The sequence below is a fragment of the Mycobacterium appelbergii genome, assembly GCF_032883035.1.
GTDB classification, from domain to species: domain Bacteria; phylum Actinomycetota; class Actinomycetes; order Mycobacteriales; family Mycobacteriaceae; genus Mycobacterium; species Mycobacterium appelbergii.
This window is the reverse complement of the sequence record NZ_JAMQTH010000005.1, coordinates 171,477-286,819: the sequence shown is the minus strand read 5'-3', so window position 1 is coordinate 286,819 and position 115,343 is coordinate 171,477. Positions and strand designations below refer to the sequence as shown.

Annotated in this window: 102 protein-coding genes and 1 pseudogene (2 of these 103 cut by a window edge); 59 read left to right on the top strand and 44 right to left on the bottom strand. The window is 63.7% G+C overall.

Annotated features, from left to right (window positions below):
- Positions 1 to 346: the 5' portion of a GMC family oxidoreductase gene (locus tag M1247_RS13765; RefSeq protein WP_317156903.1), read on the bottom strand. The gene continues 1,175 nt to the left of window position 1, outside the view; only the first 346 of its 1,521 coding nucleotides appear in the window; the start codon lies at positions 344 to 346; its stop codon lies beyond the left edge, outside the window.
- Positions 347 to 359: 13 nt separating this feature from the next.
- On the bottom strand, positions 360 to 1,748 hold the full coding sequence (locus M1247_RS13760; protein WP_317156902.1) for an aldehyde dehydrogenase family protein: 1,389 nt from the start codon (positions 1,746 to 1,748) through the stop codon (positions 360 to 362).
- 276 nt (positions 1,749 to 2,024) lie between these two features.
- On the opposite strand from M1247_RS13760, the gene lysA reads away from it, so the two are divergent.
- A complete protein-coding gene (gene lysA / locus M1247_RS13755) occupies positions 2,025 to 3,362 on the top strand; it encodes a diaminopimelate decarboxylase (RefSeq protein WP_317156901.1) in 1,338 nt (445 codons plus the stop codon).
- Here lysA and M1247_RS13750 read toward each other — a convergent pair.
- Positions 3,336 to 4,961, bottom strand: a complete 1,626-nt coding sequence (locus M1247_RS13750) for a PucR family transcriptional regulator (RefSeq protein WP_317156900.1) — start codon at positions 4,959 to 4,961, stop codon at positions 3,336 to 3,338. The genes lysA and M1247_RS13750 overlap by 27 nt on opposite strands.
- 290 nt (positions 4,962 to 5,251) lie before the next feature.
- Here M1247_RS13750 and M1247_RS13745 point away from each other — a divergent pair, with 290 nt between their 5' ends.
- From M1247_RS13745 to M1247_RS13715, 7 genes are read left to right on the top strand one after another with little or no spacing between them, the layout of a single operon-like run.
- A complete protein-coding gene (locus tag M1247_RS13745) occupies positions 5,252 to 6,787 on the top strand; it encodes an ABC transporter substrate-binding protein (RefSeq protein ID WP_317156899.1) in 1,536 nt (511 codons plus the stop codon).
- A gap of 35 nt (positions 6,788 to 6,822) precedes the next feature.
- The gene (locus M1247_RS13740) at positions 6,823 to 7,755 is read left to right on the top strand and encodes an ABC transporter permease (RefSeq protein WP_317156898.1); all 933 of its coding nucleotides are present in this window, start codon (positions 6,823 to 6,825) and stop codon (positions 7,753 to 7,755) included.
- Positions 7,756 to 7,757: 2 nt separating this feature from the next.
- On the top strand, positions 7,758 to 8,636 hold the full coding sequence (locus M1247_RS13735) for an ABC transporter permease (protein WP_317156897.1): 879 nt from the start codon (positions 7,758 to 7,760) through the stop codon (positions 8,634 to 8,636).
- Entirely contained in the window at positions 8,633 to 9,613 is a 981-nt protein-coding gene (locus tag M1247_RS13730) for an ABC transporter ATP-binding protein (protein ID WP_317156896.1), read from the top strand. The genes M1247_RS13735 and M1247_RS13730 overlap by 4 nt, the downstream gene beginning before the upstream one ends.
- Positions 9,610 to 10,596: an oligopeptide/dipeptide ABC transporter ATP-binding protein gene (locus M1247_RS13725; protein WP_317156895.1), complete on the top strand. Its 987-nt coding sequence runs from the start codon at positions 9,610 to 9,612 to the stop codon at positions 10,594 to 10,596. Before M1247_RS13730 ends, M1247_RS13725 begins: the two co-directional genes overlap by 4 nt.
- Complete coding sequence (locus tag M1247_RS13720) at positions 10,589 to 12,520, top strand: S9 family peptidase (protein WP_317156894.1); 1,932 nt, start codon at positions 10,589 to 10,591, stop codon at positions 12,518 to 12,520. Before M1247_RS13725 ends, M1247_RS13720 begins: the two co-directional genes overlap by 8 nt.
- Positions 12,507 to 13,775, top strand: a complete 1,269-nt coding sequence (locus M1247_RS13715) for a metal-dependent hydrolase family protein (protein WP_317156893.1) — start codon at positions 12,507 to 12,509, stop codon at positions 13,773 to 13,775. Before M1247_RS13720 ends, M1247_RS13715 begins: the two co-directional genes overlap by 14 nt.
- A gap of 67 nt (positions 13,776 to 13,842) precedes the next feature.
- On the opposite strand, the gene M1247_RS13710 is transcribed toward M1247_RS13715, so the two are convergent.
- Positions 13,843 to 14,832 carry an IS481 family transposase gene (locus tag M1247_RS13710; protein WP_317156892.1) on the bottom strand — a complete coding sequence of 330 codons (990 nt, stop codon included), beginning with the start codon at positions 14,830 to 14,832 and terminating at the stop codon, positions 13,843 to 13,845.
- A 140-nt stretch (positions 14,833 to 14,972) separates the two neighbouring features.
- On the opposite strand from M1247_RS13710, the gene M1247_RS13705 reads away from it, so the two are divergent.
- On the top strand, positions 14,973 to 17,630 hold the full coding sequence (locus tag M1247_RS13705) for an excinuclease ABC subunit UvrA (protein WP_317156891.1): 2,658 nt from the start codon (positions 14,973 to 14,975) through the stop codon (positions 17,628 to 17,630).
- Here the strand turns inward: M1247_RS13705 and M1247_RS13700 are convergent.
- Positions 17,623 to 18,354, bottom strand: coding sequence for an MBL fold metallo-hydrolase (locus M1247_RS13700; RefSeq protein ID WP_317156890.1), 732 nt, complete (start codon positions 18,352 to 18,354; stop codon positions 17,623 to 17,625). The genes M1247_RS13705 and M1247_RS13700 overlap by 8 nt on opposite strands.
- Before the next feature lie 41 nt (positions 18,355 to 18,395).
- On the bottom strand, positions 18,396 to 19,826 hold the full coding sequence (locus M1247_RS13695) for a purine-cytosine permease family protein (RefSeq protein WP_317156889.1): 1,431 nt from the start codon (positions 19,824 to 19,826) through the stop codon (positions 18,396 to 18,398).
- A gap of 124 nt (positions 19,827 to 19,950) precedes the next feature.
- Here M1247_RS13695 and M1247_RS13690 point away from each other — a divergent pair, with 124 nt between their 5' ends.
- From M1247_RS13690 to M1247_RS13675, 4 genes are all read left to right on the top strand, one after another.
- Positions 19,951 to 20,598 carry a TetR family transcriptional regulator C-terminal domain-containing protein gene (locus M1247_RS13690; RefSeq protein ID WP_317156888.1) on the top strand — a complete coding sequence of 216 codons (648 nt, stop codon included), beginning with the start codon at positions 19,951 to 19,953 and terminating at the stop codon, positions 20,596 to 20,598.
- A 238-nt stretch (positions 20,599 to 20,836) separates the two neighbouring features.
- On the top strand, positions 20,837 to 21,265 hold the full coding sequence (locus M1247_RS13685; RefSeq protein WP_317156887.1) for an MmpS family transport accessory protein: 429 nt from the start codon (positions 20,837 to 20,839) through the stop codon (positions 21,263 to 21,265).
- Between the two features lie 14 nt (positions 21,266 to 21,279).
- The gene (locus tag M1247_RS13680) at positions 21,280 to 24,156 is read left to right on the top strand and encodes an MMPL/RND family transporter (protein WP_317156886.1); all 2,877 of its coding nucleotides are present in this window, start codon (positions 21,280 to 21,282) and stop codon (positions 24,154 to 24,156) included.
- Positions 24,157 to 24,195: 39 nt separating this feature from the next.
- A complete protein-coding gene (locus M1247_RS13675; RefSeq protein ID WP_317156885.1) occupies positions 24,196 to 24,810 on the top strand; it encodes a TetR/AcrR family transcriptional regulator in 615 nt (204 codons plus the stop codon).
- 11 nt (positions 24,811 to 24,821) lie between these two features.
- On the opposite strand, the gene M1247_RS13670 is transcribed toward M1247_RS13675, so the two are convergent.
- Genes M1247_RS13670 through M1247_RS13635 form a run of 8 tightly spaced genes read right to left on the bottom strand, consistent with a single transcriptional unit; the run spans position 24,822 to position 33,868 of the window.
- Positions 24,822 to 26,054: a PucR family transcriptional regulator gene (locus M1247_RS13670; RefSeq protein WP_317156884.1), complete on the bottom strand. Its 1,233-nt coding sequence runs from the start codon at positions 26,052 to 26,054 to the stop codon at positions 24,822 to 24,824.
- A gap of 59 nt (positions 26,055 to 26,113) precedes the next feature.
- Entirely contained in the window at positions 26,114 to 27,274 is a 1,161-nt protein-coding gene (locus M1247_RS13665; RefSeq protein ID WP_317156883.1) for an acetyl-CoA C-acyltransferase, read from the bottom strand.
- On the bottom strand, positions 27,271 to 27,702 hold the full coding sequence (locus M1247_RS13660) for a MaoC family dehydratase (protein ID WP_317156882.1): 432 nt from the start codon (positions 27,700 to 27,702) through the stop codon (positions 27,271 to 27,273). The genes M1247_RS13665 and M1247_RS13660 overlap by 4 nt, the downstream gene beginning before the upstream one ends.
- Positions 27,635 to 28,906, bottom strand: a complete 1,272-nt coding sequence (locus M1247_RS13655; protein WP_317156881.1) for an MFS transporter — start codon at positions 28,904 to 28,906, stop codon at positions 27,635 to 27,637. The genes M1247_RS13660 and M1247_RS13655 overlap by 68 nt, the downstream gene beginning before the upstream one ends.
- Before the next feature lie 14 nt (positions 28,907 to 28,920).
- The gene (locus tag M1247_RS13650) at positions 28,921 to 30,312 is read right to left on the bottom strand and encodes an MFS transporter (protein ID WP_317156880.1); all 1,392 of its coding nucleotides are present in this window, start codon (positions 30,310 to 30,312) and stop codon (positions 28,921 to 28,923) included.
- Between the two features lie 18 nt (positions 30,313 to 30,330).
- Positions 30,331 to 30,759, bottom strand: coding sequence for a Zn-ribbon domain-containing OB-fold protein (locus M1247_RS13645; RefSeq protein ID WP_317156879.1), 429 nt, complete (start codon positions 30,757 to 30,759; stop codon positions 30,331 to 30,333).
- A complete protein-coding gene (locus M1247_RS13640) occupies positions 30,756 to 31,919 on the bottom strand; it encodes a thiolase family protein (protein ID WP_317156878.1) in 1,164 nt (387 codons plus the stop codon). The genes M1247_RS13645 and M1247_RS13640 overlap by 4 nt, the downstream gene beginning before the upstream one ends.
- A complete protein-coding gene (locus M1247_RS13635) occupies positions 31,916 to 33,868 on the bottom strand; it encodes an AMP-binding protein (protein ID WP_317156877.1) in 1,953 nt (650 codons plus the stop codon). Before M1247_RS13635 ends, M1247_RS13640 begins: the two co-directional genes overlap by 4 nt.
- 290 nt (positions 33,869 to 34,158) lie before the next feature.
- Between M1247_RS13635 and ccrA the strand changes: the two genes are divergently transcribed.
- The 12 genes from ccrA (at position 34,159) to M1247_RS13575 (ending at position 48,285) form a co-directional block, all read left to right on the top strand.
- Entirely contained in the window at positions 34,159 to 35,472 is a 1,314-nt protein-coding gene (gene ccrA / locus M1247_RS13630) for a crotonyl-CoA carboxylase/reductase (RefSeq protein WP_317156876.1), read from the top strand.
- Positions 35,473 to 35,484: 12 nt separating this feature from the next.
- A complete protein-coding gene (locus M1247_RS13625; RefSeq protein ID WP_317156875.1) occupies positions 35,485 to 36,471 on the top strand; it encodes an NADPH:quinone oxidoreductase family protein in 987 nt (328 codons plus the stop codon).
- 87 nt (positions 36,472 to 36,558) lie between these two features.
- The gene (locus tag M1247_RS13620) at positions 36,559 to 37,455 is read left to right on the top strand and encodes a LysR family transcriptional regulator (protein ID WP_317156874.1); all 897 of its coding nucleotides are present in this window, start codon (positions 36,559 to 36,561) and stop codon (positions 37,453 to 37,455) included.
- Between the two features lie 254 nt (positions 37,456 to 37,709).
- Positions 37,710 to 39,029 (top strand): MFS transporter, encoded by a 1,320-nt coding sequence (locus tag M1247_RS13615; RefSeq protein WP_317156873.1) that lies wholly within the window; start codon positions 37,710 to 37,712, stop codon positions 39,027 to 39,029.
- Positions 39,030 to 39,080: 51 nt separating this feature from the next.
- Positions 39,081 to 39,653, top strand: a complete 573-nt coding sequence (locus M1247_RS13610) for an OsmC family protein (RefSeq protein WP_317156872.1) — start codon at positions 39,081 to 39,083, stop codon at positions 39,651 to 39,653.
- 3 nt (positions 39,654 to 39,656) lie between these two features.
- The gene (locus tag M1247_RS13605; RefSeq protein ID WP_317156871.1) at positions 39,657 to 41,249 is read left to right on the top strand and encodes an AMP-binding protein; all 1,593 of its coding nucleotides are present in this window, start codon (positions 39,657 to 39,659) and stop codon (positions 41,247 to 41,249) included.
- A complete protein-coding gene (locus M1247_RS13600; RefSeq protein ID WP_317156870.1) occupies positions 41,246 to 42,073 on the top strand; it encodes an enoyl-CoA hydratase/isomerase family protein in 828 nt (275 codons plus the stop codon). Before M1247_RS13605 ends, M1247_RS13600 begins: the two co-directional genes overlap by 4 nt.
- 213 nt (positions 42,074 to 42,286) lie before the next feature.
- Complete coding sequence (locus M1247_RS13595; RefSeq protein ID WP_317156869.1) at positions 42,287 to 42,550, top strand: DUF3311 domain-containing protein; 264 nt, start codon at positions 42,287 to 42,289, stop codon at positions 42,548 to 42,550.
- Positions 42,547 to 44,172: a monocarboxylate uptake permease MctP gene (mctP, locus tag M1247_RS13590; protein WP_317156868.1), complete on the top strand. Its 1,626-nt coding sequence runs from the start codon at positions 42,547 to 42,549 to the stop codon at positions 44,170 to 44,172. The genes M1247_RS13595 and mctP overlap by 4 nt, the downstream gene beginning before the upstream one ends.
- Positions 44,169 to 44,981 carry an enoyl-CoA hydratase/isomerase family protein gene (locus M1247_RS13585; protein ID WP_317156867.1) on the top strand — a complete coding sequence of 271 codons (813 nt, stop codon included), beginning with the start codon at positions 44,169 to 44,171 and terminating at the stop codon, positions 44,979 to 44,981. Before mctP ends, M1247_RS13585 begins: the two co-directional genes overlap by 4 nt.
- Positions 44,978 to 47,068, top strand: coding sequence for an acetate--CoA ligase family protein (locus tag M1247_RS13580; RefSeq protein WP_317156866.1), 2,091 nt, complete (start codon positions 44,978 to 44,980; stop codon positions 47,066 to 47,068). The genes M1247_RS13585 and M1247_RS13580 overlap by 4 nt, the downstream gene beginning before the upstream one ends.
- Positions 47,065 to 48,285, top strand: coding sequence for an MFS transporter (locus M1247_RS13575; RefSeq protein ID WP_317156865.1), 1,221 nt, complete (start codon positions 47,065 to 47,067; stop codon positions 48,283 to 48,285). Before M1247_RS13580 ends, M1247_RS13575 begins: the two co-directional genes overlap by 4 nt.
- Here M1247_RS13575 and M1247_RS13570 read toward each other — a convergent pair.
- Positions 48,241 to 49,161: a LysR family transcriptional regulator gene (locus M1247_RS13570; RefSeq protein ID WP_317156864.1), complete on the bottom strand. Its 921-nt coding sequence runs from the start codon at positions 49,159 to 49,161 to the stop codon at positions 48,241 to 48,243. The genes M1247_RS13575 and M1247_RS13570 overlap by 45 nt on opposite strands.
- A 50-nt stretch (positions 49,162 to 49,211) precedes the next feature.
- Positions 49,212 to 49,811 (bottom strand): L-lysine exporter, encoded by a 600-nt coding sequence (gene lysE, locus M1247_RS13565; protein ID WP_317156863.1) that lies wholly within the window; start codon positions 49,809 to 49,811, stop codon positions 49,212 to 49,214.
- 474 nt (positions 49,812 to 50,285) lie between these two features.
- Here lysE and M1247_RS13560 point away from each other — a divergent pair, with 474 nt between their 5' ends.
- The 4 genes from M1247_RS13560 (at position 50,286) to M1247_RS13545 (ending at position 54,014) form a co-directional block, all read left to right on the top strand.
- On the top strand, positions 50,286 to 51,914 hold the full coding sequence (locus tag M1247_RS13560) for an ATP-dependent nuclease (RefSeq protein WP_317156862.1): 1,629 nt from the start codon (positions 50,286 to 50,288) through the stop codon (positions 51,912 to 51,914).
- Complete coding sequence (locus M1247_RS13555; protein WP_317156861.1) at positions 51,898 to 53,046, top strand: UvrD-helicase domain-containing protein; 1,149 nt, start codon at positions 51,898 to 51,900, stop codon at positions 53,044 to 53,046. The genes M1247_RS13560 and M1247_RS13555 overlap by 17 nt, the downstream gene beginning before the upstream one ends.
- Before the next feature lie 321 nt (positions 53,047 to 53,367).
- Positions 53,368 to 53,751, top strand: a complete 384-nt coding sequence (locus tag M1247_RS13550) for a hypothetical protein (RefSeq protein WP_317156860.1) — start codon at positions 53,368 to 53,370, stop codon at positions 53,749 to 53,751.
- Positions 53,739 to 54,014 carry an SDR family oxidoreductase gene (locus M1247_RS13545; protein WP_317157033.1) on the top strand — a complete coding sequence of 92 codons (276 nt, stop codon included), beginning with the start codon at positions 53,739 to 53,741 and terminating at the stop codon, positions 54,012 to 54,014. Before M1247_RS13550 ends, M1247_RS13545 begins: the two co-directional genes overlap by 13 nt.
- 633 nt (positions 54,015 to 54,647) lie before the next feature.
- Here M1247_RS13545 and M1247_RS13540 read toward each other — a convergent pair.
- Positions 54,648 to 55,316 (bottom strand): transposase, encoded by a 669-nt coding sequence (locus M1247_RS13540; protein WP_317156859.1) that lies wholly within the window; start codon positions 55,314 to 55,316, stop codon positions 54,648 to 54,650.
- Positions 55,317 to 55,436: 120 nt separating this feature from the next.
- On the opposite strand from M1247_RS13540, the gene M1247_RS13535 reads away from it, so the two are divergent.
- The gene (locus M1247_RS13535; protein WP_317156858.1) at positions 55,437 to 55,622 is read left to right on the top strand and encodes a hypothetical protein; all 186 of its coding nucleotides are present in this window, start codon (positions 55,437 to 55,439) and stop codon (positions 55,620 to 55,622) included.
- Between the two features lie 802 nt (positions 55,623 to 56,424).
- Here the strand turns inward: M1247_RS13535 and M1247_RS13530 are convergent.
- The 3 genes and pseudogenes from M1247_RS13530 to M1247_RS13520 form a co-directional block, all read right to left on the bottom strand.
- On the bottom strand, positions 56,425 to 57,852 hold the full coding sequence (locus M1247_RS13530; RefSeq protein ID WP_317156857.1) for an exonuclease domain-containing protein: 1,428 nt from the start codon (positions 57,850 to 57,852) through the stop codon (positions 56,425 to 56,427).
- Between the two features lie 87 nt (positions 57,853 to 57,939).
- Positions 57,940 to 58,272, bottom strand: coding sequence for a DUF732 domain-containing protein (locus M1247_RS13525; protein WP_317156856.1), 333 nt, complete (start codon positions 58,270 to 58,272; stop codon positions 57,940 to 57,942).
- Positions 58,269 to 58,370: pseudogene (locus M1247_RS13520) on the bottom strand (excalibur calcium-binding domain-containing protein); the annotation flags it as partial. The pseudogene M1247_RS13520 and the gene M1247_RS13525, both read right to left, overlap by 4 nt.
- A 309-nt stretch (positions 58,371 to 58,679) precedes the next feature.
- Between M1247_RS13520 and M1247_RS13515 the strand changes: the two are divergent.
- From M1247_RS13515 to M1247_RS13505, 3 genes are all read left to right on the top strand, one after another.
- The gene (locus M1247_RS13515) at positions 58,680 to 60,350 is read left to right on the top strand and encodes a serine/threonine-protein kinase (RefSeq protein ID WP_317156855.1); all 1,671 of its coding nucleotides are present in this window, start codon (positions 58,680 to 58,682) and stop codon (positions 60,348 to 60,350) included.
- A gap of 500 nt (positions 60,351 to 60,850) precedes the next feature.
- Positions 60,851 to 61,240, top strand: coding sequence for an antitoxin Xre/MbcA/ParS toxin-binding domain-containing protein (locus M1247_RS13510; RefSeq protein ID WP_317156854.1), 390 nt, complete (start codon positions 60,851 to 60,853; stop codon positions 61,238 to 61,240).
- 58 nt (positions 61,241 to 61,298) lie between these two features.
- Complete coding sequence (locus M1247_RS13505; RefSeq protein WP_317156853.1) at positions 61,299 to 62,102, top strand: RES domain-containing protein; 804 nt, start codon at positions 61,299 to 61,301, stop codon at positions 62,100 to 62,102.
- 353 nt (positions 62,103 to 62,455) lie between these two features.
- On the opposite strand, the gene M1247_RS13500 is transcribed toward M1247_RS13505, so the two are convergent.
- The 4 genes from M1247_RS13500 to M1247_RS13485 all read right to left on the bottom strand — a co-directional run bounded on the left by M1247_RS13500 (position 62,456) and on the right by M1247_RS13485 (position 68,128).
- The gene (locus M1247_RS13500) at positions 62,456 to 62,968 is read right to left on the bottom strand and encodes a DinB family protein (RefSeq protein ID WP_317157031.1); all 513 of its coding nucleotides are present in this window, start codon (positions 62,966 to 62,968) and stop codon (positions 62,456 to 62,458) included.
- Positions 62,969 to 63,006: 38 nt separating this feature from the next.
- Positions 63,007 to 63,615 carry a zinc-binding dehydrogenase gene (locus tag M1247_RS13495; protein WP_317156852.1) on the bottom strand — a complete coding sequence of 203 codons (609 nt, stop codon included), beginning with the start codon at positions 63,613 to 63,615 and terminating at the stop codon, positions 63,007 to 63,009.
- A gap of 328 nt (positions 63,616 to 63,943) precedes the next feature.
- Entirely contained in the window at positions 63,944 to 66,082 is a 2,139-nt protein-coding gene (locus M1247_RS13490; RefSeq protein ID WP_317156851.1) for a DNA gyrase subunit A, read from the bottom strand.
- 12 nt (positions 66,083 to 66,094) lie between these two features.
- Positions 66,095 to 68,128, bottom strand: coding sequence for a toprim domain-containing protein (locus tag M1247_RS13485; RefSeq protein WP_317156850.1), 2,034 nt, complete (start codon positions 68,126 to 68,128; stop codon positions 66,095 to 66,097).
- 488 nt (positions 68,129 to 68,616) lie between these two features.
- Here M1247_RS13485 and M1247_RS13480 point away from each other — a divergent pair, with 488 nt between their 5' ends.
- Positions 68,617 to 69,387 (top strand): IclR family transcriptional regulator, encoded by a 771-nt coding sequence (locus M1247_RS13480; RefSeq protein ID WP_317156849.1) that lies wholly within the window; start codon positions 68,617 to 68,619, stop codon positions 69,385 to 69,387.
- A gap of 111 nt (positions 69,388 to 69,498) precedes the next feature.
- Positions 69,499 to 69,801, top strand: coding sequence for a hypothetical protein (locus M1247_RS13475; protein WP_317156848.1), 303 nt, complete (start codon positions 69,499 to 69,501; stop codon positions 69,799 to 69,801).
- 115 nt (positions 69,802 to 69,916) lie between these two features.
- Here M1247_RS13475 and M1247_RS13470 read toward each other — a convergent pair whose 3' ends face one another.
- Positions 69,917 to 70,519 carry a TetR/AcrR family transcriptional regulator gene (locus M1247_RS13470; RefSeq protein WP_317156847.1) on the bottom strand — a complete coding sequence of 201 codons (603 nt, stop codon included), beginning with the start codon at positions 70,517 to 70,519 and terminating at the stop codon, positions 69,917 to 69,919.
- A gap of 312 nt (positions 70,520 to 70,831) precedes the next feature.
- Between M1247_RS13470 and M1247_RS13465 the strand changes: the two genes are divergently transcribed.
- Genes M1247_RS13465 through M1247_RS13435 form a run of 7 tightly spaced genes read left to right on the top strand, consistent with a single transcriptional unit; the run spans position 70,832 to position 77,976 of the window.
- Entirely contained in the window at positions 70,832 to 72,031 is a 1,200-nt protein-coding gene (locus M1247_RS13465) for an LLM class flavin-dependent oxidoreductase (RefSeq protein WP_317156846.1), read from the top strand.
- A complete protein-coding gene (locus tag M1247_RS13460) occupies positions 72,028 to 72,894 on the top strand; it encodes an enoyl-CoA hydratase/isomerase family protein (RefSeq protein WP_317156845.1) in 867 nt (288 codons plus the stop codon). Before M1247_RS13465 ends, M1247_RS13460 begins: the two co-directional genes overlap by 4 nt.
- A 3-nt stretch (positions 72,895 to 72,897) precedes the next feature.
- Positions 72,898 to 73,692: an enoyl-CoA hydratase/isomerase family protein gene (locus M1247_RS13455; RefSeq protein WP_317156844.1), complete on the top strand. Its 795-nt coding sequence runs from the start codon at positions 72,898 to 72,900 to the stop codon at positions 73,690 to 73,692.
- A 32-nt stretch (positions 73,693 to 73,724) separates the two neighbouring features.
- A complete protein-coding gene (locus tag M1247_RS13450) occupies positions 73,725 to 75,572 on the top strand; it encodes an AMP-dependent synthetase/ligase (protein WP_317156843.1) in 1,848 nt (615 codons plus the stop codon).
- 8 nt (positions 75,573 to 75,580) lie between these two features.
- The gene (locus M1247_RS13445) at positions 75,581 to 76,336 is read left to right on the top strand and encodes a creatininase family protein (protein ID WP_317156842.1); all 756 of its coding nucleotides are present in this window, start codon (positions 75,581 to 75,583) and stop codon (positions 76,334 to 76,336) included.
- Between the two features lie 56 nt (positions 76,337 to 76,392).
- The gene (locus M1247_RS13440) at positions 76,393 to 76,905 is read left to right on the top strand and encodes a flavin reductase family protein (protein WP_317156841.1); all 513 of its coding nucleotides are present in this window, start codon (positions 76,393 to 76,395) and stop codon (positions 76,903 to 76,905) included.
- Positions 76,906 to 76,908: 3 nt separating this feature from the next.
- Positions 76,909 to 77,976, top strand: coding sequence for a 3,4-dihydroxy-2-butanone-4-phosphate synthase (locus M1247_RS13435; protein ID WP_317156840.1), 1,068 nt, complete (start codon positions 76,909 to 76,911; stop codon positions 77,974 to 77,976).
- A 22-nt stretch (positions 77,977 to 77,998) separates the two neighbouring features.
- On the opposite strand, the gene M1247_RS13430 is transcribed toward M1247_RS13435, so the two are convergent.
- Both M1247_RS13430 and M1247_RS13425 read right to left on the bottom strand, forming a co-directional pair.
- On the bottom strand, positions 77,999 to 79,594 hold the full coding sequence (locus M1247_RS13430; protein WP_317156839.1) for an AMP-binding protein: 1,596 nt from the start codon (positions 79,592 to 79,594) through the stop codon (positions 77,999 to 78,001).
- Between the two features lie 276 nt (positions 79,595 to 79,870).
- Positions 79,871 to 80,359: an Lrp/AsnC family transcriptional regulator gene (locus M1247_RS13425; protein WP_317156838.1), complete on the bottom strand. Its 489-nt coding sequence runs from the start codon at positions 80,357 to 80,359 to the stop codon at positions 79,871 to 79,873.
- A 261-nt stretch (positions 80,360 to 80,620) separates the two neighbouring features.
- Between M1247_RS13425 and M1247_RS13420 the strand changes: the two genes are divergently transcribed.
- From M1247_RS13420 to M1247_RS13410, 3 genes are all read left to right on the top strand, one after another.
- A complete protein-coding gene (locus M1247_RS13420) occupies positions 80,621 to 82,960 on the top strand; it encodes a thiamine pyrophosphate-binding protein (RefSeq protein WP_317156837.1) in 2,340 nt (779 codons plus the stop codon).
- Position 82,961: 1 nt separating this feature from the next.
- Positions 82,962 to 84,038, top strand: coding sequence for a 2-oxo acid dehydrogenase subunit E2 (locus M1247_RS13415; RefSeq protein ID WP_317156836.1), 1,077 nt, complete (start codon positions 82,962 to 82,964; stop codon positions 84,036 to 84,038).
- A 289-nt stretch (positions 84,039 to 84,327) separates the two neighbouring features.
- Complete coding sequence (locus M1247_RS13410; protein ID WP_317156835.1) at positions 84,328 to 85,074, top strand: SDR family NAD(P)-dependent oxidoreductase; 747 nt, start codon at positions 84,328 to 84,330, stop codon at positions 85,072 to 85,074.
- Positions 85,075 to 85,218: 144 nt separating this feature from the next.
- Here the strand turns inward: M1247_RS13410 and M1247_RS13405 are convergent, their stop codons facing one another.
- Positions 85,219 to 85,452 (bottom strand): TetR/AcrR family transcriptional regulator, encoded by a 234-nt coding sequence (locus M1247_RS13405; protein ID WP_317156834.1) that lies wholly within the window; start codon positions 85,450 to 85,452, stop codon positions 85,219 to 85,221.
- Between the two features lie 174 nt (positions 85,453 to 85,626).
- On the opposite strand from M1247_RS13405, the gene M1247_RS13400 reads away from it, so the two are divergent.
- Genes M1247_RS13400 through M1247_RS13375 form a run of 6 tightly spaced genes read left to right on the top strand, consistent with a single transcriptional unit; the run spans position 85,627 to position 91,291 of the window.
- Positions 85,627 to 86,673, top strand: coding sequence for a branched-chain amino acid ABC transporter permease (locus tag M1247_RS13400; RefSeq protein ID WP_317156833.1), 1,047 nt, complete (start codon positions 85,627 to 85,629; stop codon positions 86,671 to 86,673).
- Positions 86,670 to 87,662, top strand: a complete 993-nt coding sequence (locus M1247_RS13395) for a branched-chain amino acid ABC transporter permease (RefSeq protein ID WP_317156832.1) — start codon at positions 86,670 to 86,672, stop codon at positions 87,660 to 87,662. The genes M1247_RS13400 and M1247_RS13395 overlap by 4 nt, the downstream gene beginning before the upstream one ends.
- Complete coding sequence (locus M1247_RS13390) at positions 87,659 to 88,444, top strand: ABC transporter ATP-binding protein (protein ID WP_317156831.1); 786 nt, start codon at positions 87,659 to 87,661, stop codon at positions 88,442 to 88,444. The genes M1247_RS13395 and M1247_RS13390 overlap by 4 nt, the downstream gene beginning before the upstream one ends.
- Complete coding sequence (locus M1247_RS13385; protein ID WP_317156830.1) at positions 88,431 to 89,150, top strand: ABC transporter ATP-binding protein; 720 nt, start codon at positions 88,431 to 88,433, stop codon at positions 89,148 to 89,150. The genes M1247_RS13390 and M1247_RS13385 overlap by 14 nt, the downstream gene beginning before the upstream one ends.
- A gap of 60 nt (positions 89,151 to 89,210) precedes the next feature.
- Positions 89,211 to 90,467 carry an ABC transporter substrate-binding protein gene (locus M1247_RS13380; protein WP_317157030.1) on the top strand — a complete coding sequence of 419 codons (1,257 nt, stop codon included), beginning with the start codon at positions 89,211 to 89,213 and terminating at the stop codon, positions 90,465 to 90,467.
- Between the two features lie 26 nt (positions 90,468 to 90,493).
- Entirely contained in the window at positions 90,494 to 91,291 is a 798-nt protein-coding gene (locus M1247_RS13375; RefSeq protein ID WP_317156829.1) for an SDR family oxidoreductase, read from the top strand.
- Positions 91,292 to 91,329: 38 nt separating this feature from the next.
- On the opposite strand, the gene M1247_RS13370 is transcribed toward M1247_RS13375, so the two are convergent.
- The gene (locus tag M1247_RS13370) at positions 91,330 to 92,118 is read right to left on the bottom strand and encodes a lysophospholipid acyltransferase family protein (RefSeq protein WP_317156828.1); all 789 of its coding nucleotides are present in this window, start codon (positions 92,116 to 92,118) and stop codon (positions 91,330 to 91,332) included.
- 117 nt (positions 92,119 to 92,235) lie between these two features.
- Between M1247_RS13370 and M1247_RS13365 the strand changes: the two genes are divergently transcribed.
- On the top strand, positions 92,236 to 92,685 hold the full coding sequence (locus M1247_RS13365; protein WP_317156827.1) for a nitroreductase/quinone reductase family protein: 450 nt from the start codon (positions 92,236 to 92,238) through the stop codon (positions 92,683 to 92,685).
- A gap of 3 nt (positions 92,686 to 92,688) precedes the next feature.
- Here M1247_RS13365 and thiD read toward each other — a convergent pair whose 3' ends face one another.
- The 7 genes from thiD to M1247_RS13330 all read right to left on the bottom strand — a co-directional run bounded on the left by thiD (position 92,689) and on the right by M1247_RS13330 (position 99,109).
- A complete protein-coding gene (gene thiD / locus M1247_RS13360; protein WP_317156826.1) occupies positions 92,689 to 93,495 on the bottom strand; it encodes a bifunctional hydroxymethylpyrimidine kinase/phosphomethylpyrimidine kinase in 807 nt (268 codons plus the stop codon).
- Positions 93,496 to 93,594: 99 nt separating this feature from the next.
- Positions 93,595 to 94,152, bottom strand: a complete 558-nt coding sequence (locus tag M1247_RS13355; protein ID WP_317156825.1) for a type 1 glutamine amidotransferase domain-containing protein — start codon at positions 94,150 to 94,152, stop codon at positions 93,595 to 93,597.
- Positions 94,153 to 94,241: 89 nt separating this feature from the next.
- A complete protein-coding gene (locus tag M1247_RS13350) occupies positions 94,242 to 94,949 on the bottom strand; it encodes a hypothetical protein (protein ID WP_317156824.1) in 708 nt (235 codons plus the stop codon).
- A 41-nt stretch (positions 94,950 to 94,990) separates the two neighbouring features.
- Positions 94,991 to 95,443, bottom strand: coding sequence for a DUF5078 domain-containing protein (locus M1247_RS13345; protein ID WP_317156823.1), 453 nt, complete (start codon positions 95,441 to 95,443; stop codon positions 94,991 to 94,993).
- An 11-nt stretch (positions 95,444 to 95,454) separates the two neighbouring features.
- Complete coding sequence (locus tag M1247_RS13340) at positions 95,455 to 95,790, bottom strand: DUF732 domain-containing protein (RefSeq protein ID WP_317156822.1); 336 nt, start codon at positions 95,788 to 95,790, stop codon at positions 95,455 to 95,457.
- Positions 95,790 to 98,687 carry an MMPL/RND family transporter gene (locus tag M1247_RS13335; protein ID WP_317156821.1) on the bottom strand — a complete coding sequence of 966 codons (2,898 nt, stop codon included), beginning with the start codon at positions 98,685 to 98,687 and terminating at the stop codon, positions 95,790 to 95,792. The genes M1247_RS13340 and M1247_RS13335 overlap by 1 nt, the downstream gene beginning before the upstream one ends.
- A complete protein-coding gene (locus M1247_RS13330; protein WP_317156820.1) occupies positions 98,684 to 99,109 on the bottom strand; it encodes an MmpS family transport accessory protein in 426 nt (141 codons plus the stop codon). The genes M1247_RS13335 and M1247_RS13330 overlap by 4 nt, the downstream gene beginning before the upstream one ends.
- Positions 99,110 to 99,356: 247 nt before the next feature.
- Here M1247_RS13330 and M1247_RS13325 point away from each other — a divergent pair, with 247 nt between their 5' ends.
- On the top strand, positions 99,357 to 100,025 hold the full coding sequence (locus tag M1247_RS13325) for a TetR/AcrR family transcriptional regulator (protein ID WP_317156819.1): 669 nt from the start codon (positions 99,357 to 99,359) through the stop codon (positions 100,023 to 100,025).
- A 32-nt stretch (positions 100,026 to 100,057) separates the two neighbouring features.
- Here M1247_RS13325 and M1247_RS13320 read toward each other — a convergent pair whose 3' ends face one another.
- Complete coding sequence (locus M1247_RS13320; RefSeq protein ID WP_317156818.1) at positions 100,058 to 100,909, bottom strand: helix-turn-helix transcriptional regulator; 852 nt, start codon at positions 100,907 to 100,909, stop codon at positions 100,058 to 100,060.
- A gap of 191 nt (positions 100,910 to 101,100) precedes the next feature.
- The gene (locus M1247_RS13315) at positions 101,101 to 102,039 is read right to left on the bottom strand and encodes an acyl-CoA dehydrogenase family protein (RefSeq protein WP_317156817.1); all 939 of its coding nucleotides are present in this window, start codon (positions 102,037 to 102,039) and stop codon (positions 101,101 to 101,103) included.
- 59 nt (positions 102,040 to 102,098) lie between these two features.
- On the opposite strand from M1247_RS13315, the gene M1247_RS13310 reads away from it, so the two are divergent.
- On the top strand, positions 102,099 to 103,196 hold the full coding sequence (locus M1247_RS13310) for an acyl-CoA dehydrogenase family protein (RefSeq protein WP_317156816.1): 1,098 nt from the start codon (positions 102,099 to 102,101) through the stop codon (positions 103,194 to 103,196).
- On the opposite strand, the gene M1247_RS13305 is transcribed toward M1247_RS13310, so the two are convergent.
- Both M1247_RS13305 and M1247_RS13300 read right to left on the bottom strand, forming a co-directional pair.
- A complete protein-coding gene (locus M1247_RS13305) occupies positions 103,197 to 104,069 on the bottom strand; it encodes an IclR family transcriptional regulator (protein ID WP_317156815.1) in 873 nt (290 codons plus the stop codon). It lies immediately after the preceding gene.
- Positions 104,070 to 104,157: 88 nt separating this feature from the next.
- On the bottom strand, positions 104,158 to 105,612 hold the full coding sequence (locus M1247_RS13300; RefSeq protein WP_317156814.1) for a histidine phosphatase family protein: 1,455 nt from the start codon (positions 105,610 to 105,612) through the stop codon (positions 104,158 to 104,160).
- Positions 105,613 to 105,770: 158 nt separating this feature from the next.
- Here M1247_RS13300 and mgtE point away from each other — a divergent pair, with 158 nt between their 5' ends.
- Positions 105,771 to 107,138, top strand: a complete 1,368-nt coding sequence (gene mgtE / locus M1247_RS13295) for a magnesium transporter (protein WP_317156813.1) — start codon at positions 105,771 to 105,773, stop codon at positions 107,136 to 107,138.
- A 9-nt stretch (positions 107,139 to 107,147) separates the two neighbouring features.
- On the opposite strand, the gene M1247_RS13290 is transcribed toward mgtE, so the two are convergent.
- Positions 107,148 to 107,738: a TetR/AcrR family transcriptional regulator gene (locus tag M1247_RS13290; RefSeq protein WP_317156812.1), complete on the bottom strand. Its 591-nt coding sequence runs from the start codon at positions 107,736 to 107,738 to the stop codon at positions 107,148 to 107,150.
- Positions 107,739 to 107,824: 86 nt separating this feature from the next.
- On the opposite strand from M1247_RS13290, the gene M1247_RS13285 reads away from it, so the two are divergent.
- The gene (locus M1247_RS13285) at positions 107,825 to 108,781 is read left to right on the top strand and encodes an alpha/beta fold hydrolase (RefSeq protein ID WP_317156811.1); all 957 of its coding nucleotides are present in this window, start codon (positions 107,825 to 107,827) and stop codon (positions 108,779 to 108,781) included.
- Between the two features lie 3 nt (positions 108,782 to 108,784).
- On the opposite strand, the gene M1247_RS13280 is transcribed toward M1247_RS13285, so the two are convergent.
- Positions 108,785 to 112,069: an NAD-glutamate dehydrogenase domain-containing protein gene (locus M1247_RS13280; protein ID WP_317156810.1), complete on the bottom strand. Its 3,285-nt coding sequence runs from the start codon at positions 112,067 to 112,069 to the stop codon at positions 108,785 to 108,787.
- A gap of 154 nt (positions 112,070 to 112,223) precedes the next feature.
- Here M1247_RS13280 and M1247_RS13275 point away from each other — a divergent pair, with 154 nt between their 5' ends.
- The 3 genes from M1247_RS13275 to M1247_RS13265 are packed head-to-tail and all read left to right on the top strand — an operon-like array spanning position 112,224 to position 114,092.
- Positions 112,224 to 112,805 (top strand): biotin transporter BioY, encoded by a 582-nt coding sequence (locus tag M1247_RS13275; protein ID WP_317156809.1) that lies wholly within the window; start codon positions 112,224 to 112,226, stop codon positions 112,803 to 112,805.
- On the top strand, positions 112,798 to 113,493 hold the full coding sequence (locus M1247_RS13270) for an energy-coupling factor ABC transporter ATP-binding protein (protein WP_317156808.1): 696 nt from the start codon (positions 112,798 to 112,800) through the stop codon (positions 113,491 to 113,493). The genes M1247_RS13275 and M1247_RS13270 overlap by 8 nt, the downstream gene beginning before the upstream one ends.
- Positions 113,490 to 114,092 carry an energy-coupling factor transporter transmembrane component T family protein gene (locus tag M1247_RS13265; RefSeq protein WP_317156807.1) on the top strand — a complete coding sequence of 201 codons (603 nt, stop codon included), beginning with the start codon at positions 113,490 to 113,492 and terminating at the stop codon, positions 114,090 to 114,092. The genes M1247_RS13270 and M1247_RS13265 overlap by 4 nt, the downstream gene beginning before the upstream one ends.
- A gap of 9 nt (positions 114,093 to 114,101) precedes the next feature.
- Here M1247_RS13265 and M1247_RS13260 read toward each other — a convergent pair whose 3' ends face one another.
- A complete protein-coding gene (locus M1247_RS13260) occupies positions 114,102 to 115,313 on the bottom strand; it encodes an acyl-CoA dehydrogenase family protein (RefSeq protein WP_317156806.1) in 1,212 nt (403 codons plus the stop codon).
- A gap of 24 nt (positions 115,314 to 115,337) precedes the next feature.
- Positions 115,338 to 115,343, bottom strand: the 3' end of a protein-coding gene (locus M1247_RS13255; RefSeq protein WP_317156805.1) for a TetR/AcrR family transcriptional regulator. It continues 600 nt past the right edge of the window; 6 of the gene's 606 nt are visible here — the last part of the coding sequence; the start codon falls outside the window, past its right edge; its stop codon occupies positions 115,338 to 115,340.

Sequence of the window (115,343 nt, the reverse complement as noted above, 5' to 3'; positions counted from 1 at the left end):
CCCAGCCCGGACAGGAGTCCGCTGCCCACCTGTCGTAGTCACCGGCCCACCCGACTGTCTGCGTGCAGCCGTTGTGGGACGAGCAACCGCCCATCACCTTGGCGCGTTCGAAGGGCAGTGGCTGTCCGCCCGCGCCCACACCGTGGTAGCCCCAGTCGTGGCTCTCCACGGGTAAGGCCGACGCGTCCAGCAAGTCGGCCGGCCAGTTTCCCGCCGCCAACGTCCCATGGTCGGGACCCGCTTCGAGCAGTGTCACCCGATGGCCCGCAGTGAGCAGACGTGCCGCCACGACGCAGCCTGCGGTGCCCGCTCCGAGCACCAGTACCTCAGTTGTAGAAGTAGCCATCACGGGCGGCCCTTCAGCTCCAGGCCATCAGGACATGCTTGATCCGGGTGTACGCCTCCAGCCCATAGATCGAAAGATCCTGTGCGCCACCGGTACACTTGAATCCGCCATGCGGCATCTCGGCTGCGGTGGTCACGTGGGTGTTCACCCAGGTCACACCGAAATCCAGGGCGCTGGTGACCCGGAAAGCGCGCGCAACGTCCCGGGTCCAGACGCCGGCGGCCAACCCTTGGCGAACCCCGTTGGCCAGGTCGAGTGCCTCGTCCTCGGTGGCGAAACGCTGGATCGTCAGGACTGGGCCGAAGATCTCCTCCTGGACGATCTCGTCGGACTGCTTCACTCCGGTGATGACCGTGGGCTGGAAAAAGAATCCTGGGCGGGGTTCTGCCGCACCGCCGGTGAGGAGTTGAGCGTGCGTGCCGATTCTCGCGACGAGTCCGGTGACGCGGTCGCGCTGGGACTCGCTGATCAACGGGCTGCGACCGTGGTTCGGATCGTCGGCATCGCCGGCCAGGAGGTCATGGGCTTCTCGGACCAATGCGGCAGTGAGTTCGTCGGCGACCGAGTCGTGAACGAGGATCCGTGACGGCGCGGTGCAGTCCTGCCCTGCGTTGTAATAGGCGGAGCCGCTGACCATTGACGCACAGGCGTGGACATCGGCGTCCTCGAACACCAGTACCGGGGCGTTGCCGCCGAGTTCGAGATGCGTGCGCCGCAGGTCCGCGGCGGCGTTCCTGGCAACCGCGACGCCGGCTTCGACAGATCCCGTCAACGCCACCATGGCCGCGTCGGGGTGCGATGCCACCAGTTCGCCGGTCGTGCGATCTCCACACACCACCGTGACGGCCCCGGGTGGCAAGTGTCGCTCGCAGATGTCTTGCAGGAGTAGGGCACTCGATGGCGTCGCGGCATCGGGCTTGAACACGACGGCGTTGCCCGCCGCCAACGCGGGGGCCAACTTCCACACCGCCGTCATCAGGGGGTAATTCCATGGCGCGATCGCCGCGACCACGCCGACCGGCTCGCGCCGGATCATTGACGTGTGGCCTTCGACGTACTCGCCTGCCGCACGTCCCTCGAGGGTGCGTGCGGCACCCGCGAAGAAGCGCATCTGGTCGATGATCGGCATCAGTTCCTCGGCGTGGAAGACGTCGGGCAATTTGCCGGTGTCGCGGCACTCGGCTTCGACGAACTCATCGGCGAGATCCTCCATCTCGTCGGCGATGCCCAGCAGCGATTCCTGCCGCTGCCCCGGTGTCGTGCGACTCCACAGCGTGAACGCTTGCACCGCTTCCGTGTAGGCCGCGTCCACCTGAGCTTCACGCCCGACCGGGACCCGGCCATTCTCCCGGCCAGTGCGTGGATCGATCAGACACCCGGTCGCCGCGGCGGTGACAGCCATCAAACGCACCTTTCGTAGTTTTATTACGATAAAGATACACTCCTGATGCTGGTGGCTCGAGCGGTTGATTCAGCAGCGCGGGTCCTCGATGGCACCCCACGATGGGGGAGGCCCTCCAGGATGCCTGCCACGGCCTGGAAGATCACCCGATCAACCTCCGACCCGGATCGTGGTGATACCCGAGGGGGCGAGGCGATTTTCGCGGTTTTCTCCAATGACTGTGATGTACGGGCTGGATACGTTCATTCCTACCCACCACGTGAATTGGAGAGTTTGATGCCCGATCCGGGAACTCGTCGCGGCGATAACATCACGGGAAGTGCTTTTGCGCCCGTTCTTCCGGCGCATGCGTCGATCTCGGCGCGCGGGGAGCTGGTCGTCGCGGGGTGTGCCGTAACGGATCTTCGTCGCGAGTACGGCACTCCTCTCTATGTTTTCGACGAGAAAGGCATCCGCGACCAGGCGCAGGAGTACCGCAGCGTCCTGACCGGGTTGTGGCCCAACTCGGCGGTCCTGTTCGCATCGAAGGCATTTCCCTGTGTGGCGATGTACCGACTCGCGGCAGAGGAAGGTTTGAAAGTCGACGTCGCCGGTGGCGGTGAGTTGTACCTGGCTCTATGCGCTGGAGTCGAACCCGAAGACATCTACTTGCATGGCAACGCCAAGACCGACGCTGAACTGGCGATGGCCGTCGACGCGGGCGTAGGCACGATCATTGTCGACAACGACCATGACATCGATCGGCTCGAGCGGCTGGTCGACCGCGAGCAGCGGGTGCTGCTCCGGGTGATTCCCGATGTCTCACCGGACACTCACGCATCGCAGTCGACAGGCGGCGCAACGTCGAAGTTCGGGCTACCACGGGACCAGGCGCTGCGGGCAATCGACCGGATGATGCAGTCGCCGAGATTGCGGTTCGAAGGCGTGCATGTGCACATCGGATCCCAGATTCTGTCCGCGTTGCCGTTCGCTCAGTCCATTCGTGCGCTGTCCGCGTACGGCGAATACCCCGTTTATGACCTCGGCGGCGGGCTCGGCGTTCAGTACACCCGTGACGAGCCGGCGCCCAGCGTCTCCGAGTACCTCGGCACTGTCGCAGAAGCCGCGAAGCGGTACCTGCCCGATGAGTCGCAGTTGCTGGTCGAGCCTGGTCGTGCGATGGTCGCACGCGCAGGCATCACGTTGTACAGCGTCACCACAGTCAAGACCACGATGAAAACCTTTGTCGCAGTGGACGGAGGCATGTCCGATCACCTCGACGCCGCACTGACCGACCAACGCTACGAGGCGATCATCGCCAACCGGATGAACGACACGTTCGAGACGCTGGCCGACGTCGTGGGACGTCAATGCGAGTCGGGGGACCTGCTCGTGGGCGGGGCCATGCTCAACAACCCTCGCAGAGACGACGTCCTCGCGATCCTGGCAACGGGCGCGTACAGCTATACCTTCGCCAACAACTACAACGGAGCGCTCAAACCGGCGATCGTCTTCTGTCGTGACGGGGACGCCCGGCTGGTCACGCGTCGTGAAACCTATGAGGACCTGGCCCGCACCCACCTGGTCCCCGAACCCACGACCGCGCGGTCAGAGGGTATCGGGTTGCATCAGTAACGCCCGGTGGTTGGTGACAGCCGCCCGAAGTTCGAGCCAGAAGGTCAGTCTCTGCTCGGCGGTTTCGAGTTTGATGTCGAACAACTCGTGGGCGCGTTGCAGGCGGTACCGGACGGTGTTCTCGTGGAGGCCGAGATCCCGTGCAGTGGCGGGAATGTGGGTGAAGTTGTCGAACCAGCTCAGCAGCGTCAGGGCGTACTCAGTGTTGTCCCGGCGGTCGCTGAGCAGGATCTCGCGGATCGCAGGGTCCGCCAGTCGGGGAAACGAGGCGATGGCCGTGGTCAACTTGGACAGCAGTACCTGCGAGCGGACATCGGAAACCGCCGCTGCCACAGCGGGTTTGTTCGGAGCTGCGATGCACTCGAGCACCTCGTCGACTTCTGTGCGCTGCTGGCGGACTTCACTCGCCAAACCGGTCGGCGCGCTTATCCCTGCGTACGCCAGCTGGCCGACGGTCTGGCCGATGAACCGCAAGATCCGTTCGGCCGTGGAACACATCTCGGCGACGTCGCTTCCGGGAACCAGTGCGTAGGCGGTGTTGTCGATGACCGCGGTCGCGGTGGCGGCACGGTACGGAGCAAAGTGTCGGGAGACCACGCTCCGTATCTGGTGTGTACCGACCGACGACGGCAGATGCGGTCCGAGGCTGAACCCGACGAGGATGGACTCCGCGGCCTCGGCGGCAAACAGGTCCGCCAGTCCCTCGCCACCCGGATGTATGCCGAGCAGCAATCCGCGCAATGTGGAATCCCGCCGCCTGCGGTCGATCGGATCGTTGTCCCGTCGCTGAATAAGGTGATACGCAGCGAGATCCGCGCCACTGCGAAGGGCGTGCCGCTGGTCATCCGTCAGCGCCGTCTCCGGACTCGGGTCGATCACCCAGATGGTTCCGAGCTGCATGCCACCTGCGTTGACCGCGATGGCGATGCGCGCGAGTTCATCGCGAAACTGGGGAAAACGGCACTCGTCGTGTGCGCGGGCGACTCGGCGGTACTGCTCGTCACCGAGGTCCGACGGCGGAACGTAACGTTCCAGGATTCCGGTGGTCCGCAGCGGATCGATGAGTTGACCGGGAATCGACGAGTAGGCCACGACCCGCCTGTCGAGATCCTCGATGGTGGTCGATCCACCGAACACGTTCGCGATGGAGTCTGCCAGAGCAGACAATTCGGCGCTGTCATCGGCGACCGACAGCCTTTCACCGAGGCCGTGGACAGCTATGGCAGCTGACACCGCCACGTTGAATCGCCGCCAGGACAAGCTGTCGTCCAGCACCAAGAGTGCGAGACCGGCGTCGGTCGCGACATCGACGTAGGTCTGAGTGTGGCTGGATGTCGTCACTGCGATCGCGGCACATCCAAGTTCGTGTGCCCGTCGCGCCACGGAAGTGAGCGCGTCGGCGGACAGCCCGGCTGCGGACGGCAGACACAAAATGATCCCACGGTCCGCCTGTAGGGAACGTGCGGAGTCGTAGAACTCGATCCCGCTGACCTCGATGTCGGTGCCGTCGGGCGCAGCGGCGATGGTGACGATGTCCTGGCCGATGGCATCAACGACGTGCTGCACGTTGAGGACGGCGGATCGAACAGCCGAATCCATCGGTGATCCTCTGCTGACGTCGTGTTGGTGGATACCTACGAAGGGTGAGAGTAACCCGACGGTGAAGGTTCTTTGGCGTTCTCTCCGATGCTGCCGGTTTCGTTGTCGATTTTCCTAAGCCCTATGCGACGTTTTCGGGGATTTCCCTCAAGACATGCGGGTATTGGGGTGGCTACCTTCGTGTGAGCCAGCGCACAGCAAGGCGTGCGAGCTGAGGAGCCGACTTCGGTGGGCTTGGAGATATCTCTAATGAATTGCGGAGGATACTCGTGCAAGGTTCGTTCAAGAGGATGCGTCGGAGGCTGATCGCAGCGACCGTGTCGGGGCTGATGATCTTCGCGCTCGCCTGCGCGGGCCCGTCGACGGATGGGACGAACGGAAGCGGCTCGGGTGAGCCGCAGCGCGGCGGGTCCGCCACGATTGCCGTCGCCGACCCGATCGACACCTGGAATCCGCAGCTTGCGCTGGTCCAGTCCAGCTATCAGGCGATCGCGCAGGTCTACGCTTCGCTGCTGCGCACAGAGGCCGACGGAACATCGATCAAGCCCGGGCTCGCGTCCGAGTACAAGTACGACCCGGCGGCCAAGATGATCACCTTCATCCTCGACCCTGCGGCCAAGTTCAGTGATGGCACGCCCGTGACTTCTGCCGACGTGAAATTCTCGTTCGGAGTCTGGCATGCCGGCGACCTGTTCGGGAACTACTTCGACGCGGTGCGCGATGTCCTGACCCCGGATCCACGCACGGCGGTGTTCGAACTGTCAGAACCCGATGTGACCCTCGTCGACATCCTGGCGACGTCGAATGCGTCGATCTATCCCGACAATTACGGCGGCCGGACGGCCGACGATTACTGGAAGAGGCCGATCGCCGCGGGCCCGTTCAAGATCGACAACGACGTCCCGGGCCAGTCGATCTCCCTGGTGCGCAATCCCTTCTACTACCGTGCCGGGTTGCCGTATCTGGACAAGCTCGACTACAAGATCGTCGCGGATCAGAACCAGCAGTTGTTGCAGTTTCAGAGCGGCACCATCGATGTCGTCAATGAGGTGGATCCCACCCAGTTGGCGCAATATCCCACCGGCACAACGGTGTCGAGCCCCTCTTCCGGAACCAGCGTGCTCATGACCCAGACCAAGACGGCGCCGTTGGACAACGCGGACTTCCGCCGTGCGGTCACGTTGGCGATCAAGCACGACGACCTGATCGCAGGTGGCTATGCAGGTGAGGCCAAGCAGGCGACATCTCTACTTTCCCAGGCAGTTCCCGGTGTCACGCCGTGCCCGTCATGTGACTGGTCGAAGTACGACCTCGAAAAGGCCAAGGAATTGGTTGCCAAGTCCGGTTACGGCGGCGAGAACCTCGAAGTCATCGTCGCCACGTCCTCACCTACTGAAGTGCTTGCAGCCCAAGCCCTTGAACCGATGCTCGGGGAGGCCGGTATCAAAATCACGGTCAGTGCGTTGCCGCTGAGCACGGTCGTCGATCGACTCGAAAAGGGCGATTACCGTCTCGGGCTGATCACTGTCAGCGCGAATGCGCCGAGCCCGCTGGACCCGCTGGGGATGATCTCCTCGACGAATTTCCTGTACACCGACTACAGTGTCGAATCCGCGGACGTCGCGATACAGGCTGTGCGGCAGGCTGATCGCGACGACCAGGTGTCCGCGGCGACCCAGGCCTTCGAGAAGCAGGCCTACGACAGTGTCGCGGCGATACCTCTGGCCCAAACCAACGTCGTCTACGCAGTTTCGAAGAATCTGCACGGCTTCGCGCCCGCGCCCTACCGGCTCTACACCGCCGACGAACTGTGGGTGACCAAGTGATGTATGACGGCGCCGGGCCGATAGGGGTCTGATACGTGCGCATTCTTCGGTCGTTCCTCAGTCGCGCCGGCCAACTGCTCCTCGTTCTGCTGGCGGTTACCCTCGTCGTATTCGTCCTGACTCAGGTGGCCCCGGGGGACGCCGCCCGCCTGCGGTTGGGCCCCCGCGCCTCGCAGGCGGCCGTCGACGAGTTGCGCCACCAGCTCGGCCTCGACCAGAGCCTGCCGGCGCAGTACGTCGATTACCTCGCGCGGGTTCTACGCGGTGACCTCGGAGTCTCGGTTGACGGCCAACAAGTGACGAGCCTGGTGGCACAGAGGTTCTCGGACACGGCCTGGTTGGTGACCGGCACGATCGTGGCGTCTGTCCTGTCTGCCGTCGCGCTGGCGTGGCTGGCGGCCATGTTCAGAGACCGGCTCCTCGACCACACTCTTCGATTGGTCATGCTGTTGGTACTGTTCCTACCGTCATTCTGGGTGGGTTTTCTGCTCATCCGCCTGGTGGCGATTCCCACGGGCCTGTTTCCCGTGGCAGGCCTCGGTGACACTCCGCAGGAACTGGTCCGGGCCCTCGTCCTGCCATCGATCACGGGCGCGATATCCCTCGCACCGGTGCTGGTGCGCAGCTTGCGTTCCAGCCTGATCGAGGTGCTGGACGCTGAATATATCGCTGTGGCCAGGTCATTGGGCATCGCAGGCCCTGCACTTGCCGTCAAACACGTCATGCGCAACGCCCTGGGGCCGGTGATCACGCTGCTGGCCCTCAATGTGGGATACCTCATGTTCGGCGTCGTGGTGCTCGAAGCGACCTTTGATATTCCGGGGCTCGGCAGTGCGCTCGTCCTGGCCTCGGCAAAGCAGGATGTCTATGTGGTGCAAGGGATCACGTTGGTCTTCGCGATCGGTGTCGTCATCTCCACGTTCCTCGGTGAGACGGCCGTCGCGCTCCTCGATCCGAAGGTGGCGTAGCCGTGATCGAACTCATCGAAGTTGCCCCGGCAACGGAAAGTCCCCGTCGGACCCGGCGCGAGGGCAGCGGCAAGCTGGTCTGCGGCGGCATCGTCGTCGCCCTGTTCGTCCTGGCTGCGGTGTTCGCTCCGCTGATCACGACAGGAGATCCCGCAGCGCAGGATCTCCTGCACCGGCTGGCGCCGCCGTCCAGCCAGCATCTGCTGGGTACCGATCAACTGGGCCGCGACGCGTGGACCCGGCTGGTGTACGCGATCCGGATCGATCTTCGTATCGGGCTGCTCGGTGCTCTCATCCCCGCGATGATCGGCAGTGCGATAGCCCTCGTGGCCGGCTTCGGCGGTAAGCTCGTCGATACGGCGATCATGCGCATCTGCGACGTCGTGGTGTCCTTCCCGCTTCTGGTGTTCTTCATCGCCTTGGTAGGGCTCCTCGGCCCGGGCAGCGGTTGGCTGTTCCTGGGGCCTGGCGAAATTCCGATCATCATCGGGTTCACCGCGATCTCCTGGATCGTCTACACGAGACTGTTGCGGACCGAAATCCGCCGAGTGCGGGACACCGACTACGTACGCGCCGCCGTCACCGGCGGCCTCCCGCAGCGCCGCGTCATCCTGAATCACGTGTTGCCCAACGCCATCGGGCAGACCGTCGTGTATGTCGTGGTCGATATCGGACTGGCGATCGTGGCGATTGCGACCCTGTCGTTCCTGGGTGTCGGTATCCCCATCGACACCCCCGAGTGGGGCGCGATGATCAATTCGAGCCGCGGCCTGATCCTGACCAATTGGTGGCTCATGGCGGCGCCCGGGGTCGCGATAGCGACGCTGGCGATGGGACTTGCCCTGATTGGCGACGGCCTCGACGATCGGATCAAATCATGACGCGGTGTGTGCTGGAAGTCGACGACCTCCGAGTCGGAGTCGGCCACATGCTCTCGCCCACTCTGGTGGATGGCGTCACGCTGCGTGTGCATGCCGGCGAGTGCCTCGGTCTGGTCGGTGAATCCGGCTCGGGCAAGAGTCTGACCCTCCGGTCGATGCTCGGCTTGTTACCGCCGACGTTGCAGCACAGCACCGGTGGGTTCCGCTTCGCGGACGCCGACGGGACTTTGCGCACCCAGCACCCGAGGGATCTGCGTGGCCGTGGCGTGTCGATGGTGTTCCAGGAGCCGATGAGTTCGTTGAACCCCACGATGCGCGTGGGAGATCTGGTGTCGGCCGGTTGCCGAGCCAACGGGATGTCCCGCAAGGCCGCCGCCGGTCGGGCCGTAGAACTGCTCGCAGAAGTCGGTGTACCGGATCCGCGAAGGCGTTGTCGTGCGTGGCCACACGAACTCTCGGGCGGTTTGCGGCAGCGCGTGATGATTGCGATGGCGCTTTCGGTCGAACCACGGTTGCTGTTGTGTGACGAGCCCACCACTGCGCTTGACGTGACAGTCCAGGACCAGATCCTCGCGTTGATCGAACGTCTGCGCAGTGAACTCGACCTGGCGGTGATCTTCGTGAGCCACGACCTCGGCGTCATCGCCCGTGTGGCCGACCGGACCGCGGTGATGTACGCCGGGCGCATCGTCGAGGAAGGCCCCACCCGAGAGGTCGTTGACGCGCCGCGACATCCCTACACACGAGGCTTGGTCGAATCCGTCCCACGGATCAGCAGCACCGCCACGAGATTGGCAACCATCCCCGGTAACCCACCCGCCGCCGGGCACTTTCCCGCCGGATGCCGGTTCGCCCCGCGTTGCGAACTTGCCGAAGACGCCTGCCGCACTCAGCAGCCACCGTTGACCGACAGCGGCGAGAACCACAGCACGGCATGCCTCCGCCACTCGCTGCTCACGATCGGACAACACCCATGAGCGAACTCATCGAGATGCGGGACATCCACGTGCACTTCGCGGTGCGAGATCCCGACGGCAGGCAGCCACTCACCCTGCGCGCACTCGACGGTGTCGATCTCGACGTCCAACGTTCACAGTGCATCGGCATAGTCGGTGAGTCCGGCTGTGGAAAGACAACCTTGGCCAAAGTCCTGATGGGGCTTACGAAGCCGACACAAGGTTCTGTTCACCTCGACGGCGAGCCGCTCACCACGCGACGGAGCGCACACTCGCGCCGTCGGCTGCAGATGGTGTTCCAAGATCCGGGATCGTCGCTCAACCCGCGGCGCCGCGTCAGTTCGGCGCTCGCCGAACTGCTCACCTATCACGATCTCGTGCCGGATTCGGGACTGCAGGCAGCGTTACACGAGTTGGTGGACATGGTCGGCCTCCCGGGCGACGTCCTCGATGCACGCCCACGCGACCTGTCCGGTGGGCAACGGCAACGTATCGCCATTGCCCGGGCGCTCGCGGTGCAGCCTGATGTCATCGTCGCCGACGAGGCGGTGTCAGCCCTGGACGTCTCAGCCCAGGCGAAGGTCGTCAATCTGCTGTCGGAGCTTCGCGAACGGCTCGGGCTGACACTCGTGTTCATCTCACACGACCTCGGGGTCGTGCGCGCACTGTGCGACCGCGTCGTCGTCATGTATCTGGGGCGTGTCGTCGAAGACGCCCCCACCGAGCGACTGTTCGAGTCTCCGCAGCACCCCTATACCCGGGCACTGCTGGCCGCGGTGCCGGATATCGCCACGGCACACCGGAACTCTGCCGCGCACGCGCCGGCATTGGAGGGTGAGCCTGCCAGCGCGCTGTCGGTCGGCGTGGGGTGCCGGTTTCGGCCGCGGTGCGCGGTCGCGTTACCGGTGTGTGCGGACGAGGATCCACCGCTGCTCGGCACGCAATCACATCGCGCCGCGTGTGTACGGGTTGATGCAAGCAACAGAAAGGTAGGCAATGGCTGAGTCGAGCCGACTGACCGCACTGTCCGCTCCGGTGGCGGCGATCGAGGCGATGACCTTCGTGCATGGCGCGGACCTCTCGCCGGATGGCAGCCGCGTCGCCTGGTGTGTCAGCCGTATCGAGGGGGACGACGAGTGCATCACCCTCAGAATCACGATCGTGGGCGAACGCGATGCCACGGAAGTCGACTGGGGGAAGGGACATCAGCATCCGGTGTGGTCGCCGGACGGAACCCGTATCGCGTTCGTCTCCGACGTCGACGACACGGCGCAGTTGGCAGTGCTGACGCTGGACTCGATGCACGTCGGGCAGATCACCGACCTGCCCCAGGGCGTGACTGGACGGCCGGTGTGGAGCCCCGACGGCCGCCGGATCGCCTACACAGCCCCGCCGGCACGCCGGAAAGATGGTGCGCCGTACCGGATCACCCGGGCCATCGGGTGGTTGGACGGCGTCGGACTTGTCGACGATGCCACCGCCGAAATCTACGTCGTCGAATGCGAGAGCGGTCGACACGACCGGCTGACCGACGACGCCTGGGTCAACGGAACGCCGAGCTGGCAGCCGGATTCCGCGGCTCTCGTCTATCTCGCCGCGAGCGGTCCGGACGAATGGGATCCGACCTACGTCGTACGCCGCGTCACTCTGGACGGGACCGTGCGCGACGCTGCGCAACTGCCCGACGCGCTGGCCGTGGCGGCCCTGGCCGACGGGGAGGTGGCGGTCACCTCGTTGGGATTCGTCACTTCTGCACTCGGCGAGTTGTTCGTCGTGCGGACCACAGGTGAAATCGAGTCTCGCACCAACGAGCTCGCGCTGGATGTCACAGGCGACGTGCTCGGCGACATGCCGGTGCCGTACACGGATCCTGAAGACCGTCTTGTCGTCTCGGGTGGCGAGGCGTTTGTCCGCACACAGTCCGGTGACCGGCTCCAGATCCGCCGGGTTGCGCTCAACGGGACATCCCAGAGCGCATCCGTCGTGGTCGATGGCGGATGCGCGTATCCGCTCGCGGTTGCGAACGGCCGGTTGCTCTATGCCGGTGGGACACTGACCAGTCCGCCCGACCTGTCGGTACGTGATCTCGCGACCGGGGCGACCACAAGGGTGAGCTTCACCGCTGAGCAGAATGCGCGCGTGCTTCGTGGCGTAGACGTCGAGGAGCTGTCATTGCCGGCGGTCGGCCGGCCCGCCGTCCAGATCAAGTTTCTGCGGCCGCGCGGTTGCGAAGGGGCGCTGCCGACCGTGCTGCTGATCCACGGCGGGCCAAAGTCGGCATTCGGGCAGTCGTTCTTCGCCGATGCGCAACTTCTGTGTGAGGCCGGATTCGGGGTGCTGCTGGTGAATCCCAGGGGTTCACGCGGATATGGGGTGGACTTCGCGTCGGCCATCACGGGGAATTGGGGTGGCGACGATTACGCGGACCTGATGGATTCGGTCGATCTCGCTGTGGACAAGGGGCTGGCGGATCCGGACCGGCTCGGCGTCAGTGGCCTGTCCTACGGCGGCTTCATGAGCGCATGGATGGTGACGCACACCAACAGATTTCGCGCCGCAGTCATCGAAAATCCGGTCACCAATTTCTGGAGCATGTATGGCACCAGTGATATCGGCCTGGTGTTCGTACCCGAGATCCTCGACGGCACGCCTCAAGTCGCGATGGAGACCTACCTGCGGAGTTCGCCGGTATCGGAAGCGCACCGTTGTATCACGCCCACGCTGATCGTGCTGGGCGAGGAGGACCACCGCTGTCCGCCTGAGCAAGGCAGGCAATTCTACGCCCAGCTCAAGCGAGCAGGATGCATCGCAGAACTGTTGATGCTTCCCGGCGCCTCGCATGCAGGCTCCACCTTCGGGCCCGTCGAGGTCCGGCGTGCACAGAACGAAGCACTCGTGGATTGGATGACCCGACATGTCGCCGACTGACGTTGCAGAAGGGCATCGCCTGCTGTTGGCCGGTGGATCGGTCTTCGACGGTACCGGTGCGCCAGCGGAACGCGCCGACGTTCTGGTGGTCGATGGGGGGATCGTTGGACTGGGCAGCGGTTTCGACGCCGAGGAGGTTCTCGATGTCAGCGGTCAGACGGTCCTACCCGGCCTGATCGACTGTCATGTCCACGTGATGATGACCGGGATCGACATGTGGGTATGGCAACAGGCGCCGTTCTCCCTGATGTTCTACGAAGCCGCCCGTAACCTGCGTCGTACCCTCGATGCCGGAATCACCACCGTCCGCGACGCTGCGGGCGCCGACTACGGGGTCAAACGTGCCCTCGAGGCGGGACTGATCCCCGGTCCGCGACTCCTGATCTCCATCGCCATGTTGAGCCAGACCGGTGGCCACGGAGATGGTCACCTGCTCTCCGGGTGCGACATTCCCCCTTTCCACGCCCACCCCGGCGCGCCGGGCGGCCTTGTCGACGGGCCTGACCAGGTACGGCTTAAAGTGCGTGAGCTCGTGCGGGCCCGTGCCGACTGGATCAAGATTGCTACCACCGGTGGCGTCCTGTCCGAAGATGATTTGCACTGCACCCAACTGCGAGACGATGAGTTGGCCGAGGTCGCGGCCGAGGCGGCTGCGGCGCGAGTCGATGTCATGGCCCACGCCCACGCAGCAGCGGGGATCAAAGCTGCGATCAGACACGGAGCCCGTTCGATAGAACACGCCGTATATCTCGACGACGAAGCGATCGATCTGATGCTCAGCCACGGGACCTGGCTGGTACCAACTCTCATCGCCCCGGTCGCGGTCGTCGAACAGGCGGAGGGCGGAGCGACGTTGTCTGCCGACACGTTGCGCAAGGCCCGCGAGGTGGCCGACGTCCACGCGACGGCGCTGCGACGTGCATACGACGCAGGGGTCCGGATCGCGATGGGCACCGACATGGGTGTCGGAGTCCACGGTGAAAATCTGCGCGAACTCGAACTGATGCACCATGCGGGTATGAGTGTCTGCCACGTCGCGCATGCGGCCACTGGCAGCGCGGCCGAGCTACTTCGCCTGGACGACCAGATCGGCTATGCCAAGGAGGGTTTGGTCGCTGATCTGACCGTGATCGACGGCGACCTTGACGATCTGGCGGGAGTGGGTGATCGTGTGACCGCGGTCATTCAGGCCGGCCGGATCGTTCACCGCCCTGCGTTGTCCACGAGGAACCAAGGGCTACCGGATATGTCTTGACCACGTCTGACTCTCGTCAATCCAGTGGAGCATTGATCGCGATACCTCGTTGGCCCGGAGGCCAGGACTAGGTGTACTGACCTGAGAGGTTAGGTACGCGGCTGGCGGGTGGTTGACCCCCGAGTGCGGTGTGGCCGCGGTGGTAATTGTAGGTGTGCAGCCATCGTGGGTACTCGGCGCAGCGTTCGGCGTCGCTGGTGTAGAGCCGGGCGTAGGCCCATTCGTCGGCCAGGGTGCGGTGGAAGCGTTCGACCTTGCCATTGGTTTGGGGCCGATACGGACGGGTACGGCGATGTTCGACGTCTCCGAGCGCGTCACGGAAGGCGTGAGATCGGTAGCAGGACCCGTTGTCGGTCAGCACTTTTCGGACGTTTATGCCCCACTGTTCGAACCAGGCGTTGGCGCGGGTCCAGAACTCTGCGGCAGTCTCCTTGCGTTCATCGGCGAGCATCTCGCTGTAGACCAACCGTGAGTAGCCGTCGATCGCGGTGTGCAAGAAGTGGTGCCCGCGCAATGGATGGCGGTGTTTGCTTTGTCGTCCTGAACTTTTGTCCGCTTGCGAGTTGCGATTGCCGGCGGTGCGGCCCAGCATCCGCCAGCCGCCACCGGCGGGGATCTTGCCGAGCTTCTTGACGTCGACGTGGACGAGATCCCCGGGCTGCGCCGACTCGATGCGCCGGGTCACCTGTCCGGTCGCGCGGTCCAGCCAGCGCAGTTTAGCCAGGCCGTAGCGAGTCAGGACGCGGTGCACTGTCGAAGGTTGCAACCCCAGCAGATAGGCGATCCGGGCTGGGCCCCACCGGCGGAGTACGCGGACTTTGATGATTCGCCGCTCGGTGCGGGTCGGGGTTTGGTTCGGGCTTCGGTGCGGTCGTGAGCTGCGATCAGCCATCCCGGCCGGGCCCAGTTCGCGGTAGCGGTCGGCCCAGCGCGCCGCCGTGCTCACAGCGACCTGGAACCGTTCAGCGGCTCGCCGCAGCGGCCACCCGTCCTCGACGACGCAACGAGCCAGGCGCAGGCGACCGGTTTCTGACAAAGGGGCATTACGGTGGGACACGAAGACCTCCGGAGTGAGTTGGTGCGTTCCTAGACAGCTCGCACTTCACTCGGAGGTCTTCGTTATGTCACCACGCCACGCCGTACCTAACGTCCGTGGTCAGTACAACTAGGGTCGCGCTATGCCGTCGGTATGTGGTGATGAAGTTGTCTGAACGGCCGTGGGATGAGCGGCTGGTAGACATACCGGCCGATGTCCGGGTACGCGGTGCCCGGGAACACAACCTCAAGGGTGTCGATGTCGACATTCCGCGGGATGCGCTGGTGGTGTTCACCGGTGTGTCGGGATCGGGTAAGTCGTCGCTGGCGTTCGGCACGTTGTTCGCGGAGTCGCAGCGTCGGTATCTGGAGTCGGTTGCCCCGTACGCGCGTCGACTGATCGACCAGGTGGGTGTGCCTGACGTCGACTCGATCGAGGGGATGCCGCCTGCAGTGGCATTGCAGCAGCAGCGCGGTGGGGGTGGTGCCCGGTCGTCGGTGGGGAGTGTGACGACACTGTCGAGCCTGGTGCGGATGCTCTATTCGCGTGCCGGCAACTATCCGGCCGACCAGGCCATGCTGTTCGCGGAGGATTTCTCCCCGAACACCGTGCAGGGGGCGTGCCCGACGTGTCACGGCATCGGCCGGGTGTATGAGGTGCCCGAGGCGCTCATGGTGCCGGATCCGTCGCTGACCATCCGGGACAGGGCCATCGCGTCGTGGCCACCGGCCTGGTACGGCCAGAACTTGCGCGACATCCTGGTGTCGCTGGGCTATGACGTCGACAAGCCGTGGAAGAAACTGCCGAAGAAGGATCGCGACTGGATCCTCTACACCGAGGCACACCCGACGGTGCCGGTGTACGCCGGATTTACCCCGACGGAGACGCGGCGGGCCGTCAAGCAAGGTATGGAGCCCAGTTATCAAGGCACCTTCACAGGGGCGCGCCGCTACGTGCTGGACACGTTCGCCAACACCAAAAGTGCGTTGGTGAAGAAGCGGGTTTCCCAATTCGTCAGTAGCGCGGCCTGTCCGACGTGTCATGGCAAACTTCTCAAGCCCGAGGCGTTGTCGGTCACGTTCGAGGGGTTCGATATCGCCGAACTGTCCGGACTCTCGCTGTTTCGGCTCGCACAGGTGTTGGAGCCGGTCGTCGGTGAGAACTGGATGCCGACCGATGTCGGCCCCGGTGACGTGCTCGATGAGGGCACGCGCCGCGCCGCGGTCCAACACCGGGTGGCCGCCGGTGGGTCAGCACACAAGGCGGCTCCCGACATTCGGCACACGCCCAACATGTCCGTCGAAAAGCAGGCTGCCGCTGGGCGTTTGGCAGCCGAACTGCTCGAGCGGCTGCTGCCGATCATGGATCTGGGCCTCGGCTATCTCTCGCTGGATCGCAGCACCCCGACACTGTCGTCGGGTGAACTGCAGCGGCTGCGGCTGGCAACCCAATTGTCGTCGCAGCTGTTCGGGGTGGTGTACGTGCTCGATGAGCCCTCGGCCGGTCTGCACCCACGCGATCGGGATGCGTTGCTGACCATTCTGAAAGGTTTGAAGCGACGTGGCAACAGCGTCTTCGTTGTCGAACACTCGCTCGACATCATCGGCGCCGCCGACTGGCTGGTCGACATCGGCCCCGGAGCCGGCGAGAGCGGTGGCGAGATCCTTTACAGCGGTCCGCCGAACGGTCTTGCGCAGGTGAGCGAATCAGTCACGCGCCGTTACCTGTTCGATCTGGCACCGCCAGTGAGCCGACCTCCCCGAGAGCCCGGCGGCTGGCTGCGGTTGGAACACGTGAGCCGAAACAACCTTCACGACGTGGCGGTGTCGTTCCCACTGAAATGTCTGACCGCGGTCACCGGAGTCTCGGGCTCGGGCAAATCGAGCCTGGTCAGTCAGGCGCTGCCGACACTGGTCGCCGATTACCTGGGTGCACCGGTGAGCGGTTCGACCGACGACGTGTCCGACGACGACGACCTGCTGCTGGCCTCCGCGTCCGCCCCGGTCGACGGCAGGATCGTCGGCGACATCGGCGGTCTCCGTCGTGTGGTGTGCATCGATCAGAAACCGATCGGCCGCACGCCCCGGTCGAACGTGGCCACGTATACCGGCATGTTCGACTACATCCGCCGCCGTTTCGCCGAGACACCGGAGGCGCGACGCCGCGGCTACAAAGCTGGACGGTTCTCGTTCAATGTCGTGTCGGGGCGATGCCCAACCTGTGAGGGCGAAGGGTGGGTGATGGTCGAGCTGCTGTTCCTTCCCAGCGTTTACGCTCCGTGCCCCGACTGTCATGGAACCCGTTACAAAGAAAGCACATTGGAGATCACCTGGCGGGATCGCAATATCGCGGAGATTCTGGAGATGAGCGTGGAGCAGGCTCGGGTATTCTTCGACGGCGATACCGATGTGCTCCGTTCGTTGACGGTGCTGTGTGACGTCGGCCTGGGCTACCTGCGCTTGGGGCAGCCGGCGACCGAGCTGTCCGGCGGTGAGGCTCAACGCGTCAAGCTGGCCACCGAGCTGCAGCGGGCACATCGCGGCGACGCGCTCTACCTGCTCGACGAGCCCACCGGGGGATTGCATCCCGCCGACGCCGACCGGTTGATGCTGCATCTGCAGAAGCTGGTAGACGTGGGCAATACGGTCGTGGTCGTCGAACTCGACATGCGCGTTGTCGCGCAAGCCGATTACGCCATCGACCTCGGTCCCGGTGCTGGCGGAGACGGAGGACGTGTTGTGGTCACCGGCACACCGGCTGCGGCATCGACCCATATCGACAGCGTGACCGCCCCCTACCTTGCCGCCGCTCTCAGCTAGACGAGATGCGTGCCGTCGCGGAAAGGTAGGCGGTCGCGATCTTGCGAAGCCGGATCCCGTCGAAGCTGTCTCCGTGCCCGGGGTACACGACGGATACGTCGCAGTCGACAAGGCGCCGCATCGTCTCTCGGTAGTCCCGGACGTCGGACCCGACGCAGTTGTCGATGAGGGCCTCGTCGTAAACAACATCTCCGGAGAACAGCACGCCGTTGTGCGGGTCGAGCAGTCCGATGCTGGCCGGGGTGTGCCCGGGCAGGTGTAGGACGGTGAATTTGTGGTCGCCCAGGTCGATCAGCGTCCCCTCGCGCAGCCATTCGATTTCAGGTGCCGGCTTCAGCCGGTACTCGTCCAACCTGAACTCACGTTGCGGTGCAGCGTCGAGCAGTATGAATGGGTCGGACTCGACTTCTGCTGTATTGATTCCCAATTCGCGAGTAAGGGGCTGCAGGTAGAGGCTACCGGGCGGGGGCGCGTGGAAGGGTTCGCCCGGGTGCGCCCAGCAGCGATCGAACTCGTGTGCACCGCCCATGTGGTCGAGATGGGCGTGCGTCAGAACCACGATGGGGTCTCGCTCGAACAGTTGTGGGAGATGAACCCGCAGCGATGCCACCCCAAGTCCGGTGTCCACGATGAGGTCTCGATCCCGTCCGCGCAGGTGCCAGATGTTGGCCCTCAGCAGTTCGTGGACGTGAGGTTCGTCGATCCGGTCGAGTGAAGGACCCACCGCACAGGTCCGAAACCATGGCTCCGGGGAAACCCGCATGCTCACCGGCTTGCCGGCTTCGCGAATTGGTCGGGGTAGCACCGCTTTGCGACAGCGATGTAGACACCCGAGGCGATCAATGGACCGACGAGCCACGACAGGTCGGCGCCGCCGAGTGCCGTGGCGATGGGGCCGGAGAACTCGGCAACATCCACGCACAGCGCCGCGCCAATGGCCCCCGAGAGGAATGCTGCGACACCAGCGATATTGAAACCTCTTGTGTACCAGGCAATGCTGTTCTGGCTCACATCGTTGAGGGCGAGTCCGTCGTATCGGTTGCGCCGCAGCCACTGGTCGGTGACGTAGATGAAGATGGTCGGGCCGAGGACGATGACGGTGAGTTCGAGAATGCTGCTCAGTGCACTGGTGAAGTCGGAGACGAACAGGGCATAGCATGCGAGCGCCACGCCCAGTAGGCCGTCGAAAAGTACGGTGATCGAGCGGCGTAGCGGAATGCCGACGGCCTGCAGGCTCAGGCCCGAGGAGTACATCGTCAACACGTTGTTGGCCATCGATCCGACCACGATGACGAGCAGGAACAGCGGATAGAACCAGCCGGGGACGATCTGGGCGAGGTTGGTCTGGGCTTCGCGCATGTCGATGACCGTTCCCGCCAGCACGCCCAGTGCTGCCAATGTCACGTTCGGAATGACCCCGCCAAGGGCTGTCCAAATCGCCACAGCTTTGGCGGAGGTGTCGCTCGGTAGGTACCGGGCGTAGTCGGGGCTGATACTCCAGGACAGCGGTGCGGCCGCGATCAAGGCGATACCTGCGGCCAGCTTCGCCCACATGGCACCACCGGTGAGCACGGTCTCGGGCTGGTATCCCCAGTCGGCATGCGCGACGACGAATACACCCAGGACGACCATCGCGGCGGCGAGTACCGCGGTGAACACGCCGCTCATCCGAAGGATGGTCGCGTGGCCGTACACGCTGATTGCGAGTGTCACGCCGGAAGTCACGATGACGATCGCGACTTTGGTCGGGATGGACAGTGAACCGCCCCAGGCTTCGATGACCGCGAACCCGGCGAGTGCCCCCACACAGAGGTTGATCGCTTCGTAGGCGATGGACACCGGCCAGTTGAAGATGCCGACGTTGATGCGGTTGCCGTTGGTTCCGTACATCGCGCGCATGATCACGCTGCTCGGAGCCCCGGCGACCGGACCGCTCGTGGCGATGGTCCCGATGGCCACCCAGAACAGATTCCCGACCACCACCGCGGTCATGGCCTGCCACACGTTCAGCCCGAACACCGTCAACAACCCGCCGAGAAGGATGTAGAGGTAGTTGATGTTCGACGCGGCCCAGACTGCGAACACGTCGCGCGGCTTGCCGTGCCGCTCTTCGGGCGGAATGAAGTCGATCCCGCGGGTTTCGACCTTGCCGAATTCGTCGCTGACCACCTCCCGGCGCACGTCGTCGACTGCCATCGCATCTCCTTGTTGGTGTAAGTACCAATAACTATTGGTGGCGATGACAATAACTCCTATGGTGCAGAGTTGTCACTGGTTTGGGAGAAAGGCCCTCCGCCTGCGGTGGTGTTAACGTCGAGCCATGACTTCGACGGGGACCGCATCGGGCCCTCGCCGCAAGCCGCCTCAGATGCGTCGGGATGAGATTGCGGCGGCGGCCGGCAGGATCGCCATCGCAGAAGGATTAGTGCAGGTGACCGCCAAACGCGTCGCCGAGGCGGTGGGTGTCTACCCAGGTCTGGTCAATCACTATTTTCGGTCGGCCGATGAACTGGTCGCCGCTGGATTCGCCGCTGCGGCCGAAAGCCGCCGCGAAAAACAGGCAGCGCACGTCGCCGGAGCGGCGAATAGCCCCACCGCCGAGTTGAGGATGTTCCTGAACGAGGCGATCGCTACTGAACATGACTCCGTTGCGCTGTTGTGGCTCGACGCATGGCGCGAAAGCCCGCGGCGGCCGCCATTGCAGCTGGAAGTCATTCGCCAGATGGAAATCGATCTGGCGGACCTGACGGCCCTACTGTCACGCGGGGTCGATGCGGGTGATTTCTCAACGGACGACATCGCCGCATCGGCAATGCGGATACTCGCGATGATCGACGGCACGTTCGGTCAGAGTGCGGTGCGCACCGCTCTACGTGGCAATTCAACTCTGAACTATCCCATTGTCACTGAGATGCTTCTCCGCACCACAGAGCGTGAACTGGGTTTGGCGGCAGGCGTTTTGGGCTAGGCCTACGGCTATTCCGGGCCGGGCCTGCCCCTCGTCAACTGCCTCTGGTGTGCTTTAGGTCAGCTCCATCGCACGTCGCGCCGTGGCATGCGGTAAAGTTCTCGCCGTCGCGCAGGCGGAACTCAGGTTCCGCCTCGTTGGGTGACCGTGCCTTCGTGCCCGAACCGGGTGTGGTGCTGGACGGGTTTCCCTTGCGTCTGGACCTGTTTGGCAACGAAGAGCGGGAGGCACGCACGCGGTGTACCGAGTGTTGAAAAAATTCTGGATCCCGCTACTGCTGGTGGTTGTCGTTGCAATCGGCGCGTATGCGATTGTCCGTATCCGCGAGCCCAAAGGCCCAGGCGTAAATACGGCGGAGGGCTCGGGGATTACCGAGAACTTCAATCCGAAGCACATCACGTATGAGGTCACCGGGGCGGGTGGTACCGCGAATCTCAATTATCTCGACGAGAACGGCCAGCCCCATCTCATCGAAAACACCCCACTGCCATGGTCGTTCACGATCGTGACGACGCTGCCCTCCATGTCGGCCAACATCATGGCTCAGGGTGACCGCGATACCCAGAACCTTCGGTGTCGGGTCACCGTCGACGGAGAGGTGCGCGACGACCGGGCGAGCACCGACACATTCAAACCGTTCATCTACTGCTTGGTGAAATCCGTATGAGCAACGCAGACGCTGTGAGCAACGCAGACACGAAGCCCCATCGCCCCTTCATCAGCCGGATGGTTCGGATCTTCTCGCTGCCGATCATCGTGTTCTGGGTGTTGATCGTGGTCGCACTGGGCATTGTGACCCCATCCCTCGACGAGGTTGCAGCCACCCGCTCGGTGCCGTTGAGCCCCACGTCCGCGCCGTCTTACCAGTCGATGCTGAACATCGGCAAGGTGTTTCAGCAGTACGATTCGGACTCCACGGCGATGGTCGTGCTGGAGGGCGATGACCACCTCGGCGACGAGGCGCACAAGTTCTACGACAAGATCGTCGCCAAACTGATCGCCGATCACGACCACGTGCAGAACGTCCAGGACTTCTGGAGCGATCCGTTGACCGCGGCGGGGTCGCAGAGCGTGGACGGTAGGTCCGCCTACGTGCAGATCTTCCTCAACGGTGCGCAGGGCACCAGCGCCAGCTATGAGTCGGTGGCCGCCGTGCGCGACATCGTTGCCTCGGTACCGGCCCCACCGGGAATCAAGGCCCACGTCGCAGGCAACACCGTGCTCAACGCCGACACGCAGGTGGCCGGACATCAGAGTCTGGCGACCATGGAGTTGGTGTCGGTCGGCGTCATCGTCGTGATGTTGCTCGTCATCTATCGCTCCCTGGTCACGATGCTCGTGTCGATGGTGATCATCGGTCTGGAACTATTTGCCGCTCAGGGTGTTACGGCCACCGCAGGCAACTTGAACATCATCGGCCTTACCCCGTACGCGGTGAGCATGGTGACCATGCTGTCCCTGGCCGCGGGGACGGACTATGTGATCTTCCTACTTGGTCGATATCAAGAGGAGAGATCGAAAGGTCTGGACCGAGAAGACGCGTTCTACGTCTCCTATCGTGGTGTCTCGCACGTCATCCTGGGCTCCGGATTGACCATCGTCGGCGCGTGCCTGTGCCTCACCATGACGACGTTGCCGTACTTCCAGACCATGGGTCTGCCCTGCGCGATCGCCATTCTGGTGATCGTCGCCGCGGCACTGACATTGGCGCCCGCAGTGCTCACGGTGGCGTCGAAGTTCGGGCTCCTCGACGCCAAACGTGAACTGTCGACCCGGGGTTGGCGCAAGGTCGGCACCGCCGCAGTTCGCTGGCCCATCCCGATCATCCTGATGACCAGCCTGATCGCCATCGTTGGCTTTGTCGCCCTGTTGACCTACGTACCGCAGTACAACGACCAGAAGTTCACCCCGGCCGACATGCCCAGTAACCAGGCCATGGCCGTCGCGGAACGACACTTCTCCCAGGCCAGGATGAACCCCGAACTGTTGATGCTCGAGGCCGACCATGACCTGCGGACCCCCGCCGACATGCTCGTGATCGAGAAGGTCGCCAAGAGCGTCTTTCGCCTGCGGGGCATCGATCGGGTGCAGACCATCACCCGGCCACTGGGCGCACCGATCGAGCACAGCTCCATCCCGTTCCTGCTCGGTGCGCAGAACGCCAGCACGCTGCAGTCCGCGAAGTTCAACAACGACAACTCGGCGCAGATGCTCGAACAGGCCGATGAGCTGAGCAAGACCGTCGCCAGCATGGAACGCATGTACGCGATCACGAAAGAGATGACCGAGATCACGCACAGCATGGCCGGTAAGACGCACGACATGGCCGACGCCACCAATGATCTGCGCGACCATCTCGCGGATTTCGATGACTTCTTCCGCCCGATCCGCAACTACCTCTACTGGGAGCCGCACTGCTACGACATTCCGATGTGCCAGTCGATACGGTCGATCTTCGACACCCTCGACGGGATCGACAAACTCGCTGACCAGATCCAAGGTCTCACTTCCGATATCGACCGCTTGGATCACCTGCTGCCGCAGATGTTGCCGGTTCTGCAGGACACCATCGGAACGATGAAGACGATGCGCGACTTCATGATCGCGACCCACAGCACCATGGCCGGCACTCAGGCCGCGCAACAGGAAGCGGCCAAGGGGGCGACGGAGATAGGCCTGTACTTCGATCAGGCCAAGAACGACGACATGTTCTACCTACCGCCGGACGTGTTCCAGAACCCCGACTTCGAGCGTGGGCTCAAGATGTTCGTCTCACCCGACGGCAAGGCAGTCCGGATGATCATCACCCACCAGGGCGACCCGGCCTCCGTCGAAGGTATCGACCATGTTCGCGACCTCAAAGGTGTTGTGGCCGACGCGGTCAAGGGCACACCGCTGTCCAACGCCAAGGTGTCGCTGGCCGGCACCGCGTCGCTGTACGCAGATATGCAGGACGGCGTCACCGTCGACCTGCTGATCGCGGTGATCGCGTCGATGATCCTGATCTTCGCGATCATGTTGCTGATCACCCGCAGTGTGGTGGCGGCACTGGTGATCGTCGGCACGGTAGCCGCATCGTTGGGCACCGCGTGTGGACTGTCGGTGCTGCTCTGGCAGGACATCCTGGGCCTGGGCGTGCAGTGGGTCGTGATCCCGTTCTCGATGGTGATTCTGTTGGCGGTGGGTTCGGACTACAATCTGCTGGTGGTCTCGCGTCTCAAAGAGGAGATCCATGCCGGGCTCAACACGGGGATTATCCGCGGTATGGGTGCCACCGGGCGCGTTGTCACCGCCGCCGGCCTGGTGTTCGCGTTCACCATGATGTCGATGATCGTCAGCGACCTGCGGGTGGTCGGTCAGTTCGGTATGACCATCGGTATCGGTCTGATCGTCGATACGCTGATCGTCCGGGCGTTCATGACTCCGTCGATCGCGGCGGCTCTCGGCCGCTGGTTCTGGTGGCCGCTGAACACCTTCGAGATCACCAGGCGTGGTCGTCTCGCTCAGAAGGCGCGACCGGCCGACGAGGACACCGCTCCCATCGGGCAACCCAGCTAGGTAACGATGTCGGCCGCAGGATCGAAAGATCCGGTAGATATGGAAGACACAGAATCGAAACTGCGTCAGCGTACTGACGGGCGGCTGGATCGGTCCCGTGATCCCGCGATCCTCAACGCTGCGCTGGCCGCCCTGCGCGAAAACTGTTACAGCGACACGAACATGAACGACATCGCCGCCCGAGCCGGTGTCGGCAAAGCCGCGATATACCGTCGATGGTCGTCGAAGGCGGCGTTGATCACCGACGCACTGGTGTACTGGCGGCCTGAGCTGATGTCCGATGAGGCGCCGGATACCGGAAGTCTTGAAGGCGATTTCGACGAAATTGTGCGACGGGCGGCCCGCAACGATGACGAGCTGATCTCCAATGACCTGGTGCTGCGGGTGGCGCTGGAGGCTGTGCACGATCCGCATCTCGCGTCGGCTCTCGACGATCTGATGGTGCTCAAGGGCAGGCGCGTGGTGACCGCCATCCTGCAACAGGCAGCGGCGCGGGGAGAGTTGGCGCCTGACCGCGATTGGTCGCTGATCGCCGACGTGCTCACCGGTATGGGACTGATGCGCGTCATCAGCGGTCAGAGCGTCGACGCGAAGTTCGTTCGAGACGTCATCGACACGCTGATTCTGCCCGCTGTGCGCGCAGGGGATGACTGACGCCTGCTGCCTCAGGATTCCTGGTCGGCGGCGCGAAGTCCCAGGGACAGCAGGATGACGTCCTCGGCACTGAAGGGGTCGTGGCCGGTCAGCTCAGCGATGCGGTGAAGGCGGTAGCGGACCGTGTTTGGTTGTACGACAAGTGAAGTAGCCGCCCGGGTGAGGTTGAAACCCGAGGTGATGTAGGCCCGTAGTGTGGTGATCAGTTTGCTGTCGTGTTTGGCGTCGTACTGCTGCAGCGGTGTGAGGGTGTCCTCGATCAGGGTGCTGCGGAGCGCGCACTCTCGCACGATACGGTCCAGGAGCGCATCGGAATAGATGTAGGCACGCGGTTCGTCGTCAGCTGCGGCGGTCTGCACGGCGTTCTGGGCTTCCAGGTAGGCGGTCGACATGCTGGACAGCCCCAGGTGGCTGCGACTGACGCCGACGTAGTAGTCGGGGGACTCCCGAGCCAGTGCATTGGCCTGCTGCCGCAGGGAATCCAGGTGGTCGCGGGCCTTCAGCGGATAGATCGCCACGATTTCCTCGTCGCGCACCCCGGTGAGTACGGATTGGCCTGTGTCCGAGTGCAACTGCGCGCGAACGGTATGCAGGCTCTCCCGCAGCGATGACGGTTCGGCATGGCTCAACCTCCGGTGCCGCAGGATCACCACGGCGTGTTGGGCGTCTGGGATGAGGCCGAATTTTCCGGACAGTCGGTCGACCCGCTGAGGAGCAGTGCCGGCGATCAACGCTTCGAGTAGATCGCGGCGAAGGATCTCCCGGTCCTGGATGACTCCGGAGGATTCTTCGAGGTAGGCCTGGGCTACGACAGTGGAGACGACATCGACGTGTTGCATGATCTTGCCTGCCGCGGCAAGGCGTGCCGCCGGGGTGACGCGGGGGGCTTTGAGGACCTGATCCCACACCGTGTGACCCCACAACCGGTAGGCATGCAGAAGCGCCTGCATCGGCACGCCTTGGTGGAACCTGCGGACTGCGCTGTCGCGGAACACGTCGAATCGGGTATCTGCGGGATCGCTGCTGTCCTCGGTCAGGGCCTGCAGGACGGTCTCGAGGTTGTTCGCAGCGGTGGGTGCGACGTCCTGCTCGATGAACCCTTCTGGCAATGAACGATATTCGACGATCTCCTCGCGGTAGCGCTGAGCGAGGAGATCGCCGATCTGGGCCGACTGGGCGCGCAGGTAGTCGACCAGCGGTGCGATCGACACCGGTCGTGCGGAATCGCGGCGTGCCGCGCTCATATCGAAGCGAGGGTGCTCATCATCGAATGGTAGAACTTCTCGCACTGCCCGGTACGGTTTCACACCGCCCGCAGGAGCATCGCCTGACCCTGTCCGCCGCCGCCGCAGATGGCGGCGACTCCGAATTCGACGCCACGCAGCCTCATCTCGTGGGCGAGGCTGAGCAGCATCCGGAAACCGGAGGCGGCCAGCGGGTGCCCCAAAGCGATCGCCCCGCCGTTGACGTTGATCCGGTCGAGGTCCAGACCCAGATCGCGGGCGGACGCGAGCACGACCCCGGCGAACGCTTCGTTGATTTCCCACAAACCGATGTCGGAGACGCTCAGCCGGTGCTGGTCGAGCAGCACACGCGCGGCGGCGGACGGTTTGAGATGCAGCGAGACGTCCGGTCCCGCCACCACGGCCCTGCCGACGATCTCCACCATCGGCGTCAATCCCAGTCGCGCGGCATGGCCGCGGCTCACGATCATGCCCGCGGCCGCGGCGTCCGACATCTGCGAGGCGTTCCCGGCGGTGATGGTGCCGTCCTCGGTGAACGCAGGCCGCAACCGGGCGAGCGTATCGGTCGTGGTACCCGCCCTGATGCCTTCGTCCCCGTCCAGGACCTCGGTCAACGCGGTGGCCTCGTGCTTGAAGCGACCCGCTTCGGTAGCCTGAGCCGCGCGTCGGTGGCTCTCGTAGGCGAACTGGTCCTGATCGGCACGGCTGATCTTCAAGTCGGTGTTGGCCCGGTCAGAGATCTCACCCATCCCCGAATCGCTGATCGAGCACCACAGGCCGTCATTGACCAAGAGGTCCACGGCCGGCGCATTGCCGACACGCTTGGCGGTACGCACTGCGATGGCGTGTGGAGCGCCGGTCATCGACTCGAAGCCGCCCACCAGCGCCGAATTGAGCTCGCCGGCACGGATCAACGATGCAGCTACGCCGGCAGCTGTCATCGACGCCAGGCAAACGTCATTGAGGGTCACACCGGGGATGGTCGTCGGCAACCCGGCACGGATGGCCGCCACCCGTGCCGGGTTCTGACCGTTGCCGGCCTGCACGACGTTGCCCATGAGGATCTGCTCGGGCACCACGTGCCCGCCGACCTGCTCCAGTGCTGCGCGGATGGCGGCCGCGCCGAGATCGATGGCGCTCAGATGACTGAACGCACCACCGAATTTCGCGACGTGAGTGCGGGCGGCGCCGACGAGGACCGCGTCGCGATCGGCGGTCATGCGGCCCCACCGAGGTCCATGGTGTAGCAGACGGCGGTGCCGTCGAGCACGACCGTGCCATCGCCACGGGTGACGGTGGTCTTGAGCTCGGTGATGGGTTTGTCGCTGCGGGCTGCGGTCACCTCGACACGGCCTGTGATGAGGTCACCGGGCCGAACCGGTGCCTTGAACGCCCAGTTGACGTTGAGGAAGACCGTGCCTGGACCGGGAAGTTCCTCAGCGACAACAGCATTCAGGATGGCGCTGGTAATGCCACCTTGCACCACAATTTCGCCGAACCGGGATGCCCGCGCGGCGTCCTCGTCATAGTGCAGCGGATTGCGGTCGCCACTGATGTCGGTGAACAGCGCGATGTCGTTGTCACCGACAGTCCGGGACATTTCCGCGAACTGCCCCACCTGGGGCACGGTACGAGTGGGGTTGGACATGGAGATCCTCCTTTGTAGTGGTGCGCACACGAAGCGCGTACATTGCGATCGCTCCGACCGCAGGACCGGGGGCCAGCAGCAGAAACGCGAACTGCCAGCCGACAAACTGGGCGGCGATGGGGACGAGTTGGATGGTGACGACGGTGAGCAGGAACCCGATGGCGGTCTGTGCGGTCAGGGCTGTCCCGACGTAGCGGCTGTCCGCGGTTTCACTGAGCGAGGTGGAGAAGACACCGGAGTCGGCGATGACGGCGGCGCCCCAGACCAGCAGGAAGACAAGCAACACCGGGAACGACGCGGCGAAGAACAGCGGTGATGCGACACAACAGGCGCCGCTGACCGCGAGCGCGGCAACCGCCGCAGGTGAGCGTCCGAACCGGTCCGACGCCCAACCGCCAACCAGACAACCGACGACGCCGGCCGCGCCGATCGCCAGGAACGTCACCATACCCGTTGAGACAGAGGCAATCTCGCCACGCTCCTGCCGGCCCAGCATCACGAATGTCGCCAGCCACGTCCAGAGCGCGTAGAGCTCCCACATGTGTCCGAAGTAGCCGAGATTGGCCAGCCGGGGGCCGCGTTCGGTGAACATCCGGATCGCGTACCGGGGATTCGGTGTCGCGCGGCGACCGTCGAGGTGTGGGCCGGTTCGGATCATGAACGCCGCCAGCAGTGCGGCGAGAACCGACAATGCGGCGGCGGTGAGCAGGACGGACCGCCAGGGCAACGGCCCGATGCCGCCGATCAGGTGGGGCAGGGCTGAACCCAGGGTGAGCGCACCGATCAACACCCCGAAGGCGGTGCCACGGTCGGCCGGCGCCGACCAGGACGCCATCAACTTCATGCCCACCGGATACACGCCGGCGAGGAAAAAGCCGGTCAGCGCCCGCAGCGGCACCGCGACCGAGACTCCGTCGGCCAACACGGTGACCGCAGCGGTGCACGCCGCGGCCCCACCGGCGCTGACCGCCAGCAATACCTGCGGGGCGATCCGGTCCGCGAGGTTCAGTGCCGTGGAACCCACGGCGCCCACCACGAAACCGATCTGCACGGATGCGGTCAGCCACACTGCTGCGGTCGGGCTGATGCCCCATTGCTGGGTCAGGCTGGGAACCACCGCAGTGACCGAGAACCAGACGGACAGGCTCAGCACCTGCACCAAGGCGATCAGGGCACGTTGGGCGATCGGGCGTCCTAGCAGCATGGGGACGGTGCGGTTCAGGATTGGTGGGTCAGGGCCGAGGCGGGCGTCGGCTGCGGTGCGGCATCGGCAGCCGGAACCGGATCGGCTGTCCCCGGCGCGCCGGCGCTGCGGTTGCCCCGGTGCGTCTCCGGCGAGAAGTACGTGGCCGCGATGGTGATCACGCTGAGACCGATCATGTACAGCGCGACCGGCCAGGGCCGGTTGCCTGCCAGGCCCAGCAGCATCACCGCCAGCACCGGGGACAGCCCGCCGGCGAGCAACGAAGCCAGCTGATATCCCACTGATGCGCCGGTGTACCGCAACTCGGGCTCGAACAGCTCGGACATGAACGCCGCCTGCGGCCCGTACATGAGGTCGTGGAACACCAACCCGATGACGATCGCCGCGCAGATCAGCAGTGACGCTTTGGTGTCCATCAGGAAGAAGAACGGGAAAGCGAACAGGCCGGACAGGACGGCGCCGACGAGATAGATCCGCCGCCTGCCGTATTCGTCGGACAACCAGCCTGAGATCAGCAGGGTGAACAGGCTGACTGCTGATGCTGCCAGGACTCCGATGAGCGCGACCGAACGGGGAAGATCGAGCACCGTTGTCACGTAGGTGAGGGCGAAGACAGTGATGACGTAGAAGATGGCGTTCTGCGACATCTTGATGCCGACCGCGAGCAGCACCTGTCGCCACTGGGTCTTGAACACCGTGACGATGGGGAACTTTGCGATACTGCCGTCCTGCTTGGCTTTTTCGAAGTCGGGGGTTTCCTCCATACGCAGCCGGATGAGGAGGCCGACGGCGATCAGTACCGCCGAGCCCAGGAAACCGACACGCCAACCCCACGCCATGAACGCGTCGTAGGACAGGGTGAGTGACAGGCTCATGAAGACGCCGTTTGCCAGCAACAGTCCGGCGGGGACCCCGGCCTGCGGCCAGGCGCCGAACACGCCGCGTCGCGTGGGTGGCGCGTGTTCGACGGCGACCAGCACCGCGCCGCCCCACTCACCGCCGACACCGAAACCTTGGACGATGCGCAGAATCAGCAGCAGGATCGGCGCCCAGACGCCTGCTGCGGTGTAGGTGGGCAGCACACCGATCAAGGTCGTCGCCACGCCCATCACCATCAGCGAGGTGACCAGCATGGCCTTGCGGCCGATGCGGTCACCGTAGTGACCCATGATGATGCCGCCGAGCGGCCGGGCGATGAAGCCGGCCGAGTAGGTCAGCAGGGCCAGCAGGGTGCCGGTCAGTGCGGAGTACGAAGGGAAGAACAGCTTGGGGAACACCAGCGCGGCCGCGGTGCCGTAGAGGTAGAAGTCGTACCACTCGATCGTGGTCCCGACGAAGCTTCCGAGACGCGCACGGCGACGGGTCAGTTCGCTGCTGCTATGTGTGATGTCGGCGTTGACAGTCATGGCAGTCCATTCATCGTGTCAGTGTTGAGGTTCGAATTGCAGAGGCGGTTGCCCCGGTTTGAATGGGGCGGAACGCAGTTGGACGCGCTGGCCGACGTGTACGTGTTCGGGTGAGCAGCCAACGATGTTGGTCATCAGTCGGGGGCCTTCGTCGAGTTCGACGAGCGCCAGCACATACGGCGTCTCACTGCTCCATGCCGGGTGCCCGGGGATGCCGGCGACGGTGAATGTCCACACGAATCCGGTGCCGGCGGCCGGCACCCAGGTCAACTCCTCTGACCAGCACGACCGGCACATGGGACCCGGATAGTGTTGGTGCCGTCCGCACTGGCCGCACTGCTGCAGGTACAGCAGTCCCTGCTCGGCGTGGTGCCAGTACGTCTCGGTGAGCGGTGTGGTGGTGGGACCGGGTTTTACGAGCGGTTTCGCCGGCAGGGTGTCGGTCATATGCGTGCTCCCCCCAGGACGAGTGCGACTTCTTCGCTCATGGTTGCGCCGTTCCCGGTGACCAGGGCGATGTCGGCGTTGTCGATCTGGCGGCCGCAGGCATCGCGTCGCAATTGGCGGACGGCTTCGATGAGGTGACTCATGCCACCGGCGAGATCAGCCTGCCCGCAGGCCAATTGGCCACCTTGTGGGTTCACCGGCAGTGAACTGTGGATGGAGAAGTTGTGTTCGGCGACCCACTGTCCGCCTTCACCTTTCCCGCAGAATCCGGCGTCTTCGGCGGTGATCGCCACCACGATGGAGTAGCAGTCGTAGATGGACAGGAAGTCGATGTCGCTCGGCCCGACCCCGGCCGCGGCGTAGGCATGCGCGATGGCCGGAGCAAGGGGAGACGTGGTCAGGCGCGGAGCCTGGCTCAGTGCCCGGTGGGTGACCTTCTCACCGGCGCCCATGAGAAACACCGGTGGGTGCGGGTAATCCTGGGCGCGCTCGGCGGAGGTCACCACACATGCGGCGCCGCCGCCGCACGGCATGACCACTTCGAACAGGCGCAGCGGTGCCATCACCATCGGCGATTCCAGCACGTCGTTCACCGTGATGGACTTGCCGTGAAACACCGCTTCCGGGTTCAGTTGTGCGTTCTGTCGCTCTTTGACCGCGACGTGTGCCAATTGCTCAGCGGTGGTGCCGAACTGGGCCATGTGCTGTTGGGCGATCATGGCGTAGGCCTGGTTGGCTCCGCTCGCACCGTAAGGGACATCGAACTCTCTGATCGGGTTGCGGTTGGTGGAACGAGGGACTCGCTGCGGATCGCGGGTGTTACCCAGCACGCACAGCACGGTGTCGCACATTCCGGCGTTGATCGCGGCCGCCGCGCGCCAGAGCATTCCGGCTCCGGACGCACCGCCGAGATCGACGACGTCGGCGAAGCGTGGCTGCAGGCCGAGGTACTCGGCGATGGTGGCAGGCACGTGCTGGGGTGTCTCGCCCACCTGCGGGCCGCAGATGAGCCCGTCGACCTGTGTGGGCTGAAGCCCCGCGTCGAACACCGCTCGGCGCGACACCTTGGCGATCATCTCCAAGGTGGTGATTCCGGGGGTGACGCGTTGTGGTGGCAATTCGGCGATGCCGACCACGGCACACTTCTTCGGGCGCGTCATTTCAGATTCCGGATGACGTCGATTGCGGACGGGTCATCGATCGCCGAAGTGTCACCGGCGGCGTTACCCAGGTAAGCAGAGCGGATCACCCTACGCAGGATCTTTCCGCTGCGAGTGCGAGGAAGATTCGTGACGATGTGAACTAACTTCGGCGCCAGGGGTTTTCCCAGGCGCGCACCGACCTCACCGGTGATCTCGGCGGCGAGGATGGCGTCGTCACCGCGATCGTGTTCGAGGACCCGGGCAAAGACCACCAACGCCTCACCCTTGAGCGGGTCCGGCACGCCGACGGCCGCCGATTCGACAACGCGGCGGATGCCGTTGACCACGGATTCGACCTCGGCAGGCCCAAGTCGCTTGCCGGCGATCTTGAGGGTGTCGTCACTGCGTCCACGTACGTACCAAACGTCGTGCTGATCCAGCTCGACCCAGTCGCCGTGGTGCCAGACCTTCGGCCACCGGTCCCAGTACGTCGTGTAGTACCGCTCGGGGTCACCCCAGAAACTCAGGGGCATACCCGGCGAAGGGTGGCGCAGGGCGAGTTCACCGAGTCCGCGGTCAAGCGATTTACCCTCAGGGTCAACGATATCGGCGCCCATGCCCGGCAGCGGCGCGGCGAATCCGCAGGGATGGATCGGTTCGGCGGTGGTGTTGGACAGGATGGCGCCCGACACCTCGGTGCCGCCGCTGTAGTTGATGATGGGTACCTGCTGCCGGCCGACGTGAGTAAACAGCCAGTCGTAGGCGTCTGGTGTCCACGCTTCGCCACTGGAGGCGAAGACTCGCAGCGGCCCGACATCGACCGGCTGATCGCTCCCAGCGCCCATCAGGGTGCGGATCAGTGTGGGTGACACTCCCATCATGGTCACGCCGAGTGCTCTGGCCATGTCCCACAACCGGTCTCGGTGTGGCCAGTCGGGGGTCCCCGCGTAGAGTGCAACGCTGCTGCCGGTCATAAGACCGCCCAACACGATGATCGGGCTCATGATCCAACCAGGGTCGGTGATCCAGGTGGCGATGTCACCGGGTCCGAGGTCGAAGCTGAAGGCGGCATCACTGCCGGCCTTCACTGCGAAACCGGCGTGACCCAGGACCACGCCCTTCGGGGCCCCGGTGGTTCCCGATGTGAAGGCAATGCACAACGGATGGTCCGTGGGTGTTCGTGCCGCGACCACGGGGCCGGCAGTTGCGGCGAGGTCGGCCCACGCCACCTCGCTCGGCATGTTCGGCACGGTCGCCCCGCTGACGAGGTCGACGACGACAGTGGTCGACAAGGTCTCGATCTGCCGCAGGGCGTCAGCCAAATCTTGTGGCACTGCAACGGTTTTGCCGCGTCGGTGGAACCCGTTGGCAATGATGTGGGCTTTCGCGCCGGCAATGGTCAGGCGGTCGCTGACGGCCGCAGCGCCGAATCCTGAGAAGATCGGGACCGAGATCGCGCCGATCTTGGCGCATGCGAGTTGCGCGACGACCGCCTCCCGCACCATCGGCAGCTGGATTCCCACCCTGTCACCGAAACTGATGTCGAGGGCGAGCAGTCCTCCGGCCACCCGATCGACCTCGCCTGCGAGTTCGGCAAACGTCCAGCTACCGCGCGTACCGTCCTCGAGTTCCCACAACAGCGCCTCGTCGGCGCCACGGCCCGCACGCAACCACCGATCCACCGCGTTGTCGGCGATGTTGAGTTCACCTCCGATGAACCACTTGGATTCGTGCGGCACCTCGAGTTGGTCGACGGTTGCCGCCGGCTTCCGTTGCCAGTCAAGTTGCAGCCAATCGGCGACGGCGCCCCAGAACCAGTCCGGATCGGCATCGGCCCGCTCGCGCAGCCCGGTGAGGTCAGCGCATCCGGCATGACTGGCAAAGGCCAGAATCCGGCTGCGTTCCCGTTCGACTGCGCTGGGCCGCCAGATCCCACTGTCGAGATCGGCGGCCGGTGTGCTCGTCACATCTTCTCCTGCGGTATGGGCTGGGTCACAAACGAATGCAGGTAACGCTAGGAGCGGCGTGGCCTCATGTCCCTACCCGGAAAGGAGAAGATTCCGGACAGAATTTGCCGAATACGCAAGTGGCGGACTGTCGCGCTCCGCCGGCCGGGGAGCCACCTGCTCATGGCTCTGAACAGCGGTTGTGCAGATATGCATAGCTGTCTGCCGGTTTGGTCGTTGCTCACATTTTGTGCATCGCTGAGACTTGGCGCATACCGACCAATCCCGTGTACCGAATGGAAGGGTTCTTCGTGAGTGACACGCTAGACCGCGCCGTGGTGGCCGATTCCGGAGTCGACGTCATGGACGTCGGTTCCTTGCCGCCGCTGGGGGTGGTGCCGAAGAAGATGCATGCGCAGGCTGTTCGACCAGACAGGTATGGCGATCCTGCGACGGCATTCGTCCACGAGGTGATCGATACGCCGGCATTGGGGCCTGGCGAGGTGTTGATCGCCGTCATGGCCGCCGGCGTCAACTACAACAATGTGTGGGCTGCGCGGGGATACCCGGTCGATCAGGTCGCCACCCGACAACGCCGCGGTGAGGTCGAGGACTTCCATGTGGGCGGCTCGGACGCCTCGGGCATCGTCTACGCCCTCGGCGAGGGGGTAGAGGGAATTCACGTCGGTGACGAGGTTGTGGTGCACCCGGGTGTGTGGGACGCCGACGACCCGTGGGTGCTGGCCGGCCGCGACCCGATGATTGCGCCGAGCGCCAAAATCTGGGGTTATGACACGAATTTCGGGTCGTTCGGGCAGTTTGCCCGCGTCCAGGCTCATCAGGTTCTTGCGAAGGCACCGCATCTGAGTTGGGCTGAGGCGGCCGCGCCGACGTTGGTCGGCACCACTGCGTACCGCATGCTGCACGGCTGGGCCGGCAACACCGTGACCGAAGGCGACCTGGTGCTGGTCTGGGGCGGCTCGGGTGGTCTGGGAACACAGGCCTGTCAACTGGTCAAGGATGCCGGCGGGCGCGCCGTCGCCGTGGTGTCCGACGACGAACGTGGCGCTTTCGCAATGAAGTACGGGGCGATCGGCTATATCAACCGCCGGGACTTCGGCCACTGGGGAGTGCCGCCGCTGGTCGACGACAAAGCGGGTCAGAAGGAATGGACTGCCGGGGCACGCGCGTTCGGTAAACGGCTCTGGGAAATCGCGGGCAGCCGCGAGGATCCGGCGATCGTTTTCGAACATCCCGGCGCGGCGACAATTCCGACGAGCATCTTCGCCTGCCGTCCCGGCGGAATGGTCGTCATCTGTGCCGGCACGACGGGATTCGACGCGATGGTCGATCTCCGCTACCACTGGACCCGGCAGAAGCGTCTGCAGGGTTCGCACGGAACCAATGACCAACAGGCACAGGCCTACAACCAGCTCATCCTCGAAGGCCGTATCGACCCATGTGTGGGCCGAGTCCTCCCGATGGACGAGATTCCGACTTCACACGCCCAGATGGGCCGCGGAGAAGAGGTTTTCGGAAACACGGTGCACCTCATCGGGGCGACGAGTCCCGAAGACGGCCGGACCGCGCAGTGGCCCGGTCCCCGCCCGACGGCAGCCCGGTAGGAAGTACCGACGATGGCAGGCGCGTGGACGGTCCGGGAACTCGGCGAACCTGGGACGGTACTGCGGTGGGAGGACATGCCCGTTCCGCTGCCGGCGGCCGGACAACTGCGCGTGCGGGTCGAGGCAGCTTCGTGCAACTTCGCCGACGTGCTCCTGTGTCGCGGTGCCTACCAGCACAAGCCGGATCCCCCATTCACCCCTGGCTTGGAGATGTGCGGCGTCGTCGACGCGGTCGGTAGGCGGGTGGACCCTGCTCTGCAGGGAGCACTCGTGGTAGGTCAGCCTGTCCTGCCGCATGGCGGATTCGCTGAACTCGCCCTGATGGAATCCGTCGATGCGCTTGCCGTCCCGAGCGGCATCGACCAAACCTCGGCGGCGACACTGCATCTGACCTATCTGACCGCCTGGCTGGGGTTGCACCGCCGGGCGGCGGTGCAACCCGGCAGTGTCGTGGTGGTCACGGCTGCCGCAGGTGGGGTCGGCTCGGCGGCCGTCCAACTGGCCCGGGCGGCAGGGGCGCGAGTTGTCGGAATTGCCTCAGGGCCGGCCAAGGTCGATACCGTGAGACGACTCGGCGCTGAGCTGGCGATTGACGGCGCCGACGCCGACGTCGTCGCCACCGTCCGCGAGTTCGCGCCGACGGGCGCCGACATCGTCTTCGACCCGGTGGGCGGAGCCGCCTACGAGTCAGCGACCAAGTACGTTGCGTTCGAGGGAACCATCGTCGTCGTCGGATTCGCAAGCGGCACAATTCCTGCACCGCGTCTGAACCATCCGTTCGTGAAGAACTATACGATCGCCGGGTTGCACTGGGCGCTTTACCGGCAGTATCACCCCGACCTGATCGCAAAGGCCCAATCGGAGATCTTCGCGTTGGCGCTGGCAGGCACGATCACGCCATTGATCACCCGATGCGTCGGTATCGACGGCGTGCCATCCGCGCTCGAAGACCTCGCGCATGGACGTACACAGGGCAAGACCGTCATCCGGCAACCATAAGCCCTGATGCGGCCAATGTAGCTGTGTCGCAGAGAATATCTCGCCGTATGGGCTCGCTGAGGGGCGCCTGCGCGTAGCGTGATCACCATGATTTCGGCCGACGATCTCACGGTTTTCCTTGAAGTCTCGCGCCGGGGCAGGCTGGTCGAAGCTGCCAAACATCTCCAGATCAACCACACGACCGTGAGCCGTCACATCGCCCGTCTCGAGCGAGCCGTGGGGCAGCGGCTGTTCGACCGCCACGCCGACGGCTGGACGGTTACGCCGGCGGGAACCCAGCTGTTGGTCCACGCTGAAGGAGTCGAGTCTTCGCTGATCGCGGCCCGCGAGGAGTGCTTCTCCCAAGGGTCGAAACTGTCGGGCCGCATACGAGTCATCGCACCGGATGGGTTCGGCACCTACCTGCTGCTGCCCAGCCTGGCGGACCTTCACGCCACCCACCCCAGCTTGATCGTCGAAGTCGCCACGGCAAATCGGCACTCGACGCTCACACCACGCGAATTCGATGTCGCGGTAACGATCGAGAAGCCGTATGCCCGTGCGGTCGAGCTGCGCAAGCTCGTCGATTACACCCTGTCGTTCTATGCGGCGCCGCACTACCTTGGTTCGCATGATCCGGTCGCCACCCTTGAGGACCTGTACGGGCACAGCCTGATCTGGTACGTCGACGACGCACTGGACTTGAGCACCTTCAACCTGCTTCACGAACTACTGCCGGAAATTCACCCGCGTATCCAGGCCAACAACATCGCCGGCCATATCGAGGCCGCGAAATCAGGTTTGGGCGTCGCATTTTTGCCCACTTTTATCGGTGACCGCATCGCTGAGCTCCGACGACTTCCCGTCGCCACCAACACAACACGAAGCTATTGGGTATCGATTCCCCGCGACTTGCGGCGGCTTGCCCGGGTCCGGGTTCTCTGTGACCACATCGATGATCTGGTGGCGCGCAATCGCTCTACGTTCGTAGCCTCACCCGTCTGAGCCCAACCTGCACACGGCATCTCGCTGACCTGCTGCTGTGCAGATCTGCGCAGGCCCGCTCAACGTTGGTTATTGCAGAATTGCACCGCCGCGGTGAGGGTTGGATCACATCTTCGGCAATGCATGGCGTGGTTCACATTCCGTTGTAGAGCCGGACCCATTGCGAACACATGCGTGTCAGGTGCCGAGAGGAGTTCTGTTTCATGAACATACCTACGAGGCCGGCGGTGCGGCACCGGAGAAACTCGCCCCGAATGGTCGCGCTGGGAAGCTTCATCGGGACCACCATCGAGTGGTACGACTTCTTCCTCTACGGCACCGCGGCCGCACTGGTCTTCAGCCCGCTGTTCTTTCCCGCGGTGAGCCCCGCCATCGGTTTGATCGCTGCGTTCGGCACCTACGCGGTCGGGTTCCTGGCTCGCCCGCTGGGTGGGATCATCGCCGGCCATATCGGTGACCGCGTGGGCCGCAAAGCGATGCTGGTCGCCTCATTGGTGATCATGGGGCTGAGCACCACCCTGATCGGCGTGTTGCCGACCTACGCCGCCGTCGGGATCTGGGCGCCGGTATTTCTACTGCTGTTGCGGCTGCTTCAGGGCTTCGGAGTCGGCGGCGAATGGGGCGGTGCAGCACTGATGTCGGTCGAATCCGCGCCCACACATCGGCGCGGCTTCTACGGCAGCTTCACCCAGATCGGTGTGTCGGCAGGGATGCTCCTGGCGGTCGGAGCCTTTACGATCGCCAAAACCACGCTGTCACATGAGGCATTCCTCGCCTGGGGCTGGCGGGTTCCATTCCTGCTCAGCTTCGTGCTCGTGTTCGCCGGCCTGGTCATCCGTAGCCGACTCGCTGAGCCGGAAAGTTTCGCCGCGCTCAAGAGCAACGACGAACTCGCTGACCGACCGCTCGTCGACCTGTTCCGCCACGAGCGACGCGCGGTCTACCTGACCACGGGAATGCGCCTGTCGCAGAACGCGATCTACTACCTCTACACCGTGTTCGGGCTGGCTTACATCGCACGCACCATCGGTGCGGACACCAACGTGGGTCTGCAGTCGGTCCTGATCGCCTCCGCCCTGGGCCTGGTGTCCGTGCCGATCTGGGCAGCGCTTTCCGACCGGTACGGGCGGCGACCGCTCTATCTGTTCGGAGCCGTCACCAGCGCAGTGTTCATTTGCCCCTTCTTCCTGCTTGCCGATACCGGCAATCCCGTCCTCATCACCTTGGCGATGGTCGTCGGACTCAATGTGTTCCACGACGCGATGTACGGACCACAGGCGGCGTTCTTCTCCGAAATGTTCTCCACCAAGGTCCGTTACAGCGGTGCCTCGGTCGGCTATCAGATCGGGTCCGTATTCGCCGGGGGATTCTCCCCACTCATCGCCACGACGTTGCTCGCGGTGGGTGGCGGCCGACCCTGGCTCGTCGTCGCGTACTTCGTCGCATTGAGCGTCGTGACGATCGTGTGTACCTATCTGGCACCCGAAACCAACCGGAAGGACATCGACAGCCACCATCCCGAAAAGCGCGGCAATCTCTCAAATCTCACGACAACATCACTGTCCGGGGTCTGAATTCCCCGCACTCGACCCGGCACGAAAACACCCAACCGAAAGGAACCACCCATGACCATCGAAGCAACGACGTCGAACCTCAACGGAGTCGATCGCGCCGCCCTGTCGGCGACCATCGACGCCGTCAAGCAGACACCGGCCCTGGCCCAGGTGACATTCACCCTCGGGTCGGCATGGCTGACCGGATGCCGCCAGCGCTCGATGACCGGCGATGTACGTCAGAACGGTGAAGTGGTCGCCGGCCGTGCAGCAACCTACACGCTGGAATCCGACGAGCCTGCCGCGCTTCTGGGCACCGATACGGCTGCGAGTCCCGCGGAATACGTCCTGCAAGCGCTGGCAGGTTGCTACGCAGTCACCTTCGCCACCAACGCCGCGGTGCGCGGAATCGAGTTGTCCGCACTGAAACTGGAGATGGAAGTCGACATCGACCTGCAAGGTTTCCTGAACCTTGATGACAGCGTGCGCCCAGGTGCGCAGCAGATCCGCGTCAATGTGCACGCCGAGTCGCCCAACGCCACCGATGAGCAACTGCAGGAGCTCACCTCGGCCGTTGAGCGGCGCTCACCGATCCGTGACACGCTGGCCGGTCCGGTCGATGTCGTGACGACGCTGGTGAAGTAAGCGATGTTTCAGCTGACCATCGATCACCTGCTGTGGCGGATGCGGAACATCCATCCTCGCTCCTTCGCCGTCGACGTAGCCGCACGGGATGATTCGAGAACGCGCCGGTCCTTCCCGGAAGTCGCGGCGCGGGCCGAGCATCTGAGTGCGTACCTGTATGCGGAACTCGGTATCGGCGTCGGTGACGTGGTCGGCGTACTCGGGTTCAATACCAGCGAGCACCTCGAGGCATTGTTCGCTGTTCCGCGGATCGGAGCGACGGTCAACAGCCTCAACGTTCGGCTCAGTGCCGAGGCTCTCGCCGAGCAGGCACTGTCGCCCCGGCCATCGGTGGTGTTGTTCGACTCGGCGATGCTCGACCATCTCGTGCTGGGCGACAGTGCCTGCAGACTCGTGGAAAACCTGAATAGGCAACGGATTCCGCTGGTCGCGATCGGTACCTGTGACGTGTCGTCGTTCGCTGCGAACACTTACCTGTCTTACGAGGATCTCATTGCAGAGGGACAGGACCTCGAGGTGCCACCGGGTGTCGACGACGAGAACCTGACGGCCTACCTGTTCCACACCAGCGGCACCACGGGCCGCCCGAAGATGTACCCGGTCAGCCACCGCGCCGTCATGCTGCACGCGCTGGCGCAGTCATCTGCCGACGCCACGGGGCTCACCCGACGCGACGTCGTCATGCCGATTGCACCGTTCTTCCACGTCAACGGGTGGGGCCTACCGTTCACCTCCACACTGACCGGGGCATCACTGGTCTTGTGCGGCGGCGATCTGGCCGCTGTGCGCATCGGCCGTCTCCTTTCCGAGGAGGACGTCACCGCGGCGGCTGCGGTCCCCACGGTGTGGCATGACGTGTGTGCCGCAGTAGCGGCAGGCCAAGCCCCCGCTCCGAGGAATCTGCGCACCGCCTTCACCGGCGGTAGCGGGGTGTCACGGTCTGTGGCCGACGCGGTCACAACCGTCCTGGGAGCTCACCTGGTCAACGCGTGGGGCATGACAGAAACGATGGCATGCAGTACCTACGAACGTGACCAACCATGCGAGTCTGCGGGAAATCCCATTCCGTTGGTCGAAATCCGGATCGACACACGCGAATTCATTCACGACGGATCCGGTCGAGAACGCGGGCGGCTACAAGTGCGAGGGCCGTTCGTCGTGGGAGCGCCGTTATCTGGCTCGGACTGGTTGGACACCGGCGACATCGCCTCGATTGACGACAATGGCAAGCTGGCGTTGCACGATCGGGACAAGGACCTGATCAAGTCCGGCGGTGAGTGGATCGCCACCGCGGAGTTGGAACAACATCTCTGCGAACATCCGGCGATCACCGGAGCCGCCGTGGTGGCGGTACCCGACCCACGGTGGACCGAACGTCCATACGCCTACCTCACCGTGCTGCCCGGGGTTGACCGCCAAGAACTTTTCGCCGATCTCCGCAGCCACATCCGGCAGCGCTTTCCCCGCTGGTGGACACCAGACCGGTTCGTGGTGCTCGACGAGTTCCCGATGACGTCGGTCGGCAAGGTCGACAAAGCCCGCGTTCGCCAGCTCGCCCGTTCTCAATCCCAATTAGTCAAGGAGGCAATGGCATGACAACGTCCACCGAGAATCTCGTGGTCATCGAACATCGTGGTGAGGTCGCGTGGTTGACCATCAACCGGCCCAAGAAGCTCAACGCTCTTTCGGTCGAGGTCATCGCCGAACTGTCGGCGGCCCTGACTGCAGCCGAGGCTGATCCCACCATCAAGGTCGTCGTGTTGCAGGGCAACGACCGTGCGTTCAGCGTCGGTTACGACATCACTCAAGAGGTAGAGATGGGAGTGTCGACCGCCGAACAGTGGCACACGGGTCTCACCAACAACATCGGCCTGTCGATGCAGGTGTGGCGGCTGAAGAAACCGGTCATCGCGGCAGTCTCCGGATGGTGTCTGGGAGGCGGATGCGAGCTGGCCATGGCGTGTGATCTCCTCGTCGCCTCGGACGATGCTGAATTCGGGGAGCCCGAAATCCGTTTCGGCTCAGGCCCGGTCACTCTGCTCATGCCGTTTCTACTCGGTCAGAAGGCAACCAACGAACTGCTCTACACCGGTGATGTCATCACCGCCGAACGGGCGGAAACCCTCGGTATGGTCAACCGCGTCGTCGCGAAAGCCGACCTCAACGACGCCGTGGATGCCCTCGCGCTCAAGATCTCGCTGACTCCGCTGCCGATCCTGCGTTACACCAAACGAGCGATCACCCGTGCGTATGACGCGATGGGACTGACCAGTGCGGTCGAATCCAACCTCGACATCGCCGCGGTGCTCAACTCGGCCTACACCCCAGAACGCGAGGAGTTCACCAACCTTGTTTCCACCAAAGGTCTCGGCGCTGCCCTGGCCTGGCGCGACGAACGCTATGGCGAGACTGCAAACTAACCGTCCGCTGAACCTGATCTCTGCCATCCCCACGATGATCCTGTTCATCAAAGGTCGCGATCCGAACGTCGTTATGCAGCGTGTTTGCATATTTGCATAGATATCTGCCGGATTGGTCGTTGCTCACATTCTCGCCGTCACTGAGACTTGGCACACATCGACACGAGGTTGAGTAAGCAAACGATGACAGATGAATCGGCGACGAGGATCCCCATGAACCCCCCACCACCCTCGCCCGCGGCCCCGCAGCGGCCGAGGACATCGCGACCCAAGCTGGTGCTGTGCGCAGTGCTGATCGCCACGCCGGTGATACTGGCGTTGGCAGTCCCGCTGTATCAGCGCGTCGAGCCGACGCTCATGGGGATCCCGTTCTTCTACTGGTTTCAGATGACCATGGCTGTTGCGGCGGCCGGCGGGTGTGGCGCGAGCTACTTCATCGCGTTTCGGAATGAACCGGAAAGCGGTGCGGACCAATGACGGTCAACGCTGTCACCGTCGGCGTCTTTCTGGCACTGATCGCCCTGGTCACGGGGATCGGTTTCGTGGCCAGCCGCTGGCGGCGCGCCAGCAGTTTGCATGACCTCGACGAATGGGCCTTGGGCGGCCGCGGTTTCGGCGGGTTCGTCACCTGGTTCCTCCTCGGCGGCGATCTGTACTCGGCCTACACCCTGATCGCCGTGCCTGCCGCGATCTTCAGCATCGGCGCGTTCGGCTTCTATGCCGTGCCGAACGCTGTTGTCTTGTACTCGTTGGGTTTCTTGTTTCTGCCCAAGTTGGTTCGCCTGGCGCACGAAAAGGGTTACGTCACTCTTACCGACTTCGTCAACGACCGATTCAAATCGACGACGCTTGGCGTGGCGATCACGATGACGGGACTGCTTGCGACACTTCCCTATTTGGCGCTGCAGTTGATCGGGCTGGAGGTGATCTTCGCGTCGATGGGAATCAACGCCGGGCCGGGAGCGAGCTGGTTCATCGGTCACCTGCCCTTGTTCATCGCGTTCGGTGTGCTGGCCGCTTACACCTACTCATCGGGCATCCGCGCTCCCGCGCTCATTGCGTTCCTCAAAGACGGCCTGACCTATGTTGTGGTGATCGTCGCGGTGATCGTCATCCCGATCAAACTGGGCGGATTCGGGAACATCTTCGCCGATGCGGGCGCGGCGATCGCGGCCAGGACCAACGCCACCGATCCGCAAGCGGCCACGATCAGTGTCGACGCCAGTGTGTACATGACCCTGGCACTCGGCTCCGGCATGGCGTTCTTCCTGTACCCGCACGCCATTACCGGTGTGTTCGCTGCCCGCGGCGCCAAGACGGTGCGACGCAACATGTCGGTGCTGCCGATCTACACCGTGCTGCTCGGCCTGGTCGCACTGCTCGGCATGATGGCCCTGGCCGCCGGGATCACTCCGCTCAACGGCAATCCGCAGTTCGCCGTCCCGCAGCTGTTCACCGAGATGTTCCCGTCCTGGTTTGTCGGGGTCGCGTTCGCCGCGATCGCGATGAGCGCGCTGGTGCCGGCGGCCATCATGGCGATCGGCGCGGGGAACCTGGTCAGCCGCAACCTTATCCGTCAGTTCTCCCGGGGCGAGACCAGCGCACGGCGCGAGACCGAAATCTCAAAGATCGTGTCGGTCCTCGTCAAGGTCGGCGCGCTGGTGTTCGTGTTGACTCTCGACAGTCAGTTCGCGCTGAACTTCCAACTCTTGGGCGGGATCTGGATCTTGCAGACACTGCCTACCGTGCTGTTGGGTCTGTTCGCGGCGCGCTTCATGAACAGTCGGGCGCTGCTGGCGGGATGGGCAGTCGGCATCGTTTACGGGACGCTGGCCGCCTACAACGTGTCCTCGCCCCAAGCCGATCACTTCGGCGGGTCTACCGCGATGCCGCCCTTCCTCTCTTCGCCGATGTACATCGCGATCACCGCGTTGATCATCAATCTCGTGGTGACTTTGGTATGGACGCTGGTGTCCGTCCAAGTTCGCAACTTCACCCCGCAGCGCAGTGCCCTGCCAGACGTCGACCGTCTGGATTGCCCCGGTGATACAGCGGCACCGCATGATTCGTCTACCCCCAAGGAGAGTTCCGTCCTATGACCGCGACCATCGACCGCGCCGACCGCGGATCGGTACGCATCCTGACCATCAGCAACCCGTCGAAACGCAATGCGTTCAGCGCCGGCATGGCGCCGATGCTGCGCACACTCCTTCTGGAGGCCGACCACGACCCGGCAGTGCGCGCCATTGTCGTCACCGGCGGTGATGAGGTCTTCTCGTCGGGGCATGATCTGCAAGAGGTGCTCGACCAACCCGAAACCGCCGGAGACCCGGAGGCCAACGCGGCCTTCACGCTTCCGGCAGACATCGGCACCCCGGTGATCGCAGCCGTCAACGGGGCCGCGTATGCCGCGGGATTCATCCTGGCACTCAACTGCGATATCAGAATTGCCGGCAGCAGTGCGCGGTTCTGTGCCGTCGGTGCCCGTATCGGCCTCGTACCCGTGGGCGGTCAACTCAGCCGCTTGCTCAACGTGGTCAGTTACCCGGCCGCGTTCACGATGTTGGCCACCGCAAGCCCGGTCGGTGCGACCGCCGCCCGCGACAGTGGCTTCGTCAACGAAGTCTGCGATCCCGCGGACACCATCGAACGCGCGATCGCGCTGGCCGAGGAAATCAGTCAAGTGTCGCCGGCCGTCGTCCGGGCGATCAAAACCGGTCTGCGGACCACTTTGCAGCACGGCATGCCGGCCGGCAACACGCTGGAGCCCGCCTTGGCGGCGATCGTGCGGGAGCTGCCCGACGGTGACGAAGGCGTGCGGTCCTTCCTGGAGAAGCGTCCACCGCAATATCCTGACGCCCCAACGGATCTGCAAGACAAGCTCGACAAGACAGGAACAGCGGGATGAGTCATCGTCTGCGTGAAGACGTCGTTCGCGACCTCGCCATCAGCTACGGTGTCCCCGCCAACGCCGTGACGTTCGCGCCGAGCCCCGATGACGCCGACGAGGTGGCCCGCCAACTCGGCCGTCCCGTGGCGATCAAACTGGTCGCCGACGACGTCATTCACAAAAGCAAGGCCGGCGGTGTGCTGCTCGGAGTGGAGCCCGGGGACGTCGCCCTCTGCACCCGGACGTTGCTGGAGAGCCAGCGCGCCAAGGGTATTGACGTGAAGGGCGTCACGATCGAGGCGATGGTCGACTCCGGGATCGAAGCCGTCGTCGGTGGCCTGCGCGCGCCCGGCTTCGGGCCTGTTGTGATGTTCGGCCATGGTGGGGTAGACGTCGAAACGTTCGACGACGTGGTGTTCGCGCTCGCCCCGATCGACGCCGACGATGCGCGCACAATGGTTTCGAGCACTCGATTGGGCCGGGTGATCGAGAAGCGGTTCTCCGCCCGGGTAGACGATGTGGTCGACGCGCTGCTGGCGGTCGGTGGAGCCACGGGAATGCTGCTCAACGAGCAGATCACCGAGGTCGACTTCAACCCCGTGGTCATCACTGCCGATCGCGTTGTGGCCGTGGATGCCCGCGCCACCGCACTGGAAGCAGCGGACGATCACGCTGTGCAGGTGCCGGATGCGGCGGCGGTATTCGAGATGTTGCGCCCGGCCATATACCCCCGGTCGGTGGCGATCGTCGGCGCATCGGCCGATGAGCGCAAGATGGGTTATCGCGCGGTGCGCAGCCTCGTCGATTTCGGTTACTCCGGTGAGATCCTGCCGGTGAGCAACAAGAATGAGTCGCTGTGTGGTGTTGCCACCGTCCCCACCGTCGATGATCTTCCGGACGACGTGGACCGCGCCGTGATCGCGTTACCCGCCGCGGCGGTGCCTGCCACTCTCCAGGCGTTGGCGCGGCGTGGTACTCGTACCGCCCACGTCTACACCGCTGACACTCCACCATTGGCAGACGTCATCGTAGGATCCCGGCTTCGGGTGTTGGGCCCCAACTGTATTGGCCACTACACGCCGTACGAGAAACTGACGATGATCAGCCCAGCGGCCTCGTCGACCCAACCCGGTCACCTGGCCGTGGTGTCACAATCGGGCACCTACGCCGGCGACATCCTCCGCCGCGGAACGGAACTGGGGTTGGGATTCAGCTTCGTCAGCTCGGTGGGCAACTGCGATGACGTGAATCCAGCCGAACTACTGGCCTTTTGCCAAGCAGATCCGCGCACCGAGGCGGTGGTGTTCTACCTCGAGGACGATCGCTGGGCCGGTCAGTTCTTCCGGCTGGCCCGGATGATGACAAAACCGGTCGTGCTGTTCAAAGGCGGCCGTACCGCAGCGGGCGGCGTCGCCGCGGCTTCGCATACCGGAGCACTGGCCAGTGATCCGCAACTGCTGGCTGATGCCGCCCGACAGGCCGGAGTGCTGCTGGTCGAAGATCTCGACCGGTTGCTCGACGTCCTGACCGCACTGCAGTTCGTCGGGAGCGTCGACGGTGACAACCTCGCACTGCTCGGCAGCGGTGGTGGGGTGGCAGTGGTCGGCTCCGACCGCGCAGATCGGTGGGCCCTGCGGATGGCGCCGTTCTCGACGGCCACCGAAGAACGTCTCGCTCCGTTCCACGCTCCAGGGTCGAGTCTGGCCAATCCGATCGACATCCCGATCTGGTCATTGTTCGACGACTCGGGCAGCTATACCGGGGCGATCGTCAGCGCCGTCGCGGACGACTCGTCGATCGACGCGGTGTGTGCGTTCCTCGACCTCGGCACGGTGTTCGACATGAAACCGGTTGAACCGGGAAACAAGCTCATCTGGTCGCTGACCCAGGACATTCTGGCGGCACGTCGTGGCGACACTCCGCTGGCCTTGGTGCTGCGCAGCGGGTTCGACGCGAATCAGGATGACCTCGTCCGACAGCTTCGTCCGGTGTCCGCCGCGGCCGGCGTGGCGCTGTTCGACTCGGTTGATCGTGCTATCGACGCGCTTGGGGCAGTGCGGTGGCTGACGCGTCACGGAAAGACGGCGGGAAGCCGACAGCCGTGACGCGGCCCGGCGTCGCACTTCTCGTGGTGGCCGTCAGCACCTTCCTGTCGATGAGCGTGTGGTTCTCCGCGTCCTTTGTCGCGCCGCAGCTCGTCGAGGTCTGGCACCTGTCACCCACCGGTTCGTCGCTACTGACGATCGCGGTGCAACTCGGGTTCGTCGTCGGTGCTGTCGCGTCGGCGGCTACCGGGCTTGCGGACGCGGTGGCTCCGACGAAACTGATGTGCTGGGGCGCTCTCGGCGCCGCCGCGGCCAACTTCGGGCTGTTGTGGTCCGACGGTCTGGCAACTGCGGTTCCGCTCCGGCTGTTCACGGGTCTCTGTCTCGCGGCGATCTACCCGCCGGCCCTCAAGGAGATCTCGACGTGGTTTCGTGCCGGCCGCGGTACGGCGTTGGGCGTGATGATCGGCGCGCTCACGTTGGGGTCGGCTCTTCCCCACCTTGTCCGATCCTTCGGCAGCGTGCCCTGGCAGCAGGTCATCGTGGTGACATCGGTGATGACCGCGGTGGGAGGCCTGTCGGCGCTTGCGTTGCGTTCCACCGGTCCCTACCCGTTCCCGCGGCGACCCTTCAACTTCGCTGCTGCCCTGGCCAGCTTGCGAAACAAGAACGTGGCGCTGGCCAATGTCGGCTACGTCGGCCACATGTGGGAGTTGTACGCCATGTGGGCATGGGTCGGGGCGTTTCTGGCCGCCGTCCCAGCGGTCGCTGCCGCCGCCAACGCCCAGGCCACCGCTTCGGCCCTGGCGTTCACATGCATTGGCGCGGGCGCGCTCGGCTGCTTGGTGGGCGGGCGACTCAGCGACCGGTTCGGCCGGGCCGAATCCGCATTGATCGCGCTGCTGTGCTCCGGCAGTGCTGCGTTGGCATTGAGCCTGGTCGGACCTCGCACGCTGGTCGTTGTCGTACCGCTCTGCGTCTTCTGGGGCTTCTGGGTGATTGCCGACTCCGCACAATTCTCGGCCCTGGTCACCGAGCACGCCGACCCCGTCTACGTAGGTGGTGCGGTGTCGATCCAACTAGCGCTCGGGTACTGCACCACGGTTCTGAGCCTGTGGCTGGTTCCTGTTCTGGTGCAGCATTTTTCATGGTCCGCGGCGCTGGCCGTGCTCGCTGTGGGCCCGGCCGTCGGCGCCGTCGCCATGGTCGCGCTCGCCCGGTCGCAGCGCCGTTCACGCACCGGTCGTTGCGGTGTGATGGCCGGGAGCCAGGCGTAGGCCGTTACGGTCGGCGACCAAGTCGACCAGGCAACGGGTGATGGCGCGAACCCGTGCCAAGCGGGCGAACTGCGTCGGAACCACCAACCAGTAACTGTTGGGCATCGAGACATCAATATTGTCGATGCGGGTGATGCCCGGGGTGTCGTCACCGATCCATGTCGGCAGGTAGCCGAGGCACAGGCCCTGTTGGGTTGCCTCCACCTGCGCCGAGATGGTGTTGGTGAGGATGGTCAGCCGAGCGTTCGGGACAGCGTGAAACAACGCTTCGTAGGTGGGCAGACCCAACGAGCCTTCCACGTACCAGACGAACTGGTGATGACGCAGGTCCTCGACCGAGCAGATCGGCGGCCGCTCGTCGAGGTATGCCGGCGCGGCGTAGGCGCCCATCTCGAAGTCTGCAAGCTTCGAGACGGTTACCGCCCGGGCCGCTGGACGCTCGATCGAGACCGCCACGTCGAACTCTCGCGTCGACAACGAGGTGTGCTGGTTGGAACTGACCAGCTCGATCGCCAATTCTGGGAACGTCTGACGAATGCGCGCGAGACCAGGATTGACCAGATGGCTGGCGAATCCGTCCGGCGTCAGTACCCGTACAGATCCCTTCAGCGCGGCATTTGAATCCAGAAGGTCCTCGCGAGCAGCTTGGATCGCTGCCTCAACAGCCTCGGCGTGCACCAGCAGGCGAATACCGGCGTCGGTGAGTGTCCAACCGGCGTGATCTCGATGGAAAAGCCGTTGGCCTACGGAGCGCTCGAGTTGGGACATTCTGCGGCTGACCGTGCTTTGGTCCAGGCCGAGGTGTTTGGCGGCCTCAGTCAGGCGGCCGCTGCGCGCAACCTCAACGAAAACACCGAGATTGTCCGCGGATAACACCCGTTAACGATAGCGAAACGCCCAGCTGCGGCGTGGACGACGTCACGGGCTCAGGACACCGCCATCCACACGCCCAGTGCCACCATCATCACGGCGATGATGCCGTCGAGGATGCGCCATGTCGACGGGGTGGCGAACAGTCCGGCCAGTCGGCGCGCGCCCAGGCCCAGGCCGGTGAACCAGATGGCGCTGGCGGCGACCGCGCCGGCGCCGAAAAGCCAACGCTGCTCGTGATGTTCGTTGGCCACGGTGCCGAGCAGCACCACGGTGTCGAGGTACACGTGAGGGTTGAGCCAGGTCAGTGCCAGGCAGGTCACCAACACCTCGGCCAGGCGGGCCGGGGTGCGTTCGGAAGGATTCAGCGCTGAGGGCCGCCAGGCGCGCCGCGCCGCCAGTATCCCGTAGCCGATGAGGAACGCCGCACCGCCGAACTTGGCGACGGTCATAGCGTCGGGATGCGCGGTGATCAGCGCCCCGACGCCCGCGATGCCCGCCGAGATCAGGATCAGATCGGAGATCGCGCACACCGCGATCACCGGAACCACATGCTCACCGCGAATGCCTTGGCGCAGCACGAAGGCATTCTGGGCGCCGATTGCGGCGATCAGCGCCATCGTGGTGAGGAAGCCGATCAGTACGGGGGAGTTCACGCTTCGACGTTATGGATGGTGGGTAGGCAAGTACAGCTAATGATTCTTAGTCATCATTAGAAATTCTTATATATGGGGCGACATGAACGAAGCAAAACCGCCATCGGGGTGTAGGTTGCAAAACTCCGTGTCGAATTGCATTTCAGGATGTCGAAGGATGTCGAAGGATGTTGAATTCGACATCCTGGAATGCAATGTTGTGTGGGATCCCAGCTTCTCCCAGTCGTCATCCGCTGACGCGGCGCTCAACTTCGCGTGGCCCCTGACGAGGAGCGGGCATCGGTTCCCGTTCCCGAGGGGCGCCGCGAACGGGCATCACTTGCGCTGACGCGCTGCTACCGCAGGAACTGTCGGGACACGCCCGCGCTTTGACGGGTTTCTATTGACGAATATGTCGATAATTGATGTGGGCATGCTGACGTACGGCATGCGTTGGGAGATGCGCACTGGCGCGGCGGCAGAGTGGGGTAATCGGTGATTGAGCGGGTGCGCGTTCTGGGATATCGCAAGTTTCGCGAGTTGAACTTCGAGCCGCACCAGCGCCTCAACATTCTCATCGGTGATAACGACGCGGGAAAGTCGACTCTGCTAGAGGCGATCACCTTGGCGCTGACGGGGCGGATCAATGGGCGACTGGCTAGCGACGAGGTAAATCCGTTCTGGTTCAACGCCCAGATGGTCAAGGAGTTCTTCACCGCGCGGGCCGAGGGGCAGACCCTTGCGCCACCGGTGATTGAGGTCGAAGTATTTCTCTACGACCGCGATGAATTCCAGCGAAACCTATTCGGTGCCAACAATTCAGAGCTGCCAACAAGGGCTTGCGCTGGTATCCTTCTCCGAGTCGAGCCCGATCCTGATTATGGTGACGAGATTGAGGCCTACTTGGCTGAACTGGGCGTAGATGATGATGGGCCGTCGTCGCTGCCAGTGGAGTACTACCGCGTGGACTGGCGCACGTTCTCCAACAAGATGTTGACAGCTCGTCCGAAAGAACTGACGACTGCAGTTATCGATTCGCGCACCATCCGATCTAACAGTGGGATGGACATCCACCTCAAACAGATCCTCAACGATCACCTTGAAGCCCCGGATAAGGCAAAGGTGTCCCTGGCTGTGCGCGCCAATCGCGACACGCTGGCGTCTCCGCACCTGGAGGCGGTGAACGAGAAGATGGCAGACTTGCCCGGGCCGCTGGATGACAAACCGCTAAAGCTTGCTATGGATCAGACTGGTCGTGGCGCCTGGGATTCCAGCGTGATCCCACATGTAGCCGAAGTCCCGTTCATGTTGTCGGGGCAGGGACAGCAGGCTGCGATCAAGATTGCCCTGGCCATGGGACGGACAGCTTCGGCGGCACGGGTGGTGATGATCGAAGAACCTGAAAACCATCTCTCCCATACGAATCTGAATAAGCTGCTTGCCCGCATCGCTGATCTCGCCGGTGATGACCAGCAGCTGTTCATCACCACACACAGCTCATATGTGCTCAACCGAATCGGTGTCGATGGTTTGCAGCTAGTTGGAGAAAACGGCATTACAGCACTGGGCGCACTCTGTGAGGACACCGTCGCCTACTTCAAGAAGCTGCCCGGATACGACACGTTGCGAATGGCTTTGGCTGGGCGGCTGATTCTCGTCGAAGGCCCGTCCGACGAGATCGTTGTCGAGCGGTTTTACATGGATACGCATGACGGCCGGCGGCCCATCGCTGACGGGATCGACGTCATTAGCATGCGTGCGCTGTCGTTGAAGCACTGCCTGCGGCTGGTTCAGGCGCTCGGAACGCGGTGTGCGGTGTTGCGCGACAACGACGGCAATGACCCAGCCGAACTGCTCAAGGATCTGGCCGAATACCTCAACGATGACCGCGGGGTCTTCATCGGAGCATTCGGTCAGGGCAACACGCTGGAGCCTCAGATCGTGTACGCCAATGACGAGAAGACGGTACGTACGGTGCTGGCGATCACCGAGAGAGCTGTCCTGGCAACCTGGATGGACAACAACAAGACCGAGAGTGCGCTGCGGATCCTGGAGACCAGCACCACGCTCAACGCGCCGAGCTACATCACTGAAGCGATGGCTTTCATTGAAAATTCAGGCTAATAACCGGCTTACGCTGGCGGTCGCTGGATCCCGTAAAACTCAAGGGTTGGTGGATTCCTGCAAAGCGGCTGATCCGAGCGAGCGCATTCTGGTCCTGACGTACACGAGCAATAACCAGCACGAACTGGCAACAAGGCTCGACCGGCTCGCAGGCGACCACTCCCATGTCGAGGTGAATGGCTGGTTCTCGTTCCTGCTACAGAATTTCGTTCACCCCTTCCTGCCGTTGATGTTTGAAGGAAGGCGCGTTGAAGGGTTCGACTTCGACAGTCCACCCCAGATGTACGTCGCCACGGGTAGCTGGCAGCGCTACATCAATGAACAAGGCGCCGTCAGGCGAGTACACCTCCCGGAGTTGGCGGTGCAGATCAATCAGGCCGGTGACGGAATCTGTATGGACCGACTTGGGCGAGTGTACGACCGAATCATGATCGATGAGGTCCAGGATCTATGCGGATACGACCTGGAGATCCTGGACCTGTTAATGGCATCCAAGGTAAAACTCGAGATGGTCGGCGACGTTCGTCAGGCCATCTTGGCTACCAACGGCCGTGAAGCCAAGCACAAGCCGTTCATGTACATGCAAATCTGGAAATGGTTTCAGGCCCAGGAACGGGCCGGGCGTTTGGTTGTTGAGCAGCGACGCGAAACATGGCGATGCGCACCAGAGATCGCAGCATTCGCCGATTCATTGTTCGGCGCCGAGTGGGGATTCGAACCGACGGTCTCGCTCAATACTATGCGCACCGACCACGATGGGATCTTCCTGATCGCACCAGAACATGTCGATCAGTACAACGACCGTTATCGACCAATCCTCTTGCGTAACAGCAAGGCAAGCGGCAAGCAGTATGATCACCTCGACTGCGTGAACTTCGGTAAGGCCAAAGGGCTTCAACGACCGCGGGTGCTGGTCTTTCCTACCGGCCCGATCTGTACGTTCATAACGAAGGCAAAGAAGCTAAATGACCAGCAGGCAGCGAATCTCTACGTAGCGGTTACCCGAGCTCAGCACAGCGTGGGGTTCATCATCAATCCGCCCAAGGACACCACCACCCCCGTATGGACTCCAGACACAGGAATCATTGGCGGCCGACCAGTGGACATCACGCAAGGGTGTGATGATCCGTAGGCCGACGTCATCGTCGCTTGTGGCGCAGGGATTCTCGTTCACGGTGGAAGTATTCGAGATATAGGGTCAAATCGATGACTGTGCTGCCCTTGTGACACCAGGACATAGTTGCGTCGACTGTCCGTTCAGCGCTGACCGAGTTCGCGTCTTCGCGACGCTGCCCGGCTGCAACTGCAGTTGCTTCACAGATCAACGATCATGGACGTGGCGTGGTTGGTCCTGCCACACTGACGATGCGTTGTTTTTAAACGCACAAGAAGGTGTGGTGCGGGATTCTGTAGCACTAGCTGGGCCGCAGATCATGCGCCATATGGAGCGGAGATGTCGGCCGGCGTTGAGGTTGATGTTGGTTCCGCGGTCATTGAATACCGGGTCGCGGATGGGCAAACTGCGGCTCAGGCCGCTCACCGGGTGTCGTTGGGTGGGTTGTTCGATGCCGCTCCTTGGCGCACATTTCGTTGGTACCAGGGGCAGCGGCATTATTCGGGTAAGTACTGGTCGGTCACCGAAAATGATCATGTCGTCTATGAGTCTCGGTTGGAGCTCTCGGCGCTGTTGATGGCCGACTTCGACCTCGCCGTCAACACGATCAAAGCGCAACTGTTTCGCCTGACGGCACTGGCCGGTAGCCGCAGGCGATGGCATGTGCCTGATTACTTGTTCAGGCCAATTACGTTGCCGCCAAAGCAGGAATCGTCGGCCTAACCCGCACCATCGCCCTCGAAGGAGCCCGCCACGGCATCACCGCCAACGCCATCGCCCCCGGCCTGATCGAAACGCCGATGCTCGCCTCCATGAACGGCCCCGCTCGAGACAAACTGGTCGCCAAAGTCCCCCTCGGGCACACCGGCAACCCCTCCGACATCGCCGAAGCGGCCGCCTACCTCTGTTCGCCCGCGGCCGGCTACGTCACCGGCATCGTCCTCGACGTCGACGGCGGCCTAGGTATTGGGTCGTCCATCCGATAATCCCATCGCGGCGTCGATGCTCGTCGAGCGGCAGGCTTTGAACTTCGCCGCGAAGGCGCCAACCTGGCGATTTGGTGACATCCAGCAAGAAAAGCTGCCGGAGACGACGCGACTCTGCGAGGAGAGCGTCGCAGAGGTGGTGGCACGATGGTGCGAGTCGGCCGTTACGAGCGATGGGTCCGTTTCGTAGAGCGCACCGTTGAGCGGTTCGGGACAACCTGTGGGGCCGGTGCCTCGATCATCAACACGTCGTCCAAGGGCGGTTTCGGAGGCACACGATTTGACTCGGGTATGCCCCAGACAAGGAACCCATCCGCGGCCTGTCGTGCGTGGTCGTGCGGGAGCGGGGCGAGTACAACATCCGTGTTAACACAGTCAGCCGACGGCTGGACAGACAACGGCGGACACTTAACTGCGCAAGCGCAGCCCCTCGGTTCAGAGTGGGCGCGAAAGGCCTTTAAAGGCAACCCCTTCGGACGAATCGGTGAACCTTATGACGACGTCTCACCGATCTTCGTCTTCCTGGCCCCGATGATAGCCATTGTGTGAACGATCAAAGTCTCCACGCCGACGGCGGGGCGTGGATCAGCGCCTAGCCAAGCTAAGTGGTCTGGTTCGTTAGTTCGTCGGGGGTTATGCGGCGTGGGTGGCGCGTTCGTGCTGGTCGAGTCGTTCGAGGTGCCGGTTGAGGTCGGTGGTGGTGTATTTCCATTTGAACGGTATGGCGGTCGCGTTGTACCGGTCTTCGAAGGCAAGTAGCCGTTGCTCGACGGCGTCGAGATCGGCGACGTCGTTGGGTGAGAGCACTTTACGTTGAATGATCGAGAAGTAGATCTCGACCTGGTTGAGCCAGGACGCGTGGACTGGGGTGTGGACCATGATCGCATTCGGATACTGCGTATTGAGCCGGTCGATCGCGGCTTGTCCACGATGGGTCGATCTGTTGTCGACGATCCAGAAGACACGCCTGGCCGAGGCGTAGGGCTCTTGGCTCATGACGTGATCGACCAGCGCGGTAAACGCCGTTATCCCGGTGGCGGTGGCGCATCGTCCGAATACCCGCCCGTGTCTGACATCGTAGGCAGCGAGATATGCCAACGCCCCGCGGCGGCGGTAGTCGTGGTTCACGCGCAGTGCCTGGCCCTTGCCTGCCGGCGCTGTGGCATGGCAGCGGTCGCGGGCCTGGATGGAGGGCTTCTCGTCGGCGGAGATCACGTACTCGTCGGCACCCAAGGCCACGCCCTGGTAAGTGCGGGCGTAGAGGTCGAGTACGACGGCCGCGTCGTCGGCGTCTGGGCTCAATGGTGTATGGGACTCTGTGATGCGCTCCGACGTTGAGTCCCATATTGACTGCAGTGTCTGACTATGGAGATCAGCAAAGCGCACCGCGTCGCTCAGCTTGAAATCTAGAACCTCCATCGCGTGCGCATCGACGATGTCGAACACGAGATGGGCAATCCTGCGGAGGTGGCGGTCGAACCCTGCCATCCGATCGAAGTGTCGTTCCAACGCAAGGAGGTGAATCACACTGTCGACTGCGGATGTTGGTGGGGATTTGAAGGCTTTGCCGTAGTCGATGGAGGCCTGCAGTTCGCCAATCCTGCGTAGTTGGCTCTCGGCGTCAAGGACGATCTGTGGGTCAAATTGACTACGTAGTCGTGCGACAACTTCGGCTTCGGGTTGGCTCGTTACGATTCCGGCGAAGAACTCGAGCAGTGCGTCCGAGCCGTGCAGTTGTTCGCTACTGAGCACACTTCGTGCACGAACGTCCCACATGTGCAACGCGCCGTAGAGATGCAGAGGGTCACTGCGCTCGATCATCTTTCGCAGCGAGTCGATCTCTGCACCGATGCGTGCCTGTGCGGCGAGTCCCTCTTCTGTGATTTGCTCACGTGCAACACCGAGTGAGCGAGAATCCGGCGATTGGCGAAGCCCTTGAAGTGACTTGATGGCGAGAGGCGACAAGTACCGGCCGAGTTGCAGGACGTCGGTTGGGTGCCGACTACCGGGCATGGTTCGCGCAGCCCGACGTCAGTGTGCGATGGTTCCGCATCTAACCTCCACTCGCCCCAGGATATTTCGCATCGATAGTAAGCGGACACCGTGCGCGGCCGTTGAAGACTTTGGGCAGGACATGCGCAGTCTGAGCGGTTGAGGGCTCGCTTGGACTGCCATGCATCCGGTCGCATTCCCAACCATCACATGGCGTTGCGACGCGGAGCTCTGCTACCCGTCCAGGTTTCAAGGTCGGCCGGTCGCAGGTTGAAGGGGCTATCACCGTGGCGGCAGAGATCGTTAAGCAAGCGCATCCGCTGCCTCATGCGATGGAGTGATCGACTCCGCAATCACGGCCTGTGTCGAGCCGAAACAATTGGTCATTATCTGCAACAGAAGGCCTTTGAACCGTCGGTTATTTACAGGTCGCGCAGAGTGGTTCACGGCTGCGGCGCTTCGCGATCCATGAGTCACCACAGTTGACGCAAACCTGGGCGACGCCAACGTGTTCGAGTCGGAGCACGCGGAGCGGATGCGAGGTGCCTACCGATTGCAGGAAGTCGTCGATCGACGCGACGGGGATACCGAATCGCCGCGCTTGTTCGGCCTTTCGGGACTGTGTGGATGTATCGGCCGCGACCAGGAGGCCACACCCTTTGGCCGTAACGGAGTCGGTTGTCGACAGTCCATGTCGCACGGCAAGCAGCTCGAGGTCGCTCCGTTCGATCTCATTACCCGAACCGTCGGTTGCTGATCCGGTGAAGCACACCGACAGTCCGGGTGCAAGGACGACGGTGTCTTTGAGTGTGCGATGCCCGTCCGTGTGCTGCGTGACAAGGTCGGGGTCCAGCTTCAACAAGGCAGCCGCACGGCACAGTTGGTCGATCTCTTCATCGGTGACTGCACTGTCGGCGAGGGCAGCCTCGACGAGACCGCTGAGGAAGGTTCGGTGTGCGCGTTCGATTTGGTGCGAACTCAGACCGAGTGCGGCTGCGACTGCGTGAAGTTCAGACCGCTCGTCGGTGGTGATTCGAAGGTCGGCGATCGCAGTATCGAGCAGTGCGATGTAAGGGGCAATGTCCGGTGCGATGTGTAGCCCCGCGGCAAGCTGCGCCAGATATGGGGCCGGCGCGTTGGCGTTGGCGTGACCGTCGCGGGTACACACGCGCACCGGATTGGCCTCGATCGGGTGTGCGCGTGCCGCCGCTCCGGCACTCCTGAATTGGCCGGCGACCGCGATCAGGAGCCGGGCTGTGGCTCGGGCATCGGCGAGTGCGCGGTGGGCATCGTCGAGCGTAACCCCGTGGTCAGCGCAGGCTTGTCCGAGCTTGCATCCGGTTACCGATAACGTGTCCAGACCGGATCCCCAGTCGATGTCGATACCGACACGCTGCATCTCGGCGCCGACCATCCGTGAATCGAACCGAAGGTTGTGAGCTACACAGACGGCTCCGTGAACGCGCGCCGCAACATGTCCGGCGACATCGGAGAACAACGGTGCGTCCTTCACCATTGATGGTGTGATTCGGTGAAGCCACGTCGGGCCGACATCACGAGCAGGGTTGATCAGCGTGTCGAATTCGTCGGTGACGACGCCGTCTCGGTCCAGGGTGACGATCGCGATCTCCACGATGCGGTCCTTGGTGTAGAGCCCTGTCGTCTCGACATCGATGACCGCGATTCGGTCGGCGTCACTGAACAATTCAGCAAGGCCGTGGCCTTCGGACTGTGCAGCCGCTGGCGATGCCGCCGGTGTGCTGACGGCACCTGTCCATTGAGTTCCGTCCCACCATCGCAGCGCCGCCACCCGCCACGGATCTGGATACCACCCGGCTACAGGCATTCATTACCTCCGAAACTGTCCTGTGCCGGTCGAGGCCGACGGGCAAGTCGTTGCGAGATCCCGTGCGGGCGATGACGCACTGTGAACTCAGCCCAAATGCTCTGGGCAGTAGGCCACCGCGGCGGCGGCGATGGACGATGCCGTATCCCATGGGTATGGTCCGTCGTCCATCAACTGGTAGACAGCATCCAAATCAGACACCCCGTTGTCCATCAGCTGGCACACCATGAGGCCGTGCGTGCGCATGAGTGTTGGGTTCGTCACCGTGATGAGAAAGCCGTCGTCGTCTGGGGTGGCCAGCAGCCTGAAGTAGGTGTCGTCCTGTGTGGATAAGCCAGCGGGGTCGGCATTCGCGTTGCCCATGGCCACGGTGCTGGCTGCAAGGATGAGCGCGCCGGTAGCGACGAGCCTTTTCGTCATGAGTCGCAAGCGAAGCCGTCGCCGTCTCGGTCGCCGCCGGACCAGTACGCAGGGTCGTCCTGCGGAATGTCATACCGACCGCCTTGGTGCGCCTGCGTGCAGTTCGCATACGGTCTGGCTGCCGCTGCCGCTGCCGCTGCCGCTGCCGCTGCCGCTGCGGGGCGAGGCCGACGGCGCTAACGATGATTGCCGCCGCGATGAGTAGAGACCGAACCATCGCTGAGACTCCTGATCTTGATATTGACGCATACGAAAGTTAGCGAAGCGTAATCCCGCCAAGCCATCGGCAGATGGCATTTTCGAAAATTTGCCGCGACCGGATTTCGGTAGCCTCCAGGCGCTCATCAAGGGGCGCTTCGATCGTCAAACTGCGATTGCAGTGCGCAAGAGGTGGGTAGCATCCGCCCATGCCATTGGCGAATGGGGAGGTCTTCGCCGGCTTCAGGATCATGCGATTGCTGGGGTCGGGAGGAATGGGTGAGGTATATCTGGCGGAGCACCCGCGGCTACCCCGCGACGAAGCGCTCAAGATCCTGCCCATTGAAGTCTCAGCCGACCCCGACTTCAGGGCCCGGTTCAGTCGAGAAGCGGATCTGGCGGCCAAGCTCTATCATCCCCACATAGTCGGCGTGCATGATCGTGGCGAGCACAACGGCCGATTGTGGATTTCAATGGACTACGTCGAAGGCTCCGACGCCGCTCGACTGCTCCGCGAGCGGTATCCGGCTGGTATGCCTGCCGATGAAGCCCTCCACATCATCACTGCGATCGCGGGCGCACTCGACTACGCACATGACCACAAACTGCTGCACCGCGACGTCAAACCAGCCAACATCTTGCTCACCACGCCACGCAAAGGCGGCCGCAGAATCCTCCTCGCCGACTTCGGAATCGCGCGCTCCACCAACGACATCAGCGGACTCACTGCAACGAACATGACGGTTGGAAGCGTCAATTACGCAGCACCTGAACAACTCATGGGCGAAGTCCAACTCGACGGCCGCGCCGACCAATATTCTCTCGCCGCCACCGCGTACCATCTCCTCACCGGCGCCGCACCCTTCGAGCACTCGAATCCGGCGGTCGTCATCAGTCATCATCTCAACTCAGACCCTCGCCCCATCAGTAAGCATCGGCCCGAACTCGCCGATTTCGACGACGTCATGGCTACCGCGCTCGCCAAAGAGCCAGGCGACCGCTACACCAGCTGCCAGGAATTCGCCGACGGCTTGTCGAGCCGAGGGCGCACGCGACCGCGGCAAACTACAACCGTTGCGGCACTTTCCAAACCAGCCCGAGAACCATCCAAGGCGCAGGCTGCCACGTCTGTGGCATCGGCACCACGAGAGAAACACACCGTGACGTCCCTCGTGGCCGGGATTGCATTGATAATGCTGCTCCTTGCCGGACTCGGCTTCGCCTGGTGGAAGCTGACCGGCCCCGACGCCAGATCCGAAGCGACGTCATCACCTCAAGTTCCCTCACTGACAACACCAATCAGGGCAACATCGGTGACTCCACCGCTTGCGGCACCATCAAGTACGCCACCGCCGACGAGCACAGACACCACGGCGGCCGGTCCTGCCGAAGGCTCCGATTGCGCCCATGTGCAGATCAACGTGGTCACCACGTCGAACTCAGGCACAGCCATTCGATGCGCCAGCGGGCCCGGAGGTTACACCTGGCAACCGGACACGGGTACCGAAATCGCTGACCCCGCGATCGTCGGCCAAATCGGATGGGACAATTGCATAAAGCAATTCCCACAAGCCAAATGCGTTGCGGCAGCGGCGTCCATGGTCGGTTCCCGAAACACTAGCGGACCTGTTTTCCCGCCGGGTACCTACGATGTCCCGGACACCATGGCATTCGGAACGTACGCCGCGCTCCCTCAGTCCAGCGGCAACTGCGCCTACTACGTGTATGACAAGACTGGCAAGCTCTACGATTCCACCAGCTACACCAACGCCTTTGACAAACCGGTCGTCGAAGTGAACCCGTTCGCGAGCGGAGGAAGGTTCCAGACAGTGGGCTGCACGCCATGGGTCATGATCAAACCGCTCGACCCGGACTGGTGACCGAAACGCCCAGGCCTCAACGGACGCAACGTCCTAAGCTGCAGACCAGTGCCTGGGCAAGAACCACACCCGCAGCAGAGGCCGCACGGCCCGAGAACGCGAGGTACCGGGGAGCTGCTCGTTTCTCCGCGTTGAAATCCAATAGCTGCTGACCGACGGCGTCATTATCGGCTGCCCAGCCGGGACTTGGCGACGGCGCGAGAAATTATGCAAACCGACAGCTAGCGGAGTCGGAAATGACACCGACCTTGGCAACCTACATGACGCCAGAAGTCATCGGCTGCTCTGACTAGCGCTTTCTATGTGCTGCGCCCGCAGCACTTCCGCCCAGCGGCAGCCCGTTGACCAGGTGGTCTGCAATCCGCGTGAAACCGAAAGTGACGAGCAAAGGTCAAAACGGGTATATTCGATGACTACTGCCGGGTTACTTTACGGATGAAAATCGCCGCCTTCGTGGTTGTTCCTATAGACTCGTCGCTGACCAAGGAGGTGCTCGCGAAATGTCTGACCTGCTGGTTAAGGCTGGTGATGACACCGCACGGATGGACACCCACGAGGTCGTCGCCTACCTGTTGGCCCGCCTCGGACCCACACTGACGGCCTACATCGCAGGCTCCAAGAGTCGGGCGATGCCTGCGCGCTGGGCTGCCCCACCGGGCGACAGCACCCATGCCGAGCCCTCGACTGAACGGGCGCGGCGTCTCAAGGCCGCCCACACCGTATTTCTCCTGATCGCGGAAGCAGAGAATGATCAAGTCGCGCGCAGTTGGCTGATCTCGGCCAATCCTCGCCTGGACGGGGTCACTCCGGCTGAACTGCTGCGCGAAGACAAATTCCCTACTGTCTTTCGCGCCGCGGACGCATTCATCACCGACACCTACCACTCCTAGCTACTCGTGAGCTGAAGTCTTTCTATACTCAGCCGGATCGCTGTGTAGAGGAGGGCAGGTGCAGGTGTCGTTGATGGAGACGGCCATCTGCGCGTCCACGGGGCTTAACATCGTCGCCAGTGCCGGGCAGAGCATCTTTCGTGTGGCCCGCACCCGGTATGGGCCGGTCAATCCGCCACCCCGCGTTCCCGGCCACCATCCTGTCGAGGGCTGGTCGCGTTGGGATACGCCGGGAAGGACCATCTATGGATGCACCTCGGCGACGGGCGCATTCGTCGAAGTCTTGGAGTACATCAGGCCAGACCCGCCCCAGACGCCGTTGACCGAACTGTTCGATGATGTTGGGCCTGACGACGCAGAGACGTTGGCCGAGCAGATCGCGCGAGAGCTGCCGGCGCAAGGGGCCATGCTGTACCGGTCTATCTCGAAGGGCTGGCGGGACGTGCGCTCTCTCTACGAACTGCAATTGCCCTACAGCGGTTGGTTCGTCGACATCACCGGCGCCGAGTCGATATCGGTGCTATCAGAACAGCTGGGCGCAACTCTGTTGGCCGAGTGTGGGATCGAACAGCTCACGGTCAGCGAACTGACCAGTTCCTCGGCAGATATGAAGAAGCTCACGACCGGCATCGCTGCCTGGATTCGAGAGCGGATCGTCGTGTTCGACGGTGAGCGTCCGCACGGAATCTTCTACCCCTCCAAATGGGGGACCACACTCGGTGACAACTACGCGATGTGGTTGCGACGCATCGACGATGAAACCGGTACCGACCCACTCACACAGCTGGACCCCTCCAGCATCGGCAAGCACACGAAGCCCTTCGTTGATGCCGCACGGCTGCGCGGTATGCGAATCTTCTAAGCGTTCTGAAGATCTCCGGACGATATCGGACCGCCTGCACAAGTCAGCAGGGCCTTTCGGCGGACACTTGCGGATACATTCGACGACGGTTGTCACCCGAGAACCCCTGTGTACCAGATGAAGTAAGAGCTAATGAACTGTCCACTGACCCGCGAATCTAGTGATGTGGTTTCAATGCGGGCAGTAAGACCGCAAGCTGCGCAACCGTACGGTTATGGTTTTGTCAGTTTCAAATGGAAAAATCGGCTGCCAGAAGCAAATGGAACTCGCCGGACCCGCAGGTCAGGGGAGCGTCATTGCCGGCCCAGTTCTGGAGATGACACCGGCGGGGTCGCGACGAACACCAGCGCATATCAGACGCCTGCCACCCCGTCGATGCGTTCACGGATCAGATCAGCATGCCCGCAGTGGCGGGCGTACTCGGCGATCATGTGGATGTAGATCCAGCGCAGGCTCACCTCGCCGCCCATGAACGGGCTGGTGTCATCGAGCCCTCGCGCCGCGCAGTTGGAGCGCGCACGGGCGATCTCGTCCTGCCAGATCTGTGTGGCTGCGCGATACGACGACTGTGCTGACACCTCGAAACCGCCGTCGTGCCCGTCGGGATGATCCCGGGGTCCGAAGATCTGTGGCGCCGACTCACCGGTGAACACCCGGCGAAACCAATTCCGTTCCACCTCCGCGGCGTGCTGGACCAAGCCCAGCAACGTCAACTCCGACGGAGGCACCGACGCTACCCGCAACTGTTCATCATCGAGTCCGTCGCATTTCGACGCTAACGTCACGCGGAAGAAGTCCAGCCAACCCTCGAGCGTCGTGCGTTCATCAGCATTCAGTGGCGGCATCTGCCGCTCCATCGGCGTCATACCCACTGATGCTGCCATCGCATCCCGACACCATTCGCTCAGCAAGCGGCCGTGGGCTCCGCGATCTGCAGGATCTGCTTGCCGAAGTTCTTACCGTCGAACAGGCGGTTGAGGGTGTCGACAGCGTCCTCGACCGTGCCTTTCTGGACATCTTCTGCCCAGACGATGTCGCCGGTGCGGATCCACGCGGTGAGCCGGTCGGCGGCTTCGTCGAAGCGGTCCAGGAAGTCGGTGACGATGAACCCTGCCATGCTGGCGCTGCGCACCGTGATGGTTGACAGGTTGGTCGGTCCGTAGGCGGCAACGTTGTCGTAGAACAGGTTCACGCCGCGGGGTGCGAGCTCGGCGATGCGGTCGGCGACATCGTCGGCCTTGTAATCGATTGCGGAGTCGAATCTAGCGGTCTCGGTGAGCCATTGGGATTTCTCCGGCCCATCGGCCAGTCCGATCGTATGGGCGCCTGCCAAGCGGGCGATCTGGCCGGCCACCGACCCGGTAGCCCCGGCAGCGCCTGACACGAGCACGACATCTCCGGGGCGGACCTCGACCATGCCGAAGCAGGCGGTGAGGCCGGTGGTGCCCAACACGCCGAGCGCCGCCGTCGGCGCGATGCCGGCAGGGACTTTATGTGCCCGAGGGAAGCGCATCACCTTCGCCCCATGCGGCTCGGGCGGGCGGACCTACGAATCAGACTCCGGTGCGACACGATTCGCGGTGACGACCGGCCGCCACGACTGGGCGTGGAACACCACCGGCGTCTGCCTGTATTGCGCGCACTGTTGTCAGCTGCAACAACGCGCCCCCATCGAACGACTGGGTTTTCCGTTGCGGGTGATCAGTCCACCGATCAGGGGACAGTCGAGGCCCGTCTGTACCTGGTCGATATACAAGGACCGCGCGGCGATTCCCGGCGAGGCCTATGCGAGCGTGGGGTTCGCGGGGCACCGGCGAGTCCGAGCGATCGAGCCGTGCCGCCTACACCGCCGGAGTGATGTTGGCACCCGCGCCCTTGACGGAAGCCTTCGCCCGCTTCTCCGCACGCACCGATCTCCCGTTACGGACGAAGCCGGCCGCGGAGATCGAAGCCGACAGCAGCGCCCCTTCGCCGTTGACGAACGGGTGGAATCCGACGCCGACGCCGCCGCGACCCTTGACTGGAATGTCGGCGACTTCGGTTACTTTCCAGCCTTTTTCGGAAATCGACAGGATGGCTTCGTCGTTTTCGCAGGTCACGGGAAGTGCCGCGATAACTTCATCGCCATCGGCCGCCAGCTTCACGCCGGCCACGCCGTTACCCGCTGCGCCCTGTGGATTCACCGCAGCCGGGTCGATACGCAGGATCTTTCCTCGGCGGGTCACCAGCGCCAGGTGATAGCCGTCGGGCAGCACGCCCGAACGCACCAAGCCGGTGATGTCCGGCGCCACCGGGATGTCGCGGATCTTAAAGGGCAGACCGCTGCCGTTGGTGAACTTGACCCGGCCGTCGGTCCACACCGCCCAGCCCAGGCCCGAGGTGAGCAGCTCACCATGGCTGTCGGAGAACACACCCCGGTCATCGAGGCGCCACGCGGAGTTGACCTTCCGCTCACGGGGGCCGTCCTCATCGGCCCGTGACGTCACCGGGGTGGCTGCCGCGTCCAGTACGGTGCGGCGGTCGAACTCGGGGCCGTCGAACAGTTTCGCCGTCTCTTTGAGCTCCTTGTTGATGACCTTCCGGCGTGCACCGGGGTCGGACACCAGTTCGGTGAGCTCGATGAACTCGGCGTCCAGCTTCTCCGCTTCGGCCTGCAGTTGGATCACGTCCAGCTTGGTCAGACGGCGAAGCTGCAGTCCCAGAACGTAATCAGCTTGATCAGCATCGATCGCGAAACGCTTCTGCAACCCCAGCCGGGCCTCGTCGACGGTGTCGGATCCGCGGATCACCGCCACCGCGGCATCGATGTCCAGGTGGATGGTCATCAGGCCGGCCACCAGGTGACGCCGGGCGGTGACCTTCTCCAGGCGGTACTCGCTGCGTCGCACCACCACCGAATCGCGCAGGGACAGGAACGCGGCGATCAGTTCACGCACCGACCACCAGCGCGGTACCCGGTCCTCATCGAGGGCGACCAGGCTGGCCGCGAACGTCGACTCCAGTGGGGTCAGGGCGAGCAGCTGGTCACGGATCGTCTCGGCGCTGTGCCCGCGTTTGGCGGTGACGACGATCCGCAGCCCGTTGCGGCGGTCGGTCAGATCGGACATGTCGGCCACGCCGGACATCTCGCCCGATTCGACCAGTGACCGGATCTTCTCCTGCACAGTCGAACTGGCGACCCCGGGAGGAAGTTCGGTGACGATGACGTTCTTCCCGTCGACCGTTACCGTGCCGCGCACCGTGAACGCTCCGCGGCCGGTGGTCATGTACTCCCGCAGCCCGGCCGTGCCGACCACCGTGGACCCGCATCCCCAGTCGGGGCCGGGAATCAGCTCGGTCAGCTTGTCGTCCGAGAGGTTCGGCTTGGTCAACAGTGCCCGGCAGGCAGCCATCACCTCACGGGGGTTGTGCGCGGGAACCTTGGTGGCCCAGCCTTCGGCGATCCCGACCGCTCCGTTGCAGAGCAGCACCGGCCACCGTGCCGGCAGCACGGTCGGCTCGATCCATTCGCCGTCGAACGTCGACACCATCGGCACGGCGTGATCATCGAGTTCGGCGGTCAGTGCCGCACCGGGTGCGGACAACCGCATCTCGGTGTAGCGGTCGGCCGCGGGAATGTCCCCCTGGATGCGAGGAAATGCGCCCTGCCCGTCAATCACTTTCACGCGCTGGAACTCCGCAGCCATCAGCGCCGCGGCCCCGTACATGGACGCGCCGCCGTGTGGGTGCAGATTGCCGGTGACCGCCGAGCAGACCTTCGAGGACTTCTGAGGCTTGTTGCCGGGTAGCAGTTTCGAGTCGTGCATCTGGTAGAGCAGGCGTCTCTGGCCCGGCTTGAGCCCGTCGAACGCGGACGGGATCGCGCGATCGCTGACGCTGTAGAGCGCAAAGGTCAGCTGGTAGTGGTTCCAGTAGTCGTCGGCGCTCTGGTCGAGCACCAGGTCAGGATTCTGCTCAGGAACGTCCAAGGTGGCGGTCACGGTGTGTTTCTCCTAGCTGAGGTCGAGAGCGGCGGTGTCGACGCGGGAGGCGACATCGGCCATCCACGTGCGCCTGCCTTCCGGCGGCCCGCCGAACAACGTGTGGTGCAGCTTCGAGTCGCTGTCATCGAGGTGCACCCGAATCACGGTGCGCCGCTGCGGATCCAGCACGGTGTTCCAGAAGTCATCGGCGTCCATTTCGCCGAGGCCCTTGTTTCGCTGCACCTCAACCTTGCGTTTGGAGGTGGCACGCAACTGGGCCACCGCGGCGTCGCGCTCGGACTCGTCCTGGCAGTAGATGCGTTGCGTGGCGTCCTTGACTACGAACAACGGTGGCAACGTCACGTAGACCATGCCGGCTTCGACCAATGGCCGGTAGAAGTCCAGAAACATCGAGATCAGACTGGAGTTGATGTTGCCGCCATCGGGGTCGGCGTCGGAGGCGAACAAGATGCGGTCGTAACGGCACAGTTCCGGATCGCAGTGCTCACGCACTCCGCAGCCCAGAATGCGTTCGATCGAGTCGAACTCGTCCTTGACCCGCGCCTTGCTCAAGGCGAAACCGTAAACGTTGGGCGGCTTGCCTTTCAGCGGGAACGCCGCTTGGAATGTGGCGTCCCGCGCCGCTTTGATGGTGCCCAGCGCTGAATCGCCCTCGCACAGGAACAGCTCGGCACCCGATCCGCGACCGGTTTCCCGGCTGGGCAGCAACTTCGGCGGCAGCGACAGATTCGTCCCCAGCCCTTTGGCTTTCGACGCCGCGCGGGACCGGGCCTTTGCGCCTTCGGCGCTCCGCCGAGCTCGGGCTGCCTCCAGGGCCAGCTTCGTCCACAGTGACACGGCCTCACCGTTGGCGGGGTTGGCCGCCCAGATGGTGACTCCGCGCGCCACATCCGGGGCCATCGCCAGGTTCAGTGACCGCGATGACACGGCGGTCTTGGCCTGGGAGTCCCAGGCCACATCGGGGGCGCGGGTGTCGACCGCCAGCGCCGTGACCGCAGCGAAATCCTGTGCCTCCGGGCCGTCCTCGCCTTTGGCCAGGCCCAGATCCCGGATGCGGGAGGCACGGTCGGCCAACGCTTCGGACAGCCCTTTCACCGCGGCCGTCAGATGCGATCCGCCGCCCGGTGTGCGCACGGTGTTGCAGAACGCCGCCACCGTCGCCGGTTCGGCCGGGCCAGCGGTCAACGACCAGCGGAACGGTGTGGGGCCGCGCCCGGTGGTGTACTCGCCGCGCCCTTCGACCGCGGCACGGGCGCCGGGCACCGGAGCATCGGCGGCGGTACACATCAGTTCCAGCAATGAGTCCGTGCCCCACGGGCCGCTGAACGGCTCGATCAACTCGGGCCGGATCTCGCCGCCGGGCCAGCCTTCGTCGACGACGACCAGGTGCACCCCGGGCGACATCCGTGCCGCGGCGTGTGCACGCAGGAGCACCTCGCCGACATCGACGCTGGAATCGGGCACCACGACCGGATCGAACAGGATGCGCACCGTGGTGCCGTGCGCGTCGGGTTTGCGGTTGCCCGACCCGCGCAGTTTCTGCGTGTCGGCCCGGGTGAACGGGGCGTTCGGGTCGAAGTCCTTGCCGTCGAACGTTCCGGGGTAGCCGCCGCCGAAACTCTGCAGATACGTCTTCCCTGCGCGACGTACCGTCACGTCGGTGCGCGCGGAGATGAACACCGCCGCCGCGGCGCCGATGCCGTTCAGCCCGGCCCCGGTGCTCGTCGCGTCGGTGTGTGCGGAGAACTTGCCACCGGCCCGCGCGGTGCCCAGTGTTTTGACGATGCCGTTCTTGCCGGTCACCGGGTCGGAGTCGACGGGAAGGCCGCGGCCGTCGTCAGCGACGCTGACCGATCCGTCGGCGTGCAAGGTGATCGTGACCGTCGAGCCACCGTGGCCGGGGTCGGCAACCTCTTCGATCGCGTTGTCGACCAGCTCGCGCAGCGCGGTGTTGAGCACGTCGAGGCCCAGGTTCACCGCGGGGCGCAGGCGGGTGTGCTGGACATCGTCGAGTTCGGTGATGTCGACAGCGTTGTAACTCACTGCTGGTCCTTTCCAACAGGGCCGATGCCACAGCAATCGGTTCCCACTCGTGCCAACCACCCTCGGCACGCGGGCGGCCTATGCATTCTGCCTTGGGGCGGTGACACCATCCCAACGGCCACGTTTCGTTTCATCCCAGGACTGACGCCTCCGGTTGATCCCTGAGGGGCGGCACCACCACCGCAGTTAATAGTTATTAACGTTGAGCTCGATAGCGTCAAATTTACGGCGCGGCCGCGGCGCGACCCGGTGGTCCTGGTGATAAAAGATGGGGTGCAGTGCTATTGGGAGACTCAAGCGCATTCCATCGGTCGATCGCAGCGAGGCGTTGACAGGGTGCTGCTCACACTTTACGTTAATATTCATTAACGCAGGTGAAGGGGCAGGGCTATGGGGTTCATAACTTCGAGCGACACCGAAACGTTGCGAAGGTCTCCCCGTGGGCACCGTCATCAGGTACTTGCAGGCGCCATCGCGGGCTGTGGTGCATGGGCGCCGGGCACGTGCTGAATACGATCGACCGCACCGGGAAAGTGCTCGACCTCTTCACGACAGAGAGGGCCGAGTGGGGCGTTACTGAGATTGCAGCCGCGCTGCGGCTACCAAAGTCGACCACCTTTGATGTTGTGGCCAGTCTCGCTGACATCGGACTGCTGCAACAAACGTCGGACGACCGGTACCGGCTCGGCTGGCGTGTTCTGCTCATCAGTCGCCGATTGCTGAACGCGACTTGCTTCGACGCGCAAACGCACCGTTATGTGGCCGAGCTGGCCAACCAGCTCGCCGCCGTTGTCACGATTGGGGTCTGGGACGGCCAAGGTGTTGTCTGCATTGCCCACGCGTCGGTGAACCGGACCGAGCCGATCCTCGGCGACGGAACACACATCTCAGGTACCACCTCGGCTCTTGGGAAACTGCTGATGGCACAACTTCCCTGGCATAAGGTCCAGGAGCGGATCGACCGATATGGCTTGCCCATCCTTACGCAGAACTCAGTATCCGACATCAAAGTGCTTCGTGCGCAGCTTGTCTCAGCTCGCCGCAATGATTTTGCCACAGAGCACGGTGAGACCCTCGGCGGTTGGTCGTGTATTGCCGTGGGCATTTACCAAAATGAGCGCCGGATGGTTGCGGCGTTATCCATCAGCATGCCGACAGAGCGAATGCAGTACCGTTTCGAGGAGTACATACGTATCGCTCGCCGGACCAGCCGCGCCGTCCTTGAACAGGGTGTTTCGTCGCGGGTAGCTCCCGCCTAGTTCCCACGTTGCGAGCGCACTGCGCGCCAAAGGTATTGGCTTATAGGCAGCTCAGGCAATCCAAACCGGGATCAACAGGGCAACGTGGCCCTGGCGGGGCAAGGTCGGGCAATGTGGGTTGGGCTGGCAAAAGGCGTGGCCAACTCTCTCGGTGCTGTTGTCGCCGTCGTCGGAGTGTCCTTCACCGAACCCTCGCTCGGTGCGAGGCTGGAGTTGGCTTCGCTGGTCCCGTGGGCGAGGGGGATGGCCAGCATCGCCACCACGAAAGCCGTGCCAATTGCTGCAGAAACCTGCTTGATGCTCACGATGACGCGACGGAAAGTGTTCAGTTCCATTCGTTTTGCTCCTATTGAGGTAGGCATCATGGGTGCTTGCCGGCTTGGTGATCGCCAAGCCGATGTGAGTGACACATGACACACTGACCCCCGAGCATGACGTAAGTCATTGACTGTCCGGGTATCTCGGAAACTGCCCGTTCACCAGGCGGTGACGGCTGTGTGAGGAAGGTTAAGGCGAACGGATTTCGGCGCTACTCGGCGCGAGGTGAGGTGAGTGCCTGGATCGCCGCGGTCGACATCGTCTTGATGATCGAATCGTGGTCGAGCCCTTTGTTGAGGGTGGCTACGGCATTCAGCATCGAGAACACCGCGTGAGTGAGCAGGCGTACTTCAGGTTCGGACAGCTCGGGGCGGAGCTGTGACACGGTCGAGATCCACTCCTCGGCGTACAGATTCATCTCTCGCCGAATGCGTCGGCGATCCGATTCGGGAAACGCATGCTCGTTCTTGAGGAAGATCAGCGGTGTCGGCGGACCGACCAGCACCGTCCTGATGTGAAAGTCGACCATGGCGTTGAGCGCCGCACGCGGATCGGGCTCCGCCTCGGCCGTCGCTCGGGCGAACTGATGGAGAGACTCCAGCGAAGTCTCCACCACTGCGATGAGAAGGGCCTGCTTGTTCTGGAAGTGGCGATAGAGCCCTGGGCCGGAGATCCCCGCCTTCGCGCAGATCATCTGGACCGTAACCGAATCATAGGGATGGCGTAGGAACAGGTCGGCGGCCACTTCCAGCAGCAGCTCGCGGCGTGAGGGGTCAACCGTTGGCGCGTCCGGCTGTGCCTGGTCAGTCCTCATGGCTCACAACGGTAGCGGGCGACCCTGCCACCAGTACATGAACAGGCGCATACCGCCCGCGGACAGGCCCAGTCGCGTCGATCGATCGCATGCTCACAGGTTAACAAATATTAACGCATGTCGACTCGGGGGCGGGCATGGGCCGAGCTGGATTGCCAGTCGGAAGCCCCTGGATGGGCTGCTTGAACTGGGGATATTGCGAGCTCAGCTGAGTGAAGACTCCGCGGTATGACTCGACGGCGCCAAGGTGTTGACAGTCCAAGGTCCGCGCCTTACGTTAATATGCGTTAACAAGAATGAAGGGTTGTGACAATGCGGTTCATCTTTATGAGCGAAGCCGAGACGTCGCCGGGGCATACTCACGAGCACCGTTACCGGGAGCTGATCGACGAGGTTCTCCTCGCTGAAGAGGTGGGATTTGATGCGTTCGGCACTTCTGAACAGCACGTGGCGATCGGCACGGCGACGACGTCGGCCCCCGAGGTCATCTATCCCTACCTGATGGCGCTCACCAATCGAATCCGGTTCGTGCACCTGGTGACCCTGCTGCCCACGCGCATCAACCACGCACTTCGGGTCGCAGAGCGACTGGCCACTGAGGACATTTTGTCCAATGGCCGTGTGGAACTCGGTGTCGGTCGAGGCAACACCACGCTCGCACTGCGCGCATTCGAGGTTCTACCGACGGAGAACAAGGCCCAGCTGATTGAGGGGCTCGAAGTCATTCGCCGTGCGCTGCACAACGATATCTTCTCGTTCGTTGGCGAGCACTACAAGATTCCGCCACGCGGCCTGGTGCCCAAAGGAATTCAAGCCCCCTATCCGCCCATCCATATGGCTACCGGGAGCCCTGAATCTGTCCGCATGGCCGCGGAGCTCGGCATCGGCGCGATTGTCGGCGGTTTCTACCTCGGCTTTGAGTTCCTTGAGAACATGCTGGGTATTTACGACGAGGCTCTCGCCGGGGCGACACACACGTATCCACTGCAGGCACAGAAGCTGGTCGCGGTTGGCGGCGGGATGCACTGCGCTGAGACGCGCGACGAGGCCGTCAAGTGGGCGCGGGGCCTGGCCGAAACAGTCGCCCTGTCGACGGATGCCTATCAGCGTCTCTCGAAGCTCTCCGATGACTACCAGTACATGGGCGCAGTCAAGCATCTCGATTTCAGTGATGAGCGCTACATGCTGGAGGATTCGTCCGGCTTCATCGTGGGCGATCCTGACGACTGCATCGCGCAGGTTCAGCGGTTTGCCGATCTGGGCGCCGAAGCCCTCGTCATGCGAATCGACGGGCTTCCGCATCGGGAACTGATGAAGTCGATCGAGTTGTTCGGCAAGTATGTGATTCCGAAGTTCAAGAATCCGCGCGCTGTGGTGCGCACCTCTGAACAGGTCCTCGACGATATTCGCGCCGCACGGCCAGACCATTACGCCGAACTGGAAGCGTTCGAAAACACAGGATCTCAGAAAGAAACAGCCAAAAGCAGTGTTGGGGTAGGAGAAGCGCGATGAGCACATTGGCCGCGGATGACATCTTCAGCCGCTACCCGAAGGAGATCCTGATCGAGCGCAAGCCGAACGGGGTACTCCTGATCACCATCAACCGTCCCGAGCGACTGAACTCTTTGACGATGCCGATGTTCGACCATCTGACCGATATTTGGGTGGACGTCGACCGAGACCCCCAGACGCGGGTCGCTGTCATCACCGGGGCCGGCCGCGGGTTCTGCACGGGCATGGATGTGTCCCAGCCAGACCCCACCCTGGACGAGGCGATCGCGCTCATGGAGGGGGAGCGGCGGCGGATCATGAACCTCCTGAACATGGACAAACCTCTCATCTCGGCGATCAACGGCCCGGCCGTGGGTTGGGGTTTGTCGATGGCCCTCCTCGCGGACATCAGCGTCGCCGCGCAGGACGCGTTGCTCCGGGACGGTCACACCCGCGTCGGAGTCGTTGCGGGCGACCATTCTTCCCTGATCTGGCCGCTGCTCGTCGGCATGGCCAAAGCCAAGTACTACCAACTGACCTCGGCAAGTCTGACTGGCGCAGAAGCCGAGCGAATGGGACTGGTCAGCGTCACTGAGCCGAAAGACTCCGTGCTCGAGCGCGCCTTGGCGATCGCCGACGATCTCGCGCGAGGGTCGCAACAGGCCATCCGCTGGACGAAGCGTTCATTGAACTCAGGCTGGCTGACCAATGCCCTTCCTCAGCAGGAATTGTCTGCGGCCTTGGAGACCCTTGGTTTCGCAAGCGCCGACTACCTCGAGGCTCGACAAGCTTTCCGTGAGGGCCGGGTGGCCGACTTCCCCTCTGCCCGCGGTGATGGTCACTCTGTCCTCGTCTCTCCGGTGACGCGCGAAGCCACCAGGTGACGCATGACGGGACTTGAAACCAAGCCGGCCGCTGGGTTCAGCACGGTAGACCACGCGGGTGTCCTCGTCGTCACCTTGGACCGACCGCCCGCCAACGCAGTGAACCGAGGACTCATTCGCGGTCTCTCCGGGCTGTTTACCGACCTCACCGCAATGCGGGAGGCGCCACCAATCGTCCTCACCGGCCGTGGAGAACGATTTTTCTGCGCCGGAGGTGATATCAAGGAGCTCGAGGGGGTAGCCCAGCATGAGTTGGACGCTCGGATGCGGGAGTTTCACGCACTACTTGTGGCGATGGACCGATACCCGCGACCGGTGATCGGCGCAGTCAACGGCCACTGCGTGGGCGGGGGCATGGAAATCGCCCTTTTCGCCGACACTGTGCTGGCTGCGCACGGTGCGCGATTCGGTTTCCCGGAGATCAACCACGGTCTGCTACCGGCTGACAAGGGTGTTCAGCGCGCCATCCGAATGCTCGGAGCACGTGTCACGAGGCAGATATTGTTGTCGGGCGAATTATTCGATGCTCAGCGGGCACTGGAGATCGGCATCGTGGATGGTCTCGTGGAGCCCGCAGATCTGGTCGATGCGGCGCTGACGTCGGCTCGGGAGGCGGCGGCCAAGGCACCTGTGCTGTACGGCGCGCTGAAATGCAGCGTGAATGATCCAGACGACGACCGCGATCAGACCTACTTGCAGCGCACACTTGCCGCTGCCGCCCGATATTTCGACGACCCGACGGCACATGGACTGCGAGAGAGCTGGAACGACAATCGATCTGGTGGAGGAAGAGGATGACTTCGCCTGGGAGCGGCAGGGATGGAATACCCGTGCTGAGCAGTGTGTCGGGGTTCGAGGCGGTGCCACGCACGTTTGCGCAGATGTTGTGCGACCGCGCTGAGCGCGAACCAGACACGGTCGCTTTCTGCAGTTGGGAGCGTGGTGCTGCACACCCCACCAGTTGGAGCGAGTACCTGGAGGAGGTGCGAGAGGCCACACTTGGTTTGCACCACCTCGGGGTAGGGCTCGGCGACCGGGTGGCCATCATGTCGGCGACCCGCCGGGAGTGGGTTGTGGCGGCACTTGCGATCCTGAGTGTGGGCGGTGTTCCCGTGGGCGTCTATCCAACGAGTTCGGCTCACGAGGTCGAATATGCGCTGGAAAACAGCGGGGCGACAGCCATCTTCGTGGAATCGCCATCTGACATCACCAAGATTGAGGCAATCGCCCCCCGGCTACCGGGGTTAAGTGCGGCTATCGGGTTCGATACCGAACCGGTAGGTCTGCCCGCGACAGTCGCGTCGGGTGATTGGGAGTCTTTGCGCGCCAGAGGGCGAGCGAAGGCGCTGGCAGAGCCGGATCTGTTTCGGGATCTGATCGAAGCGGGTGACATCGATCAGCCGGCTGCACTGTTCTACACATCTGGATCGACGGGCGCACCAAAGGGCGTGGTACACACGCACCGCACTCTTCAGTACTCCGTACTCGCTTTTGCCATGTCTTATCCCGACATGGGTAAGACCCGCCACGATCTCGTCGGCTTTCTCGGACTGTCACACGTCGCGCCGGCTCTGATCGGAGTTTTCGCGCCGATCATGACGAGGCTGGTCGTCACGTACTGCGCCATGGATCAGCGTGTCGAGGCGCTCATCGGCGTACGGCCAACTGCTGTGCTGTGGCCCCCGAGGATGCACGAGAAGCTTGCCAGCGAAATGCTGCAGGTAGTGTCGGATTCCGGGAAAGGTCTCCGTCTCAGGTATTCGCTGGCGATGCGAGTCGCCCGCAGAGTCAGTGTTTTGCGCTGGCAGCAGCGTGAGATGCCGAAGTACCTTGGAGCGCTCTACGCGCTCTGCATGAATCGCGTGTTCCTACCGTTGCGCGCGAAGGTCGGCATGGACCGCATCACGGTCAGCTGGACGGCCTCGGGCAGCATGACCCCCGACGTGGCGGCGCTGTGGCACATGTGGGGCCTCGACCTTCGCGAGCTATTCGGTACTACCGAAACGTGTGGCTCGGTGCTCGCCCAGTGGGACCGCGCCTTTCCCACGCCGGGCACAATCGGCAAGTGCATGCCCGACCCCCGGTGGGCTATTCGTGTCTCCGACGAAGGCGAGCTGCTGCTGCGCAGCCCGGGTCTCTTCACCGGCTACTGGCGGAATCCGGAGGCGACAACGTCTGCGGTGGCAGACGGGTGGTATCACACCGGCGATCTGGTTGAGCTGAGCCCCGACGGCGAGGTGAAAATCATTGGGCGAATGAAGGATGTCCTCAAGACCAGTGGCGGCAAGACCATCAGCCCACAGCCGATAGAGGTGAGGCTCAAAGCCAGCCCGCTGATCGACGAGGCGGTCGTCGTCGGTGAAGGGCGAAAGTACCTGACGGTACTGCTGACCGTCAGTGGCGTGGCGCAGGAGATGAGTCCGCGCGACCGGGATGCCGCGCTGACCACGTGGATCGACCAGGTCAACTCGGAACTGGCGCGACCGTTGCAGCTGAAGAAGTTCCGGATACTGCCCAGGCCCCTGTCGGCGGATGCCGGAGAGCTGACGTCCAAAGCCACCATCCGGCGCGCCAACGTCCTTACCTCCTTCGCCGATCTCGTCGACGACATGTACGACGCAGGCGAACAGGACGAGATCGCCCGCCAGGTTGGCTTGGCCAGAACAGAACGCAAATAGGTGCCGGCATGAATGAGCTTCGTATCGAGTACATGACAAGTGCCGAAATCGGAGACGCGGTCGATGACGGAGCCCGCACCGCGATCTTGCCTTTGGCAGCAGTAGAACAGCATGGTGGACACCTACCCCTCTCGGTGGACGCCGATCACGCCGACGAGCTGGCCGTCCGGATCGCGCGCGCTCTCGGAAGTGCGCTCGTGTTGCCCACCGTTCGTGTCGGGTACTCTCCGCATCATCTGGGATTCCCGGGAACGCTGTCGCTTCGAGCCTCGACGTTGGAAGCAATCTGCGAAGATTACGGCGCAAACCTCGCTGCGCACGGATTTGAGCGGATGGTGTTGTTCTCAGGCCACATTGGAAACTATCCCGTGATGCGGGACTTCGAGCTGCGTCTGGCGCACAAGTTGGCTCCACTCTCGGTCATCGTCTTCACCGACAGTGCGGCGATCCTCGATGCCTGGCGCTGTGCGGCTGAGGACGTGGCATGCCTGGGCGGCAACGTAGGCGGACACGCCGATGTCGCAGAAACCTCCGTGATGCTCGTGCTTCACCCCGACAAAGTCCGCGTCGAAGGCTTTGCCCGAGGGTATTCGGGCACCGTTGACGAGAAGTTCCTTGCCCGGACCTTCAGAGAAGGCATCGGTTCCGTGTCGCCCAACGGTGTTCTGGGCGATCCTGCCGGCGCATCCGAGTCCATCGGGACAGCCTGTCTGGATGCCGTGACCTCCCTCATCGTCGAGCATGTGCGTGCTCGGAGTGCCTGATCGCCCTCGAGTCAGGCGTTGATCCCAACGAGCAGAAATTCAACCAAGGTGGTGCCATGACGAGTTTTGATCCAGTGAAGTCGGGTGACTCGGAACGGGATACGCTCAAGTTACGCAGGCTGTACGGGCGGTATCCGACCGGTGTCGCAGCCGTGTGCGCGCTACGGGATGAACGACCGGTGGGAATCGTCGCCACTTCATTCACCCCTGTATCGATGAACCCGGCGTTGGTGTCGCTCTGCGTGCAGCACACGTCGACGACGTGGCCGACTCTGTCCGAAGGCGGGCGCCTCGGTGTCTCGGTGCTGGCGTCGAACCATGAAGCGACGTCTCGCCAGATTGCGGCCAAGAATGTCGATCGATTTGCCGGCATACCCTGGTTTGCAAGGGAATCCAGCGCCGTGTTCTTGGCTGGCGCCGTCGCTTGGCTCGATTGCCGAATCTCGACTTCGATCCCCGCCGGAGACCACGATGTGGTTCTTCTGGAAGTCGATGACGCCGCAGTCGATGAGGCGGTATCACCGCTTGTGTTCCATGACAGCCAGTTTCGTACGCTTAGCGATCGGTGAGTAATGACGATGGTGGGCCTCTGCGACGTGGAACAGACAATCGACTCTGCGGCGAACGCTCTGAACGCCGGGCGGCCGGTGCTGATCGTACGCGGTGGACCGGGTCGGGAAGCTGCCGATATATTGATTTCGGCCGCTCTCGCCAGCCCGCGGTGGACCGCGTGGGCGGTCAGATACACGTCTGGATTGCTGTGCGTCACGCTGCGGTCGACTCGGGCAGACGAGCTGGACCTGCCGGCTATGGTGCGGGGGAACGGATTCAGCGAGGAAACTCCCTCTTTCGGTGTAGGGGTAGACGCCGCTGCCGGTATCGGAACCGGTATCAGTGCGACAGATCGTGCGCATACTGCTCGGGTACTGGCCAGTTCGCAGACCGGTCCTGAGGACCTGTCGCGGCCGGGACACATCCTGCCCCTGAGGACCGCTCCGCGTGGCGTGATCGAGCGCCGAGCCGGCGCTGAAGCGGCGGTGGATCTGTGCGAAATCGCCGGACTCCCGCCGGCGGGTCTGACTGCCACACTCCTGGCTGACGGTGGTGATCTCCTGCAGGGTGTGGAACTCTCAGCCTTCGCGCGCGCTGAGTGCCTACCGATGGTCCGGGTCGAGGATGTAGTGCATCACCGCCTCCATCATGGGGACGGCCGCCGTGGCCGAGTCAGGCAGACCGCTACGCGGATTGTCGATGTTCCTGACAGGTCGATGCGAGTAGTCGACTTCACAGATGAATTGACCGGCGCCGAACATACCGTCTTCGTCGGCTCGTTGACGCGCACGGTGGCTCCGACGGCCTATATCGTCTCTGAATGCCCACACCGTGATCCGCTCTCGGCCGACTGCGGCTGCCGGCAGGAATTCGAAACCCGTCGAGCGCGAATTGCCGACGAAGGGGGCGTGATCGTCTACCTGCGGTCAAGTCGAGTACCCGCCGAGAAGTATTCGGTTCAGGAACACGAACTCGCGCAAGGGTGTATTACCGCGATGCTCGTACATCTTGGAATCAGCGGGGCGCTGGTATCCGGGTGGCCAGACGGTGGGGAACTTACGGATTACCGGACCGCTGCTTCACTCTGACCGGTTCACTGGCGGGCGCCGTCTACTGGACTCGCTTTTCGTAAGCTTTCCAGGCCTGTTCGCGCAGCACGTACTTCTGGATCTTGCCGGTCGACGTTTTCGGCAGGTCGCCGAAAGTCACATGTTTTGGCGCCTTGAATCGAGCGATCCGTGTTCGGACGTGTTGGATGATGTCGTCGGCACTGGCTTGCACTCCGGCCTTGAGAGTGACGTGGGCGGCCGGTACCTCTCCCCACTGCGGATCCGGCACCGCGATGACCGCCACCTCCAGGACGGCGGGGTGTTCCATGATCGCCTGTTCCACCTCTACGGAAGCAATGTTCTCACCGCCGGAGATGATGACGTCTTTACTGCGATCGCGCAGTTCGATGTATCCGTCGGCGTGGCGCACACCCAGATCACCGGTTCGGAACCACCCATCGGGTGCCGCCGCCGCAGTGGCATCCGGATCGTGCAGGTAACCCATCATCACGTTGTTTCCGCGCAGCGCGATCTCTCCGATGCTCACCCCATCAGCCGTGACATCGCCCCCGTCTTCTGCGAGAACCCGGATCTCACAAGAGATCATGTTCGCCACGCCCTGTCGCGCTTTCATCCTGGCGCGATCTTCCAGGTCGAGCTGATCCCACTCGGGACGCCAGTCACAGATCACCGCCGGACCATAGGTTTCGGTGAGGCCGTACAGGTGCGTGATCTCGAATCCCAACGCCGACATCTTGCGCAGAATCGCCGGCGATGGCGGTGCCCCGCCGGTCGCTACGCGAATCTGTCTATCCCCCACTGCTTTCGCATCGTCAGCGTAGGCGAGCATCGACAACACTGTGGGAGCGCCGTTGAGATGCGTCACGCCGTGTTCACTGATCAGTCGCCACACTTCCGCGGGATCGACCTTGGGGAGACACACATGCGTGGCTGCGGCCGCGGTGACTGCCCAGGGAAAACACCATCCGTTGCAATGGAACATGGGAAGCGTCCACAGATGGACAGCTGACGCGGACAGTCCCGTGTGTGCCACCATGGCCAGCGCCTGCAGATAAGCGCCGCGATGGGCGTACATCACACCCTTGGGTTTACCTGTCGTCCCAGAGGTGTAATTGATCGACAGCAACCCGAGCTCGTCGGCCGATGTACGCCGTAGCGGGGATGCCGACGCCAATAACGCCTCGTAGTTGCCCCCGTCGCCGACGCCCGCCAAGATCAACGTCGGGGGATCGGTCAGCTGGTCGCACGCCTGCTCCGCAGCGTCGGCGTACATCGGGTCGCAGACCAGGACAGCAGAGTCTGAATGACCCAGAAGATAGCTGATTTCAGTTCCGGACAGCCGTGTGTTGATCGCGACCAACGCTGAACCCGACCACGGAACTCCGTAGTGCGCTTCAAGTAGGACATGTGAGTTGGGCGCCAGGACCGCGACAGGTCGCCCGCCGGCCAACTCTGCCAGTGCCCCGGCCAACCGCATGGAACGGTCGTGGAGTTGGGCATAGGTCCACCGACGGTCCCCGTCGATCACCGCAACACGGTCTCCGTGGCAACTCGCTGCGCGGTCGAGAAAAGCAGTCGGACTCAACGGCTCATAACTCATCGACGGAATGTGAGGTGTCTGCGCAATACGACTCATGGTGTCGTCCCTTCCCAGTGCAGCCCATCGGGACCGCTACACAATTGCCAAGTGTTGGCGAACGGCGCCGCCGGGCGAGTGCTGAGGTGCAACGCAGTGAGTGGCGAGCTGAAACAAGTCAACACTGCGCCGGCTGCGGCGGGCAATCGCGCTGTCGCAGGCCGTGCATGTTGCTCAATGCTGACGGCGCGTCCCACGGTCCGGTGAGCAGAACGCCCACTTTGGTGCGGTGGCAGGTTTGAGTTATGGCACAGCGGGATTCACCTCCGTGTCCGGTCAGCGGTCGGTGTCACCGGTGAGCTCCCCGAGCAGCGGTGCGAGCCGATAGTCGAGGAATTTGCGCATCACCAATGCGGTCGTCGTTTGCTCTACTCCGTCGATGTCGAGGATGAGGCCTGCGACGCGATAGAGGTCGTCCGCTTCGCGGGCCACCACATGGATCAGCATGTCGGTGACCCCGCCCAGGCCGTGCACCTCGACCACCTCTGGAACCTGTTCGAGGGCAGCAGCGATCTGGGCAAGCTTGCGCTGGGTAACCCGGGTCAGGATGAACGCGGTGAGCGGGTAGCCCAGCGACGCCGGGTCGATACGACGCTCAAATGACCGCAGTGTTCCCTGGCGTTCCAACTTGGTCAGCCGTGCTTGAACGGTGTTTCGCGACAGTTTGGTCTTATCGGCCAGCGCTATGACTGTCGCACGTGGGTCATCGTTGAGTGCCTGCAGGATCTTTGCGTCCAGGGTGTCGACGCGGGGTGTGCTGGTCAAAATGACAATCTCCGAGAACTCGTGAGGGCGTGCGATGCGCACAATGCTCAAAAATGTCCGCACCTCTTGCACGAAGTGTAGGCCGATGGTCGACTTATGGTGTCTTTCTGCGCAAGTGGACCGTACCTCGGTGACGTTCTGTCACGGTGGCACCGGAATCGCCCTCACCCTGGGCGCCGGGCACGGTGCGGCCGCCCGCTCATGACCTGAGTAGGGGTGCAGTCGGTCTGTCTCGCCCATGCCCATCCGCAAGGACACCTGATGCCCAGCACCGCTGCAGTGGAAACCACTGCCTATCCCGTCAACAGCCCCGGCACACCGCTGCATGAGATAGAGCAGCGGGTGTTGTGGTTGTCCACGGCAATGATTCACTACGCCAACCGTATTCGGCCCAACACCAGCGGCCTCAAGGTCGGAGGGCACCAGGCCTCATCCGCTTCGATGGTGTCGATCATGACCACGCTGTGGTTTGAGCAGCTCCAACCCGGCGACCGGGTGTCGGTCAAACCGCATGCCTCTCCTGTTCTGCACGCCCTCAACTACCTCCTCGGTGAGCTTGACGAGAAGTATTTGCCTACGCTGCGCGCATTCGGCGGTCTGCAGTCCTACCCCAGCCGCGCCAAAGACCCTGATCCGGTGGACTATTCGACCGGTTCGGTCGGAATTGGTGCCACTGCGCCGATCTGGGCCGCAATCGCGCGCCGTTATGTCGATACCCAGATCGGTCCTGCCGGCACGGGTCGGCAGTATTCCCTGGTGGGTGACGCCGAACTCGATGAAGGTGCGGTGTGGGAGGCCATTCTGGATCCGTCGGTCTCAGAGCTCGGTGAGGTGGTGTGGATCGTCGACCTCAATCGGCAATCGCTGGACCGTGTCGTGCCCAACATTGCCGCCTCCCGGCTGGAAGCCATGTTCGCCGCAGCAGGTTGGCAGGTGATCACCGTCAAATTCGGCACGCTGCTGGAGTCGTTGTTCACCCGCCCGGGCGGGGAGGTGCTGCGCACCCGCATCCTGGACATGTCCAATCCGGAGTATCAACGCCTGTTGCGTTGCAGTGCCCAGGAAGTCCGCAGCCGTCTGCCGGGTCCCGGTCCGGACGGCGATGTCATCGCGGCGCTGATCGCCGAGCTGGATGATGCGGTGTTGCTGCACGCCATCCGCAACTTGGGCGGTCACGATCTCGATGCGCTACGTGCCGCGTATGCGCAGATCGATGACACCCGGCCGACGGTGATCATCGCCTACACGATCAAAGGCCGTGGGCTGCCCACCCAGGGGCATCCGCAGAACCATTCTTCTCTCCTTACGGTGGAGCAGTACGAGCAGCTGGCAGCCGAACTGGGGATGGACACCGAGCACCCCTGGGCACGATTCGACCACGGCAGTGCGGCCGGTCGGATCTGCGCTCAGACGGCGGAGCGCCTCGCCCGTGAACCGATCCAGACGATGACACCACCGCTGATCCCCGATGAGCTGGGCCGTACACCGTCGGGCACGTCAACCACTCAGGCGGCGCTGGGCCGGGTGTTGCTCGACTTGAGTCGCCAGGCGCCCGATGCTGCCAAACGAGTGGTGACTGTCAGCCCCGACGTCAGCTCGACGACCAATCTGGCCGGTTGGCTGAACAAGGTCGGCGTGTGGTCACCCAACGAGCGGCGCAACTGGTTCGACGATGACCCCGAAACAGTCATGCATTGGCGCGAAAAGCCGACCGGTCAGCACATGGAACTGGGTATCGCCGAGACCAACCTCGTCGGACTGATGGGTGAGCTGGGCGCGACCTGGAGCCGGTGGGGACAGCCGCTGTTTCCGATCGGCGTCATGTACGACCCGTTCGTGGAGCGGGCCTTGGAACCATGGTCCTACGGTATCTACGCGGGCGGGCAGTCCATCCTGGTCGGCACCCCGTCGGGGGTGACCCTGGCCGCCGAAGGCGGTGCTCACCAATCGATCAAGACACCGTCCATCGGGCTGGAACAGCCCGGCTGCCTCAGCTACGAGCCGGCCTTTGCCATTGACGTCGAATGGACGTTGCTGTCATGCATCGGCCGCCTCGGGCGCCCCGACGGAACGTCGTCGTACATCCGACTGTCGACTAGGCCGGTCAATCAAGCGTTGGCAGCCGTTCCGAACGACCCCGCAGCACGGGAACGCCGGCGCCGCCATGTCATCGCAGGCGGGTACGTGTTGCGTCGAGCCGATCAGCCGACGGTCACCCTGGTCGGAATGGGTGCCATGATCACCGAGACCCTGGCCGCGGCAGAACGGCTCGCAGAAATGGGTGTCGACGCCGAAGTCGTGTGCGTCAGCAGCCCCGGGCTGCTGTTCGACGCCGTGCAATCCCGCCGCGGGCTAGCCGAGGGTCCGTCGTGGATTCTGGATCAGCTCTTCCCCGCCGAGCGGGCTGCACCGATGGTCACCGTCCTCGATGGTCACCCGCACACGCTGGCGTTTCTCAGCGGAATCAACGGTGTGCCCGGCACCGCCCTTGGCGTCAGCAGTTTCGGTCAAGTCGGCTCGCTGGAAGACGTGTACCGGTACCACGGCATTGATACCGACAGCATCGTGGGCGCCACGCTCGATCTCGTTGAGAGAGGATGACATGACGACCGCAGACGTCGACATCACGATTACGGTTCCGGAATTGGGCGAGGCCGTCGTCGAGGCCACCATCACTCGATGGCTCAAATCAGTGGGTGACGCAGTGGAATTCGACGAGCCACTGCTGGAAGTGGCCACCGATAAGGTCGATACGGAGATCCCCGCGCCCGCGGCCGGTGTCCTGATCGAAATCATCGAGCCCGAAGACACGGTCGTCGCGGTCGGTGCGACGATCGCACGGCTCGGCGTCGCCCCGCCCGACGCGGTCTCTCAGCGGCAACCGGAGCCGGCAACCCAACCACCGGCACCCACGCAGACTCCCGACGATCTGCAGCTTCGCGGTGAGGAAGAGGCCGCAGATCAGGCTGACCGGGTCGAAACGTTGCCGCGGATCCGTCGGACCATTGCCCGAAGAATGCTTGAATCACTGCAGATTTCGGCACAACTGACAACGGTCGTAGAGGTTGACCTCACCACGATCGCAGGGCTGCGTGCCGAGGAGAAGCAGGCATTCTTCGACAGGACCGGTACCAAACTGTCCTTCCTGCCGTTCGTCGTCGTGGCCGCGGTCCAAGCGTTGGGTGAGCATCCCATCATCAATGCCTCATTGGACCCCGACTGCACGGAGGTGACCTACCACGGCGCCGTGCACCTGGGCATGGCGGTCGATGGTCCGAAAGGCCTTATGGTGCCGGTGATCCGCGACGCCCAGAACAAGAGCATCGCAGAGATCGCCCAATCTATTGCTGAGTCGGCGACCGCGGTTCGCGAGGGCACGATACGCCCCGATGACCTGAGCGGTGGCACGTTCACCATCACCAACACCGGCAGCCGCGGCGCTCTGTTCGACACCCCGATCATCAACCAACCTCAGTCCGCCATCCTCGGTGTGGGCGCCGTCGTCGAACGCCTGGTGCCGCAGCATGACCATGGCAGCTTGTTGATCGGCACCCGGTCGATGGCGTATCTGTCGCTGTCCTACGACCATCGAATCATTGACGGGGCCGACGCTGCTCGCTACCTCTCTACTGTGCGGACACGGCTGGAAGCGGGGTTTGCACGGGCGGAGCTGATGTGACGGCCGACAGCGCGTCGTCACTTGCTCCTTGGGACGTCGGGGCGCGCGTAACCTCCGAAGACGTGGCGCGCATGGTGAGGTTCGCGGCCCGCTGGGAGTATTCGGGACTGGGAGACGAGTTCATCTTTCCTGAATTTGGGATTGCTGCACCTGACTTCTACAAGCGGCTACTGGGCATCATGCAGTCCGCACAGCGCCCGCCGATGACGGAGTCGGATTCTGAACGACTCGTCGCCTTCTGCAGATCCAGGTTGCAGACCAGCCAGGAACAGCGATCGCGACATGTGGGATGAATGAAACTCCTCGTTCGGCGTTGATCACCGGAGCTTCGCGCGGAATCGGGCTGCAGATCGCCAAACAGCTGGCCACACACCGTATGGGGCTGACGATCTCCTCCCGCACGGAGTCTGACCTCGATGCCGTCGCGCCGATGCTGCGCGAGCTCGGCGCGCCGACGGTCACCGTGGCTGCTGTTGACATGACCGATGTCGACGCGCTCCCACATCTCGTCACGCGTCATCGGCAAGCACACGAGGACTTGAGCGCGTTGATCGTCAACGCCGGTGTAGGCACGGCCGGTCCGGTCGCCGCCTATCCTCCCGCGCGAATGGATAAAGCCCTGACAGTCAATTTCCGGGCTCCTTTCGCGCTTGTCCAAGCCGCCCTGCCATTGCTGCGCGAATCGGCTGCCAGGAATGAAGTACTGGGTGCGAAAATCATTGTCCTTGCGTCGATCACAGGCGTATATGCCGAGCGGGGTCTGGCGGCGTACGGTGCATCGAAGGCAGCTGTCTTATCCCTGGTGGAGGCGCTGAACGCTGAGGAAGCGGCACACGGGGTCGTCGCCACTGCGATTGCCCCCGGCTATGTCGATACCGACATGTCCGCATGGGTTCATGACCAGATCCCACCACACACAATGATCTCGCCCGAGGACATTGCGATACTCGCGACGTCGTTACTGTCGCTGTCGCGCAGGGCCATGATTTCCCGAATCATCGTCGCTCGTGCGGGGACTGACGGATTCCATGCGTGACGCGCGTTGCGCCGGCATCGTTCCCGCCATGGCCCGCGCACTGTTCAAATAGTGATTGGCTGACAGTTTTCGCCGAGCAGACACCTGGGTACCCCGCAGCGGCGCAAACGGGCACACACGTGTCTGCTCGCCACCGCGGTCGAGCTACTCGTGCAGTGACTCCAAGGGTTTCTCAACGACGGCAATGAGAAGAGCCTGCTTGTTCTGAAAGTGGTTGTAGAGCCCCGGGCCGGAGATCCCGGCCCTCGCGCACACCATCCCGACCGTGACTGAATCATATGGATGCTCCACAAACAGATCGGCGGTTACTTCCAGCAGCACCTCCCGGCGTGAGGTGCCGTCGGCGGGCGCTCGTGACGGGCGTCGGTCAGTCGTCATACCAGAACGCAGCCGCCGCCAACCGTGAACTGCTCTGGTTGTTTTCGAGAAATGATCACCGATCGAGGTTAATTCGTATTAATATTTGCCTCGAAGTCTTGAGCTCGACCGGCGGGTGATGGCGGCCTGAGCCGATCGCAATCCAGCGTTATGAACTGCAGTTTGAGCTTATGCATGCGTGTTGAAGCCGAGATGAATCCTCCCGTTGACAACCCTCACGACCCGCTCTACGTTAATCACAATTCACTTCGACGAAAGCTATTCAACTATGCGGTGCATCTTCATGAGCGAAGGCGAGGAAACTCCGCCCCGGGGATTCCGGGACGGATCGGCATCGACGGTGAAGGCGAACCCGTGTTGATCGTTGTCGCAGCGGGCTTGGTCAGCGGCGCGGTCCTGTTGCTTGCCACAGTGGGTTTCGAGCTCGTGCGCCGCGCCGAGGGCTTTCTGAACATCGCCCACCCGCAGCTGCTGGTGCTCAGCGGATTCAGTGCCTATGGGTTCAACGTACTTCTTGGACTACATTGGATGTTGGCCTGCCTCTTGGCTATCGCCGTCACGACGCTGGTGGGTGTGGTGACAGCACGCCTTGTTTTCTGGCCGATGCGTGGGCGGCCGCACCATATCCCGATGATCGCCTCAGTCGGCCTCGCGTTTTTCATGCACGCAGTAATCGAGTTCTTCACAGGGTATGGCGTGAAGACGATGGACGTACCGCTGCGCGAGACGTTGCGCGTCGGTGATGTTGCGGTAGCGAGCGTCGACCAAATCTCAGTTGTCATTATCGCTGCGTTTGTGGTTGCAGCACTGCATATGTGGCTGTCGCACTCCTATAGTGGTCGCGCTCTGCGCGCGATGGCAGACAATCAGGCTCTGGCTCAAGTCCGTGGTGTGAACACCGCTTATCTCCAGTACCTGACGTGGACTGTCGCCAGCGCCTTGGCGGCACTGGCGGGAACGCTCATTGCCGTCACCGCACGCATCTACCCCGAGCTTGGCTGGGACCAGGTGTTGCTGATTGCTGCCGCCGCGATCATCGGCGGTCTCGGCAGCATTTATGGCGTCATGATCGCAGCCGTTGTGGTCGGCCTGACCTCCAGTTTGGCAACGCTTGTCATCCCGTCCGAGTACACCCAGATGGTCATCTTCGCGGTCATCGCCCTAGTTGTTTTTGTGAGACCAGATGGACTCTTCAGCGGTCCGAAGGAGCGTGTCGCATGAGCTCACTTCTCATCCTCGGTGGACTGGCCACCATCATGGGCATCTACGCAGTCGCGGGGCTTGCGTTGAACCTCCAGTTCGGAATCGGGGGCATGGTGAATTTTGGCGTGGCCGCCTTCTTCGGGGTTGGCGCCTACGCGTACGCGTTGACCGTCATGCCTGCCCAATCAGGTTCATATACCTATATTCTCGGGCTCGGACTGCCGTGGTGGGCGGGCACCATCATCGGCGGGCTCGCATCGGCCTTGCTTGCGCTCATTGTTGGTAGCGCATTGCTCAGGGTAGGAGGGGAGTACCTCGCAGTAGTGGCGTTGGCTTTGGCTGAGATGATCCGCCAGCTCTTCATCAACCAACCAGCTATCGCCAACGGAGCGCGCGGGCTTCTCGATGCGCCAGTTCCGAGGCTCGAGAGCATCCCGGGGCGTGCCCAGGCGCTGCTTCTCGCCGTGATCGTGCTGTTCGCTCTGGGTATCAGCTTTCTGGTATTTCAGCGCGTGACGCGTTCCTCGTTCGGCCGCAGCCTGCTCGCGGTGAACCAGAACGAGGCGGTCGCGAAATCGATTGGCGTCAACGTCTATGCGGTGAAACTGAAGGCTTTTGTCTTCGCCTCGTTCTTCATGGGCCTCGCCGGCGTCATGTACGTGTGGTACCTGTCCATCCTGACGCCAACGTTCTTCAATGTGAATATCACCTTCACGGTATTCATCGCTGTGATTATCGGTGGGCTGGGCAGCAACGTGGGCGCGGTGCTCGGTGCCGTGGTGCTGCTGGGCCTACGAGAAGGCCTGACCTACATCCATGTCGACATCATCACCCCAGAGCTCATGGCGAGCGTTCAAGACGCACTGCAGGGCCTTGTTCTCATCGTCATCCTTCTGTTCTGGCCCGGAGGTATCTTCCGGCCGCGACTCCCCATCTACAAACCTCCGGGTGAGGCGCCCGGAGTGCCTGTGCTACTGGCTACTTCCTCTGCTGGAGGGCGCTCATGAGTGCATCCGACCACATGCTCGAAGTGGAGGGTCTCGTCATGTCTTTCGGTCAGCTTCGGGCCCTCGACGAAGTTCACCTCACGGTGCGTCGTGGCAAGATCACCGGCCTGATCGGGCCCAACGGTTCCGGAAAGACAACTCTGTTCAACGCAGTGTCAGGGTTCCTCGCGCCAGATGCCGGAGCTGTCAGGTTCGACGGCCGCGACATCACGGGTTCGCCAACGTATCGGCTGGCGCGGATGGGCCTGAAACGGACCTTTCAGAACATCGCGGACTTCACCGACATGTCGGTGATGCAGAACCTACTGGCCGGAGTGCGGGCGAATCCCGGCGAGCACCTGTGGCGGCTGTTCACGTCGCGTCGTGAGGTGGCGTCGGGGGAGCACGACCTTGAGCGCCGAGCTTGGCAGTTGCTCGATCGGATGGGGCTGACTGCCTTGGCGAACACGCGCGCCGGCGACCTGTCGATCGGACAGGGGCGACTGGTGCAGATCGCCCGGCTTCTCATGGATCCGCCGTCCCTGTTGATGTTGGATGAGCCGTCCTCGGGTCTCAATCCCGAGGACCAGCAGCGTCTTTCGGCAACGGTACGTGGGCTCCGTGACGAAGAGGGCATGACTGTGCTGGTGATCGAGCACAACATGTCGTTCATGAATGCGATCTGCGATGCGCTGTACGTCATGCATGACGGCCGCGTCATCGCGAACGGGCCGCCAGCGGAGGTCATCCGCGATCCCCTCGTCATCGAGACCTATCTGGGAGTGCGAAGTGCCTCTGCTTGACGTCGAAAACCTGACAAGCGGCTACGGCCGCCACACGGTGATCCGTGGCGTTTCACTGACTGCTGACCAAGGCGAGATCACTGCCATCATCGGGCCGAATGGCGCAGGCAAGACAACACTGGTGCAGACCATCGCCGGGATTGTCGACGCACGCGGTGGAAGTGTGAAGCTTGGGGATGGGCTGCTCAATGGGCAATCACCACGAGATCGCGCCCGCCAAGGCCTCGGGTATACGCCTCAGCTACGCAACGTGTTTGGTGCCCTGTCCGTCGAAGATAACCTTGAAGTCGTCACACATGCCATGCGCCTTCCACGAGGTCGCATGGATGAGGTACTCGAGCTTTTTCCGATACTGGCCGAGCGCCGCAAGCAGCGGGCGGGGACGTTGTCGGGTGGGCAACGACAGCAGCTCGCGATCGCGTCGTCTCTGCTGATGAAGCCGCGGCTCCTGATTTTGGACGAGCCGACCACAGGCCTTGCTCCTCAGATCGTCGATTCGCTGATCGAACAGATTCGCGTCATAGAGCGAGGCGGTACAGGCGTTTTATGGGTCATCGAAGAGCATCCAAGTCAGATCCTGCCCCTGTGCAACCGCGTGTACCTCATGGATTCGGGCGAGATTCATCACGAGGCGAATGGGGCGGAGCTACTTTCAGACCCCGGCTTTGCAGAGATGTTCCTGGGTGCTCGAATCCCACAGGCATAGCCAGTCCAGACCAATTCCACGCTCAAAGTGGCTTTCTCATCAGGAGATTCGATTGTGAATATGTTCGGTGCCACTGCACAAAAGATGCTCGCCGTCGTCGTCGCTGCGACGACAAGTATCGCGCTGTCAGGATGCGGTGGTGGCGGTAGTGACACGGCCGTCATCGGGGTGGCCGCACCTCTGTCCGGGGAGGCAGCGGTTTACGGTGGCCCCGTCGACACAGTCACTCGAGCGGTGGTGAACCGCGTCAACGAACTTGGCGGTATCAACGGCACCAAACTGGAAGTCGTCAGCGAAGATGAGAAGTTCAACGCGGAGGACGGAGTCCGTGCGGTGACCAAGCTCATCAACAAAGACGATGCGCAGTTCATCATCGGTCCCACCTCGGCGACGTTCATGGCGACGTTGGGGCAGGCGGAGCGCAACACCGTGGCAATCGCGTCCCCTTATTCGGGCATCGTCGAATTCGACGATCAAGCCAACCCCTACACCTTCCGGACAGTGGGTCCGGATACGTTCGACGGCCTGACAGTGGCAAAGAACATCTGGGACCGGGGATTCAAAACCCTGTCGATCATGTACGAAAATTCTGACTCGGCACGCAGCACATCTTCTTGGGTGGAAAGCTTTTACACGAAACTCGGTGGGAAGGTCGTTGCAAAGGTCGCGTTCAACGGAGGCCAGGGGTCCTATCTGCCGGAGGTGCGCAGCGCTTTCGCGCCTGAACCCGAAATGGTGTTCCTGGCCGGCTCGGTCGAGCCTGCCGTCACGCTGGTGCGCGAGTGGGCACGGCAGGGCATTCCGGGCCACTGGTCCTTTATCGCTGAGCTGACGTACCCGGTCCTGCTCGACGAGGTGGGGCCCCAATTCCTCGAGGGTGCATTCGGGCAGGCCCCTCTCGCGGCGGAGTCACCGGCGACGGAGGGAATGCGCCAGTTGTTGGTCGAGGAGTATGGGGAGGAGAAAGGCGGGCATATCGTTCAGCAGCCATCAGCAGGTACGGCATACGACGCGATTGTCTCAGCACTGTTGGCAATGGCGGCCGGCGGTGAGCCCACTGGTGCTGCGGTGGCTGACAACCTGCATAAGGTGACTGATTCCGGTGGTACTCCGGTATATACCCTGGATAAGGGTTTAGAGCTTCTCGCGGCGGGCGAGACGATTGATTATCAGGGTGCTTCGGGGCCGGTGGATTTCACGAAAACGAATACAGCCACATCTGACTACGGGGTGTATCAGGTCACAGGCGGACAATGGAAAGTAGTGCAGCGGTACGCCGGACGCGAGTTGTACCACTTGGCAGAGGAACTGAGCTGAGAGGGCTCCGAAGCTAGGCGGTATGCATGGACATCGAAGACAAGGTTGCGATCGTCACCGGCGGTGGATCAGGCATCGGCAAGGCAATATCGGAAGGGTTGGCCGCAGCTGGAGCGCGCGTCGTCGTCGGCGATCTCGATGCATCCGCCGCTGCCCGCACGGCCACCTCTATCGGTGCCGCCGCGGTGGTCGGTGCCGCCGATGCGAGCACCGGCGACGGCATCGCGTCGCTCATCACCCTCGCCGAACAAGAATTCGGCCCGGTGGACATCTACATCGCCAACGCCGGGATCAGCGGAGTCAACGGGCTGGGCGGCGAAGCCGACTGGGACCGGATCCTCGGCGTCAACCTGCGTGCGCACATCCGCGCCATGGAACAGCTGCTGCCCGGCTGGCGGTCTCGTGGTAGCGGCTATTTCGTGTCCGTCGCATCGGCAGCCGGCCTGCTGTCGCAGCTCGGCGCGGCGGGCTATGCGGTCAGCAAGCACGCCGCCGTGGGGTTCGCGGAGTGGTTCGCCATTACCTACGGCGACGACGGGATCGGTGTCAGTTGCATATGCCCGCTGGGGGTGGACACTCCACTGCTGGACGCGGTCCGCGCCTCCACCGAGTTGTCCGGCCGGATCGGTGCAGAGTCGATTGTCCAATCGGGTCAGGTGATCAGCGCCGCTGATGTCGCCGCGGCGACGCTGGAGGCCGTACGCGCTGACCGCTTCCTGGTGCTGCCGCACCCCGCGGTGCTCGACATGTACCGCGGCAAGGGCAATGACTACGACCGATGGATAAGCGGCATGCGACGGTATCAGCGCACGCTGCGGGGTTAGCTCACTTGCCCATGGCCGAAGCCGCCCGGTGGCTGCTGTCAGCCCAGGACCGGAAACCGTCGCTGCGATGCCAGACGGTCGAGCGCGGTTTGCATGACGTCGCGGATATGCGCGTCGACTTCGTCGACATCAGGGTCGGCGCCGAAGCGGGCGGTGATGTCGATCGGCGGCAGGACCTCGGTGATGATCTTGGTCGGCAGCGGCAGATTGGGTGGTAGCAGCACGCTGAGGCCGAAGGGCACGCCGAAGCTGACCGGCAGGATGTCGAGCCGGATGCGACCCAGCCCGAGGCGCTTGGCCAGCCAGTTGCCCCTGGTGAGGAACAACTGGCTTTCCTGCGCACCGATCGAAACGGTGGGCACGATCGGAACGCCGGCCGCTAGGGCGGTACATACATATCCGGTCCGCCCGTTGAAGTCGATGGTGTTCGCCTCGGAGGTCGGCCGGTAAGCGTCGTAATCACCCCCGGGAAACACCAGCACGACCGCTCCGGCGTGCAGGGCCGCCGCGGCGTTCTCACGGCTGGCGTGGATCACGCCCAGCCGGCGCAGCATCCCGCCCGGTCCGAGCAGCACCCCGTAATGCGCGAGCGTATACAGCGGTCGGTCATAGCCGAAGTGGCGATAGAACTCCGGCGCAAAGACCAGCACATCAGGTGTCAGCATGCCGCCGGAGTGATTTGCCACTACGAGCGCTGCGCCGCCTTCCGGAATGTTCTGCAGGCCGCGGACCTCGGGCCTGAACCACGCTCTCATGATCGGGTGCGCCCACGACTTCACCTGGCGGATCACGACAGGGTCCCACTCGTCGAGTTCAGGCTGGTCCATCGCGCCTCCCGTCGTCAGCGCTCAAGGAGTACCCACGTTGTCGGCGCTCTACCGCCCGTGCCGGGGCAGGGAGGATGATTGGCAGTCTTCCGACCACGTGAAAGAGTGGGTGAGGCCATGCGTATCCCCGACAAGGCGCTCGATGCGAGCGCCTGGATGCTTGAGAACGGGCACAGGGTTTTGCTGAAACTCTCGGGTGGTCGGTATCCGCGCAGCGTGATGGGCATGAAGCCGGTCGAACTCTTCACCACCGGTCGGAAGTCGGGGAATGTGCACGGCACGTTGCTGACCAGTCCGCTGTATGCGCCCGACCGGGTGGTGCTTGTCGCCTCGAGAGGCGGCGCGCAGGATCATCCTGATTGGTACAAGAACCTTGTCGTGACCCCCGATATTGAACTGGTGGTCGACGATCGCCGGCTGGCCATGCGGGCTCGGACCGTTGATTCAGCTGAGCGCGCGGCTCTTTGGCCGCAGGTGGTGCGCGCGTACAAGGGCTACGGCCAGTACCAGCTCAACACGGATCGGGAGATTCCGGTGGTGGTGTGCGAGGCCCGGGAACAGGTCTGAACGTTATCGCGGTGCGTCGGACGCGCCCTGCCACACGGCGTCGAAGGGCGTGTTTCCGCTTACCCGGTCGACAATCCCGGCCGTGGTGAAGTCTTTGGCCAGACGGACCGCGTCCGAGACCTCCGATCCCTTGGCGAGTGCGGCGGTGATCGCCGCTGCCAGTGTGCATCCCGCGCCGGCCACCCGTGCGTGTCCGACCTTCGGGGTGCGCAGGATTTCGGCGTCCGTGCCGTCGAAGAGGACGTCGACAGCGTCGTCCCCGGGGAACTCGACTCCGCCTTTCACCACGACGTAGCGCGGCCCGAGATCGGCGATGCGGCGGGCGGCTTCGACGAGATCGTCGACCGTGTTGAGGTCGTCCATTCCGGACAGCGTGCGAGCCTCGAACAGGTTGGGTGTGGTCACGGTGGCCAGTGTCAGGATCTGCCGGCGTAATGCGGTGTCGGTGTCGAGGGCGGCGCCGGGCTCCTGGCCTTTGCAGATCAGCACGGGGTCGACGACGATGTGCCGCCATGGCTGCCGGGCGAGGGCGTCCGCTACGACGTCGATCGTTGCGGGGGTGCCCAGCATGCCAATCTTGACGACATCAAGATCATATGCCGATGTCGCGGCCTCGATCTGGTCGGCGACGACCTGCGGCTCAACGGGTACGAAGCGGTGAGCCCAGTTCGCCTTGGGGTCGAATGACACGATGCACGTCACGGTTCCGATGCCATAGGTGCCGAGCTGCTGAAAAGTGCGCAGGTCCGCTTGTAGGCCGGCGCCGCCGGTCGCTTCGGATCCGGCGATGACATAGGCGAGGTCAACCACGTCTACGAGCCTACGACAACGTGTACAGCGTCACGGTTCTGGCGTGTCCGGGCTCGACGCCGCGGCCCAAATATCGTGCAGCGGAGGCATTGTCAGGACTCAGGTGTGGGCCGGTGTGTTGGCGAACTGATCGGTGATCGCCTGACAAAAGGCGGGCAGGTCTTTGGGGGAGCGACTGGTGATGAGGTTGCCGTCGACGCAAACCTCCTGGTCGACGACGGTCGCACCGGCGTTACGCAGATCGGTGCGCACGCTGGGGTAGGAGGTCAGTGTCCGGTCCCGCACGACGTCGGCCTCCACCAGCGTCCACGGCCCATGGCAGATCGCGGCGACCGGCTTGCCCGACCGGACGAAGTCGCGGACGAACCCCACCGCCGCCTCGTCGAGTCGCAATTTATCGGGGTTGACGGTTCCGCCGGGCAGCACCAGGGCGTCGAAATCATCGACCTTGACCTCGCCGACTGCCAGGTCGACCGGAACCGTGCCCGCGGGTTCCAGATCGTGGTTGCGGGCCTGGATTTCTCCGGTCTTCAGCGACAGCAGCTGCACCTGTCCGCCCGCATCCTCGACGGCGGCGCGCGGTTGTTCGAGTTCGACGAGTTCGACGCCGTCCGCGGCCAGAAAAGCGATCTTGCGTCCTTGCAGCTCGTTGGGCATGAGTGCTCCTAAAGTTCGTACTTCGGCTCACGACAGGGTTACCCGTAACAGCGGGCTTGAATCCCAGCTGGAGGAAAATCCGGGGCGAGCTATCGCGGTGGCGGAGCGGCCGCAGGCGTTGACGGTGGCGGAGTGTCGCATTCGGCGAGCATCGGGGTGGAGAACGTGACGGACCCGACGCCGCCGAGCGTCATCCCGTTGTCGGCCAGGTCCATCGTCGTCGCGTACCGGCACGACTGAATTCCCGTCAATCCGGTCAGGAATTCGACGTCATAGGTGTACAGGAACGAACGCACGAGCTGGTTCGCGTCCCACGGCACATCCAGGGCGAAACCGAGGGAGGACGCGGACAGCGCATTCAGGATTCGCGGGCCTGCCTCGCCGATGCCGGGGGTGAGGTAGAACGGGGTGCCATCGAGTTTGGTGCCCGACACGCTGACGGTGTGAATCCGATAACCGGTGGCGCCAGGCGGGATGAGTGGGCCTCGCCGGATGTTCGTGCTGAACAGGATCGAGTAGTTCGTGCCACCCGCGATCGCCGTGGTGCTGAAGCTGGTCGAGCTGAACTGTTGTGGCAGCTGAGCCGCGCAATTGCCGACCTTCCCGGACGGATCGCTGCACTCCTGAGGTTGCGCTACAGCGACGGGTACGGCGACCGCAACCCCGACGAGAGGCACCGACAAGGCGGCACTTCGGATGAACATGCGGCGGGACAACGCCCTGCCTGAACGGTCCGTCATGAAGATGTCCTCCTCATCCCCGGCGCGCACCCCACGCTGACCAAAAGACACGTCCATGGATTGTTACCCATGTCGAGGACTTCCAAACGTACTTGCGCTCAGGCCCAGTTCCAGAGGGACATATCGTCGGCTGGGTAGTTCATGCAGATATCGGTGGTGTTGGCGGCCACGCCCTTGTTGTTGAAGAACAGTTTTGCCCAGTTGGGCCAGCGCCAGGCCATGTTTTCGTAGAAGGCGTTGGTGGCCGTGTTCTCGGAGTACTGGCGGCGACCGGCGTAGTCCATCGAGAAGAACCAGTGGATACGGTCCCGGGCGCCTTGTTGATCGGCGGCGGGTTTGTTGTTGTAGTCGATCATGTAGCGCTCGTAGTACACCGGCTCGACGTCACGCGCTGCGGCCATGATCTGCTCAGCGGTGCACGGTGTCTTCAGAATCCGGTTCGGGATCGGATAGTCGTCCGTGGCGTCAGCCGAGGCCGACGGCGCCGCCGCAGTCACGGCGGCAACCACCGCAAGCGTCGCCACCCCACACCGAATTGCCGTGGTGAACATGTTCATCCCTTTCAGTGCGCAGCCGCGGCGCGTTCGAGCACCACACGCTGGTCCGGGCAGTAGTAGTTGATCGCTCCACCGAGGAACTGCCAGGCCTGCTCGGTCGTGGAGTCTTTCGACAACTGATCGGAGACGAATTTCGCCGACTCCTGCGCACCGGTGTCCACTCCACGAGACAACCTTTTGCACGCCAGCTTGCCGATCCAGGCGTTGTAGTCCTTCTGACCGTAGATCCCGTAGGTATGCAGTTCCCGGGAGAAATCCGTGTCAGGATCGGCGTGTGCCGGCGCCGAGATGGCCAGACTGGTTGCACCACAGGCAATCAGGGCAAGGAGAGCACGCTTCATCAGTTCATCACTTCCTGCGGTTCCTGCTGGATCGGGCGCGGCCACTTCGACGGGCGCGGGCGTAGCCGCACCTGTTGCGGCCACCAGAACCACCGGCCGAGCAGGGTGGCGACGGACGGTGTCATCAACGCCCGGATCACGAAGGTGTCGAAGAGCAGGCCGATGCCGATTGTGGTGCCGACCTGGCCGATGACGATCAGGCTGCTGACCGACATCGATGCCATGGTGAAGGCGAACACCAGGCCCGCGGCGGTGACCACGGGGCCGCTGGCGCCCATGGCGCGGATGGTGCCGGTGTGCAACCCGGCGTGGATCTCCTCCTTCATTCTCGACACCAGCAGCAGGTTGTAGTCCGCCCCGACAGCCACCAGGACGATGACCGACATCGGTAGCACCATCCAGTGCAACGGGATGCCGACGAGGTGTTGCCAGAGCATCACTGAGAGCCCGAAGGCGGTGGCCAAGCTGAGTACCACCGTGCCGACGATGACGATTGCCGCGACCATCGCCCGGGTGAGAACCATCATGATGATGAGGATCAACAGCAGCGCGGCGGTGACCGCGATGAGCAGGTCGTAGTCCGCCCCCAGCTGCATGTCGTTGAACATCGCTGCGCTGCCGCCGAAGTAGACCGAGGAGCCTTCCAGCGGCGTGCCCTTGATCGCGGCGGCCGCGGCGGTCTTGAGCGGCTCGGCGCGGGATGTGCCTTCCGGTGTCAACGGGTCACCCTGGTGAATGATGGTGAACCGCACGGCATGCCCATCCGGTGACATCATCAGCTTCATGCCGCGCTTGAAATCGGCGTTCTCAAAGGCTTCCGGCGGCAGATAGAACGAGTCGTCGTTGAGAGCTTTGTCGAATGCCTCGCCCATCGCCGTGCTGTCGTCCTGCTGGGCCATGGTCTGGTCCTGCTGTGCCTTCTGAACCTGATACTGGTTGAGCGTTATCTGCTTCTGGTTCTTCATCGACTGGATCATTTCCGGCATCAACGCGGTCATCTGCAGCGTCAGACCGGCCATGCGGTCCAGGTCGGGCACGATCGCCTGGAAGTCGTCGGACATGGTCGCCAACCCGTCGAGGCTTTCGAAGATCGACCGCATCGACCAGCAGACCGGGATGTCGAAACAGTGTGGCTCCCAGTAGAAGTAGTTGCGTATCGGCCGGAAGAAGTCGTCGAAATCGGCCAGGTGGTTGCGCACCTCCTGCAGGGTCATGGAAGTGTCGCCCATCTTGTCGGCCATGCTTCGCGTGACCTGCGACAGTTCCTGGGTGATCGACTGCATCTTCTCCATCGAGTTGATGGTGTTCTGCATCTCGTTGGCCTGGGCCAGGATGTTGGAGATGACGCGCTGCTGGTAGTCATTGCCCATGAGCTGGCCGACGTTGCCCTGGCTGATCATGTACGGGATCGTCGAATGCTCGATCGGCTTGCCGTCGGGTCGGGTGATGGTCTGCACCTGGGCGATTCCCGATACGTCCGCCAGCGCCTTCGCGATCTTGTCGATCACGAGGAAGTCAGCCGGGTTCCGCATATCGTGGTCGGTCTCGACCATCAGCAGATCCGGATTCATCGTCGCCTCGGAGAAATGCCGGGTCGCGGCCGCGTATCCGACATTGGCCGGGACCTCATCGGGCAGGAAGATCCGGTCGTTGTAGGTCGTGTGGTAGCCGGGCAGTGCGAGCAGGCCGACCAGGCACGCCGCCAGTGCGACGACCAGGAACGCACCGGGCCAGCGGACGGTGGCGGCACCGACGCGCCGCCACCCCCTGGTCTTCGAGACGGTCCTGGGCTCAAGCACTTTGCCGAAGCGACTGGCCACCGAGATGAGCGCGGGGCCCAGCGTCAGGGCCACCACAACGCCGACCGTCATGCCGACGGACAAGGGGTAGCCCATGGTCTGGAAGTAGGGCAACCGGGTGAAGTGCAGGCAGAAGGTGGCTCCCGCGATGGTCATACCGGAAGCCAGCACGACGTGCGCGGTCCCATGGAACATGGTGTAGTACGCCGATTCTCGGTCCTCGCCGGACCGGCGCGCCTCCTGGTATCGGCCGACCAGGAATATCCCGTAGTCGGTCACCGCGGCGATGGCCAGGGTGACGACCATGTTGGTGGCAAAGGTCGTCAGGCCGAACACATTCTGATAGCCCAGGAATGACACCGCACCACGTACGCCCAACAGCCCCATGATGACCAGCCCGAACACCACGAGCGTCGTCGTGACGGAGCGGTATATCACCAACAGCATGACGATGATGACGCCGAACGTCACCAGTTCGATCGTCTGCATGCTCTCGTCGCCGACCTTGTTCTGATCGGTGGTCGTCGCCGCCGCACCGGTCACGTAGGCCTTGACCCCCGGTGGTGCCGGGCGTTTCTCCACGATGTCGCGGACGGTCTCCACCGACTCGTTGGCCAGGGTCTCGCCCTGATCGCCGGCGATGTAAACCTGGGTGTAGGCGGCCTTTCCGTCGACGCTCTGGGCGCCTGCCGAGGTGAACGAGTCGCCCCACAGGTCCTGCACGTGCTGTACGTGTTTGGTATCGGCGCGCAGATCGCGGACCATCTGGTCGTAGAAGTTGTGCGCGTCGGCGCCCAGCTTCTGCTCGCCCTCGAGGACGATCATTACCGAGCTGCTGGTGTTGTATTCCTCGAAGGTGGTGCCAACGCGCTTGGTGGCGATCATCGACGGTGCATCGTTGGGACTCATCGACACCGCGCGCAACTTGCCGACGTCTTCGAGCTGCGGCACAACGGTGTTGAGGACGGCGATGATGGCGATCCAGATCAGGATGATCGGCACTGCGAAGGTGCGGATGAACCGGGGGAGCCATGGGCGTGCCCGGTGCCGGGGGACCGGGATGGCGTCGGTCGGAGGCTCTACGGCCGGCGCGCTCACGCGGACTTCACCAGACAGAAGGTTTGTGCGTTCACGCCGGTGGCGGTCCTTTCATCCTTGACCTCGTCGTCGACGGTGATCCGGCAGGAAATGGCCTGACCGTCGGTTTGGGCGATGACGTTCGGCGCCACCGAGGGGGCCGTCGTGGTCAATGTCAGGGTCCACGGCAGGCTCACGCTTCCGGTGCGCTGCGGCTTGCCGTCGAGATCCTTGTAATTGATCACCGCGGTTCCGCCCGATCCCGAGACCTCATAGGTCACGACCTTGGGAACGAACTTCTCGGCAGTGTCCGCGCCCACCGGCGTCACCAGAACCGGATTGGAGCCGAATACCGACCGCAGCTGCGACACCGTGAGAACACCCACAGCCACGGCAATCACGATCATGACGGGAAGCCAGATACGCATGAATACCTTGGTCATCGCTGCCACTCCCAGGGGGTGAGGAGCGCGACCTCCCACACCTTGCGGTCCGGATCGATCGTTGTCAGTCGAGGCTGCGGCAACCCTGCACGCAGGGGAAACCTATCGACGGAGGTCAATGTGGTGGCCTTTCGGCGTTCGAGACGACCAGGTGCGGTGGGAGGCTAAGTGCTAATGAGACAAGCTAACGGGGGTAAGTGGATGAGGTCAATCCACTTGTGGTGTTAGCGTCATTACACTCGGTCCCATGAGTGCGTGTGAGACGAGCGGTCGACCGTTGCGTAAGGATGCCGAGCGCAATCGGAAACGTGTCCTGGATGCGGCGCGCGACCTGTTCGCGGCGAAGGGTCTGGAGCCCAGCCTGAATGACGTCGCGCACCACGCCGGAGTGGGGGTGGGCACCGTGTACCGGCGCTTCGCCTCGAAGGAGGAACTGCTGGAAGCGATCTTCGTGGACGGTTTGGAACAGCTCGCCGCGCTGGCCGAATCCGCACTGCAGCAAGAAGATTCATGGCAGGGGTTCGCGTGGTACGTCGAGCAGATGTGCGAGATCACCGCGACCGACCGGGGATTGCGGGAGATCGCGTTCAGCAAGGCCTACGGCGGCGACCGCGTTCACGCGGCCCAGGAGCGGCTGGTTCCCGTGCTGACGAGACTTGTTGATCGAGCGCAGAAGGACGGTCATCTGCGTGCGGACCTGTCGCCCACGGACATGCCGATCTTCGGGCTCCTGGCCGGCACCGTCAGCGAATTCTCCTGCCACGTCGACGCCAACCTTTGGCGCCGTTATGTCGCGATCCTCTTGGATGGCATGCGCCACCGCGAGGGCCAAACGCGGGTCCCGGTGAATGCTCTTTGCAACGACGCGCTGGACTTCGCGATGCGAACCTGGGAACCGGCGGGCCCCTGCCGCTGACCGGATCGGCCTCACGCTTGGCGGGGCAGTGGTCACGCGTAGCGACGATAGGTGCTGGGGGACATACCGACCCGGTTCTTGAACGTGGTGGCAAAGTGGCTGGGAGTTGAAAAACCCACAGCCATACTGATTTCCGTGACCGACATGGCCGTGGTGGCCAACAGGGCCTTGGCGCGTTGCATTCGGCGGTCAAGCACGAACTGGTACGGCGTGGTGTGAAAGGTCGCGGTGAAGGCTGCCGACAACTCAGCGACTGTCATGTCGGCGAGTTCGGCGAGACCCGCGATCGAAATCTCCGAGTCAAGGCTGTGTTCCAGATACTCCCTCAGCCTGGCCCGTGTCAGCCCGTCGAGGACTGCGCGACGCTGTGGGCGGGCGCGAGTGTGGGTGAACTGATCGACGAGATGTAGTCGCAACGTTTCGGCGAGCGATTCGGTCAGCAGTCGCGCGGTGACGTCACCACGTCTGCCGACGGCGCTGACGCGTTCGACCAGCTGGTGCACGAGTGGATCGCGATGCCTGGTGCGTGGCGCGAGTTCCCGGTCGGCCAGCACAGCGGTCGGAATGCTGAGTTCACAGAACTGCACGGTGTGTCCCTGGGCCAGCGCGGCATACCGGTGTTCTGCCGGTATCACCCACACATCGCCGACCTGGGGCACGGTTCGGCCCGATGGGCCGCGATCGAACTCGATCTCCATGGACTGCAGCCTGCCGCTGCGGTGCACGACGACGACGTGGTGGGACTCTTCGAAGCACCAGTCGGTCGGCGCTGAGATCTGCTCGGAGACGAACCGGAAGTCGATGCCCCCCGCTGAGGTGGTGGCATTGGACAGCATCGTGCGCGGACTGCGCGCACGTGTTCCATCCCACACCGGTGAAGCCATCACAGACATTCTTGCGTAACGCAAAATCCGGTCGCCCCGGTGGAGATCAGTGGGGCGACCGGATATGCGCATCTCACGCCGCTATTCGTTTGACGCCGCCCCAGAGTAGGGCCGTGGCCGCGTCCGGCGCTTTCAGATTGCCTCCCGCAAACTTGCGAAAACCGTGGAGCCCGGGTCCGGATGGGATCCTGTCAGCGTCGCGGCTGAGCGTCCAGGACCAGTCGGCAACCGGCATGCACATCGCTCCACATCCGGGTGACGGGGTCCGACGCGTTCAGTGCGTGGCGGCTGCTTCCGAGGAGGTGGTCGGCCGCGCCCCGCGCTCTGGCGACGGCTTGCTGATGGGCGCTTCGCGCCGCGGCCGGGTCGGCCAGCCCTACCGACATGGTGACCTGAAGTTTCGCGGCGTCGATGTCGGAGGCCGCCCGGGCCACCTGTGCCGCCGCTTCGTCGGTGACCTGGTCACCGCCGTGTGAGGTGGCCAGCCGTGCGCGTACCTGGTCGACGTGTTTGTGCCATACACCGTCGGCCGACCCCACCACGGCGGCCGCTGCGCCGGCTCCCGCGATCACGGCCATCTGGTCGGGACGGCTGGTGAAGATGTGTCGCTCGTCAACCGGTAGCCGGGAGACCGTCACAGCGCCGATGCCCGCGGCACCGAGACCGCTTCGGCCGGTCGCGGGATCGATGCGGGCTCCGCTACGCGGCACCAGTACCCGGCCACGGTCGGTGGGTAGTAGCAACCAATCAGCGTGTTCGGCTCCGACGACCGTTTCCCATCGACCGGTCAGGTGACCGTCATGAACGGCACTGCCGCCGGCGCGAGGGCTGGTCGCGACCAGGGCATCAGGGGCTGCGCCCCACACCGCGTCGGCCACGTGTTCCGGCAGTCCCGCCACTTCATGGGCGGCCGCATTGAACACGGCAGCCAGCCAGCCGAGGGATCCGTCGCGCTCGGCAAGCTTGTAGACCACCGAGACAAACTCGGTAGCGCCCACGTCGAAGCCACCGTGCCGACGTGGTTGCAGTATCCGGCCGATTGCCGAACCCTGCACTGCTGCAGTCGATTCCGCTGGCATCGCGTCGAGTACGTCGCGCACGACGACGGGCCGGCTGGTCGGCTCAGTCATATCCACTTCCTCGGGTGATGCCGGGTGGTATGCATGATCGTGGCACGAGATGGGCAGCTATGACGGAGAGTACTTCGCAGACCGTGCTCGCCGCGGTCCGATCGTTACTGCCGTCGATCGCCGCCGCGGCGGCCGACGTCGATCGCAACGGATTCGTGGATTCGCGAGTGCTCACGGACCTCCACGACGCAGGGTACTTTTCGTTGTTGCAGCCCAGGCTGTTCGGCGGCGTGGAGGCCGAGCCGGACGAGTACCTGACCGCAACCCGCGAGCTGTCCTCAGCCTGCATGTCCACTGGCTGGTTGGCCGGCTGGCTGGGGGTGAACAACTGGGGGCTCTCCGTACGTGATCAGCGTGTACTACAGGAAATCTGGGGATCTGACGCCCGCGCCCTGCTGTGTTCGTCGTACGCACCGACCGGACGGCTCGAACGGGCCGACGGCGGGTTCTGGCTGTCCGGTCGGTGGAGCCGGTGCACCGGCGCCCACCACGCGGCCTGGCTGAGCGCCGCCGCATTACGCGTCGGGCCCGACGGCGCTGCCCAGGACTTCATGGCCGTTCTCGTGCCGCGCACCGACTATGTTGTCGAGCCGATCTGGAACGGGCTGGGATTACGGGGAATCGGCGCCGACGATGTCGTCGTCTCCAGGGCGTTCGTGCCCGAGCACCGCGCGTTCAGCTGGCTCGATCTGAGGCTGGACAGCAGCGTGCCTGCGCTGGACCGGCTTCCGCAACCGACGCTGTACACGCTGGCTGGGACCATGCCGCTGATCGGCGCGGCGCAGCGCCTGCTGGCGGCGCAGCTACCAGAAGCGACGACCGCACTGGCCATGGCCCGCACCGACGTCGACCTGTCGGTGCTCCAGATCCGCCGCAACGTGGGTGATCTCATGGAATGCGTTCGCGCAGAGGCATATCCGGACGCCGAGTTGATGCTGCGAACGCGTCGGGACCAGGTGATGGCATGCGAGCGCGCGGTGCAGGCCATCGAGGTGGTGCTACAGAGCCAGGCCTACGACCCTGATGAGAATCTGCGGGAACGTGTGTGGCGCGACGTGCAGACCGCCCGCATGCATGTCGCGAGCAATGTCGAGCAGGTGCTGTCGGTGGCGGGCAGGTTTGCGTTCGGCCTCGATGTCGACCATCTGATCTGGTGACTACACCCAGTCGTCGGAGGACAACGTCCGAAGCACCCGCGAGAGCATATCGTCGGTGACAGTCACCGGGTCGGCCTGATTGCGTACCGCGCCGGACTCCGTACTGCCGACGTGCTCCGATATGCCCCGTGCCGCGCGCGTGAGGAACGGCGCCAGCCGCTGCAGCCGATGGATGGGAACCGCGCCGGTCAGCGACAGCCCCGCCAACTGACGGTCGGCAAGTCGGATCGGCGCCGCGACACTGGACAACCCGACCGCAAGCTCCTGGTCGTCATAGGCCAACCCGTGCCGCGACCGGATCCGCGCCAGCTCCTGATGCAAGGTGGGCAGGTCGCCGATCGTTGCCGGTGTGCATTTACGGAGTGGGTCTGCGACGACCGTGTCCACTTCCTCGGCGGGCAGCAGTGCCAACATCGCCTTTCCCAATGCGCTGGCATGCGCGGGTGTGCGCCCCGCGACGCGCGTCGGCACCACGGTGTCGTCACCGCCCGACACCTTGTCGAGGTAGACCACATCGGCGCCGAGCAGCACCCCCAGGTGCACCACGAGCGCGGTATCGGCGTGAAGCCGGCCGAGCACACGGGACGCCACGCCGCGCAACTGCGAATGGTCGACCATGCGGTTCACGGGCATGGGTGAGGCGGCCAGGCGGTAACCGTCCGGACGGTGTTGCAGCAGGTCCGCCGCGTGAAGCTGGGTGAGTATGCGATGAACGGATGAGCGGGGCAGTCCGGTGCGGGTGACCACCTGGTCGAGTCGCAGCAGCGTGCCGGGCTCGTCGAACGAGTTCATGATCAGCGCGACCCGGGCCACCATCGATGTCGCGACATCAGATGCGCTACCACTGGCAGACCGCTGCAAGACCGCCTCCACAGGTCGACTCCACCGACACCATCTCACACCACGACCGGCCCCTCCACCTGCAGTGAAGGGACCGGTCGTGGAATTCCGCGTCGCTAGCTCACGCGGCATCCCGTTGTGAACTGCCGGTGTCGCCCGCGCCGCCGGCGCCGGCGGACTTGGTGGTGTCCGATTTGTCAGTGTCGCCGGGTTTGGTGGTCTTGGCGCCGGTGAGCTTCTTGACCGTGTCCCCGAGCTTCTGCACAGCGGTCGCGACGTTATCGCTCATATCCTTCACCGCTTCCTGCACCCGTCGGCCAGGCGCAACAGAGCTGGTCGCCGGCTTGCCGGGCGCCGCCTTGTTGCCATTGGTCAGATCGGTCGCACCGTTGGCCGTCGTATCCGCCTTGATCGGCGACGTCTTGGACACCGCGAGTGCCTTCGACTTCCGGTCGATGCTCGGCGTGGGGTCTGTCACCGGGGCCTTCAGTTCCTGCACGGCGTCGGCCTCCGGCTTGACCGCCGGAACGTCGGACGATGACGGTGCCTGCGAATCCGGAATCGCCTGGTCGATTTCGTGGATGACCTTGGCGGTCACCGCACGCCGGAACTTGACGACCGAGTAGCTGGCGTCGGCGATACTGCGGTTGACCGCGGTCGCAATCGTCGCGAGGTCCCGCGTCGCGAACGCGTCGGTGACCTGCTGCGCGGCAGCCGCGAGCTGCCGCTTCAACGTGCGGGCCTGGAGCTTCACCTCTGCGCCGAGCGTGGGCTCGGGGGCGAACTCTTTGCCGTTCCAGTTCACCAATGTCCAGCCGTCCTCGTTGTTGCCCTCGACGACGACGTAATCGGTGTTGTCCAACTGGGCGGTCTGCAGCAGCTGGAGCTTCTCCATCACGGTGAGGTTCTGCACATTCATCATCGTCCAGAACATGATGGTGCCGCCGTGCGAGAACACGACCGCGTTGCGATCGCCGTTGTCATAGATGGTCTGCAGCGCACCGTCGACTCGGGCGTCGAACGCGTACCCGTCGAGGTTGGTACCCGGCATCTTCGTACCTTTGTTGAAATACTCCACCGGTATCTGTGGGATGACGCCCGGAAACGTCCACCCGATCGGATACAGCCCGTATCCGCCCGCGGCGTCAGCCTCCGGTGTCCCCTCGAAGACACCCGCCTCGATCTCCTGCAGTCCGGGCAGCACCTGAATGGGCAGGCCCAGATATTGCGACATCGGTGCTGCCGTCAGCTGCGTCCGCACCATCGTCGATGCATAGATGGCGTCGTAGTTGTTGTCGCCCAACAGGTCGGCGACGTCCTTGGCCTGTTGCTGGCCCTTCGAGGTGAGAACCGGGCCGGGTGTCGAGGTGTCGATCAAACCGGAGGCGTTGCCTGCCGATTCGGCGTGACGCACGAACGTCACCCTCATCAGTTCGGCCGCAGCGGCCGGAATCGCGGCTGCCATGAGAAGCGCGAACGAGGCCAGGGCGACACCGAGGTATCTCCACGCCGCACCACGGCGCCGGCGACCCACCGGGCCGATGTCAGATGCGTCGGGATGAGAAGGATCATTCATTGAACACTTCCTGTTCGTTCGTGCGGACAGCTGAAGGTGAACTCACCGTGGCTCCACGGACAAGGTCCAGTCCCGGTCACCGAGACTTGGGCCGCGCTCGGCAGCGCGGTCTGGTCGTTTGCGAGGGCTACCCTGTTCGCGGTCGAAAGGGGATATGCATGGCCAGGACTTCAAGCGACACCGACATCCGAGCTGCGCTGGACAGTTCCCAAGCCGCGGCCCAGTGGCTGAAATCCGTACCGATTGCGGTCGAACGCAGCAGCCAGCTGGCCAGGTTGTCGCGCGAGGAACTGCGCCGGCTCGGTGAGACGCTCGATGCTGATGGTGCGGTCGAGTTGTTCGAGTCGGTTGATGACGACCTGGCCGGCAGATCCCTGGATGCGATGGCGCCGACCGACGCGGCCCGGTTGCTGGATGCCCTCGACACCGACCATGCCGCCGATGTCCTGCGGGAAATCAAGAACGCGTTCCGCGAGGAGGTGCTCTCAGCGATGCCGCCCGAACGCGCCATCGCGTTGCGGGGCCTGCTGACCTGGCCCGAGGACTCCGTTGCGGCCCACATGATTCCCGAGGCGCTCACTGTGCGTCCCGGGATGACCGTGGCCGAGGCGGTGGCCGTATTGCGTACGGATGCGACGACGCTTCGCAGCGACTCCCGTTCGGGCGCATATGTTTACGTCACCGACCCCGATCTGCATCTGCTCGGCGTCATCGCGTTCCGTGACCTGGTGCTCGCCGACGCCGGGCAGACGGTCTCGCCGCTGATGAACGAGGACATACTCTCGGTTTCCCCGCTGACGGACCAGGAGGACGCCGCGCTGGCGCTGATGGATTACAACCTGGTGGCGGTGCCTGTCGTCGACTCTGACGGTCGGCTGCTGGGGATCCTCACCGAGAACACCGCCGGCGACATCGCAGAGGAGGAAGCCACCGAAGACGCTGAGCGCCAGGGTGGTTCGGAGCCCTTGGAGGTGCCGTACCTGCGTGCATCGCCGTGGCTGTTGTGGCGCAAGCGCATCGGTTGGCTGCTGTTGCTGTTCGTGGCCGAGGCCTACACCGGAACGGTGTTGAGAGCCTTCGAGGACGAAATGGAGGCAGTGGTGGCGCTGGCCTTCTTCATCCCGTTGCTGATCGGGACGGGCGGTAACACCGGCACCCAGATCACCACCACGTTGGTGCGTGCGATGGCGACCGGTCAGGTGCGGCTGCGCGACGTGCCCGCGGTGCTGGCCAAGGAGCTGTCGACGGGGGTGTTGATCGCGTTGACCATGGCCACTGCGGCGATCATTCGGGCGTGGACCCTGGGTGTCGGCGCGGAGGTGACGCTCACCGTGTCCCTCACCGTGGGCGCGATCGTGCTGTGGTCGGCGTTCGTCGCATCGATTCTGCCGCCGGTGCTCAAGAAGCTGCGGATCGACCCGGCGGTGGTGTCAGCCCCGCTGATCGCGACGATCGTCGACGGCACCGGGCTGATGATCTACTTCTGGATCGCACACCTGACCCTGTCGCAGCTGCAAGGGCTGTGACGGTGTCCCTCAGCTGTTCGCGCGGAGCGCCTGCGCAAGGGCATCGAGTGTCACGTCGACGATGACCCGCAGCTGAGCCGGGCTCGTCCCGCTTCTGCTCATGACGGCAAGGGCATGGTTCACGGCAGCAACGTGGTGGGCGAAATTCTGGGCAACGGGGTCGGGCAGGCCGCCGGCCCGCAGTGCGGCGTGTAGCCGGGCCTGCTGGAGGCTGACCGCCTCCTGAGCGCGGTCGACGACGTTCGGGCTCAGGACCGGCGTCGCCATGACCGTCTGGGCTACCAGGCATCCGTCGGGCACGTCAGGGTCTGCGATGCGTTCGAGGGTGACCTCGAAGAACGCACGTAACGCGGCGAGTGGTTGATGGGCGGCGTCGGACAACGCGGTGTCGTACCGCTCTCCGTAGCGCGTGGAGTACCGCTGCAGGCACCGCGTGAAAAGCGAGTCTTTGTCACCAAAGGACGAGTAGATGGAACTGCGGTTGAGCCCGGTTGCCCGGGACAAGTCGTCCACCGAGGTATCGGCGTAGCCGGACCGCCAGAACTGAACCATCGCGGCATCGAGGGCCGTGTCGACGTCGAACTGCTTCTTACCTGCCATGCCACATACTATCTTGAACTAATTGGTTCAAGATGGTTAGGCTGGCAGCGGGCGGTGTTTCGGCGCCCACATCGATGGAGGTAAACATGACCGACCGTGCATCTCTCATAGCCGTCTGCGACAACCCGGTGCCCGAGCTGCCACTGCAGCACCTGGCCGGGTTCAGCCACCGTTGGGTCGACGCGGACGGGGTCCGCGTTCATACCGTCGAGGGCGGTACGCCGGGCGGTCCGGTCATCGTGCTGCTCGCCGGATTCCCGCAGACCTGGTGGGCATGGCGAAAGGTGATGGCAGGTCTGGCCGACCGGTTCCATGTCATCGCCGTCGACCTACCCGGCCAAGGCCACTCCGAACGCCCGGACGGGCACTACGACACGCACACGGTCGCCGAGTACGTTCACGCGGCGGTGAAAGCACTTGGGGCTCCGGCATACTGGCTGGCCGCCCATGACATCGGCGCGTGGGTCGGCTTCTCTCTCGCGCTGAAACACGAGAGCGAATTGAATGGGGTTGCCCTGCTCGACGCAGGGATACCGGGCATCACACTTCCCGCCGCGATCCCTACCGATCCCGCGCAAGCATGGAAGACATGGCATTTCGCATTCCATCTGGTGCCTGACTTGCCCGAGACCCTGCTCGCAGGCCGCGAACGCGAGTACACCAGCTGGTTCCTGAAGACCAAGACGTATTCCGCCGACACCTTCGACGACGCCGAGATCGACGGATACGCCGCGGCCCTGGCCGCCGACGGCGGACTCCGCGCCGCCCTGGCCTACTACCGCGACGCCGCGGAATCGGCGCAGAAGAACCACGAAATCCTCGAACAGAAACACCTGACGCTGCCGGTTCTCGGGATCTCCGGCAGCGACGGCTCCATCCCCGACATGGCCGCATCCCTCAGGCCGTGGGCCGACAACGTCACCGGGGTCATCGTGCCGGCGGCGGGGCACTTCATCCCGGACGAACAACCCGACGCCGTCGCCGCCGCGCTGGGCGGTTTCATCGACGCCGAGGTCGCCCTGTCCTCATCGCAAGGCCTGTGAGGCTCACACCTGTGCACCGGAGAGTCGGCGTAGTTGTGCCGACGCCACGGACAGCACCGCCAGATCGGGGTCCTCGGTGTTGAGGAATTCTTCCAGCGTCCGCCTGGCCCGGTCCAGACGCGGCCGGTTGTAGGCCTCGAATTCTTCGATGGTGTCGGCAACATCGGCGGGTGATGCGACCCGCCTGCTCACATCGAGGGTCAGATCGCGCAGGGAGCGGTAGAGGTCTTCGCGCAGCGCCACCCTCGCCAGCGAGTGCCACCGCGCCCCACGGGGCAGAGATGAGACGGCCAGCAGCAGGCTGTCCACTCCGAGGTGATCGGACAGTTCGAAGTAGATTCCGGCCAGTTGCGTGGCGTCCTCGCCGTGGAGGTGGGCGATCTCGATGATATCGAGAAGGCTGAATGCGTAGAGGGATTCGCTGATGTATCCGGCGATGGTGGCCGGTACGCCGCGCTCGGCAAGGTCGTTTCGGGTGTTGGCTACGGCGGCGCGTTCGTTGCCGCGCAGCATCGTCGCGAGCTGACCTCGCAGTGCTGCGATCCCGTGACCGAACCGGATGATCTCCGCGTCGACGTCCAGCGGTTGCGGACGGTTGAGCAGAAACCAGCGTGAGGCCCTGTCGAGGAGTCGTCGCCCTTCGATGATCAGGGTGTTGGTGAGCGCCGGCGAGAGACCTGCGGCGTGGATGTCGGACCACAGGGTGTCCAGGGCGAAGACATCGGAGACGATGGCGTGCGCACGGACGATATCGCTTGCCGTGGCACCGGTTTCGTCGGCCAGCCGGTACGCATAGGTCAGGCCCGAGGTCGCCAGCACCCGGTTGACGAGCGAGGTGGTGATGATCTCGCGCCGCAGCGGATGGTCGGGCAAGGGTTCGCCCAGACGACGCCGCAACGTCGGGGGGAAGTACGTGGACACCGTCGCCGCGAAATACGGGTCGTCGAACGTTTCGCTGTCCAGCAGGTCAGCTTTCAGATCGAGTTTGACATGCGCCATCAACGTGGCCAACTGTGGTGCGGTCAGTCCGCGACCGGACTTTGTCAGGTCGGTGAAGCCGGCGGGGCTCGGCAGGTTCTCCCGCTCGCGATGCAGGCCCCGACGTCGCTCGAGGTCGCCTGTCATGCGGGCGTGTACATCGACCATCTGGGCGGCATTGAACCGTGCGTCACTGAGCAGCCGGTTGTGCGCCACATTGTTGGCCAGGACGAGATGGGTTACCTCGTCGGTCATGTCGGCGAGCAACTGGTTGCGCGCATGGTGAGACATCGGCACCGCCTGGGCAGCCGCATCGAGCAGCACCTTGATGTTGACCTCATGGTCGGAGCAGTCGACGCCTGCGGCGTTATCGATGGCGTCGGTGTTGATCAGACCGCCACGGCGGGCGAATTCGATACGGGCGCGGGGTGAGACGCCGAGGTTGCCACCCTCGACGATCACCCGGGCCCGCACCCCGTCGGCGTCGACGCGAACGGCATCGTTGACCTTGTCGGCGACGTCGGCATGCTGTTCATCGGAGGCCTTGATGTAGGTGCCGACACCGCCGTTGAACAGCAGATCGACAGGGGCCCGCAGAATGTGGCTGATCAGCTGATTCGGTGTGACGGTCCGGTCGGTATCCGCCAGGCCGAGGGCGGCGCGCACCTGTGGTGTCGTGGAGATGGTCTTGGCGGTCCGGGACCACACGCCGCCGCCTTCGCTGATCAGCGCGCGGTCGTAATCGTCCCAGCATGATTGGGGCTGGTCGAACAACCGGCGTCGCTCGGCGTACGCCTGCTCGGCATCGGGTCGGGGATCGATGAAGATGTGACGGTGGTCGAAGGCGGCGACGAGTGTCAGACCCCGGCGCAGCAGCATGCCGTTACCGAACACGTCACCGCTCATATCGCCGACGCCGACGGCCGTGAAACGGTCCGTGTCGCTGGCTATTCCGAGTTCGGCGAGATGGGTGTCCCCGCTGACCCAGGCGCCCCGTGCAGTGATGGCCATGGCCTTGTGGTCATAGCCCGCCGAGCCTCCCGAGGCGAATGCGTCGCCCAGCCAGTAGCCGCGCCGCAGCGCCACGGCGTTGGCACTGTCGGAGAATCTCGCGGTCCCTTTGTCGGCGGCCACCACCAGGTACGGATCTGACCCGTCGTGGCAGACCACACCGCCGTAGCCGGGTTGATCATCGGAGCGGGCCGTGTTGTCGACGACGTCGAGCAGCGCTGCGATGAACTGGGTATAGCAGCGGAGTGCTCTGGCGTGCGCGGTCTCACCGGATCCACCCGATTTGACGACGAAAACCCCTTTGGCGCCGGCCGGAACGATCATCGCGTTCTTCACTGCCTGAGCCTTGACGAGTCCGAGGACCTCGGTGCGGTAGTCGTCGTGTCGGTCCGACCAGCGCAGGCCGCCGCGCGCGACGAGCCCGAATCGAAGATGCAGACCCTCGAATTCCGGGGCGTACACGAAGATCTCGGACACCGGCCGTGGGTGGGGCAGTTCTTCGATCTGCTGTGCGTGCAGTTTGTGCACCAGATACGGCGTAGCGGCGCTCAAGGCGCCGGGGGCGCAGGCATTTGTGCGGACCGTGGCGTTGATGAGGCCGCGGTACGCCCGAAGGATGCGGTCGGCGTCGATATGCAGGACCTCGTCGATCTGCGCGTCCAGGTGTGCTTCGGCCTCAGCGATGCGGGCGACGCGTTTGGGGCTGCCGGCAGGCTGCTCCGTGTGGTCGAAGCGGGCTTCGAACAGCGCCACCAGGGCTTGCGTAGCCGCGGGGTTGTCCAACAGCACTCGCTGGATACGGCCTTGGCCGTACGGCAGCGGCAGCTGGCGCAGATAGCGACTGTAGCTGCGGAGCACGCAGACCTGACGCCAGTCCAGGGCGGCACGCAGGATCAGCGCGTTGAACCCGTCGGCTTCCGCGCGTCCGGCCCAGATTGCCTGGAACGTATCGCAGATGCGGGTTTCGGTGTCAGTGCGCCCGCGGGCAAGCTCGTCGGCGGCATCGCTTCCGGCCTGGAGCACCAGGTGATAGAGGTGGCACACGCGCTCGCCGGCGGGCGCCCAGGTGTCCGTCTGCTCCTGGAGTACTTCGAGATCCATGCTCTGCAGCGCGGGCAGCATCCTGCGCAGCGGTACCGGATGGGCTGCGGCCAGCGCGAGTCGCAGCCGGCCGTCATCCTCGGCGCGCTCCAGGCTGACCATGACGGCATCGCCGGTCAGGCTCTCGAGTTGCACAGGGTCGAGGGGCGCGGGGTGGGAGCGGCGGTGAGCAACAGCGTTGGTGCTCGACGCGTTCACGGTGATTTCCTCCATTGACGTCGGGACGATGGCCTAAGCCTGGGGTCGCCGACGAGGCAGGCGAGCGCTCAACATGTAAGTGATCTTGTGACGGTTCTTACACTCTGTACCGGCCGATTTAGGCGATCCGGGACCGGCGACCATAATTTGCCGAATGCACACGAAGGCGGATCTGACCCAGGCCGCTGTCTTCGCCGCACTGATCGCCGCCCTCGGCCTTCCCGGCACCATGACGATCGGTCCCACCGGGGTCCCGATCACACTGCAGACGCTCGGAGTGATGCTGGCCGGGTCGATCCTCGGCGCTCGCAAGGGGGCATTCGCCGTCGGACTGTTCGCGATCCTGGCGCTGGCCGGTCTGCCCATCCTGGCCGGCGGCCGCACGGGGTTGGTGTCGCTGGCCTCGCCGACCGCCGGGTTCTTTGTCGGCTGGCTGCCCGCGGTGCTGCTGATCGGCGCCTGCACGGCGGTGATGATGCCCCGGTATTCGGTCCTGTGGGGAATCGTGATCAACGTGGTCGGCGGCATGGCGGTGATCTACGTCTTCGGCACGATCGGGTTGATGTTGCGGACCGACATGTCCTGGTGGGCCGCGCTGTCGACGAACGGAATCTATGTGGTCGGCGACATCGCCAAAGCAGTGATGACCGCGTTTGTGGCCGCGCAGGTGCACCGCGCGCGGCCTGGTCTCATCGCGCCGTGGCGATGGCGCCGTGCCGGTGTGGCCGATGGCTGACGACGAGCAGGCCGGCGTCGTCTTCGACGGCGTCACGCACGCATTCGGGGAACGCCCGGTGCTACGCGACATTTCGCTCACCCTCACCGAGCGCCGGATCGGTGTCCTCGGCGCGAACGGCAGCGGCAAGTCGACGCTTGCGCGCATGGTCAACGGGCTGGTGCTCCCCGATCGCGGTGCAGTGCGCGTCCACGGCCTCGATACCCGGCGATCCGTCCGCAAGGTCCGCCGCAACGTCGGCTTCGTCTTCACCGACCCGGATCGTCAGATCCTGATGCCGACCGTCGCCGAGGACATCGAACTCTCGTTGTCGCGTCACGGCCTGAGCCGCGACGAGCGCACCGATCGCACGCGTCGGGTGCTGGACCGGTTCGGCCTGACCGATCATGCGGATCATCCGGCGCATCTGCTCTCGGGTGGTCAGAAACAGTTGCTGGCGTTGGCGACGGTCCTGGTCACCGAACCGGGCATCGTGGTGGCCGATGAACCGACGACGCTGCTCGACGTGCGCAACTCCCGGATGCTGCGCACGGCCTTCGCGACGCTGGACAACCAGCTCATCGTGGTGACCCATGACCTGGACCTGGTCGAGGACTTCGACCGTGTCATCGTCCTCGAAGAGGGAAAGATCGCAGCAGACGATGCGCCGTCGGCCGCTCTCTCGGCCTACCGAAGGCTCATGGCATGACCGTGCTGGGGGTTTATCAACCGGGAAGCTCTCTGCTGCACCGGATGCCGGCCGGGGTCAAACTGCTGGCGCTGGGTGCGGTGATCGCGGTGATGTCCGTCTTGGTCGACTCGCCCACCCGGCTCGGTGTGGCCGCCGTGGGTGTCGTGGCGATCATCGCCGTCGCGCGCCTCGGTGCCCGCAGCGTCGTCACCCAGCTGCGCCCGGTGCTCTGGGTGGTCTTGTTCATCTTCGGTTTCCAATTGCTGTTCACCGATTGGCACCGCGCGCTCGTGGTGTGCGGAACGCTGTTGCTGTCGGTGGCGCTGGCAGCGGTGGTCACCTCGACCACCCGCACCACCGACATGCTGGCGGCGATGACCCGGGGCATGCGGCCGCTGGCCAGGGTCGGCGTCCCCGTCGAACAGGTCGCCATGGCACTGGCCCTGGCCATCCGGTCGATCCCCCTGATGATCGAGACTGTGCGCCAGGTCGAGGAGGCCCGCCGCGCAAGGGGTTTGCGCTTCTCACCCCGCATCGTGGTCACGCCCGTGGTGGTCAACGCGCTGCGTACCGCCGACGGCTTCGCCGAGGCGCTCAGCGCCCGCGGTCTGGACTGAGCACCCGCATTACCGAATCGACAAGCCGGTGATGGCCCGCGATATCACCAGCCGCTGAATCTCGCTGGTGCCCTCGAAGATCGTGAAGATCTTTGCGTCGCGGTGCATCCGCTCGACCGGATAGTCGCGGGTGTACCCGTTGCCACCGAGGATCTGGATCGCCTCATCGGTGACGTACACCGCGGTCTCGCTGGCCACGAGTTTGGCCATCGAGCCTTCCGCGTTGTCGAAGCTCTGGTTATTACGCGCCATCCACCCGGCCCGCCACACCAGTAGCCGGGCCGCGTCGATCCGGCTCTTCATGTCGGCGAGTTTGAAGGCAACGGCTTGGAACTCACCGATCTTGCGGCCGAATTGTTCGCGCTGGCAGGCATAGTCGAGGGCGTACTCGTAGGCGGCGCGGGCCACACCGATGGCCATGGCGCCGACGCTGGGGCGCGTGCGTTCGAAGGTCTTCATCGCAGCCTGGCCGCCGGTCGCGGCGCCGGACTTGACGCGCGCGATCCGGTCCTCGAATTTCTCCCTGCCGCCGAGGATCAGGTCCTCGGACAGGCGCACGTTGTCCAGCACGACTTCGGCGGTGTGCGAGGCGCGGATGCCGTGCTTCTTGAATTTCTGCCCTTGCACGAGACCGTGGGTGTCGGGCGGGATGATGAATGTCGCCTGCCCGCGTGAGCCGAGTTCGGGATAGACCGACGCGACCACGATGTGCACGTTGGCGATTCCGCCGTTGGTGGCCCAGGTTTTGGTGCCGTTGAGCACCCATTCGCGGGTCGCCTCGTCATACCGCGCCCTGGTGCGGATGGCGCCTACGTCAGACCCCGCGTCGGGCTCCGAGGAGCAGAAGGCGCCCAGCTTGGGCTCGCCGGCTGTCCCGAACATTTCCGGCAGCCAGCGGCCCAGTTGCTCGGGAGTTCCGTTGCCTGCCAGGGCAGCTGCGGCCAGGCCAGTGCCCAGGATCGACAGCGCGATGCCCGCGTCACCCCAGAACAGCTCCTCGAACACCGTGAGCATGCCCAGTCCGGTCGGTTCGGCGGCCTGCTGCGCGAACAGTTCGGGGGAGTAGAGGCCCACCTTGGCGGCCTCCTGGATGACGGGCCAGGGGGTTTCCTCGCGCTCGTCCCATTCGGACGCTGCCGGGCGGACGACTTCGGCCGCGAATCGGTGCACCCAGTCGCGCACCTCGATGACGTCGTCGCTCAGTTGTAGTGAGAAGGTCACTTCGCTCCTGAAATAGATTGGTGATCAGTG

Excerpts from the sequence above, each read along its gene's own strand:
- M1247_RS13760 (WP_317156902.1), bottom strand. The coding sequence starts at position 1,748 with ATGGCTGTCACCGCCGCGGCGACCGGGTGTCTGATCGATCCACGCACT.
- lysA (WP_317156901.1), top strand. The coding sequence starts at position 2,025 with ATGCCCGATCCGGGAACTCGTCGCGGCGATAACATCACGGGAAGTGCT.
- M1247_RS13750 (WP_317156900.1), bottom strand. The coding sequence starts at position 4,961 with ATGGATTCGGCTGTTCGATCCGCCGTCCTCAACGTGCAGCACGTCGTT.
- M1247_RS13745 (WP_317156899.1), top strand. The coding sequence starts at position 5,252 with ATGCGTCGGAGGCTGATCGCAGCGACCGTGTCGGGGCTGATGATCTTC.
- M1247_RS13730 (WP_317156896.1), top strand. The coding sequence starts at position 8,633 with ATGACGCGGTGTGTGCTGGAAGTCGACGACCTCCGAGTCGGAGTCGGC.
- M1247_RS13725 (WP_317156895.1), top strand. The coding sequence starts at position 9,610 with ATGAGCGAACTCATCGAGATGCGGGACATCCACGTGCACTTCGCGGTG.
- M1247_RS13720 (WP_317156894.1), top strand. The coding sequence starts at position 10,589 with ATGGCTGAGTCGAGCCGACTGACCGCACTGTCCGCTCCGGTGGCGGCG.
- M1247_RS13715 (WP_317156893.1), top strand. The coding sequence starts at position 12,507 with ATGTCGCCGACTGACGTTGCAGAAGGGCATCGCCTGCTGTTGGCCGGT.
- M1247_RS13705 (WP_317156891.1), top strand. The coding sequence starts at position 14,973 with ATGAAGTTGTCTGAACGGCCGTGGGATGAGCGGCTGGTAGACATACCG.
- M1247_RS13695 (WP_317156889.1), bottom strand. The coding sequence starts at position 19,826 with ATGGCAGTCGACGACGTGCGCCGGGAGGTGGTCAGCGACGAATTCGGC.
- M1247_RS13690 (WP_317156888.1), top strand. The coding sequence starts at position 19,951 with ATGACTTCGACGGGGACCGCATCGGGCCCTCGCCGCAAGCCGCCTCAG.
- M1247_RS13675 (WP_317156885.1), top strand. The coding sequence starts at position 24,196 with ATGGAAGACACAGAATCGAAACTGCGTCAGCGTACTGACGGGCGGCTG.
- M1247_RS13670 (WP_317156884.1), bottom strand. The coding sequence starts at position 26,054 with ATGAGCGCGGCACGCCGCGATTCCGCACGACCGGTGTCGATCGCACCG.
- M1247_RS13665 (WP_317156883.1), bottom strand. The coding sequence starts at position 27,274 with ATGACCGCCGATCGCGACGCGGTCCTCGTCGGCGCCGCCCGCACTCAC.
- M1247_RS13660 (WP_317156882.1), bottom strand. The coding sequence starts at position 27,702 with ATGTCCAACCCCACTCGTACCGTGCCCCAGGTGGGGCAGTTCGCGGAA.
- M1247_RS13655 (WP_317156881.1), bottom strand. The coding sequence starts at position 28,906 with ATGCTGCTAGGACGCCCGATCGCCCAACGTGCCCTGATCGCCTTGGTG.
- M1247_RS13650 (WP_317156880.1), bottom strand. The coding sequence starts at position 30,312 with ATGACTGTCAACGCCGACATCACACATAGCAGCAGCGAACTGACCCGT.
- M1247_RS13645 (WP_317156879.1), bottom strand. The coding sequence starts at position 30,759 with ATGACCGACACCCTGCCGGCGAAACCGCTCGTAAAACCCGGTCCCACC.
- M1247_RS13640 (WP_317156878.1), bottom strand. The coding sequence starts at position 31,919 with ATGACGCGCCCGAAGAAGTGTGCCGTGGTCGGCATCGCCGAATTGCCA.
- M1247_RS13625 (WP_317156875.1), top strand. The coding sequence starts at position 35,485 with ATGGCAGGCGCGTGGACGGTCCGGGAACTCGGCGAACCTGGGACGGTA.
- M1247_RS13620 (WP_317156874.1), top strand. The coding sequence starts at position 36,559 with ATGATTTCGGCCGACGATCTCACGGTTTTCCTTGAAGTCTCGCGCCGG.
- M1247_RS13615 (WP_317156873.1), top strand. The coding sequence starts at position 37,710 with ATGGTCGCGCTGGGAAGCTTCATCGGGACCACCATCGAGTGGTACGAC.
- M1247_RS13610 (WP_317156872.1), top strand. The coding sequence starts at position 39,081 with ATGACCATCGAAGCAACGACGTCGAACCTCAACGGAGTCGATCGCGCC.
- M1247_RS13605 (WP_317156871.1), top strand. The coding sequence starts at position 39,657 with ATGTTTCAGCTGACCATCGATCACCTGCTGTGGCGGATGCGGAACATC.
- M1247_RS13600 (WP_317156870.1), top strand. The coding sequence starts at position 41,246 with ATGACAACGTCCACCGAGAATCTCGTGGTCATCGAACATCGTGGTGAG.
- M1247_RS13595 (WP_317156869.1), top strand. The coding sequence starts at position 42,287 with ATGAACCCCCCACCACCCTCGCCCGCGGCCCCGCAGCGGCCGAGGACA.
- mctP (WP_317156868.1), top strand. The coding sequence starts at position 42,547 with ATGACGGTCAACGCTGTCACCGTCGGCGTCTTTCTGGCACTGATCGCC.
- M1247_RS13585 (WP_317156867.1), top strand. The coding sequence starts at position 44,169 with ATGACCGCGACCATCGACCGCGCCGACCGCGGATCGGTACGCATCCTG.
- M1247_RS13580 (WP_317156866.1), top strand. The coding sequence starts at position 44,978 with ATGAGTCATCGTCTGCGTGAAGACGTCGTTCGCGACCTCGCCATCAGC.
- M1247_RS13550 (WP_317156860.1), top strand. The coding sequence starts at position 53,368 with ATGTCGGCCGGCGTTGAGGTTGATGTTGGTTCCGCGGTCATTGAATAC.
- M1247_RS13530 (WP_317156857.1), bottom strand. The coding sequence starts at position 57,852 with ATGCCTGTAGCCGGGTGGTATCCAGATCCGTGGCGGGTGGCGGCGCTG.
- M1247_RS13525 (WP_317156856.1), bottom strand. The coding sequence starts at position 58,272 with ATGACGAAAAGGCTCGTCGCTACCGGCGCGCTCATCCTTGCAGCCAGC.
- M1247_RS13515 (WP_317156855.1), top strand. The coding sequence starts at position 58,680 with ATGCCATTGGCGAATGGGGAGGTCTTCGCCGGCTTCAGGATCATGCGA.
- M1247_RS13510 (WP_317156854.1), top strand. The coding sequence starts at position 60,851 with ATGTCTGACCTGCTGGTTAAGGCTGGTGATGACACCGCACGGATGGAC.
- M1247_RS13500 (WP_317157031.1), bottom strand. The coding sequence starts at position 62,968 with ATGACGCCGATGGAGCGGCAGATGCCGCCACTGAATGCTGATGAACGC.
- M1247_RS13495 (WP_317156852.1), bottom strand. The coding sequence starts at position 63,615 with ATGCGCTTCCCTCGGGCACATAAAGTCCCTGCCGGCATCGCGCCGACG.
- M1247_RS13480 (WP_317156849.1), top strand. The coding sequence starts at position 68,617 with ATGGGCGCCGGGCACGTGCTGAATACGATCGACCGCACCGGGAAAGTG.
- M1247_RS13475 (WP_317156848.1), top strand. The coding sequence starts at position 69,499 with ATGTGGGTTGGGCTGGCAAAAGGCGTGGCCAACTCTCTCGGTGCTGTT.
- M1247_RS13470 (WP_317156847.1), bottom strand. The coding sequence starts at position 70,519 with ATGAGGACTGACCAGGCACAGCCGGACGCGCCAACGGTTGACCCCTCA.
- M1247_RS13465 (WP_317156846.1), top strand. The coding sequence starts at position 70,832 with ATGCGGTTCATCTTTATGAGCGAAGCCGAGACGTCGCCGGGGCATACT.
- M1247_RS13460 (WP_317156845.1), top strand. The coding sequence starts at position 72,028 with ATGAGCACATTGGCCGCGGATGACATCTTCAGCCGCTACCCGAAGGAG.
- M1247_RS13455 (WP_317156844.1), top strand. The coding sequence starts at position 72,898 with ATGACGGGACTTGAAACCAAGCCGGCCGCTGGGTTCAGCACGGTAGAC.
- M1247_RS13445 (WP_317156842.1), top strand. The coding sequence starts at position 75,581 with ATGAATGAGCTTCGTATCGAGTACATGACAAGTGCCGAAATCGGAGAC.
- M1247_RS13440 (WP_317156841.1), top strand. The coding sequence starts at position 76,393 with ATGACGAGTTTTGATCCAGTGAAGTCGGGTGACTCGGAACGGGATACG.
- M1247_RS13435 (WP_317156840.1), top strand. The coding sequence starts at position 76,909 with ATGACGATGGTGGGCCTCTGCGACGTGGAACAGACAATCGACTCTGCG.
- M1247_RS13430 (WP_317156839.1), bottom strand. The coding sequence starts at position 79,594 with ATGAGTCGTATTGCGCAGACACCTCACATTCCGTCGATGAGTTATGAG.
- M1247_RS13420 (WP_317156837.1), top strand. The coding sequence starts at position 80,621 with ATGCCCAGCACCGCTGCAGTGGAAACCACTGCCTATCCCGTCAACAGC.
- M1247_RS13415 (WP_317156836.1), top strand. The coding sequence starts at position 82,962 with ATGACGACCGCAGACGTCGACATCACGATTACGGTTCCGGAATTGGGC.
- M1247_RS13410 (WP_317156835.1), top strand. The coding sequence starts at position 84,328 with ATGAATGAAACTCCTCGTTCGGCGTTGATCACCGGAGCTTCGCGCGGA.
- M1247_RS13405 (WP_317156834.1), bottom strand. The coding sequence starts at position 85,452 with ATGACGACTGACCGACGCCCGTCACGAGCGCCCGCCGACGGCACCTCA.
- M1247_RS13400 (WP_317156833.1), top strand. The coding sequence starts at position 85,627 with ATGCGTGTTGAAGCCGAGATGAATCCTCCCGTTGACAACCCTCACGAC.
- M1247_RS13395 (WP_317156832.1), top strand. The coding sequence starts at position 86,670 with ATGAGCTCACTTCTCATCCTCGGTGGACTGGCCACCATCATGGGCATC.
- M1247_RS13390 (WP_317156831.1), top strand. The coding sequence starts at position 87,659 with ATGAGTGCATCCGACCACATGCTCGAAGTGGAGGGTCTCGTCATGTCT.
- M1247_RS13380 (WP_317157030.1), top strand. The coding sequence starts at position 89,211 with ATGTTCGGTGCCACTGCACAAAAGATGCTCGCCGTCGTCGTCGCTGCG.
- M1247_RS13375 (WP_317156829.1), top strand. The coding sequence starts at position 90,494 with ATGGACATCGAAGACAAGGTTGCGATCGTCACCGGCGGTGGATCAGGC.
- M1247_RS13370 (WP_317156828.1), bottom strand. The coding sequence starts at position 92,118 with ATGGACCAGCCTGAACTCGACGAGTGGGACCCTGTCGTGATCCGCCAG.
- M1247_RS13365 (WP_317156827.1), top strand. The coding sequence starts at position 92,236 with ATGCGTATCCCCGACAAGGCGCTCGATGCGAGCGCCTGGATGCTTGAG.
- M1247_RS13355 (WP_317156825.1), bottom strand. The coding sequence starts at position 94,152 with ATGCCCAACGAGCTGCAAGGACGCAAGATCGCTTTTCTGGCCGCGGAC.
- M1247_RS13350 (WP_317156824.1), bottom strand. The coding sequence starts at position 94,949 with ATGGACGTGTCTTTTGGTCAGCGTGGGGTGCGCGCCGGGGATGAGGAG.
- M1247_RS13345 (WP_317156823.1), bottom strand. The coding sequence starts at position 95,443 with ATGTTCACCACGGCAATTCGGTGTGGGGTGGCGACGCTTGCGGTGGTT.
- M1247_RS13340 (WP_317156822.1), bottom strand. The coding sequence starts at position 95,790 with ATGAAGCGTGCTCTCCTTGCCCTGATTGCCTGTGGTGCAACCAGTCTG.
- M1247_RS13330 (WP_317156820.1), bottom strand. The coding sequence starts at position 99,109 with ATGACCAAGGTATTCATGCGTATCTGGCTTCCCGTCATGATCGTGATT.
- M1247_RS13325 (WP_317156819.1), top strand. The coding sequence starts at position 99,357 with ATGAGTGCGTGTGAGACGAGCGGTCGACCGTTGCGTAAGGATGCCGAG.
- M1247_RS13320 (WP_317156818.1), bottom strand. The coding sequence starts at position 100,909 with ATGGCTTCACCGGTGTGGGATGGAACACGTGCGCGCAGTCCGCGCACG.
- M1247_RS13315 (WP_317156817.1), bottom strand. The coding sequence starts at position 102,039 with ATGACTGAGCCGACCAGCCGGCCCGTCGTCGTGCGCGACGTACTCGAC.
- M1247_RS13310 (WP_317156816.1), top strand. The coding sequence starts at position 102,099 with ATGACGGAGAGTACTTCGCAGACCGTGCTCGCCGCGGTCCGATCGTTA.
- M1247_RS13300 (WP_317156814.1), bottom strand. The coding sequence starts at position 105,612 with ATGAATGATCCTTCTCATCCCGACGCATCTGACATCGGCCCGGTGGGT.
- mgtE (WP_317156813.1), top strand. The coding sequence starts at position 105,771 with ATGGCCAGGACTTCAAGCGACACCGACATCCGAGCTGCGCTGGACAGT.
- M1247_RS13290 (WP_317156812.1), bottom strand. The coding sequence starts at position 107,738 with ATGGCAGGTAAGAAGCAGTTCGACGTCGACACGGCCCTCGATGCCGCG.
- M1247_RS13285 (WP_317156811.1), top strand. The coding sequence starts at position 107,825 with ATGACCGACCGTGCATCTCTCATAGCCGTCTGCGACAACCCGGTGCCC.
- M1247_RS13275 (WP_317156809.1), top strand. The coding sequence starts at position 112,224 with ATGCACACGAAGGCGGATCTGACCCAGGCCGCTGTCTTCGCCGCACTG.
- M1247_RS13270 (WP_317156808.1), top strand. The coding sequence starts at position 112,798 with ATGGCTGACGACGAGCAGGCCGGCGTCGTCTTCGACGGCGTCACGCAC.
- M1247_RS13265 (WP_317156807.1), top strand. The coding sequence starts at position 113,490 with ATGACCGTGCTGGGGGTTTATCAACCGGGAAGCTCTCTGCTGCACCGG.